Source organism: Flavobacterium sp. GCM10022190 (genome assembly GCF_042656445.1).
GTDB lineage: Bacteria > Bacteroidota > Bacteroidia > Flavobacteriales > Flavobacteriaceae > Flavobacterium > Flavobacterium nitratireducens.
The window spans coordinates 922,747-1,038,089 of record NZ_JBHSOQ010000001.1; the positions used below are offsets into that span (position 1 = coordinate 922,747).

The window sequence follows — 115,343 nt, forward strand, 5'->3', positions numbered from 1 at the left end:
GCTTAATTTTTAAGTCCATTTAGTTTAATTGTTAATTGAAGGTTTATGCGAATATTTCTACGCAAAGGTTTTTTTTTATTGAGTATTTTAATAGGGTTTAATTTATCAGCTCAATGTATAATTTCTAGTACTACAGACGCAAGTTCCTTAGGTTGTGGTAGTGGAGTTTTAAGTTCTTGTGGAGGGATAATAACTATTGGGAATGGAGTATCTCCAATTTCATTGAAAATGGATGCTGATTTAGATTTAACAAGTTGTGGAGTTGTACAATTGATTGTTGATAAAGCAATACTTGATTTTTCTGTTGCAAATAAAAGATTATATCTTGCTGAAGGCTCTTCTATTTCTTTTATAAATGGAGGAACTTTAAATCCTCCTGGGGGTACAGGCGGAGGATGTACTGGAAATGACAGATTGTATATTGGTGGGGTTTTGTTAGCAGCCTGTCAAGGGGGAGCTGGCATCCTTGGGTTTGATGAAGTAATATCTTTTGGTGGGACAGGAAAAGCTACATCGAATTCTCCTGTTTGTCCAGGAAATACAATTAATTTAACAGCTACAGCACCACCTATAGGAACTTATACTTATTCCTGGTCTGGGCCTGGACTTGCAGCAACTGCTTATAGTAGCAGTCCTAATTATTCTTTTACGGCTTCAACTACACCTTCAAGTCCTGTATATACAGTTTCTATGAAACGAACGTCGGATAATAAAATAATTACTGCAAATACAACTGTAAAAATAGAAACTCCAACAATTACAACTCAACCTACAAATCAATTGGATTGTGAGGGGGCTTCCGTTAAATTTAAGGTTGTTGCAACGGGTACAAGTTTAAATTATACTTGGCAATATAAAAAACCATCAGATTCTGGTTTCACATCAATTATAGGTTCAGTTGCAAATACTTCGGATAATTCGACTAATGAGATTACGATTGGAAATGTTGGAAGTGCTCAATATCCTGAAGGTACTCAATTTCAGGTGATAGTTTCAAACGGGAGTTGTAGTGTGACCTCTAATGTTGTGACGCTATCGGTTAATGAAATTTTAAATATAACAGCAGGAACTAATGTAAAGCAATGTTATGGAACAAATTATTCCTATACTGTGAGTACTTCTTATCCTGCAAATGTGGTTTCTTATCAATGGAAAAAATCAGTAACTACAGGTATTTGGACAGTTTTGAATGATGGAGGTGCCTATTCTGGAGCAAACACAAATACTTTGACAATTACAGGAGGAACTCCGGCAGAATCAGCCGAATATCGTGTTTATATTACTTTTAATAATTCAACAACTCAATGTAATGTTGACAGTGCTTCTAGAACAAGAAAAATTACTTTCTTGCCTCAATTGACTACACCTGTCTCTACAATTACGCAACCGACTTGTTCAAATACTTTGGGAACTATTACTGTGGCCGTTCAAAGTGCAACGGATACCTATAGTTTTGATGGTGGACAAAAGTATCAAGCCAGTAATGTGAAATCGGGATTAACTTCTGGAACCTATGATGTGATTATAAAAAATGAAGCTGGTTGTATATCCCCAGTTACAAGTTGTGCCATTATTAGTGATACATCATACTGGAATGGAAGTACTTGGATAAACGGAATGCCAGATAGTACAAGAAAAGTAGTTTTTCAACAAAATTTTAATTCTACATCTGACATTGAGGCGTGTTCTTGCCAAGTAACTAATGGGGCGAATGTTTTTATTAACAGTTATCACACTTTAAAAGTAGCTAATGAAGTGAATGTGGCTAGTGGAAGCCTAACATTTGATAATACGGCTAGTTTAGTTCAAATTAATGATGCAGCAATTAATACGGGAGCTATTTATTATAAACGTTTTACTACTCCTGTGAGGCGTTTTGATTTTACCTATTGGTCGTCTCCGGTTGCTGATCAAACTTTAAAAAACTTATCACCTAATACATTTTATGATAAGTATTATGGATATAATCCTAATACAGGATGGGTAATTTATTACTATGGTTCTGAAATTATGAAACCAGGGAATGGTTATTCAATAAGAGCCCCACAATCATTTAGTGTGAATGACCCTCAAGTAGATGCTGATCCAGTTTTTGTAGGAGTGCCAAATAATGGTGAAATTCCTTTAACAATTGATGCCAATAAATTGTATTTACTTGGTAATCCCTATCCTTCGGCAATTGATGCTTATAAATTTTTGGAATTTAATGAAAACGTGCTAGAAGGGACACTATATTTTTGGACACACAATACAATGCCAACTGTTTCAGGAGGAGCTGCTAAATACAACTATAATTCAAGTGATTATGCTACTTATAATCGCACGGGAACCGTAACTACCGCTACTCAAGCGGCAACAGGTGGTTATGTTCCTAGTGGGATGATAGCTGCAGGTCAAGGTTTTTTTGCACCAGCAAGTACTACTGGTGGGAATTTAAAATTTAAAAATAGTATGCGTGTTGCAGGTGGTGCTTATGGGGTGAATAATGCTCAGTTTTTTAAAGTGAACACAAAAGAAAAGCAAAGTCTAAATCAAAAGGAAACGAATAGGGTTTGGTTAAATTTGACTAACACAGAAGGGTTATCTAAACAAACATTGATAGGTTATTTAGAGGGTGCTACTAATGGTTATGATCCAGGGTTTGATGGGCAAATTTTGCCAATTCATCAAGAAATTGAGTTTTATAGTGTGAATCAAGGAAAGGCGTTAGCAATTCAGGGTCGTGCATTACCCTTTGTTGAGAAAGATAGCGTTGCTTTAGCTTATAAAACAGATTATAGTGGAAATTTTCAAATTAGTATTCATAAAACGGATGGATTTTTAGATACTCAAGATGTTTTCTTGGAGGATAATTATTTGCATATAACTCACAATTTGAAAAAATCGCCCTATTTGTTTACAACGGAAAAAGGAGTGTTTGATAATCGATTTGTTTTGCGTTATGTAGAGCAAAATAATGTTAATACCATTTCGAATCAAGAGGTTCTGGTTTTGGTAAAGAATAAACAGCTAAGGATTAAATCTTCTTCAGATTCTATTCAAAAAGTAATTATTTATAATTCGATAGGACAAATTCTATATCAAAACAATCAAGTTAATCTCCATGATTATGTAGTTGAAAATTTGAATGTGGCTCATCAAGTACTAATCGTAAAAGTGGTATTAGGAAATGAGCAAACACAAACTGTTAAAATTGTTTTTTGATGTTAGGATTATGGTAGGCGACTTAGGAGCTTGTTTTAAAGAGTGATTTTTTTAAAATCCCTTTAAACGTGGGATTTAAGTGCGTAAAAAGATGCACTTAAACGACTAAATAAGCACGTCAACGTTTTTAATTTATCTAGCGATTATTATGCAATAATCTTGTATCGTGATTTAATTAGAAATAATTAATGATTATAGTTTTAAAGGCTTGCCCGGCCCCCAAATCTAAAAATGATATGAGACCTATTTATACTTTTAGAAATTTTATATTTCTTTTTGTTTTTTTATTTTTTTCTATTGCTACGTTTTCTCAAACTACTGGAGATTATCGTTCAAATACAACTTCAGGAAACTGGACTACGCTTTCTAGCTGGCAATATTATAACGGTTCTGAATGGGTAACCCCTACATCTGTTCAGGGATATCCTGGTCAGATTTCAACTCCAGCAAAACCTGCTACTGGAGCTGTTTTAATACAAGCTGGCCATACTATTGCAATGGGTACTTCAAGTTTGTCAACATCTTCAATGGGCTCATTAACAATTAATGGAACTTTAAATTTAAGTGCAGGAAGTTCAGGGGCTACATTTAATATTAATACTCCATTATTGATAGTTACACCAGGATTAACACCTTACGCACAAATTAATTTTGATAACAAGGTTACATTAAGTTTACCAGCTAATGTTTCAATGCAAGTGAGTACAGGTGGATTACCAAGTCCCGGAGACGGAACATGTACAGCAAATATCCAAATTACTATAGGAAGTACACCATATGCTTATTGTACAGGTAATGGTCAAGCAACACATTTTGAAGATATTATGGCTAATGGTGGTTATAATATTTTGGATGTGGTTACGGCAACTTCAGTTTGTAATTCTGGTACTTCAACAATATCTGCTTCTGTAAAGCCTACTCCAACTACATCAACAACATATAATTTATATTCTTCTTCAACAGGAGGAACGGTATTATCTAGTATTACTTCGACTGTAAGTCCCTATTCAACAAGTTCTTTGCTAACACCTTCTGTAAATTCAACAACTACTTTTTATGTAGAAGCTGTTACAGGTACACGTACTACAGCCAGAAAGGCTGTAACTGTTATTGTGAATAATCCTAGTATACCTGTTTTAAGTACAGTTAGCCAGCCAACTTGTGAAGTTGCAAATGGAAGTTTTACAATAACAAATTATAATCCATCTTGTACTTATTCTGTTTCTCCTTCATTTGGTGTTAGTATTTCAAATGATATTGTTACTGCTCCAGCTGGTACATATACTGTAACGGCTACTTCTGGTGGATGTAGTTCTGTCGCTTCAAATAGTGTGATTGTTAATCCGCAACCAACTGTTCCGGCTGCGCCAATAATCTCAAATATTGTACAACCAAATTGTACAACAGAAACAGGGAGTGTTGTATTAAGTGGTTTGCCATCAGGTTCATGGACGTTAGAGCAATCTGGTACTTCAAGTAATACAATAGTTGGGTTAGGTACTTCTACAACGATTTCAGGATTAATAGATGGTGGGAATTATACATTTAAAGTTTCAAATGGGACTTGTACCTCTCCATCTTCAAGTGTTGTTAATATAGATAATCTTTCTACTATAACAAGTACATGGAATGGTAGTGCATGGATAAATGGAGTTCCTGATGAGTCAAAAAGAATTGTTTTTGCTGGTGATTATTCATTAGCTGAAAATGTTGTAGGTTGTTCTTGTAGAGTGTCATCCGGTAATGTAATTATAAAATCAGGGTATACTTTAAAAGTTACAAATTCAGTAATTGTTTTGCCAAACGCTTCATTAACATTTGAAAACAATGCGAGTTTAGTTCAAATTAATGATGCTGCTGAAAATACTGGAAATATAAATTATCACCGTCATACTGCAGCGGTAAGAAGATATGATTATACTTATTGGTCTTCACCTGTTGCCCCTCAAACATTAAAGAATTTGTCTCCAAATACTTTTTTTGACAAATACTTTAGTTATGATAATGGTTGGAGAGTGATTAAATACGGTGCAGAAGAAATGGTTCAAGGCAAAGGATATATTATAAGAGCACCTCAATCTTTTAGTCTTACTGTTGCAGCGGTAGATACTAATCCTGTATTTGTGGGTGTGCCTAATAATGGAGAGTATCCTATTCCTGTAGTAACTAATCAGACTTATCTTTTAGGAAATCCTTACCCATCCGCTATTGATGCAAATGCTTTTTTGGATGCAAATGCTGCAAACTTAGAAGGAACACTTTATTTCTGGACGCATAATACTTCTCCAAGTAATACAATACCTGGAGATGCAACTTATAATTACACGACAAATGATTATTTGGTTTATAATCGTACTGGAGGTGTTGTTACTAATAATGCTTCTAAAACTTTTGATGGTAAAATTGCTGCAGGGCAAGGTTTTTTTGCACCAGCTAAAGCATCAGGAAATGTGGTTTTTAATAATAGTATGCGTGTAGAAGGGGGTGCTTCTGGAGCGAATAACTCACAATTTTTTAAACTGAGTGCTACAACTAAAACAAGTGTTTCTACAGTAGAAAAAAGCCGTATTTGGTTGAATTTGTCAAATAAACAAGGCGCTTTCAAACAAATGTTAGTGGGTTATATTAAAGGTGCTACTAATGATTATGATTCAGGTTATGATGGTGTAACCTATGATGGGAATCAATATGTTGATTTTTACAGTGTAAATCAAGCAAGTAAATATGTAATTCAAGGTCGCGCATTACCATTTGTAAAACAAGACACGGTTGTTTTAGGTTATAAATCGACTATTGTTGGAGAATTTCAAATCAACATTGACCATGCAGATGGGGTTTTAGAAACACAAAATGTATTTTTAGAAGATAAGACTTTGAATGTACTTCATAATCTTAAAAATGGGTCTTATACTTTTACAACTGAAAAAGGAGTATTTAATGATCGATTTGTATTGCGATATGTAGATAAAAATGCAGTAGAAGAAGTAGCAGAAACACCTACACCAAATGATGGTATTTCAAATGGTGGAAATGAAATTTCAAGTTCTATTGTGATTTATTCAAAAGATAAACTCATTACGGTAAAATCTCCAGAAGTTGATGTGCAAAAAATTGTAGTTTATGATAGTACAGGTAAACTTCTTTATGCTAATGAAAATGTAGCTGTAGCTGAATTTACAATTACACAACAACTTGCAAGTGATCAAGTTTTATTAGTAGATGTTTTATTGGCAAACGGAACTAAAGTAAGTAGAAAGGTGATTTACTAGTTAAAAATGTATAATGTTATAAACAACTAAAAATGCCCTAAAAAGTATCACTTTTTAGGGCATTTTAGTTTGTATAATTTCTTCTATTTATTTTCCTTTTATCGAGGCTTCAACATTTCTTTCTATCACGTGACCTGGACGAGACCATTTTGGTTTCTCACCAAGTGGAGCAAATTGAGAATCTTCTGCTTCAACTGTTTTTGGCTGAGATACTTTTGTGAATGGCTTTTGAGGAATCAGTCCTAACATTTCAAACATCTTCATATCTTCATTAACATCTGGATTTGGAGTAGTTAAAAGTTTATCACCTGCAAAAATGGAATTGGCTCCCGCAAAGAAACACATAGCTTGTCCTTCACGACTCATGTTAGTTCTTCCTGCCGAAAGGCGAACTTGAGTTTCTGGCATTACGATACGAGTCGTTGCAACCATGCGTATCATTTCCCAAATTTCAACTGGTTTTTCTTCTTCCATTGGTGTTCCTTCAACTGCAACTAATGCATTGATAGGCACTGATTCGGGTTGTGGGTTTAAAGTTGAAAGCGCTACTAACATACCTGCGCGGTCTTCAATACTTTCTCCCATTCCAATAATACCTCCACTACAAACCGTTACATTCGTTTTACGAACATTGTCAATTGTTTCTAAACGATCTTCAAATCCTCTTGTCGAAATAACTTCTTTATAATATTCCTCAGACGTATCTAAGTTGTGGTTGTATGCATATAACCCTGCTTCGGCCAAACGATGCGCTTGGTTTTCCGTAAGCATACCTAGTGTACAACAAACTTCCATGTCCAATTTGTTAATGGTACGAACCATTTCTAGAACTTGATCAAATTCTGGTCCGTCTTTAACGTTTCTCCATGCAGCTCCCATACATACACGTGAAGAACCTGATTCTTTAGCTCTTAATGCTTGAGCCTTCACTTGACTAACAGACATTAAATCGTTCCCTTCAACACCTGTGTGATAGCGTGCTGCCTGTGGGCAATACCCGCAATCTTCTGGACAACCTCCTGTTTTAATAGATAATAAAGTAGATACCTGAACCACATTTGGGTCATGGTGTTCTCTATGAATAGATGCTGCTTCGTAAAGCAAATCCATCATAGGTTTATTATATATCGCAATAATCTCTTCTTTTGTCCAATTGTGTTTTGTAATACTCATTGTATTGTGATTTTTGATGGCTCAAAAGTAGTTAAAATGTTCAAAACGGCAATGCAATAGCTGTAAAAACGATTGGACTTAAAAAAGAAGATTAATCAGTTGAGAATTGATTGTTCCAATAGAGCATTAATAACATGGTTACTATGACTGATGAGGCTAGTCCTTCAAAAAGGAGCGAAATCGAATAAGCATCTATTGAAGGATTTCCGCCAAAAAGGAAACTTTCTGATAGCGATTGAACAAATGTATCTCCTCCTCGTAAATGACTATATATAACAAGAGCAATTATGCTAAGTACTACACCTATAATTGCGGTAAATAAAGCGGATACAGCATTGGAAACAAATTTTTTCTTTCCTTCGTCAAGGTTCATCTGGATTGTTCGATTTACACCATAAAAAACAAATAAGATGTTTAGTATTCGTAAATAAAACAAATCAGATAGCTTAAGCATTTCCATCAGTATAAAATAGATTCCGATGGTTATAAAAATAATACATCCGTTAGTGATTTCTTTTGTAGATTTCATGATACTGTTTTTTATGGATGAATACTAAATAAAATAAAACCCAATCTACTTTAAATAGGGAACCGTTTAGTCCGATGGATATTTCTTTTTCCAGAATAGTAAAAGTGAAAAAGTAACAATAACAGCAGAAACAATTCCTTCAAAGAGTAAAGAAATGTTATAAGTCATAACAGAAGGGCTTCCTACAAATAACAACGATTCAGAAAGTGTTTTGATATATTCATCTCCACCTTTTGCGTAGATATAAGCTACTAGTCCTGAAATACTTAAAAATACGCCAGTTAATGAAGTAAATAATGCGGAAATGGCATTGTCTGCAAGGTTCGTTTTTCCTTCAACAAAATTGGTCTTCAGGCTTCTATTTACACCATAGTAGATAAAAATAATGTTGAATAGTCTTAGGTAGAAAAAATTGGAGAGGTGTAGCGCTTCCATCAACAAGAAATAAAGTGCAATACCAATAAAAATAATCACTCCATTATAAAATTCTTTAGGCAGTTTCATACGCTTAATTTTTTAGGGTTAAAAAATAAATGTTTGATAAACAAGGTATTGTCTATCAAATTTACGTAAAATATAGGAGTTAATTTAAAAAACGGCCTAGTTTTTTATTTACTTATGAAAGCGCTTTGATGTACTCGAGCGTTTGAGTTTTGTCTTTTTCGATTTGCTCTTTCAAAAGTGTTAGTGAGTCAAATTTTTGCTCTGCACGAATATGTTTAAGAATGGAAACACTAATGTTTTGGTCATATAAATCGGCATCAAAATTTAAAAAATGTATTTCAACTGATAAATTTTCGCCTCCTACCGTTGGATTATGGCCAATATTCATCATTCCAAATACTTTTTGATTGTCGATTGTACTTGACACAATATAAACCCCTTTTTGAGGGATAAGTTTGTAATCTTCTTCAATAGAAAGATTAGCAGTTGGGAAACCTATTGATTTTCCTAGTTGTTTGCCTTTTATTACGGTTCCAGATAAAAAATAATCATAGCCTAGATATTTGTTAGCCAAAAACATATTTCCTTCATTCAAGGCGTTTCTGATTTTGGTGGAACTTACCGAAATGTCATTGATTTCTTGGGCAGAAATTTGTTCAACTTCAAAGTCGTATTTTTTACCAAATTCAATAAGGTTATTGATGTCGGCAGTTCTATTTCGTCCAAATCGATGGTCGTAACCAATAATAATTTTTTGAATTTTAAATTGCTCTACCAAAACTGTCTTAACAAATTCTTCGGCAGTTAGTCTTGAAAAACTTTCGTCAAAAGGATGAATTATTAGGTTTTCAATTCCAATTTGTTCTAAAAGATTAATTTTTTCAGGAATTGTATTTAAGAGTTTTATTTCTGAGCGCTCTTGCAGTATCATTCTTGGATGGGGAAAAAAAGTCAATACTAGACTTTCATAGTTAGTGTCAACCGTTTGTTGAATTAACCTTTCTAGTATTTTTTTGTGGCCAATATGAACCCCATCAAAAGTTCCCAAAGTAAGAATTGTTTTTTTTGGAGAACTGAAATCTTTTATAGAATGAAAAATCTTCAAAGTGATTATTTTATAGTAGTGCAAATTTATACTATCTAAATCATATTTTAGGCTTAGTGGTTTCTGTTTTTTTATTTGATTTTGGTAGAATTAGTAAAAAATGGATGTAATTGAGGTAATTGCATAGATATTCATTTGTTAATTAACGATGCTGTTCAATATTTTTGATTGGAATCGCTTATTTTTGAAACATAAATTTAGCAGCTTATGAAAATTAATACTCTATTCGTATTCTTTTTGTTATTTTTCTCCATTGTTAATGCACAAGATAAAAACCCTTGGAAACGAGTTGATGCTTCTGCTGTTCAATCTACCGCTAGGCTTTTAGGTAAAGTTGAATCTTCAAACGCTGTTTTATTTCAATTGGATGAAGAACATATAAAATCCAAGCTACAAATTGTTCATGATCCAAAACAGTCTGCTGCAACTGTTATCACTATTCCAAATGCCAAAGGAGAATTTGAAAAATTTTCTATACATGAGAATTCTAATTTTGAACCAGAATTGCAGGCTAAATATCCCGATATCCGCTCTTATTCAGGTGTGGGTATTTCTGATCCAACTGCAGTTTTGAATTTTAGTATGTCTTCTTTGGGTATCCAAACGATGATAAGTCGAAATGGAAATCAAATGGAGTTTATTGAAAAAGATTCAGAGAATAAAGGTATTTATGTTGTTTTTGATTCGGAAAAAAAGATAAAAGAACGTTTGCCTTTTAATTGTTCTACCGTAGATAACTCTGTTTCAACTAAGACAAGTAAGCAAACATCAAAATTAGTTTCAAGTGATCAAAAATTTAGGACACTTAGATTAGCCTTGTCCTGCACAGGCGAATATGCTGTTTATCATGGAGGAACAGTAAATGCTACTCTTGCTGCAATGAATGCTACTATGACTCGAGTAAATGGGGTTTTTAGTAGAGATTTAGCAGTCAAACTTTTGCTAATTGCAAACAATGATCAAATTATTTATACTAATGCTTCAACTGATCCGTATTCTAATGCTACAACAGGGGTAGGAAACGAAGATGTTGCTGGTGCTTGGAGTGCTGAATTACAAAATAATTTAAATACAGTAATTGGTAATTCAAATTATGACATAGGGCATTTGTTTGGAGCCAGTGGTGGAGGAGGAAACGCTGGATGTATTGGCTGTGTTTGTAATTCAGGAAAAGGGAGTGCATATACGTCACCCTCAAATAATATGCCCAAAGGAGATGCTTTTGATATTGATTTTGTAGCACATGAAATGGGACATCAGTTAGGGGCAAATCATACATTTTCTTATGATATTGAAGGTACTTCAGCTAATGTTGAGCCCGGAAGTGGTTCTACTATAATGGGTTATGCGGGAATTACAACTGATTATGATGTGGAATTGCGTTCTAGTGATTATTTTTCATTTGTAAGTATTAGTCAAATTCAAACTAATTTAGCTACTAAAACTTGTCCAGTAATTACAACAATAACTGCTGCGGCACCAACGGTAAATGCTGGAGCAGATTACACGATTCCTAAATCGACCCCATTTGTTTTAAAAGGCACTGCTAGAAATGTAGCTACGGATAGTTTTGTTTGGGAACAAAATGACCCAGCAACTTCTGCTAGTGGCGATTTAAGTTTGGCTGTTAGTACTAAAACAAATGGTCCGCTTTTTAGATCTTTTCCACCGGTGAGCACAGCTGTTCGTTATATGCCAAGCTTTGAAAATGTTTTGGCAGGTAGGTTGACTAGCAAATGGGAATCTGTTTCATCTGTTGGTCGTACTTTGCATTTTGTATTAACGGCAAGGGATAATGCTACTGAAGGATTGGCTCAAACGGTTTCTGATGAAATGGTTGTAACTGTAAATGCAAACACAGGTCCATTTGAAGTTACTTCTCAAAATACCGAGAATTTAAGTTGGTTTCAAGATGCTGAACAAACAATTACATGGAATGTAAATGGAACAAATACTTTGGCTGGAGCTGCTACAGTAAACATCAAGTTATCTACCGACAACGGGCTTACATTTCCAATTACTTTAGCTACCGCTGTTCCAAATGATGGTAATGAGGTGATAGTAGTTCCAAATGTTTCTTCGAAATTTTGTAGAGTTTTAATAGAACCAACGGATAATATTTTTTATGCTGTAAATAGTACCACTTTCGCTATTGGTTATATTGTGGAATCGAGTTGTCAAACTTTTAATTTTGCTACCCCTTATGAAATACCTGAACAAAGTAATTTTGATACTACAAGAGTAATTTCATTTCCATCGTCTTCATCATCTGTTGCTGATGTAAATCTTAATTTAGAGATTACGCATACTTATTTTTCAGATATTCAAATGGATTTAGTAAGTCCAAAAGGGACAGTTGTTAAGTTGTTGTACAATGCCTGTGGAGATATTAATGGTAAGTTGAGATTGGTTTTTGACGATTTAGGTGAGAGTTTGTCTTGTTCGAATACTTCTTTACAAACTGTTGCTCCAGATGGTGTTTTAGGTAATTTTAATGGCGAAAATCCTCAAGGAAATTGGACGTTGCGTATGCGAGATATGTTTACCAATGATTCAGGAGTTTTGAATTCGGCATCGATTAGTATTTGTACGCAGGATTATAAGTTGATTCCTTATGGAGATGCTTCCAATGATTTGATAGTTAGTTCTACTTCTAATGATGGTAATTTTAATGTTCAATATATAAGTAATTCAACTAGTAAAGAACTAGAAGTTATGGTTTTTGATATGGTTGGTAAAAGACTTTTTACTGAGAAATATGTAAACAATGGTGGTTTTAATCAAAATATACAAATGTCTCAAAAGCCACATTCAGGGGTGTATTTAGTGGTACTGGTAGATGGTTCTATTAAAAAATCGACTAAGATTATTATTGAATAATATGTTGTGAATCAATGAAAAAGGCGAGTATTTGTTCTCGCCTTTTTTTATTTACCATTAAATGTTGTCATTGTGTTTTCTAGTCCAGCTGTTCCAAATGATTTTATCACTTCTGAAGCTATTTCTAATCGTTCTGGAAGGGCTTCATTTTCGGCAGAGTTCCATTCGCCTAAAACATAATCTACTTGTTTTCCTTTTTTGAATTCATCGCTAATACCAAATCGGAAACGAGTGTATTGATTAGTGTTTAGAACCAGGTTAATATTTTTAAGTCCGTTATGTCCACCGTCGCTGCCTTTTGGTTTTATTCGAATGGTGCCAAAGGGTAAATTCAAATCGTCAGTAATTATGAATACGTTTTCCAATGGGATATTTTCTTTTTCCATCCAATATTGAACCGCTTTACCGCTTAAATTCATGTAGGTGTTGGGTTTTAATAAAAAAAAGCTTCTTCCTTTGAATTTGTATTCGGCGAGTGAACCCAATTTTACGGTTTGGAAATCAAGATTTTCTTTTTTGGCTAAATAATCCAATACTTTAAAACCAATGTTGTGACGTGTATTTACATATTCGGCTCCGATATTTCCTAAGCCTACAATTAAAAATTTCTTCATATCAGTTGTGTTGTTCTCTGTTTTTGTTTTTGAAAACAGCTTTTTGAACCAGTTTTTCATTTTGCAAAAATAGTTTTTTTGAAGTTTCTAAGTTTCAGAGTTGCTAATTTTTTGAGTTTTCCGGTTATTAATGACAAATACAAAACTATAAAACCCAAATTAGCCCCGATAGAGCCGCTATCCTCGTAACGTAGTGGAGAGATATAGGCGATAGCGGGAATCTTGTTTGCTGGTAATCCTTGTCTTTCGCTTCTAATCAAAAAAAAAGCACCAGTTGGATAACTGATGCTTTTAAGTATGATTGAAAAAAGATTATTTTTTCTTTCCTTTTGCAGGTGCTTTTGCTGCTTTTGCTGCTTCTTGAGCTGCTTTCATAGCCGCACGAGACATCTTCACTTGGCAGATAACTGTGTTGTCTGGGTGCATGATTTTGAAGTCTGGTGTAGGTACTTTAGTAACATATAATTTGTTACCCATGTCAAGAGGAGTGATGTCAGCTTCAACAAAATCAGGAAGATTTTTAGGTAAAGCTTTAACTTTTAATTTACGGTTGTTGATACGTAAATCTCCTCCAGCCATAACTCCTTTAGAGTTACCAGTGATTTTAACAGGAACTTCGATAGTGATTTCTTTATTATCAAATAATTGAAAGAAGTCAATGTGTAAGATTTTGTCAGAAACTGGGTGAACTTGAATGTCTTGTAAGATAGCATTGAAAGTTTTACCATTTCCAAGGTCGATCACAACTGTGTGAGCGTTTGGAGTGTAAACCAAGTTTTTGAATGCTTTTTCTTCTGCTGAAAAATGAACTGGTTGATCTCCTCCGTATAACACGCAAGGAACCGCTCCAGCATTACGTAAGGCTTTAGTAGCAACTTTGCCCACGCTTTCTCTTTCTGATCCTTTAATTGTAATCGATTTCATTTTAAATATTTATAGTTATTAATACTCTTTTTTTGAAGTACTAAATTTAGTACTTATTTATAGTGAGATTGCTTCGTTCCTCGCAATGACTACATGATAAACTTTCCACTGATGGAATTGTTGTTTTGTACCATGTGCATCACTTCTGCAAAAAGTGGAGCGCAACTTACCACTCTGATTTTTTTAGATTCTTTCTTTAAAGGAATAGAATCAGTAACGATTAATTCGCTAAGTTTTGATTCTTCAATTCTTTCATAAGCATTACCCGATAATATGGCGTGTGTGCAAATCGCTCTTACGCTTAGCGCACCTCTTTCGATCATTAAATCGGCAGCTTTTGCAAGTGTTCCTCCCGTATCAATCATGTCATCAACCAAGATAACATTACGACCTTTTACTTCCCCAATTAGTTCCATAGTGTCGATAACGTTCGCTTGCTTTCTTTGTTTGTAGCAAATCACAACATCAGATGCTAAGAATTTTGAGTAAGCATAAGCTCTCTTTGAACCACCCATATCTGGAGAAGCTATAGTCAGGTTGTCTAACTTTAAGCTTTCTACATAAGGTAAGAAAATAGTAGAAGCAAATAAATGGTCTACTGGTTTTTCAAAGAATCCCTGGATTTGATCAGCATGTAAATCCATGGTCATAATTCTAGTTGCACCAGCAGCTTCAAGCATTTTAGCAATTAATTTTGCTCCAATTGGTACTCTAGGTTTGTCTTTTCTGTCTTGTCTAGCCCAACCGAAATATGGCATCACAGCAGTAATATGTCTTGCTGATGCACGTTTTGCAGCATCAATCATCAACAACAACTCCATTAAGTTTTCGGTGCTCGGAAATGTAGATCCAATAAGAAAAACGCGTAATCCTCTTATTGATTCTTCAAATGATGGTTGGAATTCACCATCACTATAATGTGATAAAGAAACTTTCCCTAGCGGTATTCCGTATGCTTCGGATATCTTTTCTGCTAGATAGACACTTTTTGAACAAGCAAAAATTTTAGCTTCTGGTTCTCTTTGTGACATTTGATTTGTTGTTTTTACTCCGATTTGTTTTGTGTTTTTTAATTTCGATTTTTTTTCAAAGCTAAAAAACCTGTAAATATCTCGGATGTAGTGAGTTAGTATATGCTGTTTTAACGAGCTGCAAATTTAGAAAATTAATTTGACTGTGAAAGTAAAATTTCCATTAATTTTGTTAGAAACTTTAATATTATTTTTTACATTTGCACCGTCTTAAACGATAAGACTTTTAGAGTTTATTTAAAATCTTATTGACCACTATAGAATAATTCGTTATTCTTAGCCTATGCCCAGGTGGCGGAATTGGTAGACGCGCTGGTCTCAAACACCAGTTCTTAGGAGTACCGGTTCGATCCCGGTCCTGGGTACAAAGCCTCTTTGAAAAAAGAGGCTTTTTTGTTTTTAATTATTTCGTTTCCTCCAGAAGTTTTAGTCTGTATTAAAGAAAAAGGCTTGATTTTTGTCTAAATGGGCGGAATTACCCCCTTTAATATTGCATTATACCCCTCATCTCTTTTCTTGAGTTATTTATATTTGTAAACTTCATTTTGTTGTTTTTTGCTACTTGTTTGTTATAGATTGGCAATTAGTAAAAAGTAACCAAAATGGAATGATTTATAAATAGGTTAATTAAAAAGAGTTAAATGAAAAATGTTTTAGTAGCACTTGCTATTTTTTTTAGTCTTCAATCCAATTTTGCACAAACAAACGAATGGGAAAATCCTCAAATCATTGATAGAGGTAAGGAAGCAGCCAGAAGTTCTTTTCTTTTGTACAGCAACCAAGCTGAATTGAAAGAAAATAATCCTCAAAAATCAGCTTTATATCAAAGTCTAAACGGAAATTGGAAGTTTACCGTTGTTAAAAATCCATCACAAAGACTAATGGATTTTTATGCCACTGATTTAAATGATTCTAATTGGAGTACAATAGAAGTGCCTTCCAATTGGGAAATTCAAGGTTTTGATATTCCTATTTACACTAATTTAGTTTATCCTTTTCCTAAAAATCCACCTTTCATAAATGGAGATTACAATCCAGTTGGGACGTACAGACGTAGTTTTACAGTTTCAGATGCTTGGAATGATAAAGAAATTATTTTGCATTTTGCCTCAATTACAGGTTATGCTAGAGTGTTTTTAAATGGAAAAGAAGTAGGTATGACTAAGGCTTCCAAGACACCTGCTGAATTCAATATTACTCCTTTTTTGAATAAAGGAAACAATGTAATTGCTGTTCAAGTTTTTCGTTGGCATGATGGAAGTTACCTAGAAGATCAAGATTTTTGGAGATTAAGTGGTATTGAACGTGATGTTTATTTGCAAGCAATGCCTAAAACTACTATTTGGGATTTCTTTGTAAAAAGTGATTTAGATTCTCAATACCAAAATGGTTTGTTTAATTTGGATGTAACTTTACGAACATTCCAAAATAGTAAAATTAAAAATCCAGCTGTAAAAGTTGATTTATACGATAATCAAGGCAAAGTTGTTTTTTCTGAAACTAAAAAAGTTTTGAATAAAGATCAAAAAATCAATTTTACTAAAACAATTGATAATGTTAAGCAATGGAATGCTGAAACACCAAATTTGTACTCTTATACAATTTCATTATTAGATGAAAAAGTAAATACTTTAGAGATTATATCTAAAAAAACAGGTTTCAGAAAAGTTGAAATCAAAAATGCCCAATTATTAGTAAATGGAAAAGCGGTATTAGTAAAAGGAGTAAATATACATGAGCATAGTGAAACAAAAGGACATGTTCCAGACACCGATTTAATGTTGAAAGATCTTCAATTGATGAAAGAAAACAATATTAACTCAATCAGAATGTGTCATTATCCACATGATACCCGTTTTTACGATTTGTGTGATGAGTATGGTTTTTATGTGGTTGATGAAGCTAACATAGAATCTCATGGAATGGGTGCTGAATGGCAAGGATCATTTGATAAATCAAAACACCCTGCCTATTTACCAGAATGGGCTCCAGCTCATTTAGATCGTATCAAAAGAATGTTTGAATTAAATAAAAATCAAGCTTCGATAATTATTTGGTCGTTAGGAAATGAATGCGGAAATGGCCCAGTGTTTTACGATGGCTACGATTGGTTAAAAAAAGTAGATTCTTCTCGTCCAGTTCAATTTGAACAAGCAGGTGAAAATAGAAATACAGATATTGTTTGTCCTATGTATCCTGGAATTGAAAGTATGAAAGAATATGCTAAAGCTGATAAAAAACGTCCCTACATTATGTGTGAGTACTCACATGCAATGGGGAATAGTAGTGGGAATTTTCAAGAATATTGGGATATAATTAATAGTAGCAAGCACATGCAAGGTGGTTTTATCTGGGATTGGGTAGACCAGGGATTGAAAACGAAAAATGAGAAGGGAATTACATTCTGGGCTTATGGTGGAGATTTAGGAGGAGCCAAGTTGCAAAATGATGAAAATTTCTGTGCTAATGGATTGGTGAGTGCTAATAGAGTTCCTCATCCAGGTTTGTTTGAAGTGAAAAAAGTGTATCAGAACATTCAATTTCAATTGGAAGATGAGCGTAATTTAGTTGTTACAAATCATTTTAATTTTACCAATTTGTCTGATTATAACTTTAAATGGGAATTAGTTCAGAATGGGGCGATTAGTAAATTGGGGGAATTTACTCTTAATCTAAATCCAGAAGAAAGTAAAAAAGTAGCTTTGGATTTAGGAAGTATTGATGATAGTTCAGAGTATTTTATAAATGTTTATGCATATTCTAAAAATGACGCACCATTAGTAGCAAAAGGTCATGAATTTGCTAGAGAACAGTTCTCAATTGGTAAAGGAAATTATTTTGCAAATCATTCTGATGCTAAAAGTGTTAAAAAACTGAAATATACAGTTAAAAAGAATTTACTTTCTTTTGAAACAGAAAGTGTTCAAGGAACATTTGATATGGAAAAAGGAGAATTTACAAAGTATACTTTGAAAAATTCTACGGAACAATTGATAACTGATTTTCCATCCCCTTATTTCTGGCGTGCACCTACTGATAACGATTTTGGTAGTGGTTCGCAAAATAAATTGGTTGTCTGGAAAACAGCATCACAAAAGCCAAGTTTATTGAATGTAAGCTTGGATAAAAAATCTAAAGAAGGATTATTACTTACTGTTAACTATCAACTTTCCGGAGTTGAAGTTCCTTATGCTGTAAATTATCTAATTCAAAATGATGGTGCTATTAAAGTAACGGCAGCCATCGATATTACAGGAAAAAATTTACCTGAATTGCCTCGTTTTGGAATGCGTTTAAAACTAAATGGTGCTTATGATCATTTAAATTATTATGGTAGAGGACCTTGGGAAAACTATTCGGATAGAAATACAGCATCATTTATGGGGAATTATTCGGATAAAGTAATTAACCAATTTACAAGAAATTATATTCGTCCTCAAGAATCGGGTTATAAAACAGATGTTCGCTGGTTGACTTTAAAAAATGATAGTGGAAAAGGATTGAAGATAACTGGAGAGCAAGCAATTGGTTTTAGTGCGTTAAATGTTTCAACAGAAGATATTGACCCAGGTAAACGTAAGTCTCAACGTCATCCTTCGGATTTAAATTTAGATTCTAAAGAAGCTGTTTACCTTCATGTAGATTATAAACAACGAGGTGTAGGTGGGGATGATAGTTGGGGAAGATTACCACATGATAAGTATCGTTTATTGGACAAAAAATATAGTTATTCATATTTAATTTCATTAGTTAATTAATTTTTAGGGTTTTTGTGTTAGTTAAAAAACCTATGAAGTAATTCATAGGTTTTTTTTAATTATTATGATGTATGTAATTATAGATTTTATTTAAATTAAACTTTTATATCTTTTATCAGATTAGTAATTTTATAAATAACCAAACAGTATTTTTATGTTGAGAAAAGTTTCTTTTTTGCTTTTAACATTTTTTACTTGTATTACTGTGAGTTCGCAAACAGTAAAAGGTTTATTACGTACAAGTTTTAACAATGATAAATATGATGTAGCTTATTTAGGAATTGAACATGGATTAGCTAATAATGCTGTAACCGCTGTTTATAAAGATAAACGAGGTTTAATGTGGTTCGGTACTTATGACGGAATTAGTAGGTACGATGGATATAATTTTTTGAATTATAGAAATGAGCCCAATGATGCCAACTCGCTAATTAATAATAGGGTTGTAAGTATTTGTGGGACTCATAATGATATTTGGATAGGTACTAAAGGAGGGATAAGTGTTTATAATTATTTGTCTAATGGATTTAGTACGAAGTATTATTTAAATCCTAAAACTAACAAACAGGAACTAATTGATTTCACAATAAATGAGATTAAAGAACACAATAAAAATATATATGTTGCTACAGCTGGAAGTGGGTTGTTATGCGCTTCTAATAAAGGAGATAAGATAATAGCAATTCCTCTCAAATTAAATGGTAGATTACATTGGGATTATCATGTGCAAGGTCTTGTAATTGATAGATTAGGAAGGCTATGGGCCATTATTGGGAAAGGTGTTGCAATCTTAGATACAAAAACCCAAACACTAAATTTGGTTAAATCTATTGATAATGTTGATTTTATAACTTATGATGGTTTTTCAAATATTTGGTTAGGGTTAAGTGATGGATTAATAAAATTCAACATTAAAGATAAAAGCACTGAAACTTTTTTAAGTCCACAATTAAAATACACAATTATTTCAGGTTTGATGTACAAACCAGATAGCAAGCAAATTTGGATAGCTACAGGGAGTAATGGTATTCTTAGTTTTGATACAAAAGAAAAGTTTTTTAATTTGATAAATTCAAGCAGTTTGTCAAAGGATTTAACAAGTAATGCAATTTCATCTTTATATTGTGATAATGATAATCGGGTTTGGGTTGGTACTTTGAGGGGAGGAGTAAATGTTATTGAAAGTAGGATAAAACCTTTTCAAACTATTTCAAAAAATAATAAGACAACAAACACATTACCTAGTGATTTTATTCTTTCCTTTTGTGAACAAGATACTAGTCATATTTGGGTAGGAACTGATGGTTTTGGAGCCAGTTTATGGGATAGGAAAAATAATATTTTTACAAACTATTCTCATAATCCAAATAATCCAAATTCTCTTTCTAATAATTTTGTTACAAAGATTGTGAAAGACGAAAAAGGTATTTGGTTCGGGACGTATGGAGGGGGAGTTTGCCTTTTTAATTCTCAAACTAAAACATTCAAGAGATACGATCTTTATAGCTCTAAATATAATATTGGGCATAAAAATATTTGGGAACTTTTTAAAAGTAAAGCCGGTATTTTATGGGCTGCATCACCCGATGTTGAAGGATTATATCGATACAATTCAGATGATGATAGATTTGATTATGTAGATGCAAAAATTAATGGTATTATTTCAATTACAGAAGATAAAGAAGGTGTTTTGTGGTTGGGTACTTTTACAAATCTTATCAGGCTTAATATAAAGACAATGGAAAAAAAAGTAGAGGATTTAAACTATCCAATACGTTCTATTGTATCGGTTTCTAATACCAAAATGCTTGTTGCTACCGAAGGGGGCGGTTTGATGATTTATAATCCTAAAAACTTTAAGAAAAAGTTTTTGACTCAAAAGAATGGACTTCCAAATAATTCAGTTCTTAATATTGTTAAAGACAATAAAGGAACTTATTGGTGTAGTACTTATAATGGAATTTTTGTTTATAATGGAGCTAATGGTAAAATAACAAAATATCAAGCTGCAGATGGGCTTCAAAGTAATCAGTTTAATTATAATGCAGCACTCAAATTATCTACAGGAGAAATAGTTTTTGGAGGTATTAAAGGTTTTAATATAATTGATACAAAGATTGAAAGTCAAAAACATCCTTTCCCTAAATTAATTATTACTGATATCAATGTTAATAATCAATTTTATAATGAATCTGGTTTGACTGCTTTTGGAATCGATAAATTAAGATTACCATACGATGAGTCGATGTTGAATATTAAATTTGCTGCATTAGAATACAGCCTACCTGAAAAAATTTCGTACGCTTATTTTTTAGAAGGGTGGGATTCCCAATGGCATTATGTAGGTAATATTAGAACAGCAAATTATTCAAAATTAACAGAAGGGAATTATGTTTTAAAAATTAAATCAACGAATGCTGAAGGAATTTGGAATACTAGCGTTATTTCATTACCTATTACTATTTTACCTCCTTGGTATCGAAGTAATTATGCTTATCTGTTTTATGTTTTAGTTGTTGCTTTCATTCTTTATATAGTAGATAAGTATCAGAACAGACAAGCGCAACTAAAATATCAAATACAATTGTCTCAAGATTTAGCAAAGCAAGAAAAAGAATTGAATGAGAAAAAATTAACTTTTTTTACTAATATTTCTCATGAGTTTCGCTCTCCTTTAACCATGATTATAAATCCTTTGAAAGATATAATGTATGGTAATGAAAAGTATATCGCTCCAGGGACTTTAGAAATGGTTTATAGTAATTCCAGAAGATTATTGAGTTTAGTAGATCAGTTGTTACTTTTTAGGAAAACGGAAACTGAAACCGGTAAATTAAAGATAGCTAAAGTTGATATTGTTGAGTTAGGGAAAGAGGTTTTTAGTTGTTTTGTTCATCATGCTAAAACCAAAAATATAGATTATAGTTTCAGTTTTTCTGAAGAAAGTCTAATTGTTTATGTTGATAGGGAGAAAATTGAAATGGCATTGTTTAATTTGATATCCAATGCTTTAAAATTTACAGAGAAAGAAAATGGTGCTGTGACAGTTAACATCCGATACATAAATAATGAGGTCGTGATAAATGTTGTTGATAATGGTCAGGGAGTTTCAGATGCAGATAAGGAGAAAATATTTAATCTGTTTTATCAATCCAACCAAAATATTAAAAATAACAGAAAAGGTTTTGGAATTGGACTTTATTTGGTGAAACAATTTGTTAATCAGCATCATGGTTCGGTACGATGTTTTGATAATGAGAAAGCTGGTTCAGTCTTTGAAATAAAACTGCTTTTGGGTAAAGAACATTTTGGCGACATCGAAATTAGAGAGGATTTAAGCGACAGAACATTATTTATAGAGGATGCTTTAGAGGATAAAGTTATTCAAGAGCAGGTTTTGGAGAATATTGATGAAGAAGTAGAAATTGAAAATGATTTGATAAAAGATGCTAAAAGTATTTTGGTTGTCGATGATAATCCCCAAATCAGAAATTATTTAAAACGCATATTGACTCCGAAATATCGAGTTACAAGTGCTGAAAATGCTGAAGTTGCTTTAGATAAAATTAGGAAGATTCAGCCTGATTTGATTATTTCTGATGTCGTTATGGGGGAAATGAATGGTGTTGCTTTTTGTAAATACATTAAAACCAATGATGAATTTAAACATATTCCGGTAATATTACTAACAGGAGGGACTTCAGAAGATGTAAAATTGAAAGGAGCTGAGGTTGGAGCGGATGATTATATTACTAAACCTTTTGATAATGATTATTTATTAGCCAGAATTAATGGAATATTAACCAGACGCGAAAGTGTTCAGAATTATCTTCTTAATTCAGTTACTAAAAATGTAGCCAGTCCAAAATTGTCTGATGAAGATAAAAAAATGATCGACAAGATTGTAGAGATAATCGATGCGAATCTTGATGTAGAAAATTTCAATGTAAGAGATTTGGCAGTTGAACTAGGGATGAGTCATTCCTTGGTTTATAAAAAAATTAAAAAAATTACAGGTAAATCAGTTTCTGAATTTACGAGAAATGTCCGTTTAAGAAAAGTAGCTACTTTATTAATTACGACAGATTTGCAGATTAGTCAAGCAGCATCTATAGCTGGTTTTGGGGATATAAAATATTTTAGAAAACAGTTTCAGCAATTTTATAATATGAATCCTTCCGAATTTAAAAAGAAGTATCAAAATGTGAAGGATAATAAGTATATATTGAATGAGAGTTTCTGGAAATCAACACAATAGTAATTTGTATTAATTGGGTATTATGAGTAATTGTTTTAAAAAAATCTTTTTGTTTTTTGTGTTTTTTTTGAATACTACACTGTTATTGTATTCACAATCCAAAAAGCTTGAAAAAGATTCGCCTGAAAAAGTTCGTAAATTTTTTGTAACATCTTTAATTAAAATTGGTGATCCTGTTTTGGTTGCCTTGAGTAACAATCAACTGAAAGAATTAATGCCGGTTGAAAGATCTCCAGGTGCCTGGGATGACAGGAAACATGTGACTTATTTGGAGGCTTTTGGTCGTTTATTGTCCGGGATGGCTCCTTGGTTGGAGTTAGGTCCGGATGCAACTCCAGAAGGGAAATTAAGAGCAAAATATATTGCTTTGGCTCAAAAATGTATTCATAATGCTACAGATCCAAATTCACCTGATTTTATGAATTTTAAGGTTGACAAGCAGCCTTTGGTTGATGCCGCTTTTTTTGCTCAGGCTTTGTTACGTGCACCAAAACAATTGTGGGAACCACTCGATGCAACCACTAAAGAAAATGTGATAAAAGCTTTTAAATCGTCTAGAAAAATAGAGCCGTATCATAGTAATTGGTTGCTTTTTGCTAGTATGGTAGAAACGGCGATACTTAAGTTTGATAAAGACGAAGACCCAAAACGATTAATGTATGCTTTAGACGAACATAAAAAATGGTATTTAGGAGATGGAACTTATGGAGATGGTCCTGATTTTCATTGGGATTATTACAATAGTTTTGTGATTCATCCCATGCAACTGGATATACTAAAAACACTCAACGAAAAAGATACTAATTTTAAAGCCGATTTTAAAACAGAATTGGATAGAGCTAGGCGTTATGCTGCCATTCAGGAACGATTAATTTCTCCTGATGGAACTTATCCGCCTATTGGTCGATCATTAGCCTATCGTTTTGGAGCTTTTCAGTTGTTGTCTCAAATTGCACTTTGGAAAGAATTGCCAAAAGAGGTTGCTCCGGCTCAAGTACGTTCAGCTTTATATGCTATGATTTATAATCAATTGAAAGCTCCGGGAACATTTGATAAAAATGGCTGGTTACAAATAGGTTTGTATGGACATCAACCCAATATTGGCGAAGGGTATATATCAACAGGAAGTTTGTATTTGTGTTCAGAAGCATTTTTAGTACTAGGTTTACCAGCTACAGATGCATTCTGGACTGATAATTATGTACCTTGGACTCAAAAGAAAATTTGGTCAGGACAGATTATTCCAATTGATCATGCTTCAAAATAAATAAAAACTAAATCAACTATAAAATTATGAAGTTTAAATACACATTTTTTGTTCTAATAACATCTTTTTCTTTGATGCTTGTTAATTGTAAAAGCAGTGCTGTAAAGCAAGAAACCGCTATAAAAGAATCAAAAAAAGAGGTTATAGCTCTTATTGACAAAGTAAACAGTCGTTGGCAAAGTTCACATCCAGAATTAGGTAATTCCTTTTGGAATGTTGCGGCTTATCATACAGGGAATATGGAAGCGTATAAGGTTACTAAAAATAAAAAGTATTTAGATTATTCTTTGGCTTGGGCAGAAAAAAATCAATGGATGGGAGCCAAGTCGAATGACAAATCCGAATGGAAATACAATTATGGAGAAAATGATAAACATGTGTTGTTTGGTGATTGGCAAATTTGTTTTCAAACCTATATTGATTTATACAATTTTACAGGAAAGAAAGATGCTTATAAAATTGCTCGAGCTCGTGAAGTTATGGAGTATCAAATGAGTACTGCTGCTAATGATTATTGGTGGTGGGTAGATGGGTTGTACATGGTAATGCCTGTTATGACTAAATTATATAAACTAACTGGAAATGAAATGTATTTAGAAAAATTGCATGAATATTTAACTTATGCCAATGGAATTATGTATGATCAAGAGACTAGCTTGTATTTTAGAGATGCTAAATATGTTTATCCAAAACATAAAAGTGTAAATGGTAAAAAAGATTTTTGGGCTAGAGGAGACGGATGGATTTTTGCGGGTTACGCCAAAATAATTCAAGATTTGCCAAAAAATGCGAAACACAAGCAAGAATACATTAATAGATTTAAAGATATGGCAAAGGCTTTGGCTAGTGCCCAACAAAAAGAAGGATATTGGACTAGAAGTTTATTGGATCCCGAGCATGCACCTGGTCCAGAAACAAGTGGAACGGCTTTTTATACCTATGGTTATTTATGGGGAATAAATAATGGTATTTTAGATAAAAAAACGTATTTACCAGTGGTTGAAAAATCCTGGAACTATTTAACTCAGTTTGCATTGCAACCCGATGGAACAGTTGGTTATGTGCAACCTATTGGGGAAAAAGCAATTCCTGGACAAGTAGTAGACAAGAATTCAACAGCCGATTTTGGGGTGGGTGCTTTGTTATTAGCCGCTTCTGAGATGTATCGTTTTGTGAAATAATTGTGTGTTTTTTTGATAGATTTAAAGAGCTTGTGTCAAAGTAGGACACAAGCTCTTTTTTTTGTTGTATTTGGTAAAATTAAATTATTTGAATCATTATAAATAATCTTAAAATATATGACTGTTTTTTTATTATAAGTGAAAATCTTGTGTTAAATGTGTGATAATACTATTTTGTCCCTTTTTTAATGTTTGATTTACCCCCCTAGAGTATGAATTGAACTATTAGATTTGTAAAGTGAATAGAATGTTAATGTAGTATTAAATATTTCTTAATAATGTTGAAATTTAAATTTTGAAATATTTTATAAAGCAATTATTTTATTCCTATATAGAGTAACAATTGTAAAAAAAAAACCAAAAAACAAACCAATCAATCAACTTTAAATTTTTAAATAAAATGAAGAAACATTAAATATTAAATAAGACAAAAAGGTCTACATAGAGTTAATTAAAAAGTAGATAAAAGAATGACTAACCATTAAAATTTACACCACACATGACAAACTTTATTAAATTAAAGAAAAAAATTCGTAGTGTTTTGGAAATTGAATTAAAAATGAAACTAACGGTATTTTGTTTGTTAGTTTCATTATTTCAAGTTTATGCAAATACTATTAGTTTTACTAGTTCAAAAGGATTTGACAAATTATTTCAACAAAAAAGCATTAACGGACAAATTAATGATGAGAATGGAATGCCTCTTCCAGGAGCAACAGTATCTATAAGAGATACTAAAATAGGAACCATAACAGATTTTGACGGAAAATTCACTTTGAAATTAGATGCTAATTCAAAAATATTAGTAGTAAGTTCTGTAGGGTATACTACTCAAGAATTACCAATTGGAAATAAAACAGAATTCGTAGTTTCTTTAAAGCCAAGTTCAGAAGGTTTGGACGAAGTTGTTGTCGTAGGTTACGGAACACAAAAGAAAGAAAGTTTAGTAAGTGCGATCACTACTGTGCCTGTTGGAGAAATCAAAGGGCCTTCGAGTAACTTAACGACGATGATGGCGGGAAGAGTGTCGGGGATGATCGCTTATCAAAGAAGCGGGGAGCCAGGAGCAGATAATTCTGATTTTTTTATTCGTGGTTTGGGGTCTTTCGGAGCTGGAAAAGTAAATCCTTTAATTTTAATTGATGGTGTGGAATCATCTACAACAGATATGGCTCGATTGCAACCTGATGATATTGAGGCGTTTTCGGTGTTAAAGGACGCATCAGCAGCAGCTATTTACGGTGCTCGTGGAGCTAATGGTGTGGTGTTAATTACCACTAAATCCGGTAAAGCTGGTAAGTTAAAATTTAGATTTCGTCAAGAAAATAAGCTTTCTAGTAATACTAGAAATTTCAAATTCGCAGATAATATAACTTATATGAATTTGGCGAATGAGGCAGTTTTAACAAGAGACCCTATAGGTGTTTTACCTTATTCTCAAATTAAAATTGACAGAACGGCTGCAGGAGCAGATCCGATATTATATCCTAGCAACAATTGGATTGATCAATTGATAAAAGATTATACATTCAATCAAGGATATAATTTAAGTGTAAGCGGAGGAAGTGATAATACACAATATTATGTGGCCAGTACATATAATATTGATAACGGGGTTTTGAAAGTAGATAACTTGAATAATTTCAATAACAATATAAAATTAAGAAATTATTCTTTTAGATCTAATGTTAATATTAAGTTAACCCCAACTACTGAAGGTATTATTCGATTTTATGGTCAGTTTGATGATTATACAGGTCCTGTTGGTGGTGGTACTGCTTTATTTAATAGAGCAATTTGGTCAAATCCAGTAGCTTTTCCTGCGGTCTATCCTTCTAAATACTTGCCATATATAGAACATCCATTATTTGGTGGAGCTGTTACAGGTTACGGAAGTACTACTTTATTGACAAATCCCTATGCAGAAATGGTAAGAGGATATCAAGTAAGTAAAGCTTCTACCATACAAACTCAATTAGAATTTAAACAAGATCTTAAGGGGATTACTCAAGGATTAAGTGCAAGAGCTATGGCGTATGTTAGAAGATATTCTTTCTATAGTCTATCCAGACAATACAATCCTTTTTATTACAATGCCACAATTAATCCAGATACGGATGAGGTGTTTTTAAATTTGTTAAATCCTGGAGGTGAAGGTTCTATAGGTGTTCCTGGTAGAGAATATCTGAATTATATAGAAGGTCCTAAAAATCTAACATCAGAAATTTACCTTCAAACTGTCGTAAACTACAATAGAACTTTTGCTGAGAAGCATGACGTCTCAGGGATGTTGGTTAATATAATGCAAAATATTGAGGCGGGTAATCCAGGAGGGCTTCAATCTTCGTTACCTTCCAGAAACTTTGGTCTTTCTGGGCGTTTTACTTATTCTTACGATAAGAAATATTTAGCGGAGTTTAATTTTGGATATAATGGATCAGAACGTTTTGCAAAAAATAATCGATATGGTTTCTTTCCCTCAATTGCTTTGGGATATGTAGTTTCTAATGAGAAGTTTTTTGAACCATTATTGGATGTTGTTAGTAATTTAAAATTCAGAGCCAGTTACGGATGGGTTGGAAATGATCAAATTGGAAGTGCAACAGATCGTTTCTTTTATTTGTCTGAAGTGAATTTAGATAATGGTTTTTATGGAGCTAGTTTTGGAGATTTAAATGGATATTACCGTCCAGGTATTTCTATTTCAAGATATGCTAATGATAAAATTAGTTGGGAACGATCCAAACAAATCAATATTGGTATGGATTTAAAATTATTCAATTCTATTGATATCGTTATAGATGCTTTTAAGCAAACTCGTTCTAATATTTTGCAAGCGCGTTCTAATATTGGTTCTACATTGGGGTTAGCTGTTACACCTGCAACCAATTTTGCAGCTGCAGAAAGTAAAGGTTTTGATATGTCTATCAATTATAACAAGCACTTTGGAGATGATTGGTTTACGAATTTAAGGGGTAATTTAACCTATTCTACTAGTAAAATATTAAAATATGATGAGAATTATTATCCACCAGAATTGAGTTATTTGTATAGAAAAGGAAATTCGATCGCTCAAAACTATGGATATATTGCTGAAAGATTGTTTGTTGATGATCAAGAAGCAGCTAATTCACCAAAACAGTTTGGAGTTTATGGAGGAGGAGATATTAAATATAGAGATGTTAATGGTGATGGAGTTATTTCCAGTTTAGATAGAGTACCAATAGGCTATCCAACATCTCCTGAAATAATCTATGGTTTTGGGGGAACTTTAGGGTATAAAAAATTTGATTTTAGTTTGTTTTTCCAAGGTTCAGCTCGTTCGTCATTCTTTATTAATCCACAAAATATTTCACCTTTTGTAATTAATGGTAGTGCTCAAAACGGATTGCTTAAGGTAGTTGCTGATGATCACTGGTCTGAAGATAATAGAAATTTATATGCATTTTGGCCAAGATTAAGCGATACATTTATTGAAAATAATAATCAAACATCTACATGGTGGATGAGAAATGGTGCATTCTTAAGGCTTAAAAGTATTGAATTAGGTTATAATGTGTCTAAAGAATTTTTAGATAAGTTTAAAATTTCAAATTTACGATTGTATGCTAATACAATGAATCCTATGGTCTTCAGTAGTTTTAAATTATGGGATCCTGAAATGGGAGGTAATGGTTTAGGATATCCTATTCAGGTAACCTACAATTTTGGAATATTACTTGATTTATAATGTATATGATAAGGCATAAAAAATAATAATCATGAAAGAAAATAAAACCATAATAAATAGATTGAGAAAATCTATTATACCAATAGCTGCCTCATTTGTAACTTTGTTTGCAATGGGTTCATGTTCAAGTGATTTTTTGGATGTCATACCAGATAATGTGGCAACTATTGAAAATGCTTTTAAGTTAAGAAATGAAGCGGAAAAATATTTATTTACTTGTTATTCTTACCTACCAAAAGATGGAAGTGTTTATCACAATCCTGGGTTTTTAGGTGGAGATGAAATGTGGATTCCATATAAAACTTCGATAACTAGTGATGTTTTTGAAATAGCAAGAGGGAGTCAAAGAAGGTCAAATCCTTATTTTAATGTATGGGATGGTAATTATTCAGGAGGAGGTCCTGGTGACGGTTATAAATTGTTTATAGGTATTCGTCACTGTAATATTTTTTTAGAAAATGTAGGTGATGATTCAAAGGTTCCTGATTTAACTGCTACAGAAAGACAACGTTGGATTGGTGAAGTTGAGTTTTTAAAAGCCTATTATCATTTTTATTTATTAAGAATGTATGGTCCTATTCCGCTTATGAGAACGAATATTCCTATTGATGCTCCTGAAGATCAAATTAATGTTAGGAGAGAACCAGTTGACGAATGTGTTTCTTATATTGCAGATTTACTTGATAAGGCTACTGCAAAACTTCCTGAGGACAATTCTCTTGTTCCAACAACTGAAGCGGGAAGGATAACTAAAACGATAGCTTTAAGCGTTAAAGCTAAGTTGTTATTAATGGCAGCTAGTCCATTATTTAACGGAAATAATGATTTTTCAACCTTAGTAAATAAGGACGGCACTCCTTTGTTTAATGCAACATATGATGCTAATAAATGGAAATTAGCAGCTGATGCTGCGTTAGCTGCAATTGAATCAGCTGAAGCAAATGGTAAAAGTTTATATGTTTTTCCACAATCTTCATTTACGCTATCTTCTGGAACTATTACTGAAATGAGTATTCGTCAAGCTGTTTGTGAAAGATGGAATTCCGAGATTATTTGGGGTAATTCTAATAGTCAAACATCTGATATACAAAGGTTAGCAATGCCTCCACTAGATCCTGCTCATAATCATAATGATGCTAGAAAAATTTTATCTCCACCGCTAAAAATGGCAAGGATTTTTTACACTAAAAATGGGGTGCCAATAAATGAAGATAAAACTTTAGATTTTGCAAATGATACAAAATTACGTGCTGCAACAAATGCTGAGCGTTTTAATATCAAGGAAGGTTTTGTAACAGCAAGAATAAATTTTGATAGAGAACCACGTTTTTATGCCGATTTATCTTTTGATGGAGGTGTGTGGTATAAATATGACAGCCCTTCAAAATCAGATGATGGTACAGTATGGGGATTAAAAGCAAAATTTGGAGACCCAGCTGGAGCATCACATTCCTTTCATATGAATGTAACTGGTTATTTTGTGAAAAAATTAGTAGATTGGAATCAAATTACGTATACAACGGGAGGATCTTTCTACAAAGCATATGCATGGCCAGAAATTCGTTTAGCTGATTTATATTTAATGTATGCTGAAGCATTGAACGAATCTGAAGGGCCATCTTCAACAGTTTATCAGTACATAGATCGTATAAGAACGAGAGCTGGATTAGCTGGTGTAGTTGATTCTTGGGCAAATTTTTCTTCAAATCCATCTAAACCTACAACTCAAGCAGGTTTAAGAGAAATTATTCAAAGAGAACGATTAATTGAATTAGCTTTTGAAGGACATCGTTTCTGGGATTTGAAAAGATGGAAATTAGCTGCTCAAAATTTAAATGCACCTATAACAGGATGGAATGTTAAAGGTACAGATCAAACTTCTTATTATCAAGAGGTTACTGTTTCTCAGCAACAGTTTATAGCGCCTAGAGATTATTTCTGGCCAATACCTGAAAGTGCAATGATTCAAAATCCTAACTTAGTTCAAAATGTGGGTTGGTAACAAAAAATATACAGTTATGAATTGGAAAATAATAAACAAAAGCATTTTTGCAATAATGATAACTTCGTTGCTTATCAGTTGTGAACAAACTAATTTAGAGCCTTTAGAGAATAATTCGACTCCACCTGGACAGGTTACAAATGTAACAGTCGAAAATTTACCTGGTAAGGCTAAATTAACTTATAGTTTGCCTTCAGAGCAAGATTTATTATATGTGAAAGCAGAATATACTCTTGCTAATGGTAGAAAAATGGAAGTGAAATCGTCTTATTATAATAATTCACTTTTAGTAGAAGGTTTTGCTGATACGGATGAACACGATGTTAAATTGTATGCCGTTAACAGAAGTGAAACAGCTTCTAAAGCTGTAGTCGTTAAAATTAAGCCGCTGGAAGCACCAATTTGGGATGTTTACAGAAGTCTCCAAACAGGGGCTGCTTTTGGAGGTATTTATATTACAGGAGCAAATATTACACGTGAAAACCTATCGATTTTGGTTATGCAGAAAAATCCACAAGGCGATTGGATTGTTGATCCTAAAAGTATTTATACTTCTACTGATGTGATCAGTAAAACAATTAGAGGATTCTTGCCTGTAGAACAAAATTTTGCTATAACTGTTAGAGATAGATGGTTAAATACTACTGATACGATTTTTCCAACCATTACTCCTTTAGAAGAGTTTGCTTTACCTAAGTCGGGTTATAAGCATTTTCCTTTGCCAGGAGATACAAAAACTCATCCAACTGCAATCCCTTCAGGTATGTGGGATGGAGATATTATGAATTGGCCTAGAGTATTTTTAACCGATGGTAGTACTCCTGGACAACATGTAGTGACATTTGATACAGGAGTATTAAAAAGAATGAGTCGTATTGTTATTTGGGATTATCCAGAATATTTCAATGGTCGAACCTATTATTACACTGGTGATTTGAAAGAATTTGAAATTTGGGGTTCAGCAAATCCAAATCCAGATGGTAGTCTTGATAATACATGGGTTAAATTAGGAAAGTATAATGCCACTAAGCCTTCAGGTCTTCCATTTGGAGAACAAACAGCTGAAGATTATAATACTGCTGTGGCTGGATTTAGTTGGGATTTTGATCCAACAGCACCTCCTATAAGATACCTAAGAATAGTTTCTCTAAAAAATTGGGGAGGAATTGGTACTATGGCAATTGGTGAAATTCAAGTTTATGGTGCTAATTAATTATTAATGTGTAAAAACTATTGTTATGAACGAAATAAAAAAATATGTTTTACAAACCATAATGGTGTTGGTTTTGTTTGTTGGTTTATGGTCTTGTACCAGTGTGGATGATGCTTATAAAGAGTTTGTTAAAAATGGAGAAATATCTTACACCGGAAAGATAGATTCTTTACATATTTATGCTGGTAAAAATAGAGTAAATGTGAAAGGATTGATAATTTCAGATCCAAAAGTGACTGAAGTTCGTGTTTTTTGGAACACAGGCAGAGATTCTATCGTTGTCCCTGTAACTAGGACATCAGGTCAAGATGTTGTTGATGTTATTATTAATGGATTAGAGGAAAATATTTATAATTTTGAAGTAAGAACTTATGATAAATTAGGAAATAAATCAATTCCTGTAAATAAGGTTGGTAATACGTACGGTCAACGTTATCAGGCAACTTTAACTGCTGCTATTATGAATAGAAAAGTAGTAGTAGGGATAAATACAGGTACTAATCTGGCTGTAACAATGGAATCTCTAAATGATTACACTAAAAATTCTGCTTATTCAATTCTTAGTTATACAGCTACGGATAATACAGTTAAGCAAATTAAAGTTTTATCTACTCAACAAAATTTAACTATAACTGATTATAAAACAGGTACTGATGTTAAATATAAAACGGCTTATTTACCTGAAGTAGGTGCAATAGATGAATTTTTTACACCTGAAAGTTCGTTCTCCACTCAAACGGATGTTACCAGTACTTATTTAGTTAATTACGGTTTTGAGACAAGCCCAACTGGTGCAGCAACAGATAATTATATTTATGATGTTCCAGGTTGGACAGAATCACCAGTTCCAGGAACTTTTACTTATAAAAAACTGGCTACTGTAAATTATGGAAGTAATACAACTCCTTTTGGTATTGCTCCGTTAGCTACAACTAATCCTACAGGAGGAAGTGCTTTGTTAGCGGTAAAACAACATTGGCAACCATCACCCGATGTTTTGTATGTAGAGCAAACAATTACTTTGCCTATTGGTACTTATACTTTGACTTGGCAATCATTAGTTGTTCAGACTACATCAGGAGCTTCCAGTATGATGGGGTATGTTATGGATGGTTTAGGAATTTATGACGGATTCCCTTCTGCAACAGATGCTTGGAAAAACCACAGTTTAGTGTTTTCCGTTACAACTCCTAAGGCAGTAACATTTAGAATGGGGTATAAGAAAACAGGTAATACTGGAGGTGGATCAAGTCCTATTCTTTTTGTAGACAATCTTAAGTTGTTACAAGCTAAATTATAAAACAGGATTTATAATCTGGTTTAACACAGAAGTGATAGGTTGAATATTTTATGACAGACCATAATCGGTTGCTGTTAGGGATTTTTCTGCCAAAAAATTATCACTTCTGTGATAAGCTTATTCTTTGATTTTTAGTTTTTTATATGTAGAATATTGAATTAAGATAATCAGATAACTATAGGATTGATGCTCATCTTTTATCATTAAAACAATGTTTCTACTTGGTTTTTAGAATACAATTGAAAGCTTCTCTTCATTGATTCTATTTAAGTGATAGTTGACTCCTATAATAATATTTCACTCATAAACTTAATAAGTTAAGTAATCTTTCTGTAGGTCAAGTTCAATTTCTAAGAATATAGTATCCCTTTTTTGTAATTCTTTGTATTAGTACAATTTGTTTTTTGTATTTATCTACCATTTTCTTCGAGAAGATTTTTTAGTAATAATGGAAAGATAAATCGGAAAAATTAACAGATGATTTGATGTGTTAAAAATAAAAGGGGATTGTTTTTTAATTCAAGACATTTAAAAGAATGTTTTAATCTCTAAAATTTTAATTAATAATAAAGTTAGATAATATGAATCAAAAAAAATACTTTTTATTATTAACCCTAATGGTGTTTAGCATACAAATGTTTGCTCAGGCTCCAAATTTACCTGTTAAATCGAATTTAAGTACAAGTTTAAGTGGTATAAAGTCATTTAATAATTCATCAGGATTAGATACAATGATTTTTCCTTTTACCGGTGCTAATGAATTTACTCTTGAAGTTAAAGGGAAAGTAAATTCTGCCGTAGGACGAGGACTTGATGTTCAATTAAATAAAGGAAATAATTTTGGTTTTCGAACCTCTTTAGATAAAACAACCTTTAATAATACTGCTAATTTAACGGCAATCGATAACCTAAGTACTTCAATTGATAATGCTCAGGAACAAACATACAGATATGCAGTAAAAGACGGAGTAGTACATATTTATCAGGATGGTCATTATTTAGCTTCTAAGGCTTTGGATTATCTAGTAGATGGTAGTGTTGTAACCCAAACTGTTGAGTATGGTACCGATAATAAATTAAGTAATTGGGCTGGATTTATTGGGAATAATTCTGGAAAACCTTCCGATTATGGTTGGGCTAATACTTCTACAAGTTTACCTTGGAATGGTGCTAACCTAAGTGGTGGAGTTAGGTATGTAGATGTAACTTCTGGACATACGTTCGAGTCTGATGGTACAACATATCAAGGCCGTTTGATGTACATTCGTTGGGACGGTAGTTCTTATTCTTCATCAACATATAGCTATCCAATTAAGTTAGAATATGGTTATCAATATGAATTTTCCTGGTTGTATGAATATTTGGCAAATGCTGCCGCAGGGGCTAAAATGAATGTTTCAATATCAAAAGCTGCTGATGGGACAGGAGCATTGTTTTCAAAAACATTTACAACTGGAAGTGCTAATAAAATTAGAAAAGGCGATTTGACTTTTATGTCAGAATTAGAAGGGACCTACTATTTAACCATAACAGGTGATTATGCTCTTTTTGGTATTGCTGATTTAAAACTAAAATCTTCAAATTTAATTAATAACTGGGCTGGGTTAACAAATAATAATACTGGTACACCTGCAACCTATGGTTGGAAAAATACTTATTCCAGTATTCCTTGGAGTGCTGCAAATAGTACATCCGGAATACGTTATGTTGATGTAACTTCAGGACATACTTATGAATCTGATGGAACCAATTATAGTGGTCGTTTAATGTTTTTGGATTGGAGTGATTCGGCTTATCAAACTTCAACTTACTCTTTTCCAGTTGATGTTGTTGGGGGTAAAAGTTATTCGTTTTCATGGATTTATGAGTTATTGTCTGGTACTGCAACTAATGGGATGACAGTTAGTATTTCTGCTTCTGAAAACGGAAGCTCACCTATAGCGTCTAAAACATTTGCTTGTGGTGCTATTAATAAATTAAGAACAGGTGAACTGCAATTTAATGCATCTGCTGATGGCGTTTACTATATTACAGTGAAAGCTGATCCTGCCTCTTTTGCAATTGGTAAATTAGGTGTGAAACAGGTTTCGAATTCAGGGGCAAATATTACAATTGGTAAAAATTATGCAGATGGAGCAGTGGATATGGTTGTTAGTTCAGTACGTTATGAAGATACGGCCTATGCTCCTGAAAAAATTATTGCTCCTTCAGCCTTAACATTGGAAACATCAAGTGCTTTAACTGTTAATACATATGCCAAATCAAAAGTTGTATTAAATTCTACGGCTTCTCTTACTCTTAAAAATGCGTATACTCCATTAATAAATTCAACAGTTGATTTAAAGTCTTATGATGCGAGGGTTTATTTTCAAAATATTACTCCTGCAAATGTTATTAGCACTCATTTGACGAATTTATATGTTAATGGTGCTCCGGCAGTTAGTAATGAAAATGTATATGTTTTAAATAGCGGCTCAGGTTCTGTTATTGTTCCTTATGTAGCTAATATTCCATTGGAGGTTTTCACAGCAGAGAATTATGGTGGTACTTCAAAACAGTATCAAGATATAATTCGATATATGGATTTAGGAGTTTTAGATAATAAAATAAAGTCTTTTAAATTGAAAAAAGGGCATATGGTGACTTTTGCATCCAATGCTGATGGTACTGGATATAGCAGAGTGTTTATTGCTGAAGACGCTGACTTAGAAGTGCCGGTAATACCTGCTTATTTGAATGGAACAGTATCTTTTATAAGAGCTATGGTTTGGCATTCTGTTAATAAAAAAGGATTAGCCGGAGGTAGCTTAGAAGAACGTACTGGATCAAAAGTTACTTGGTATTATAACTGGAATTCAGGAAGTGCCACTACACCACAAATGGAATATGTTCCTATTAGGCAAACACAATATTGGCCTGGATTTGAAGCTGCTTATACTAAAGAGGGGTATACTCATCTTTTAGGGTACAATGAGCCGGATCGTCCGGATCAGGCAAATATGACTGTTGATCAGGCAATGAGTGGTTGGCCTGGACTTTTGGCATCAGGATTAAGATTGGGTTCTCCATCTCCGTCAGATCCATTTAATGGATGGCTTCCAGATTTTTTAAAGAAGGCTGATGCTGCAAATTATCGTGTAGATTTTACAGCAATTCACTGTTATTGGTATAAAACAGCAGCTCAATGGAAAGCAGATTTAGAATATGTTTATAACAACATCAACGGTAAAAGACCTATATGGATTACGGAATGGAACATAGGAGCGAACTGGACAGGTAATTCTTTCCCTGATGGCCCAAATGTACTCACGGATGCAAATGCTACTAAGCATAAAAATGATTTGATTGCGGTATTGAATGTATTAGATAATCTTGATTTTGTTGAGCGTTATTCAATTTACAACTGGGTTCAGGATGCCCGAGCTATGTTTGTAACAATCAATGATGCTTGGAAGACAAAAAATCCAGGATGGGAAAATTACCAATGGCTTAAAACGGCTCCAGTGGTAGCAAGTTGGACAGGAAATTACACAGTTCTAACTCCAGCAGGTGAGTATTATGCTAATAATGCATCAAAAAAAGCATATAATCCTGCAAGAGAATATATTCCTACTATGACAATTCCAAAGACAGAAACCTTAAGTTATGCGATAGCTGCCAATAATGAAAAAGTTAATGTGAAATGGACTGGAATCAATAATGATTTGGTGAATAAATATGTTTTGCAAAGAAAATTAGAAGGTGAACTTAATTTTTCTGTTTTCTATGAAACTACAGATTATACAAAGTTAAATGTGGATGATTTATTGGTTTATACCAAAGCCGAATACAGAATGAAGGTATTAAGTAAAGATAATAGAGAATCTGCCTATTCGGATGTTATTACAGTTACTAATCCAGATGTTGACAAAGACGGTGTGCTGGATACTGTTGATAAATGTCTTAATACACCTGTTGGTGAAACAGTAGATACAAATGGATGTTCTACTGGACAGTTTGATGATGATAATGATGGGGTAATGAATAGTTTAGATAAATGTCCAAATACACCTAGTGGTGAATCAGTAAATGCCAATGGATGTTTTGCTGTTCCTGCAAACAATTTTTCTATTACTCAGGTTGGTGAAACTTGTCCGAATAAAAACAATGGACAAATTGCGATCGATGCAACAGCATCTTATAATTATGTAGCTACTATAAATAGTGTGGCTCACAATTTTACCAACAATAAATTGTCGGTTAATAATCTTGCTCCTGGAAGCTATTCGGTTTGTATTACCATTCCTGGTAAGACATTCGAGCAATGTTATTCGATAGAAATTCCAAAGAGTAATGCTATTACAGCAAAAACTGTTTCAAACACCGATAAATTAAATGTAACGATTGAATCAGGTACGGCACCTTATCAGGTTCTTGTAAATGGAGTACTTCAGTTTGAAACTTCTGAAACAAATTTTAATGTAAATGTAAATGCTGGAGATGTTTTGGAAGTTTTGACTTCTAAAATTTGCGAAGGAACTTTTGCTAAAACTATAACGTTGTATGATGCGGTTAAAGCTTTTCCAAACCCAACATCAGGTGAATTTGATATCTATTTGCCTACTAACGATGAGGTCGTTACGATAGGGATTTATACCGTTGATTCTAAATTGATATCTAAAGAGAACTATCAAATTCAAAATGGTAAAGTTCATTTGAACATCGAAAAAGAAGCAGCGGGAGTTTATTTCGTGAAAATTTATTCCAATCCTGAAGAAGTTGTTCAAATTATAAAAAAGTAAAAGATGAAAAGACTATCTATATTTATATTGTGTTTAATAATGTTTTCTTCTTGTGGAGGAGATGGTGGAGGATCTGATGCTGCACCAATAACAAATAGTGCTCCTTCAGTTCCAAATTTATCTTATCCGACAAACAATTTGGTATGTACCAATAATATTATCACTTTCCAGTGGAGTGCATCTACCGATGAACAAAATGATGCAGTTAGTTATCAATTAGAAATCGCAACGGATAATGCTTTTAGTCAAAATCTAAATTCAACAATTAATAATGGTTTAACAAAACAAATTACTTTGGAAAAAGGGAAGTTGTATTACTGGAGATTAAAAGCTATTGATAGTAAAAATAAATCAAGTGCTTATACGTCAGTATATAGTTTTTATACCGAAGGAGAAGGAGTAGTTAATCATTTGCCATTTGCTCCAACTTTGCTGACTCCTGTTTTAAATTCAAATCAAACCAAAGGAACTGTAAAATTAAGTTGGACTTCTGAAGATGCAGATGTTTCAGATGTTTTAAAGTATGATGTGTATTTGGGAACAGCTAGTAATCCAACGGAAAAAGTAGCCACTGATTTAACCGTAAAGACATTTGATGCAACGATATCAAATTCCGGAAATTATTATTGGAAAGTTGTAGTAAAAGATGGAAAAGGAGGTACTACTGTTGGTCAGGTTTGGAATTTTAAAGTAAACTAATTTCTTAAAGCCGTTCCATATTAGTTCTGGTGTGTTTTTATTATTGTTACTGTAAATATCTATTAAAATTATCGTTGTGATGAGGTTGTTTTTATTAAGATTTTTAGTTTTTGCTATTGTATTAGTTTCGATTTTTGGTTTTTTCTCAAAAGATGAACAACCTCGAGTATATGAAGGGTATCAATTGGTTTGGAGTGATGAATTCAATAATAATGGTGAGCCCAACAGGGATAATTGGAATTATGAAACCGGCTTTGTTAGAAATTTGGAAGCACAATGGTATCAGAAAGAAAACGCCTATTGTAAAGATGGCTTTTTGATAATCGAAGCAAAAAAAGAGAAACGATTAAATCCAAATTTTGTTGCAAAAGATCATAAAAACTGGACTAAGAATAGAGATTCTATTAGTGTGACTTCTTCTTGTTTAATAACTCGTGGAAAACATTCCTGGCAATATGGTCGATTTGAAATATGTGCCAAAATTCCTGTGGAAAAAGGGATGTGGCCTGCATTTTGGACTTTAGGAGTTAGTGGTAATTGGCCTGCAAATGGAGAAATTGATATTATGGAATATTACAGGGGTAAATTATTAGCCAATGTAGCTTGGAAGTCCGAAACAGATAAGGTTGAATGGGATAGTCATGTAATTCCTTTAGTCGATTTTGGTAAAGATAACTGGGCAAATGAATTTCATATTTGGAGAATGGATTGGAATGAAAACGAGATAAAATTATATGTCGATAATCAATTGATAAATGAAACTATAATTAATGATAAAATGCAATTGGAGCATTTAAAAAACCATCCTTTTAGACAACCTCATTATGTATTATTGAATTTGGCAGTTGGAGGAAATGAAGGAGGAGCATTTGAAGATGATAGCTTTCCTTCTCAATATATTGTTGATTATATAAGAGTTTACCAAAAAAAATAGAACATGAAATTATCCTATTTGATTTATTTTTTTATTCTAATTCCAATTTTAGTATCCAGTCAGAATAATTCATTTATTTCTGGAAAAGAATGGAAAGATACTGATGGTGTACATATTAATGCACATGGTGGTGGTATTTTGTTTGATAATGGAACTTATTATTGGTATGGAGAATACAAAACAGGAGGTAAAGGGGGAAATGTTGCTCAGAAGGGAGTTACTTGTTATTCCTCAACAGATTTATACAGTTGGAAAAACGAAGGTATTGTTTTAGAAGTTACGTTAAATACTAATTCTGAAATTACAAAAGGTTGTATTATTGAGCGGCCGAAAGTAGTTTTTAATAAAAAAACGAAGCAATATGTTATGTGGTTTCATTTGGAGTTAAAAGGGCATGGTTATGATGCTGCTAGAGCGGCTGTAGCAATAAGTAAGAATCCCAAAGGACCTTTTAATTTTATTAAATCTTTGCGACCTAATAAAGGAACTTGGCCTAAGAATTTTGATAGCGAAAACAAAAAATCATTTACAGGAGAAAATACTTTGAAAGCTTGGTCAATCGAGTGGTTGTTAGCAATTAAAAATGGGATGCTAGTTCGAAGGGATTTTAATCATGGGCAAATGTCTAGAGATATGACGGTTTTTGTCGATGATGATGAAAAAGCGTATTTAATTCATTCATCAGAAGATAATTTAACGCTTCATATTTCAGAGCTAACAGATGATTATTTGGGTTTTACAAAGGAATGGACGAGAGTGGAACCTGCTGGTCATAATGAAGCTCCAACTGTTTTTAAAAAAGATGGGTTTTATTATATGATTACGTCTGGTTGCACAGGTTGGGATCCTAATGCTGCACGTTCATTTAAATCGACCTCACTTTGGGGGCCTTGGGAAGCAATAGGAAACCCATGTGTTGGTAAAGATGCACATCTTACATTTTATTCGCAAAGTACTTTTGTTTTGCCAGTTCAAGGGAAAAAGGATCAATTTATTTTTATGGCAGATCGCTGGAATCCTAAAAATCCGATTGCGGGAAGTTATGTTTGGCTTCCTATTCAATTCGATAATGATAAACCAATTTTGAACTGGTATAATAAATGGGATTTAGATTTTTTTAATAACAAATAATATTATAATTATGAGAAAAAATATTAACTTAATTTTACTGATTTTAGTTGCTTTGTATTCCTGTTCTTCAGGAAATTCTTCAGGAAATGATCCCGTAGTAGAAAACAATAACAATAGCATTGGTACTTTTGCGACATTAAAAACAAATGAAGCAGAGGATATTGCAGCTCTAAAAGCTGTTGTTTGGGGAGTCATTCAAAATGATGGAGGGAGTAGTGTTACGGAACGAGGGGTGTGTTATGGAACAACTACTAATCCTACTTATCAAGGAACAAAAAAATTGGCTAGTGTAATTAAAGGTTCTGGCGAGTTTAAAGTAGAACTAACAAATTTAGAAGGAGCCACTGTTTATTATGCAAGAGCTTATGTAGTAAATAAAAAAGGAGTTGCCTATGGTAATGAGATTAGTTTTAAAACTAAAGATCCAGCTTCGCCTTATTTAGTTTTTGGAACAATAAAAGTAGCAGGTGCTCAGGATTTGTTTTTTGATGTAATTCTAAAAGATCATGGTGATTTGATAATTCAGGAAATAGGGCTGGTTTATAATACTATTAAAGAACCTACTGTTGCTAATAATAAAATTGCACGATCAACGGTTGAAAGTAAATTTAAACAACGAATTTCTAATTTAACGCCAGAAACATTGTATTATGTGAGGCCTTATGCTATTACAGCTAATACGGTGTTATATGGAGAAGAATTTATAATTAGTACTATCAAAAAAGGAAATTTCACCTATTCTTTTAATGCAAACGGTGCAGATCAGGCTACAATAACTAGAATTAAAGCAGCTTTTGATACCGCAACCCAATATTACAATAATTTCACATCAATGGTAAAACATGTTACTGTGAATTATTCTCCTGGTACACCTACTGCGGATGCCACATTTGCTGGCTGGATTAATATGGGTGCAAATTCTGCCTATCAAAAAGCAGGGACAGCTATGCATGAAATGGCTCATACAGTTGGGGTAGGACAACATTCTAAATATTGGGAATTGATGGTAAACGGGAAATGGCAAGGTAAGCGAGCAAATGAAATTTTACAAATGATGACAAATGATCCATTAGCTTATGTGAAAGGAGATAGGACTCACTTTTGGCCTTATGGTGTTAATGGAGCGCATGAAGATGACGGAAGTGATTTTCTGTATATAATGAATGCTTTAATTTTACAGGGAATGAAAGCAGATGGTATGCCAAGTAATTAATTGATTTTATCAAGAGTTATGTATGCAAGGCATAAATGGAGCGATTCATTTATGCTTTTTGTTTTAATCTAGTGGTTATTTTTAAAAACTGGTAGGTACTGGTATATAATATATGTAGTTTGTTCCTATTTTTGCTTTCCCAACCCAAAATAAAAAAACCAAAGATATGTCAACTTCTGAAAATAATTTATCGACTCTGGACTATGATGCTCCTTTTTACGAATTAACAAATGGAAATGGAGCAGTGGTAAAAGTAATACCTTTTGGAGCTACAGTTACCTCCTTAAAAATTCCAACTAAAAATGGTGATTTAATTGATGTGGTTTTAGGTTTTGATTCGGTTGAAGGTTATGAAAAATCCTTTCAACTAGATGGATCGCCTTATATCGGAACAACAGTGGGACGCTATGCGGGAAGAATTAATGAAGGTAAATTTGAATTGAACGGGAAAACGTACCAATTAGCCATCAATAATGGACCAAATTCTTTACATGGAGGAATCGAGAACTTTAGTAAAAAAACATGGAAAGTCGAGGCTGTAACTACGGGCAAAAATCCTTCAATCACTTTGAGTTACAGTAGTGCTGCTAATGAGGAAAATTATCCTGGAGAACTTACCGTAAGTTTGACTTATACTTTATCTGAAGAAAACGAATTAATCCTTGATTATAAGGCAACAACGACTGAAGATACGATTATTAATTTGACTCATCATGGTTATTTTAATCTTGACGGACATCAATCTGATGTTAGTAATCAAGATTTAATTGTGTATGCTCAAAAAGTTTTAGAAACCAGAGAGGATTGTATTCCAACGGGTAAAATTTTAGATGTAGCAGATACTGTTTTTGACTATAGAACGGCTAAAAAATGTCCTAAAAGCATTGACAATACTTTTGTAGTGGAAAATAATGATGCTGTAAAAGCAACACTTTTTAGTTCATTAACCAATATTAAAATGGACGTTTATACCGATCAACCTGGTGTTCATATTTATGTGGGCGGTAATTGTGGGCCTGATTTAAAAGGAAAAGAGAATGCTTCGTATCATGCTTTAAGCGGAATTTGTTTTGAAACTCAAAATTTTCCAGATGCGCCTAATCACCCACATTTCCCATCTGCTGTTTTGAAAAAAGGAGAGGTTTACACGCAAAAAACGACCTATAAATTCCAGTCACTTTTAAGTGCTTTTTAAAAATAATACTACTTCAATTTCTAAAAAATGAATGATATTTTAATTAACAAAACAGAGAGCCATTTCAAGGAAACTTTTGGCTCTGAACCAAGTAAAATTGTCCTTTCTCCTGGACGAATCAACATTATTGGAGAGCATATCGATTATAATGACGGATATGTTTTGCCAGCTGCTATTGATAAAGTTATTTGCTTTGCTTTTGCAAAAAACAATACCAATACCACTAAAGTAATCGCTTTAGATCTTAATGATTCGTTTGAAATTGATGTTACGGCTGAGGTTAATTTAGACGATAACGCATGGACAAATTACATTAGAGGTGTAATTAATCAATTAAAAGTAAACGGATTCCAATTTGAAGGTGTAAATTGTGTGTTCAGTAGTAATATTCCTGTTGGTTCAGGTTTGTCTTCTTCTGCAGCTTTAGAGTGTGGTTTCTTATTTGGGATGAATGATTTGTTTAATTTGAATATTAAACCAATTGATATTGCTTTGTTAGGACAAAAAGCGGAGCATTGGGTAGGAATCAAATGCGGAATTATGGATCAGTTTTCGAGTGTAATGGGACTAGAAAACAAAGTGATTAAAATTGATTGCCGCACTTTAGAATATACGTATCACGAAGCTAATTTTAGTGATTATTCGTTGATTTTATTTGATTCGAATGTAAAACACTCGTTGATGACTTCGGCTTATAATGAAAGACGTCAACAATGTGAAGAAGGAATTGCGATTGTGAAGGCTAATTTCCCGGAAATTCAAAGTTTTAGAGATTGTACAGAACAAACAATCATTGATTTGAAAGACAAAATGAGTCATGATGTTTTTAGACGTTCTCTTTTTGTAGTTAAAGAAATCAACCGCGTCATTCAGGCTTGTGAGGCGTTAGACAATGGAAATATTGAATTGTTAGGCGAATTAATGTTTGCTACTCACGATGGCTTGTCTAAAGACTACGAAGTAAGCTGTGAAGAGCTGGATTTATTAGTGGATTTAGCCAAAGCAGAATCGGCTGTTATCGGTTCAAGACTTATGGGTGGCGGTTTTGGAGGCTGCACGATTAACTTAGTTAAAAAAGGACAAGAACAAATCATTAAAGATAAATTTTCAAAATTATACACGGAAGCTTTCGGAATTGAATTGAAAATTTATGACGTTAAAGTAAGTAACGGAACATCACTATACACTAAATAATGACTATGAGACAGTTTGATATTAATGAAGATCCACATAGACGATACAACCCTTTAATCAACGAATGGGTTTTAGTTTCTCCACATCGTGCCAAGAGACCTTGGCAAGGACAAAAAGAAGCTATTAATACAGTTGCTTTACCGGAATATGACCCAGAATGTTATTTATGTGCCGGAAATGTTCGTGCTAATGGTGAAGTAAATCCGCCTTACGAAAGTAGCTTTGTTTTTGATAATGATTTTGCGGCGCTAAAACAAGAACCTATTGCATTTGAAGGGAATGAAGAGCAAAGTTTCTTTAAAGCACAACCAGAAAGAGGGATTTCTAGAGTAGTGTGTTTTTCGCCAAAACACAATTTAACTTTACCTGAAATGGATGTGGATGGAATTATCGATATTATCCATACTTGGCAAAGAGAATATACCGATTTGGGTAGTATTGATTACATTAATCACGTTCAGATTTTTGAAAACAAAGGAAGTGTAATGGGATGTAGTAATCCGCATCCACACGGACAAATTTGGGCACAATCATCATTGCCTACACAGGTTGAGAAAACACAAAACAACCTAAAAGCGTATTACGATAAAAACGGAAGTAACTTATTGCAAGATTATTTACAACAAGAAATCTTGAAAAAAGAGCGTATTGTGGTAGAAAATGATCATTTTGCTGCGATTGTTCCTTTTTGGGCTATTTGGCCATTCGAAACTATGATTATTAGTAAACGTCATATCACTAAAATCACCGAATTTACAGAAGATGAAGTGGCAGCTTTTGCAGTAATTTTGAAACAATTAACGTCTAAATACGATAATCTTTTTGAAACGTCATTTCCTTATTCTTCAGGTATTCACCAAGCACCAACAGATGGTGAGGAGCATCCAGAGTGGCAATTCCACATGCATTTTTACCCGCCTTTATTGCGTTCGGCTTCAGTAAAGAAATTTATGGTAGGATACGAAATGATGGGCGAATCTCAAAGAGATATTACACCAGAGAAAAGTGCCGAAATGTTGAGAAACTTATCTGAGGTACATTACAAACAAAAATAAAAACGAAATTATGAAATCGCCAAAAATAACAAGTTTGCGTAAGCAAACATCAAAGATTAAAAAGGCGATACCATATAATACAGCTGAAAAATAAAATTTAATTATATGAAAATACTTGTAACGGGAGGTTTAGGTTTCATAGGTTCTCATACTGTAGTTGAATTACAAAACGAAGGTTTTGAGGTAGTGGTAATTGATAATTTATCTAATTCATCAGAAGATGTTTTAAAGGGAATTGAAGCCATTACAGGAAAGAAACCTCTTTTTGAAAAATTAGACTTAAGAGAAAAAGCAGCAGTTCAGGATTTTTTCAAAAGACATTCGGATGTAAACGGTGTTATCCATTTTGCAGCTTCGAAAGCTGTTGGTGAAAGCGTTGGGAATCCGTTGTTGTATTATGAAAACAACATCAATTCTTTAGTGTATTTGCTTCAGGAATTAGAGAAAAAAGAATCGGCTAACTTTATTTTTAGTTCTTCTTGTACGGTTTATGGTCAAGCTGAAACAATGCCTATTAATGAAGATTCTGCAGTACAACCAGCTATGTCCCCTTATGGAAATACAAAGCAAATTGGGGAAGAAATTATTACTGATGTGGCAAAAATAAGCGGTATTAACGCTATTTTGTTGCGTTATTTTAACCCAATTGGAGCGCATCCATCTGTTGAAATTGGTGAATTGCCAATTGGTGTTCCGCAAAATTTAGTACCATTTATTACGCAAACCGCAATTGGGTTGCGTAAAGAATTATTAGTTTACGGAAATGATTACCCAACACCAGATGGAACTTGTATTCGTGATTACATCCATGTGGTTGATTTGGCTAAAGCACACGTTATTGCTTTGCAACGTTTAATAAATAAAAAGAACGAAGCTAAAGTAGAAACTTTCAACTTAGGAACAGGAGTAGGAAGTTCAGTATTGGAAGTAATCAATGCTTTTGAAAAAGTGAGTGGTCAAAAATTGGCTTACCGAATCGTTGATAGAAGAGAAGGTGATGTTACCTTAGCTTATGCCAATACAGACAAAGCTAATCAAGTTCTAGGCTGGAAAACCCAATTGACTCTTGAAGAAGCTATGGCTAGTGCTTGGAAATGGGAACAAAAAATTAGAAGCTAAAAGCTTTTAGAATAGCTATCAATCAACCAATAATTAATAATTTAAAACTTTTTTTTATGAGCTCAACTCTCGGATTTGCAGATTATGCAGTCTTTATAATTTACTTTTTAATAGTATCTATTTATGGATACATTGTTTATCGCAAGCGCGAAAAAAACGAACACGATGCTAAGGCGTATTTCTTAGCCGAAGGGACTTTGACATGGTGGGCTATTGGAGCTTCACTGATTGCTTCTAATATTTCTGCTGAGCAGTTTATTGGGATGAGTGGAGAAGGTTTCTTTTTAGGGATTGCAGTTGCTGCCTACGAGTGGGTTGCTGCTATTGCCTTAATCATTATTGCGATTTGGTTTATTCCTGTTTATTTGAAAAACAAGATTTATACCATGCCACAATTCTTAAAAACAAGATACAATGAAACTACAGCATTGATTATGGCTGTTTTCTGGTTGTTTTTGTATGTTTTTGTAAACTTAACTTCTATTTTATACTTAGGAGCTGTAGCGATTAACGGTTTAGCAGGAGGAGAGTATCTTCATGCTATTATGTTAGGTTTAGCGGTATTTGCTTTGATTATCTCACTTGGAGGTATGAAAGTAGTGGCTTATACAGATGTTATTCAAGTAGCGGTATTGATTATTGGAGGTTTAGTAACTTCTTATATTGCTTTGACAACAGTAGGAGAATATTTTGGAGTAGGAAAAGATGCTATTGCAGGATTCAATGTATTAATGCAGGAAGCGCCAGAGCATTTCAAAATGATTATTCCACGTCCAACAGCTACTTCTACACAATTAGAAATTGATAAATACCTTACTTTCCCGGGGATTTTATCGTATTTAGCAGGTATCTGGATCATCAACTTGAACTATTGGGGATGTAACCAATACATCACACAAAGAGCACTTGGAGCCGACTTAACTACAGCTCGTACAGGAATTTTATTTGCAGGATTGTTAAAATTATTAATGCCTGTAATCGTAATGTTACCTGGTATTGCTGCTTATGTTTTATACGAAGGAGGTCATTTACCACAATTAGTAGGAGGAAAAGACGGTGCTTACTCGGCGATGTTGACATTCTTGCCTACAGGATTAAAAGGATTATCAGTGGCAGCATTAACAGCAGCTATTGTAGCTTCGTTAGCAGGTAAAGTAAATAGTATTTCTACGATTTATACTTTAGACGTTCATAAAAAATACATTCAAAAAAGTGCTTCAGATAGAGCTCAGGTAAACATTGGTAGATATGCTGTTTTTGCTTCTATGGTATTAGCTGTGTTGTTCACATGGAATGATGTATTGGGAATTGGAGGAGTAGGAGGATTTACTTATATCCAAAAATATACAGGATTTATTAGTCCTGGAGTATTTGCTATGTTCTTTTTAGGGATGTTCTGGAAGCGTACAACAGGAACTGCAGCTATTGTGGGAGTATTAGCAGGATTCTTGTTATCTGTTTTATTCAACGAGTATGCGCCAGCATTGTTTGGAAATGAGACGTTCTTATATACTGCTTGGCCAAATGGAAAAGGTGGATTTGAAATTCCATTCCACATTTGTATGGGATTATCATTTATGTTCACTATGCTTTTAATGGTTGCAGTGAGTTTCGCAGGACCAAAAGTGAACCCTAAAGCTTTTGAATTAGACACTGAAATGTTCAAGGTAAAACCACAAACAACAGTATTAATCATCATTACTTTATTAATTATCGCAGCTTTATACGTGAAGTTCTGGTAAGATTACAATAATAGTTTTAAATGCAAAAATGTGGAGTTGAATTTGTTCGACTTCACATTTTTTTTATCACATAGGTTACAATTCCCCAAATGATAAGTTGGTTTTCTTCGGTAACTTTTATGGGACTGTAATTATTGTTTTCAGGCATGAGATAGAGACAGTTTTTTTCAAGTTTAATGCGTTTTACGGTGAATTCGCCATCGATAAAGCAAACAGCGATTTTGTTGTCTTGCGGTTCAATACTTCGGTCTACAATCAATACGTCTTTGTCTTCAATTCCTGCATCAATCATCGAATTCCCTTTTACCTTAATATAAAAGGTAGCCAAGGGATTTTCGCTTAGTTCCTTATTTAAATCGATATTGTTTTCTGTAAAATCAGCTGCAGGCGAGGGAAATCCTGCCGAAACACCATCCGGAATGAAAGGAATTCGCAGTTCGCTTTCGTAATCTGGTTTGTGGAATGTGAGTTTTGGATCTTTTTTCATTCGCATCGTATTTCAAGAATATCTTTAAAACTAGTAGTGTATTTAGGCGATAAATGCCTTTGGTTCATGTCCCAAGTAAGATTTAAGTTTTGGCTTGCCAATTTTATTTTAGTATCCCCTAATTTTGAATTCAGTTGATCCATGACTTTCATTAAGGCTAAATGTTTTGGGTTTTCTTCTTCAAATAATTGAAACTGTTTTTGGTTTTCACCAATGAGTTCCGTAACAATAACACCTGCTTTTTTAAATTTCAAATGTTCGTTGCCTTTGTGTAATTGTTTGAATAATTCGACTGCAGTATTGGCTATGGTCAAAGTCGAATTGGTCGCAAAAGGCAAAGTCATTGCCTTGTTAAAATAGTATTGTGTGTTTTTGTTACTGTGTTTGTCAATAACAAGCATCACAATAATGGTATGACAACAGGATTTTTGCTTGCGTAATTTTTCGGCACAAACCGAAGCAAAGGTCGTGATACGTTCCCGTAGTAAATCAAATTCTGCTATTTGTTTGGGAAAACTTCGTGTTATGGAAATGCTTTTCTTTTGTTCTACAATTGGTTCAAGTTCTAAAACGGCTTTACCTTCCAATTCTGCTTTTAAGCGGAGTCCCACTACTCCCATTTCTCTCTTTATCCAGGCTTCGTGTTGTGGCTGAATAAAGTCAAAAGCCGTGTTGATGTTTCGTATTTTAGCTTTCTTAGTAGTTCGGTATCCAATGCCCCAAACATCTTCAATTTTAGTCCATTTTAAGGCTTTGATTCGTTTTTCTTCAGAGTCAATTACATAAGCACCTAGTGTGCGTTCTTGGAATTTTTTAGCAATTTTATTGGCAACTTTTGATAAGGCTTTGGTTTCAGCAAATCCAATACAAACTGGAATACCAATCCATTTTAGAACCCTTTTTTTGATTTGGATGCCATAATCGTGGTAATCTGTAATGTTTAATCCATCAAAATTAAGAAAGGCTTCGTCTATACTATATATTTCTACATTTGGTGTAAACTGTTGGAGTACTTCCATCACGCGACGACTTAAATCACCATAAAGAGCATAATTGGATGAAAACACTTTTACATCTTTCTCTTTTATCAAATCTTTGATTTGGAACGCTGGTACGCCCATTGCAATTCCTGCAGTCTTGGCTTCATTACTTCTAGATATAACACAGCCATCGTTGTTAGATAATATCGCAACGGCTTTTCCGTTGAGTTCCGGTTGGAAAACACGTTCACAGGAAGCATAAAAATTATTACAATCGACTAAAGCATACATACTACAAAATTACATATTAGTATGCTTTTTATACGTTTTGAATTAGATTTTTGTTTATGAGCCACTATATTTTTATAGGACTTATTTTTCGCTGAGGATTTATTTGTTTTTATTTTTTCAGGTTAACTTTATTGTAAATTCTTGAAGTTTTTAAAATAATTGCAACTGTTATTTCTTTTTGGCACGATATGTGTTATTGTTTTTTTGGTTAGAAATTTGCTATTGGTTAGTAATTAATTAGTTTGTGTAGTTAGTTAAAAAGCTTCAGGTGGTTCTGAAGCTTTTTTTTATATTGAATTCATAATTTTATCCATGATCCAACTAGTGTGTAGGGCTGTTTTTCCTCCAGAGGGATGTATTCCATTGCCCAATAGTTGTTCTTTCATAGCTTCAACATGGTGTAATTGTACGTTTTCAGGATGTTCAATTAGTAAAGATTCAGTCCCATTTTCATTTGTAAGTACAATTGGATTTTCGTCAAACACTGAAAATTCTATCGTTCCTTTGCTTCCGTAGATGATTACTTTGTCCTCTCTTTTTGTAGATCCAAAATTCCAACTTCCAGTTCCTGTAATCCCCGTTTTGTGTATCCAGCAAGCGACTAAAGCATCTTTTGCGGAATATAAGTTTTGCTGGTTAGTACTTATACCTGAAACTTCTTCGAATTCGCCCAGTAAAAAATGAAATAAATCCAATCCATGACTAGCTAAATCATCAAAATAACCGCCTTTAGCTACATTTGCATCTGTACGCCAGTTGTAAATTCCTGATAAATCCTGTGCAGAGGCAGGTTTGCTTAAATGCCAGTTGATATGACGGATTTCTCCAATACTATTAGCATCCAACCATTTTTTTATTTGTGTAAATCGAGGTAGAGAACGACGATAATAAGCAACAAAAAGGGGTACTTTTTTGGTTTTAAATGCTTCATATATTGCTACACAATCATCATAACTAGGAGCTAATGGTTTTTCTATACAACATATTTTTCCTGCTTCAGCTACTTTTAAAGCATAAAGTTTATGTGAATCCGGCGGTGTAGCAATGTAAACAGCGTCTACTTCTGGATCATTGATTAGTGCATCAGCATCCGAATAGAATTTTTTTATACCGTGTCTTTTGGCATAATCTTCTGCTTTTTCCGCATCTCTGCGCATTACGGCTACAATTTCAAATCCTTCGGTTTTTTGATAGGCAGGACCACTTTTCTTTTCAGTAACATCTCCACAACCTATAATTCCCCATTTGATGATTTTTTTTTGTTCAGAAGTATTCATTTTTATCCTTTTTCTTTAATTACATCCATCTATGCCGCAGCTAGCATTGTTTTCGGTATTCAAGATAGTAATTTGTGAATTAAACTGTCCTTCTTCCCATACCTTTTCTAAAGTTTTTATAAAGGTTTCTTTGTGTTGGGCGCCTGAAATAGCATATTTGTTTTCAAATACAAAAAAGGGCACTCCTTGTATTCCAATTTTTTGTGCAAGTTCGATATCTTGTTTTACTTCTTCTGAGAACTCATCTGATTTAAGTACGTTTTCAATACTAATTGTTTCAAGTCCTGCTTCTAAACCTAATTGTTTTAATGTTTCATTGTCATCTACATTTTTTCCATCCGTAAAATAGGCTTTAAAAAGTAATTCTTTAAGTGTGTTTCCCAGCTTTTGTTTTTTAGCTAAATGAAGTAATCGATGTGCTTTGAATGTATTGGCCATTATAGATTTTTCAAAATGAAATTCTAATCCCGATTGTGCTGCATTTTGAGTCGTATTTTCTAACATTTCTAGAGCCCATTCTTTGTTTTTTTGATACTTTTCGGCTAAATGTTCGGCTAAATTATCATTTTCTTCTGCAATAAAATAGGGGTCTAATTGGAAACTTTTCCATTCTATTTCAATGGCATCCTGATGTCCAAATTGGACTAATGCCTGTTCTAATCTTCTTTTACCGATATAACAAAAAGGACATACAATATCCGACCAAATTTGAATCTTTAATTTATTTTCCATCTTTTTAACTTTAATATTTGTATATACAAATGTATGGTTTCTTTTCCTAAGTTGTTGTTTCTTTAAGTTTTAATTAGGAATGGTTTAGATGTAAATAAAAAAACCATCAAAACGAATCTTGATGGTTTGTATATATTTTGATTGTTTGACTATATTAAATCCAAAACAATTGAAGGGAAAAATCCCAAAGCAATGTTTAAAATTATAGCAACTACTGCAACTATATAGTAAAGTATAGGAGTAGGGATTTTAGCTTCATTAGGTTCTTTAGTATACATTGCTAAAATTAATTTGAAATAATAGCCAACACTTATAATAGAGTTAATTACAGCTACAATCACTAAGGCTATGAAACCAGCTTGAATAGTTTGTGTAAACAAGAATAATTTAGCAAAGAAACCTCCGAAAATTGGAATACCAGCCATTGATAACAATGATGCAGTTAATATAGCAGCCATTAACGGATTGTTTTTTCCTAAACCATGGAAGTTATTAATATCTTCATTTTCTCTTGTTTTACAAACGTATAATATTACCGTGAAGGCTGCAATACCAGCTAAGGCATATGCAGAGGTGTAATATAATAATGTTCCTGAAGATTTTTCGGTACTTAATAAAGTCATTAACATAAAACCGGCATGTGAAATACCTGAAAAGGCAAGCATACGTTTTACGTTTATTTGACGTAATGCCATTATATTTCCAACAGTCATAGAAGCAATAGACACAATTACAATAACCAATTGGAAAGCTGGAGAAATATCAGCATTCATTGTTTTTACTAATTTGTAAAGTGTGGCAATAGCTACCACTTTTGCTAAAGTACTCATTAACGCAGTTGTCAAAGCTGGTGAACCTTCATAGACATCTGGAGCCCAGAAATGGAATGGAACAGCTGCAATTTTGAAAAGCATTCCTATAAAAACCAATACAATTCCAATAGGAAACCAAATTGGTAATTCAGCTGAGTGTGATAATTCGCTTATTTCAGCAATATCAAAACTTCCCATCGCTCCATATATCAAACAGATTCCAAAAAGGATAATCCCTGAGGCAAACGAACCCATTAAGAAATATTTCAAACCGGCTTCGTTACTTTTAATACTTGTACGATTGCTTGATGCTAATACATAAAGGGCAATTGATAGTACTTCGATTCCTAAAAAGAACATCGCTAAGTTTCCAAAAGAAACCATTGCTACTGCTCCAGCTAATAAGAATAGTTTTATCGCGATAAAATCTGAGAATTTTGATGGACGATTTTCATAAAATTTTTGTCCTAAGCTTACTAAGAATATTGTCAAAATGATAAATAACGCTGAAAAGGCTGACGAATATTTACCCACTACAATCATATTGTTGTAATAAGCAACAGGCGATTCGTTAATTTCTGAAATATCTAATCCCAGAATAGCTAGTAATCCAATTACTACTATTGGAACGATTGCTTTTCTAGCATCAAAAATTTCAAATAAAAGGCATAAAACACCTAATCCAATTATAGCTATTAATGTATTCATATTTTTTATTGTGATTCAGGATTAGAACCTGATATTAAATAGTCGGTCTTTATTATTGAATTTTAAACAATGTTCTCAGTATCTGATCCAAAGCGGGAGTAATCAAATCATTTATTGGTTTTGGATACAAACCAAAAATGAAAATTACCGCAATGATGATTACTAAAACCAAAGTTTCATGAAAATTAACATCAGCAAAAACTCTTGTATTGGTTTCACCAAGCATTACTTGTTGGTACATTTTCAACATGTAATAAGCTCCTAAAATAATAGTTGTTCCTCCCAATAAAGCAAACCACAAATTGATTTGTGATAAACTGTATAATACGGTAAACTCTCCAACAAAGTTAAAGGTTGTTGGTAAAGCTACAGAAGCTAAAACTAAAATCATGAACAAAGAAGCAAATTTTGGTGCCTGTGAACGAATGCCACCCATATCGGCAATGTTTCTGGTTTCATATCTTCTGTAGATAATTTCGGCAGCAAAGAACAAACCTACTACCACAAAACCGTGAGCTAACATTTGTAAAACAGCTCCTCTTAAACCATCGATATTTAAAGTATAACAACCAGCCGCAATTAAACCTACGTGAGCTAATGAAGAATAAGCCAATAATTTTTTCAAATCTCTTTGTCTTAACGCTACAATGGAACCATAGATTACACCTGCAATCCCTAAACCGATTAGTATTGGTAAATAGGTTTTAGAAGCAATAGGAGCTAATGGAAGTTGCCAACGTAAAACACTATACAATCCCATTTTAAGCATAATACCTGATAAAAGCATTGTTCCAACAGTAGGTGCTTTTTGGTAAACCTGTGCCTGCCAAGTGTGGAATGGAATAATTGGAATTTTAATAGCATAAGCTAAGAAGAAAGCCCAGAAAATGAAGAATTGCTCCATTTTGTCTAATTCAACTTTGTATAAATCTTGAATTAAGAAGCTTCCAGACTTTTGATATAAATACACAAATGCAATTAGCATAAATAAGGAACCTGCAAGTGTGTAGATAAAGAATTTAACTACCGCTTTTTTGCGTTCTTCTACATCACCATTACCCCAAATTAATGCAATAAAGTAAATTGGAATTAGGGCCAACTCCCAAAAAATATAATACAACAAACCATCGGAAGCTAAGAATGTTCCTGTCATAGCAAAAGACATAAACAAGATCAAAGCATAAAATGATTTTGCATTTTTGTATTCATTCCCAAAAGATGAATAAATAATCAAAGGAGTTAATGCAGTAGCAAGTAATAACATGATTAATGATAAACCATCTGCAGTTAATGAATAAGCTATAGATGGGTTATTAATCCAATAGGTAAAGAAACTAATATTTTCACCTGCATTATAACTGTTTAATAACGCAATAGATAGTCCAAAAGCAACTAAGCTGAATAATAATGCCACTTTTGAAGCCAGTTTATCGCCAGCAAAGTAAGTAGCAAATGCGCCAACAAGAAGTATAATTAATAGTACTGATACGTTCATGATATAAAATTATTGAGCTAAAAATAAATAAGTTACTATACTGCAAAGTCCTAATACAAATACGAACAAGTAAAATCCAATACTTCCTGTTTGTAATTTTCTTCCTTGATAACTTATTTCGTTGGTTACTTTTCCTAATCCAAAAACTAAAGCAGATAATGTTGTTTCTACATAATCTCTAAAGAATTTTGACAAGCCATTAATAGAGTTTACAAAAATCACATCGTAAATTTCATCAATATAATATTTGTTGTAAAGTACTTTAGCTAAACCTGTAATTTCTGAATCCTGAGAAGGAACTTGTATTTGTTTAATGTATTTTACAAAAGCAATGATAATACCAATTAATCCCCCTGCAACTGCTACCGCCATTAGTGCATATTCTTTTGTTCCAAAATGATGTGCTTCATGCGCTTCTTTTGAAAATAAAGGTGCTAAATAACCATTTAACCAGCTATTAGTTGGTAAACTTATTGCTCCACCAATAGTTGCTAAAATAGCTAATACAATCAATGGAAAAGTAATTAAAGCCGGACTTTCGTGTAAGTGACTTTTTTGGTGTTCAGTACCTCTAAAATCAGTATAGAAAGTTAAGTACAATAAACGGAACATATAGAAAGCTGTCATTAACGAAGCTAAAGAAGCAATAACCCAAAGAACCGTGTTATGTTCAAAAGCAGTCATTAATATTTCATCTTTCGAGAAAAATCCTGAAAAAGGAGGAATTCCTGAAATAGCTAATGTTGAAAGTAAGAAAGTGATAAAGGTAATACCCATAACTTTTTTCAATCCTCCCATGTTACGCATGTCTTGTTCTCCGTGTAAAGCATGGATTACTGAACCAGATCCAAGGAATAAACAAGCTTTAAAGAAAGCATGAGTGATTACGTGGAAAACGGCAATTTCGTATGCTCCAAATCCTAAAGCTAAGAACATTAATCCCAATTGTGATACTGTAGAATAAGCCAATACTTTTTTGATATCCGTTTGAACCAAAGCAATAGTAGCAGCTACTAAAGAGGTTACAGCACCAATGATGGCAATGAAGTTTTGTACTTCTGGAGCTAAATCAAAAACATAATTCAATCGGGTAATCATAAATATACCTGCAGTTACCATCGTAGCCGCGTGGATTAAAGCCGAAACCGGTGTTGGTCCCGCCATCGCATCAGGCAACCAAGTGTACAATGGAATTTGAGCCGATTTACCACATGCTCCAATGAACAAAGCAAAAGCAGCTAATGATATTAGGGATAAATCTACATTGCTAGATGAAGCAATGGCTGTTTTTAAAGTAGTATAATCTAAAGTTGAGAACATAGCACCAATGATAAAAATACCAATTAGTAATCCTAAGTCTCCTATTCTGTTCATGATGAAAGCTTTCTTTGCCGCATCATTATAATCTTGGTTTTTATGCCAAAACCCGATAAGTAAGTAAGAACAAAGTCCTACACCTTCCCAACCAATGAAAAGTACTAATAAGTTGCTTCCAACAACCAATGTAATCATGAAGAAGATGAACAAATTCAAATAAGCAAAAAACTTGTGCATATTTTCATCATCATGCATGTAGCTGATAGAATACAAGTGAATCAACGAACCAATTCCAGTTACAAAAAGCAACCATAAAACTGATAATTGATCTAAAAGAAAACCAAAATCAACTCTGAAATTACTAATTTGAATCCAATCGAATAGTTTGATACTAATCGGTTGTTGGTCAATATTTATTTTTGAAAAGAAACAAAGTGTAAGCGCAAATGAGAAAACCACAGTTAATGTTCCCACTACACCTGAAGCTGTTTTGCCAATATTTTTTCCAAAGAAAATATTAAATAAAAATCCTAAAAGAGGAGCTAATAATAAGAGTAAAGCTAAATTCGTATTCATTATCGTTTATCCTTTTAAGTTTTTTAAATTATTAATATCAATCGAACCTAAATTTCTAAAAATCGATACTAAAATAGCTAAACCTACTGCTACTTCGGCTGCTGCTACTGCCATAGAGAAAAACACAAAAACCTGTCCTTGTGCATCCTGATGATAGGTTGAAAATGCCACAAACAATAAGTTTACTGCATTCAACATAATTTCTATCGACATAAATACGATGATAGCATTTCGTCTGTATAACACTCCAAAAACTCCAATACAAAACAGTATTACAGAAAGGAAGATATAATTCTCAATGCCTATTTCATTTAAAATATTAGTCATTTTATTTCTCCGTTTTTTCTTTTTTAGACAATAGTACAACTCCAATCATTGCTACTAAAAGCAAGATAGAAGCAAATTCAAAAGGAACCATATATTCGTTCAATAATACGTTTCCTAAAACCTTTATAGATTGGTAATCTTCTCCAGTAGCAATATATTCTCCTTCAATTGGTTTAGAATTGATAAATACCAAAATCAAAACAATACAGATTAAACAAAAAGAAACAATTGCTCCCAATCGGGTAATACGTGGTTTGTGTACTTCATTTTCTTTATTCAAATTCATTAACATCAGTGTAAATAAGAATAAGATCATAATAGCTCCCGAATACACTATAATATGTACAATTGCCAAAAATTGCGCATTCAATAGTAAATAATGTCCAGCGATAGTGAAAAAACAAATCACTAAGTACAATGCACTATGAATAGGGTTTCTACTAAAAATAGCTAAGAAAGCGGTAATAACAGTGATAAATGCCAGAATACAAAATAGAATTTGTATAGTAGTTGCGTTTGCAAAATCAGGTATATGTATCATTTAGTTAGCGTTTTTAAGCCCGCCCGCTGCAAGCTGGTTAGTATTCTTTATAGCCATTTCTAAAGGCATCACTAATCTATCTTTTCCAAAAATAAAATCCTCTCTTTCATAACTGGAAGGAACTAATACTTTTGAAGTAGTTAAGTAAATAGCGTCTTTAGGACACGCCTCTTCACAAAGTCCGCAAAAAATACAGCGTAACATATTAATTTCGTATATCTCTGCATATTTCTCTTCACGGTATAAGTGTTTCTCATCCGCTTTACGCTCTGCTGCCTTCATAGTGATGGCTTCCGCAGGACAAGACAAAGCACATAAACCGCAAGCGGTACAGTTTTCTCTTCCTTGTTCGTCACGTTTCAACATGTGTTGTCCACGATATACGGGACTCATCGTACGTACTTGTTCTGGATACATAATAGTAACCTTCTTAGAAAACAAGTGTTTTAGGGTAATAATTAATCCTTTTACAATCGCAACAAGATATAAACGCTCTAAAAAAGTCATCTCTTTGTTAGAGACTTGCTTTTTTCTTCCCGATAAGGATATGGTTTCTATTGACATCTTTTTTATTTTTATTTGAAGCTATTCCCGCTATTCGTTTCAATCTTTTAAGTTTTAAAGAAAAACTTAAAAGGATTTCCACTGCTATCGGGGCTAATACAACTCTTTGCTAATTAAAATCCTAAGAATGCTAGTAATTCATGTCTTAAAATTACAATTCCCGTAATCATGATGTTTAAAATCGAAAGTGGAATTAAAATTCTCCATCCCAAATGCATCAATTGATCGTATCTAAATCTTGGGATTGTCCATCTTACCCACATATAAAAGAAAATGAAGAAACATATTTTAGCAAATAAAACTCCAATTCCTATAATGTTAGCAATATTTACACCCCAGTTTTCTACAGCCCAACTCATTCCTGGATAATTGTAACCACCAAAGAATAATATAGCCAAGATGGTAGAAGAGATAAACATACTTGCATATTCAGCAAATAAATAGAATCCCATTTTCATCGAAGAGTATTCAGTGTGATAACCACCAATTAATTCACTTTCACATTCTGCTAAATCAAAAGGAGTTCTGTTCGTTTCAGCAAATGAACAAATTAAAAAGATTAAGAACGACAGCGGTTGGTAAAACACATTCCATTTTAAACCTTCCTGTTGCAAACTTATTTCTCTTAGACTCAAGGTTCCTGTCATCATCAACAATGCAATTATAGATAATCCCATGGCAATTTCATAAGAAACCATTTGAGATCCAGCACGAACAGCACCCATTAAAGAAAATTTGTTGTTAGATGCCCATCCACCTATCATGATGCCATAAACACCAATAGAAAGAATGGCAAAAATGTACAACATGGCATTGTCGATATCCGAAGCCTGTAAAATAATATCTCTTCCAAATAAATGAAAATGATCTCCCCAAGGGATTACAGCACTTGTCATCAATGCTGTACTCATAGCAATCGCTGGACCAACATAAAATAAGAATTTATTTGGAGTGTTTGGTTCAAATTCCTCTTTAGCAAATAATTTCATTCCATCTGCTAATGGTTGTAATAAACCTCCTTTTCCTGCTCTATTAGGTCCTATACGGTCTTGCAACCAGGCTGCAATTTTACGTTCAGCAAGTGTAGAATACATGGCCATAACCATCGTAATGGCAAAGACAGCCAGAATGATCACACTTTTTTCTATAATAATTGTACTGTCCATTTTTTATAGATTACCATTTTTAAATTCTTCTTGCTCTTCTTTGTTCAACGGGATTGCCGTCATACTGATTTTTTTACGGTCTTGTTCTCTACCTTTCAAAATTCCTTCTTCAGTAGCAATGTGTACCGTATCCATTTTTCTGGTGTAATTGTTTTGGTTGATAACCGAATCTTTATCGAATTTTTTTGGTCCTTCAATTACCCAGTCAGCAGGATCTTTGTGGTCAAAACGACATTCGTTACAAATAAATTCTTCCACCTCGTGGTATTGATCTTTTCGACCTGTTACTCTTTGAATTTCGTTACCAAACATCCAAACAGTTGTTTTTCCACAACATTTATCACAATCTCTGTGAGCATTATAAGGCTTGTTAAACCAAACTCTTGATTTGAAACGGAACGTTTTGTCAGTTAATGCTCCAACTGGGCATACATCAATCATGTTACCTGAGAATTCATTATCAATTGCCTTAGAAATACAAGTCGAAATATTAGCATGGTCTCCACGGTCTAATACTCCATGAACTCTATTATCTGTTAATTGATCAGCAACAGCAACACAACGTTGACATAAAATACAACGGTTCATGTGCAATTGAATATTCGGACCAATATCTTCTGGTTCAAAAGTTCTTTTTTCTTCAATAAAACGGGTCTTCGATTTTCCGTGTTCAAAGCTTAAATCCTGCAAATCACATTCTCCAGCTTGATCGCAAATAGGACAATCTAATGGGTGGTTGATTAATAAAAATTCGGTTACTGACTGACGTGCTTCACGTACACGATCTGAATTTTTACTATTTACTTCCATACCATCCATACATCCTGTTACACAAGATGCCATCAATTTAGGCATTGGTCTTGGATCGGCATCACTACCTTTTGACACTTCCACTAAACAACAACGGCATTTACCTCCCGTTTTCTCTAGTTTAGAATAATAGCACATTGCAGGCGGAACTGATTCTCCTCCTATCATACGAGCAGCTTGCAGGATGGTAGTTCCTGGTGCTACTTCTATGCTTTGACCGTCTATTGTTACTTTCATTTATTCTTTTGTTTTTTTAGTTTCAGGTTTAAAAGTTTCAGGTTAACTAACTTCAAAACTTTAAACTTCTAACTTTAAACTATTTTATACTGTTTGTTTTGCACCAAATGTCTTACTTTCTCAAAAGGCTCAGCAACAAAGTGATCTCTGTTTTTGATTCTTTCTGGGAAACGAATATGATATTCAAATTCTTCTCTAAAATGACGAATAGCTGCAGCTACTGGCCACGATGCGGCATCTCCTAATGGACAGATCGTGTTTCCTTCAATTTTACTTTGAATACTCCACAATAATTCGATGTCTTCTTCACGACCCTGACCATTTTCAATACGCCATAAAACTTTTTCTAACCATCCTGTTCCTTCTCGACATGGAGTACATTGCCCACATGATTCGTGGTGGTAGAAACGTGAGAAATTCCAAGTGTTACGTACAATACAAGCCGTATCATCGTACACGATAAATCCTCCTGAACCTAACATCGAACCCGTTGTAAATCCACCATCACTTAAGGATTCGTAAGTCATTAAACGATCTTCACCATTTGCTGTTTTAAAAATCAAATCAGCTGGTAAAATTGGCACTGATGAACCTCCAGGCACTAATGCTTTTAAAGGACGACTTGAACTCATTCCTCCTAAATATTCATCAGAATTCATGAATTCGTCAACGCTTAATCCTAATTCAATTTCGTAAACTCCAGGATTTTTGATATTTCCAGATGCCGAAATTAATTTAGTTCCTGTTGATCTTCCGATTCCAATTTTTGCATAATCATCACCTGAATTATTTACAATCCATGGCACTGCTGCTATAGTTTCTACATTATTTACCACTGTTGGGTTCGCCCAAAGTCCTGAAACGGCTGGGAATGGTGGTTTGATACGTGGATTTCCTCTTTTACCTTCTAATGATTCGATTAAAGCGGTTTCTTCTCCACAAATGTAAGCACCTGCACCACAGTGAACGTGTAATTCTAAGTCGTAACCTGTTCCTAAAATATTTTTCCCTAACCATCCTGCAGCTTTAGCCTCAGCAATCGCTCTTTCTAATATTTTAAAAACCCACATGTATTCTCCACGAATGTAGATGTACGAGCGGTTAGCGCCCAAGGCATAACTGGAAGTAATCATTCCTTCGATTAATAAGTGAGGAATAAATTCCATCAAATACCTATCTTTGAATGTTCCTGGTTCTGACTCATCCGCATTACAAACCAAGTGTCTTGGTTTTCCTGATTTTTTGTCAATAAAACTCCATTTCATTCCGGCTGGGAAACCTGCACCACCACGACCTCTAAGCCCTGATTTTTTTACTTCCTCAACGACATCGTCAGGAGTCATTGTTTTCATGGCTTTTTCAACAGAAGCATAACCGCCATGTTGACGGTAAACTTCATAGGTTTTAATCCCTGGAACGTTGATTTTGTCTAATAATATTTTTCTTGACATCTTATTTATCGTGTAATATTATTTTATTATCTCGGCAATCAGCAATTAACTGATCGATTTTTTCTTTCGTTAAATGCTCTTTGTAAAAATCACCTAATTGCATCATTGGAGCATATCCGCAAGCGCCTAAACATTCTACCCCTCTTACTTCGAAAAGACCGTCTGGAGTCGTTTCACCGATGCCTACACCTAATTTTTCGCAGGTATAATCCATTAAATCTTCAACTCCGTTTAGACAGCAGCAAGAAGTTTGACAAAACTCAAACATGTATTTCCCAATAGGTCTTAGGTTAAACATGGTGTAGAAAGTAGCTACTTCGTAAACTTCAATCGGCAGGATTTCAAGAATTTCAGCAACTTTATCCATTAGTTCAACACTTAGCCAGTTGTCATGAGCATCCTGAACTTCGTGTAAAACAGGCAATAAAGCCGATTTCTTTTTGTCTTCAGGGTAATGACTTATTAATTCATTGATGCGGTTCATCAATGTTTCGGTCATATTTATTTCTTGTTTGTGATGTGTGCGTTCCATAATTTATGCGTCTAATTCTCCAGCAATTACATTTAAACTGGATAAAATAACAATGGCATCTGATAATAATGCGCCTTTTATCATTTCAGGATAAGCTTGGTAGTATATAAAACAAGGTCTTCTAAAGTGAAGTCTGTATGGAGTACGACTACCGTCAGTTACTAAATAGAAACCAACTTCTCCATTTCCTCCTTCTACTGGATGATAGATTTCGGCAACTGGAACAGGAACTTCTCCCATTACAATTTTGAAATGATAGATTAAGGATTCCATGTTGTGGTAAACATCTTCTTTTGGAGGCAAATAGTAATCTGGAACTTCGGCATGGTATTCGTTTCCAGCTGGCATTTTATCTAACGCCTGACGAATGATGCTTAAACTTTCCCAAACTTCGGCATTACGCACACAAAAACGGTCGTACGTATCACCTGATTTTCCTACTGGGATTTTAAAGTCAAAATCTTCGTAAGAGCTATATGGTTGTGCTACACGAACATCATAATCCACACCAGCAGCACGTAAATTAGGTCCTGTAAAACCGTATGCCATGGCTTTTTCAGCAGAAATAGCTCCAACGTTTACAGTTCTATCTATAAAAATTCGGTTTCTTTCAAATAAGTTTTCAAATTCTTTCCAGGCAACCGGGAATTCTTCTAAAAATGTGTTTAGTAATTCAAAAGCTCTTGGTGACCAATCTCTTTCAAAACCACCAATTCTACCCATGTTTGTTGTTAAACGAGCTCCACAGATTTCCTCGTAAATTTCGTATACTTTTTCTCTAAATTGGAAAACATATAGGAAACCAGAATAAGCTCCTGTATCTACACCTAAAATCGAATTACAAATTAAGTGATCGGTAATTCTAGCTAATTCCATTACAATAACTCTTAAATATTGAGCTCGTTTTGGAACTTCAATATTTAGTAATTTTTCTAGAGTCATCCACCATCCCATATTATTAATAGGAGAGGAGCAATAGTTCATACGGTCTGTAAGAGGGGTGATTTGATAGAAAGGACGATTTTCGGCAATTTTTTCAAAAGCACGATGGATATAACCAATAGTAGGTTCGGCATCCAGAATTCGTTCTCCATCCATCAACAGAATATTTTGGAAAATTCCGTGTGTAGCTGGGTGAGTAGGACCTAAATTCAAGATAGAAAGCTCGCTTCCGTCTTCATTTGATCGCTCTTTTATTATTTTAGCATAGCGATGCTCTGGTGGTAATAATAGTTCTGACATTTATAGAATGTGAAAAATTATATATTGTTTTTTTAGCAATTGTCTACTGTTCTTCCGAAGAAACGGTCGTCTTTATCAGTTCTTCCACCATCTTCCATTGGGAATTCTTTACGCATAGGGAAAGAAATCATTTCATCCATATTCAAAATACGTTTTAATTGTGGATGACCAATAAAGTTGATGCCGAAGAAATCGTATGTTTCTCTTTCCATCCAATTGGAAGTCAAGAATATATTAGAAACAGTTTTGATTTCAGGATTTTCTCCGTTAAGGAAAGTTTTGATTCGAATACGTTTGTTTTCGTACCAATTGTGCATGTGGTAAACAACGGCAAATTGTTTATCAGCTGGGTTATCAGGATAATGAATTCCGCATAAATCCGTTAGGAAATGAAAACGTAATTCAGGATCGTTTTTTAAGAATAAAATGATTGCAGTGTTGTTTTTTGCATTAATTTCAAACGAAAAAATATCTCTTTCCTGTTGGAAATTAAAAACATCAGCTGCAAATGTTTCTACTAATTTATCTTGGATAGCTGTATTTTCTAATGCCATTTTATTTGATATTATAAGAAGCTAATAATTCTTGATACTCAGGTGAACTTCTTCTTCTTACTGATTCTGATTTTACAAGTTCTTGTAATTTCATTACACCATCAACAATTTGTTCTGGTCTTGGAGGGCAACCTGGAACATATACATCCACAGGGATAACTTTGTCAATTCCTTGTAGTACAGAATAAGTATCGAATATTCCTCCTGAAGAAGCACAAGCTCCTACAGCAATTACCCATCTTGGTTCAGACATTTGCTCGTAAACTTGGCGTAAAATTGGAGCCATTTTTTTGGATATAGTTCCCATAACCATCAACATATCCGCTTGACGAGGGGAGAAACTTACACGCTCAGAACCAAAACGCGCTAAGTCGTAATGAGAAGCCATAGTGGCCATAAATTCAATTCCACAACAAGAAGTAGCAAAAGGTAATGGCCAAAGTGAATTGGCACGTGCCAAACCTACAACATCATTAAGTTTTGTAGCAAAGAATCCTTCACCTACAACACCTTCTGGAGGGGCAACCATATTTATTTTTGAATTACTCATTTTCAATATTAGATTTCTGATTTTAGATTTTAGATTTCTGAAACACTAAAAGAAAAATCAATTTTTTAATCAGTTTTTATTATTTGAAGAGTTTTTGATTTTAAATTATGATTTCGAAACTTAAATCTGAAATCTTCGATCTAAAATCCAAAATCTTTATTAATCCCATTCTAAAGCTTTCTTTTTGATGATATAGAAAAACCCAACCAAAAGTAAAGCCATGAAAACAATCATTTTTAGCATTCCTTCTAAACCTAATTCTTTAAAGTTAATGGCCCAAGGATAAAGGAATATTACCTCGACATCAAACAAAACGAATAATATAGCAACCAGGAAATATTTTACAGAAAATGGAATACGTGCATTTCCCACAGATTCAATTCCACATTCGAAGTTTTTATCTTTTGATGCTGATTTCCTTCTAGGTCCTAGCTTACCTGAAATTAGGATAGTAGTTACTACGAAACCTATTGCAAGTAAGGCTTGCATGAGAATTGGTAGGTAGTTAAATTGTTCTGATTGCATAGAAATAAATTTTGTGCTAAAATAAGTCACAAAGATATACTTCAATGTTATAAAACACAAGTTTAAAACCAAAATTACACATTGATTTTAAAGGTTTTTTTTGTAGTTTTTAATGATTATAAATAAGTAAATTTTGAATTTCTTAAAATAATCTAAAAATTTTAAGATTTGTACCAAAAAAAAAGGTTCCGATACTATCGGAACCCTTTGGTCATTCGTAACAAAAAACTATTTTGTTTAGATTACTGCAACTTTAGCAGCAACCTTTCCTTTTCTTCCTTCTTCTTCTTCGTAGCTCACTCTGTCTCCTTCGCGTAATTCTTCCGCGCTGATTCCTGAAGCATGAACAAAAATGTCTTTTCCTGTTTCTTCGTCTGTAATGAATCCGTAACCTTTTGATTCATTGAAAAATTTAACTGTACCTGTACGCATTGTAATAGTAATAATAATTTATAATAAGACAAATGTAATGTTTAATATCATACGAAAATGATTAATAGCAATATTTTTCATAAAATAATTGATATTCAGTGTTTTCAAACATTTTAAGAAGGCTTTTATTATAAATTTATTTTGATATGTAATTCCTCTAATTGCGTAGTATCAATAGCCGATGGAGCATCAATCATTACATCTCTACCTGAGTTGTTTTTAGGAAAAGCAATAAAATCTCTAATGGTTTCCTGACCTCCTAATATAGCCACCAATCGATCTAATCCAAAAGCTAAACCTCCGTGTGGTGGCGCACCAAATTGGAAAGCATCCATCAAGAATCCAAATTGCGCTTTGGCTTCTTCTTCCGAGAATCCTAAGTATTTAAACATTAATTGCTGTGTAGCCTTATCGTGAATACGAATAGAACCACCTCCAATTTCGTTTCCGTTCAATACCATATCGTATGCATTGGCGCGTACTTCACCTGGTTTAGTTTCTAACAACGCAATGTCTTCTGGTTTTGGAGAGGTGAAAGGGTGGTGCATGGCATGATAACGACCGCTTTCTTCATCAAATTCTAACAATGGGAAATCTACAACCCAAAGAGGTGCGAATACTTCTGGGTTGCGCAATCCTAAACGAGTGGCTAATTCCATTCTTAAAGCACTTAATTGCGCTCTAGTTTTGTTAGCCGGTCCTGAAAGCACAAAAATCATATCCCCAGCCTTAGCTCCTGTAGTTTTAGCCCAGTTAGCTAGGTCTTCTTGGTCGTAAAATTTATCTACTGATGATTTGTAAGTTCCGTCTTCATTACATTTTACATAAACCATTCCCGAAGCTCCTACTTGTGGACGTTTTACCCATTCGATTAAAGCATCGATTTCTTTACGTGTATAATTTCCAGCTCCAGGCACTGCAATACCTACTACTAATTCGGCTGCATTGAATACAGAGAATTCTTTATGTTGAGCAAATTCGTTTAGTTCTCCAAATTCCATCCCGAAACGGATGTCTGGTTTGTCATTTCCGTAGGTTTTCATCGCGTGCTCATAAGTCATGCGAGGGAATTTGTCTACTTCAATACCTTTTAATTCTTTCAATAAATGACGCGTTAAGCCTTCAAAGATGTTTAAAATGTCTTCTTGTTCCACAAAAGCCATTTCGCAGTCAATTTGTGTAAACTCAGGTTGACGGTCTGCACGTAAGTCCTCGTCACGGAAACATTTTACAATTTGGAAGTATTTGTCCATTCCACCTACCATCAATAATTGCTTGAAAGTTTGTGGCGATTGCGGTAAAGCATAAAATTGTCCTTCGTTCATTCGCGAAGGAACTACAAAATCTCGAGCTCCTTCTGGGGTCGATTTGATTAAATAAGGAGTTTCCACTTCACAGAAATCCAAATCAGATAAATATTTGCGCACTTCCATTGCCACTTTGTGACGGAATAGCAAACTGTTTTTTACCGGATTTCTTCTAATGTCAAGGTAACGGTATTTCATTCGGATGTCTTCGCCACCGTCTGTTTCATCTTCAATTGTAAATGGTGGTGTTAATGCCGAATTAAGAATATTTAATTCAGAAACTAAAATCTCAATTTCTCCTGTTGGTATGTTTTTGTTTTTAGCCTCGCGCTCAATTACCGTCCCTTTTACCTGAATTACAAATTCTCTTCCCAGCGTTTTTGCTAATTCGAATACGGTTTTTTCTGTACGACTTTCGTCAAATATTAATTGTGTTATTCCATAACGGTCTCTTAAATCCACCCAATTCATGAATCCTTTATCTCGTGATTTTTGAACCCAACCCGCAAGTGTTACTTCGGTGTTTATGTGTGAGGCGTTTAACTCGCCACAGTTATGACTTCTGTACATTATTGAAAAAATTTAATTATTTGGTTATAAGCCTTAAAAACGACTTGGCTGCAAATTTAGAACTAATTATGTACATTGAATTGAGAAAATCAATTTTTTAATGCATTGAATTTATTGGCTTTTTTAATTTCCAATGTTAAGTTTTTATCTAATGTTACTAAATTGTTACCAAAATGTTTTTTAAATGTAAATTAAGATGTAAATTTGATAAAAATAAATCATTTAAATTTTTACATCATGAAAAAATATATAGTTATTGCAACCGTTTTATTTACAGGAGTTATTTTCGCTCAAAGTGCAAAACCAGTTTTAGAACCTTTTGGAAAAAAAGTAAAAGCTACTTATTTTTATGACAATGGTCAAGTGCAACAAGAAGGTTATTTTGTGAAAGGCAAATTAGAAGGAACTTGGGTTTCTTATGACGAAAATGGAAATAAAACCGCTATCGCCGAATATAAAAATGGAAAAAAAGTTGGAAAATGGTTTTTCTGGACAGATAACAATGATAAAGGTTTTGCTAATTTAAGCGAAGTTGATTATTCGGATAACAAAATTGCTTCTATCAAGAATTGGAAAAAAGAAGCAGTTGTTAATGTGGATTAAAAAATACAATTGTTAATTATGAAAAAGGCTTTCCTAGGTTTTTAGGGAAGCCTTTTTTTATTTACTTTATTATATGCGTAGAACGTGATAATGGATACTATAATCCAAAAACTATCAATGAAAAATGATTGAAATTGATGATTATTAAAGCTAATCCAAAACCAATTTCCAGTTTTTAGTCCGTTTGTAATAGGGATTAAGAAACCTAAAATGCTTCCTGAAAGCAAACAAAATCGATTAGTAAAAGCATTGTTTTTCTTTAGAATGAAAAAGGTACTCAAAAGTAACCAACTTATAAAGTATACTGCATAGGTATTGTTTTGACCTAATGGAAACCAAATTTTAGCAATAATAAAAGTCAAAGCAGTAACAGGAAACATGCTTAAACAAATTGCAAGATAGAAACGGACGACTCTTTCGTTAAAACGTCTTTCTTTCTCTGGGATATTTTTCTTGTCACGGGCTACAAGCCAAATCATAACCCCAGAAATAATTACGAAACAGCTTAGTATTCCCATTATGAAACTAAAAATCTTTAAACCGTAACCACCATAGTCTCCAAAATGGATGCGATATAAACAATTTTTTACGATATCTAAATAGCTGTTAGATTCCAAAGGATTTTTTTTAATATCAAATTTACCTGAAGCAACTTTATAATGAATTTCACCTATTGCTGTAAATCGTTCGTCACTTGGAATGTCGCCTTTTATTAAAACATGCATATTTTGATCTCCAAAGTTTTGGATTTCAAGTTGTGTTATGTCAAAATGAGGCCATTTATTTTGTGCCTTTTTTACAATTTCATTAATACTAAAATCTTTGGTTAAGGATTTATTTTCGAAAGGGTATTCTATATTTTTATATTCCAGTTCCGAGTATAATTTTTTTTCATCACCTCCATATAAAAAATGAACCGTTGGTGCTACAATCAGTATTTTGATCATGAAAAAAGCACCAGTTACAGCATAGACAAATTGAAAAGGTAATCCTAACATACCTAATGAAGTATGTGCATCTGTCCACCACGTTTTGAGCTTTTCTTTTGGACGAAAAAGAAAAAAATTAGAGACTATTTTTTTCCAATGGATTACTACGCCAGTAATGATTGCAAATAAAAAAAATAGAGCGATTAAACCTGAAAGATAATAACCTACAGGATAAGGAATTTGTGCTAAAAAATGCAAACGATAAATAAACTCACCTAAATTGTATGACTGTTCGTATGTTGTTGTATTGTAGGTTTCATTGTTCAGATACAAAAAATGGCCTTCTTTTGCTTTAATAGAAGCTGTGCTGTCTTTTGTAGCTTCAAGAGAAATAGCAACTTTTTTTTCTTTATTGTGTTGACTGATTGCTATTTTTCTTCCTTTTAAATCAAAACTTGTATCTAGTACTTTAAGTGCTTTATCATAGTTTAATTGAATGTTATTGGTAATTGGAGCTGATTCCCCTTTTTCCCAATTGCTTATTTCGTCTTTAAAAAAAGCAAAAGAACCAGCAAAAAAAATGATGAACAGTACAACACTAATAATGATACCACTAATAGTATGTGTATGAAAAATGATATTGTAATTACGGTTATTCATTTTTATAAAGCTAATATGTTCATGTTTTTACTTAAATAAGTTATTCCAAATAAAATAGCACTTATTAGTAGGTATACTAAGCCTATTTTCCATCCATTTTTAGCTATAAAAGCAAGAATCATTAGTACAACCCAGAGTATAAATGCCGAAAATGTCATGGTAATAATGATGTTAGTTTGGTTGAAAAAACTAGCAAGGGCTAAATGAAAACTAATAGAAACTAAATAGCCACCTAGTATTGCAGCGGTTATTTTAGCAAAACGTTGCCATTTGGATTGGGTTAAATATTTTGGATTTGCTGGCATTTCTTTAAATTTTGAATAAGATTTCGTATGTAATACAAAGGGCAAAAAAGAGTAGTACCGTTTTATAATTTAAGATTTTTAGAGGGGCTAAGATGATTACTAAGCTTCCGATTGTCATTATTTGAATACAATAAATTAGGCTAGCTGCTCCAATAGATTTTATACTAATAAATATGGCATAGGTAATGATAAACATACCGATACTTACTATTTTAGATAGTTTTGGATTTTGTTGAATCCATTTTTCAACTTCTAAGTTATTTGTTAGTGTTGCTTTTTTGGAGGTGTTGTATATTGTATAAAAAGCTATAAAAATACTCAGGCTAATGAGTGATATCATATTCTTTTGAATTATAAAACAGCTTTCTTACCTACAAAATAAGAAAGCTGTTTTTTGATGATTGATTTTAAAATCTATATGAAAAACTTGCTGCTATTGTTCGCGGATCCTTTGGGTGAACCGTAGACCAGCCATCATAAAGATCTTTATTGGCAATGTTATTTAGTTTCAAAGTAATATTGAATTTTTCGGCATTATAAAATAACGAGGAATTTAAAACAGTGTATTCTGGAATTGTAAATTCACCAGGGGTTTTTCTGTTCATAATTTTATTTTCGCTACCATAGTTTCCACCAAAACCAAATCCAAAACCTCTAAATATACCTTGGGTGAATTTATAACTAGCCCATAAGTTGGCTAGATGTTTTGGGCCTGCACTTTCAGGTCTACGTGAAATAAATTCTGAATCTCCTTGTGTCAAAACAGATTCATTAAAGCTATAGCCAGCAGTTATATTTAAGCCATTAATTGGGTTGGTCACAAATTCTGTTTCAATCCCTTTGTTTTTTTGTGCTCCATCCTGATAGTACATTACATCAGTTGCATTAGGTCTTATGCTATACACTTGATCGGTTACTTTGATATCATAATAACTGATTGTTGCGTACAATTTATCGCTAAAAATATTCCATTTTGTACCTACTTCCAATTGGTTTGCGTGTTCAGGACTAAAACTTCTTACCGTTGTAACTGAACCGCTAATTTCATTTGCAGGCGCTACATTTGAAAACCCATTCATGTAATTGGCAAAAATGGAAATTTTGTCTAAAAGAGGTTGGTAAACTATTCCAAATTTAGGAGAAAATGCGGTTTGGTTATATCCATCATTTTTTGCATTCATGAATCGATCTCCACGTAAACTTACCATTGCTGATAAATTAGGCATAATGTTTACTACATTAGAAAAATAGGCGCTGTACACTTCTTGTTTCGTATTACTGTTGTTGCGTGGATTGTTGCCTAAAATAGCATCTGAACCTGATTTTGTTAAATTTCCTGTATCTCCATTGGATGGCCCAAAAACAGCATTGAAAGATTGTAAATTATCCCCAATGTATATACTTCCGTTTGCGAAATAGCTAGAGCTATTATCAGCATAAGTTCTTTTGAAATAATCCAAACCTACTACGATTCTGTTTCTTAATTTGCCAATTTTAAAATCGCCTATGAAGTTTTGCTGAATATCTGTAGTAACATTTTTATTGTCTTGATAATTAAAATACCTTCCTAATACAATACCATCAGTTATAGTAGGATAATATTGAGTGGTTTCATATAAATAGGAGTAGTAACCTTCTGATTTAGCAGAACTATTTGCAAACACTGTTTGTGAACTCCATTGATCCGATAGTTTATAGTTCATTTGGGCTTGAATATTATGCGAAGGTGTTTTGATGGTCAATCCGTTACTGGTGTAGGAACGTTTATTGTCGTATTTTAATTCGTTAATATTGTGAACACGTAAGGCATGACCTCTATCAAAGAATAACATTGTTGGATTTGTAGTTTCATTGTTCATGAATTCAGTCAGGACGGTAAATGAAAGTTTATCATTAAGTTCATACGTTAATGATGGAGCTATGAAAAATGATTCTCTAAATCCTGCATCTTGAAAACTGTTTTGATTATTGTATGCCGAATTTATTCTGAAATTTAGTGTTTTGCGGTTGTTCAATGAGGTGTTTAAGTCAACTGTAGCTCTGTTTAAAGCATAACTACCTACGGTGTATGCTATTTCTCCACCAAAACCTTTGTAGGGTTTTTTGGTTGTGGTATTGATTAAACCTCCATAGGAAATTAAACTACTTCCAAATAATGTCCCTGAGGGTCCTTTAATAACTTCTATTTTGTAGATGTTTGCTGGATCTAAACTACCATTGGTTATTCCTGGTAATCCATTTACCATAGTAGGTTGTACAGCAAAACCTCTTAAAGCATAATATCCTGCACCATCACTACCACGACCAGTTGATGCCCAAAGTTGTGTTATTCCTGCTGCATTTTTTAAAGCATCATCAAAGTTTGTTACAACTTGCTCTTTCAGTAATTCTGCAGTTATCGTCGAATATACTTGTGGATTTTCTAAATTTTTTAGTGGTAATCTTGATACTTGTATGTTTTCTTTTCTTGCAAAGCGATTTTTTTTACCACCATTTATCACTACTTCTGTTAATTCTTCCGAGTTAGGACTCATACTGATATTCTGAATTATTTCTACTCCATTTACAATATTTATTTTTTCTTCTTTGGTAATATACCCAACAGCGGATATTTTTAGTGTATAACTTCCTGTTTTGATATTGATTATTTTATAGTTTCCCTTAGTATCTGTTACTGTTCCATAACGAGTTCCTTTAAGTACTACTGAAATATTCTCAGCAGATTGATTGTCTTTTAGAGTAATCTTTCCTCTGATGCTTCCTTTTTCTTGTGACCAAGTATTGTTAGAGAGTAGTAAGGCGAATAGTAAGCTTAGAATGGGTAGAATAAATTTTACTTTCATGTTATTTAGAATAATTATTAATAACACAAAAGTAAAACCTGAAGACTTATAAAACAAATTTATTTTAATTTATTCTAAATAAAATTAAAAAAATATTCTAATTCGATTAATTCGAGAGTTATAGGTTGTAGGTAAACGAAACAAGCCTATACAATTTTCATGTATAGGCTTGTTTTTGTTGTAAAATGGGTAATTCTACATATTGTGTTTTGGGGTAAAACCATCTTCACTTAGTTCGCGGTGCTCGTAATCGGCAACCATTTCGGCTTCGTAATCGATTTTTTCACCTTTAGAGAATTTAGCTATGATTTTTTCCATGATTTCATAAATCACAGGAACGATAATTAAAGTAAGGAATAAAGAAGAAATTAATCCACCTATAATTACCCATGCCAAACCATTTTTCCATTCGGCACCAGCTCCAGAAGCCAAAGCAATAGGAAGCATACCAAATACCATCGCAATAGTTGTCATCAAGATAGGACGTAAACGAGCGTGGTTTGCCTGAATCAAAGCAGTACGAATACTTTCTCCGGCAGCACGACGTTGATTCGTATAATCCACAAGCATAATCGCATTTTTACAAACCAAACCAATCAACATGATAATACCTAAAATGGTAAAGATATTTAAGGAATTATTCGTTAATGCTAAGGCTAACATGGCTCCAATAAACGAAAGTGGAATAGCAAACAATACCACAAATGGATGTACGAAACTGTCATATAATCCCACCATAACTAAGTACACTAAGATAATAGCCGCTAATAATGCAATTCCAAGTGTACCAAATCCTTCGGATTGATTTTCTTGATCACCTCCCCAAATGTAACTTACACCAGTAGGTTTTTCTAATTTTTGCAGTTTTTCCTCCCATTGGGTTACAATAGTTCCAGCTGGAACACCTATGTTTTGACCTTGTACAGTTACTGAAGCCGTTTTGTCTCTTCGTTCTAATTTACTAGGTCCAGAACCTTCGGTGATAGTTGCAAATTGAGATAATTTAATTTGTTGTCCTAAATCATTAATAAAAATTAAGTTGCTTACATCAGTAATGTTTTTTCTATCAAAAGCATTGTATTTAATGTTAATATCGTATTCGTATTCACCAGCTCTAAATTTACCATCTGTATTCCCGCTGTAAGCTGTTTGCATGGTCATACCAACTGTTTGTAAATTCAAGCCTAATGCAGCCATTTTATCACGATCAACCTGAACATTGATTTCAGGATTTCCATCTTCAACGGTTAGTTTAATCTCGGTAGTTCCAGGAATTTTACGTAATTCAGCTTCGGCTAATTTGGCAAATTTCATGGCACTTTCTACATTAGGACCGGTAACAATTAATCCTAAAGTAGCATCTTCTGCCGAACCCATAATACCTACAGGTACTGTTTTTACTTTGGCACCAACCAATACTTTTTCTAATTGACGTTTCATTTTGGCTGCATATACAGAAGCTTCATCGGTGCGTTCTGATTGCTCAATCATTTTAACATCAATTTCAGCTTTATATGTGGTTGCCTGCGAAGCCCCCATACCTTCTGAAGTTTGACCTACAGTGGTAATTTGGCTATGTACATATTTTTGTTTTTTCAAATAGGCTTCTGCTTTTTGCGTCATGAAGTTGGTTTGTTCCAATGAAGCGTCTTTTGGCATTTCAATTTGCACTAAAAACTCACCACTATCCGAAGCAGCAAAGAATTCTCCTCCAATAAAGCCTCCGCCCAATAATCCTATTGTAGAAGCAAAGAATAAGATTACTACAATAACGATAGTTTTGATATAATGATTTAAAGACCATTCTAAAATTTCAGTAACCCAGTTAGTGAAACGAGTTAATAAACTTTCGAAACCAAGAATAATTCTTCCAAATAGATTTTTACCTTCAATATGTTCTAATTTTCCAAATCTTGAAGACAACCAAGGAATAATAGTAAAGGAAGCCAAAAGTGATAATAAGGTCGAAATTACTACAGTAGTACAAAATTGGGTAATAATATTAGAAACTAAACCGCTACTCATGGCAATTGGTAAAAATACCACCACAATTACTAAGGTAATTGAGGTTACTGTTCCGCCAATTTCTGCTGTTCCATCAAAGGCGGCACGAATTCGGCTTTTACCCATTTCCATGTGCCTGTAAATATTTTCTAACACCACAATGGCATCATCCACCAGAATACCTACAACGAGTGATAAACCAAGTAAACTCATTAAGTTTAAAGTGTAACCCATTAAGTAAATACCAATGAAAGTTGCAATTAATGAAGCAGGAATAGAAACCATTACAATTAATGAGTTTCTAATACTGTGCAAGAAGAACAACATTACTAATGCTACTAATATGACAGCAATCAATAAATCATGAATAACCGAATCAGCTGCTTCAAGGGTAAAAATAGTACTGTCTTTAGCTGTTTCTAATTCAAGTTGTACAACCTTGTAATCTTTTTCTAGATTGCTAACCGTTTTAGCTACTTGTTCACTTACAGCAACTGCATTAGCATCTGATTGTTTTATTATTTGTAAAACGATGGCACTTTTTTGATCTACACGAGCAATTTTCTCTGCAATTTTTTGGGTATCTTGAATATCAGCAATGTCTTGTAAGCGGATTTGAATTCCGTTTTTAGAAGAGATTACTAAATTCCTAAGTTCGTCAACATTTTTGTATTTACCAGCTAAACGGATAAGGATTTTTTGTTCACGAGTTTGAATATTTCCTGTAGGGAAATCAAGGTTGGAAGCTAAAATCATTTGTTGCACTTGTGGAATAGATAATCCATATCCTTGCATTTTAGTAGCATCAAGGTTTACCTGAATTTCACGTTCTTGTCCACCAATGATGTTTACCTGTGCAACTCCTGGTACACGAGATAAAACGGGAGCAATTTTTTTGTCGATTAAGTCATAAAAAGCGGCTTCGTCCATTTTGCCATTGGCACCAATGGTAATGATTGGCATATCACTCAAAGAGAATTTGTTTAGCGACGGTGTTTTGGCGTCATCTGGTAAATCACTCAATATGGCGTTAATTTTTCGTTGTGCATCGTTCATCGAAATATCTGCATTGGCATTTGAAGTCAATGTTATGGATACAACCGAAAGACTCTCGTAGGATTTCGAATCAATTTTTTTAATATTTTCAATGGATGCAACCGCGTCTTCGATTTTTTTAGTAACCGTGTTTTCAATTTCACTAGGAGAGGCTCCAGGGTATACAGTAGAAACCGTAATTACATTCATTTCGAATTTAGGGATCAGTTCATAGCCCAGCTGGCTGTAACTGAACAGACCTCCAAGAGTTAGTATCGTAAACAGAACGATAACTAAGGAAGGACGTTTTATGGATATTTCTGCTAATTTCATATTTTACTTTTTTATAGTCCTTAGTGTATAGTCCTATGTATTTACGGGCTAATAACTAAGATTTTTTTAAGTGTTTAAGTTAATCACTAGTCGCTAAGGACTGAGGACTAGGGACTATTTGCAAATTCACTAATTACTTGATGATTTCTATTGTATTACCGTCTTGTAAGTTGATTTGTCCCGTTGTAATAACCGTATCTCCATCGGATAAACCGCTTAGGATTTCAACTTTGTCCCCTAAAATTCTTCCTGCAGTAACAGTTTTTAGTCTAGCAATTCCGTTTTCGGCAACAAAAACTTGATTACTACTTACACTACCTACAAAAGCTGTTCTAGGTATTACTGTCATGGTTTGTTTTTGTTGAGCTGATTTAAATACAGCTGTTCCATACATACCCGCTTTTAAATCATTATTAGCGTTGTTAGTGATTTCGATTTCAACAGGGAAATTTAAACTGCTATCCGCTTTTGCTGCGATAAAAGTAATTTTACCAGAAAATGTTTTGTCAGGGTACACACTGCTGGTTACGGTTATATTAGTACCCGTTTTTAAGTTAGCTACCTGTCCTTCATTTACTGTTACTGTAAGTTTTAAAGTATTTACATTTACTATTTCGAACATTTTTGTAGGAGGCATAGCAGCAAGCATTGACCCTGGTTCGATTAATTTTGCATTGATAATTCCGTTTATTGGGGCTTTGATTCGAGTATCACCAACATTAATTTTTGCTTGTTTGTAGTTGGCTTCAGCATTTGTCAAAGCAACTTTTGCTTGATCTAGTTGTTGTTTAGTAACACCTCCTGTTTTGTATGCACTTTCAAAACGGTTGTAATCTGCTTTTGCATTTTGATACACTGCTTCTGCTGCTTGTGCATTTACATTGATCGCATCACCTCTCATAATAGCTAAGGTTTGACCTACAGCTACACGATCACCTTCTTTTACAAGTACTTTGATTACTTTTCCAGATTTTTCAGCCTCTAAGCTTAATTCTTGTTTTGGTTCAAAGTTTCCATTGGCAACAAAATCTAAAGATACTTCTTCGGTTTTTACAGTAGCTACTTTTACAGAAACACTGGCGTTTTTCTCAGCAACAATAGCAATTTTTTCCTCGTTTTCCTTTTTGTTCTTTGTCAATATAAATCCTATTAGTGCCAGTGATGCAATAATAATGACTGAAGTAGTTATAATTCTTTTCATGTTAGTTGTTTATTAATGTTTTTAGTTCGCCTTTTGATTTAATTAGTTTGATTTCTGCCAGTTTATAGTCTAAAACGGCTGCAGTGTAGTTGTTTTGTGCTTCTATTGATGCATTTTCTGCATCTAATAAGTCTGTTAATGATGCTAATCCTTGTAAATAGTTGTTGTTGATGTTCTTTAAAATTTCATCCGCAAGTCGCATGTTTTCTTTTTGGTTTTCAAGCGTGATGATGCTATTTTCGATTTGTGTTATAGCATTTTTATAATCTAAATCCAATGCTAATTGGGTGTCTTTAATGTCTTCTTGTACGGTTCTAAGTTGAACATCAGCCTGTTTTACTTTAGCTTTGGTACCAAATCCTGAAAAGATAGGTACTCTTAAATTTAATCCAATTGCTGAGAAATCAGACCAGTAAACACCATTAGAAGGTTTTGCAAATAAAGGCATTTCAGGTCCCTGACCAATGTAGTTATAGTTTGCAGAAAGAGAAAGTGTAGGGTAATAAGCTGCTAATGTTGCCTTTCTTTGTAATACTAATAATTCTTCCTGTTTTTTAAGTAACAAATATTCAGTGCGGTTTGCTGTATTTGGAGCTTCGGCAATTGCAGCTGGAGTCACTTCAAATTCTGCTTTAGGAATATCAATTTGGGAATCCATTGGCATTCCCATATAGAATTTTAATGCATTTTCCTGTAATTGTACCGAATTTAGGATTTGTTGTCTTTGTGTATTGATATTGGATAAATTAACATTCATTCTGTCCAAATCAATTTTTTTTGCAAGACCATTGTCGAATTGTCCTTTAACAATGTCACGAACTTTAGAAGTTGTTTTTAAATTCGTTTCTGCTAAAGCTAATTTTTGGCGCAAAACATAAACCTGATAATAATTGTTAGCTACACGTTCAATTACTTCCTCTTCAGTCAATTGATTGTTGATTTGATAAAATTCGCGAGTAGTACGGGCTGCTTTTAAACCTGTAAAAACTGATTGGTCAAAAAGTGTTTGTGTTAATGAAACACCTCCCGTAGCAGTCCATTTTTGTCCTAAAGGTGCTAAAAGCGTTGTTCCTGGAGCGCCAAAGAAATCTCCAGGTAATGCATTTAATTGCAAAATAGGATTGTAAGTTAGGTTTCCATTAGCCGAAATTTGTGGTAAAGCTCTGGAACGCACTTCCTGAATTTGATATTCACTGTTTTCCACTTTTAATTGTGCTTTTTTAGCATCAGCTTTGTTCTCTAAGGCGTATTTAATGGCCTCTTTCAAAGTGAGCGTGGTTTTTTCTTGTGCATTTGTTATGTTTACAAAGGACAAAATTGTTAGTATTAATAATTTTCTCATTGTTTATTTATGTTAAGTAAGTGTTTTTCGAGTTCTATAATTCCTTTTTCTGTTGCGAGTGCTCTGGTGTGATATTCTAATGCCTTACCTTCAAGTTCGTATGCGTCCCGTTCTAAAATGGTATTTTCATTTATTGAAAAGATGAGGGTATGGTAAAATCGAGTTGCCGATTCAATATCTACATTGGGTCTGTATAGTCCTTGTTCAATCCCTTTTATTACATTTTGTGAAAACATTTTCTTGCAGTCTTCCATTTCATTAACCATTAATTTCTCATAGATTTGAGGGTAATGTTTTTTTAACTGATAGGCTGGCGAATGATCAAAGGACTGAAACATTTCTTTAAACATTTTACGCATTTCAAAGTTTTCTTCGATCGCATTATAATTTTTAGAAACCACTTCATCCATTAGTTTGTGGATGTTTTGGTGAATGATTTCTGTTCCTTCTTCGATAAGTTTTTCTTTGTTGCAAAAATATTTATAAATAGTTTTTTTAGAAATACACATTTCTCCAGCTATATCGTCCATAGTCACGCTTTTGAAACCCAGTTTCAAAAACATATCTGTTGCTTTTGATATAATTTTCTCTTTCATTTTATTCTTGATTAGATACTAAATTCTAGATTAGCAACTAGTTTTATATCTTGACCTGTAGTAAGGCCGTTGTTACTGTGGAATGAATTATAGGCAAGTCCAAAATCTTTTCTGTTAATATCGGCAGTGAGTTCAACAGCAATTTTTTGCTCACCATTTATATAATCTCTTTCTATAAGTTCCACATCTAGTTCAACTGATTTAGTTATGTTTTTTATAGTTAAGTCTCCTTTTAAGAAGTTTATGTTTTTATTTATTTTTTGAAAAGAGGTCGATTTAAAACTTATCGTTGGATATTGGTTCACATCGAAAAAATCATTCAATTTTAAATAATTGCTAAACTGTTCCAACTTCGTTTCTCGGTTTTTAACATCTAATGAAAAAGCAATAGTAGCATCTTCAATTTCATTATTATTGACACTTGCATAGCCCTGAAAAGTATCTAAGTTTCCTCCTAAATAAGCTATTATTGAATGTCTCATTCGAATTAATACATCTGATTGTTTCGAGTTAACTTTCCATTTTGTTTTCATAAAAATCTCATTTTAAGTAGGATAGCTTTTTTAATTTTCCAGATGCTAAATTAGTATCGGGTAATTTATTTGTTAAAATCAGGGCAAATATAGAAAGGAAACTTTTAACACCAAAATAGTTTCCATTGTTTTTATGATAATTTAACATTTCATTGATGTACGGAGTTTGTTATCCAATGGGAATGCTGTAAATTAGCCCGAAAATTAACTTTATGCACTCCGTAAATCAGTATCAAGAATTTGTATCTAATTATCTTCAGTCGCAATTAGAAATTAAGGAACCTAAAAATTTATATGAGCCTATACATTATATACTAGGTTTGGGTGGAAAAAGAATTCGTCCCGTACTAACGTTGATGAGTGCAGAGGTTTTTGATGTGTCGTACGAAAAAGCATTACCAGCAGCTTTAGCAGTAGAAGTTTTTCATAATTTTTCTTTGGTTCATGATGATATTATGGATGATGCACCTTTGCGAAGAGGGAATGTTACGGTTCATGAAAAATGGAATATTAATACGGGGATTTTGTCAGGTGATGCCATGTTAATTCTGGCTTACCAATATTTTGAAGCCTACGATGCTGTTATTTTTAGAGATCTGGCTAAATTGTTTAGTAAAACTGCTTTGGAGGTTTGTGAAGGGCAACAATGGGATGTGGATTTTGAAACAAGAATTGATGTTACGGTACCCGAATATTTGAAAATGATTGAATACAAAACGGCTGTTCTTGTTGCTGCTGCAATGAAAATGGGAGCTATTATTGCCGAAACTTCTGCTGAAAATGCGAATTTAATTTATGATTTTGGTTTGAATCTGGGAATTGCATTTCAGTTGCAAGACGATTATTTAGACGCTTTTGGTAATCCAGCAACTTTTGGAAAACAAGTAGGTGGTGATATTATTGAAAATAAAAAGACCTATTTGTACTTAAAAGGGATGGAATTTGCTAATGGTGTGGATAAGCAGGAACTAGCGGATTTGTTTTCGATTCAAATGGAGGATAATGAAGCAAAAATTGCTCAGGTTAAAGAGATATTTGTGAATTCTGGAGCAGCCAAAGCCACTCAACAGGCGATAGAAGAGTATACTTATAAAGCTTTTGAAACCCTTGAAAAAATGGATATTAATGCTGAAAAGAAAAGTATTTTAAGAGCATTTGGCGAAGGTTTGATGGGACGAAAAGTGTAAAAATAGCAATATTGTTATTGCCATTGCTCTTGAGTTTTACTATTAAAATTGAAAACTATGTATGTTACTCCATTAAATGCCGATTTACTTTTTGAGGAAGCTCAAAAAGAAGCCTTGTATCTCAAACTAGTAGAGCAGCTAAATAAAGATTTTAATTTGGCTAATGAAGGAGTGGATTTTCCCATGAGCATTTCTCCTGACGAATTGAAGATTCAATTGCATGAAAAAATCTACCGATTGATTCAGTATAAATTTGCGGAGTATCTCAACCTTTTGTATGTGATTGATGTATCGGAAGAGGAAGTGAAAAAACTCGATGGTTCTGATTTGGTTAACCTAGCCGAAGATGTCGCTTTTTTGATTCTAAAGCGAGAATGGCAAAAAGTGTGGTTTCGAAATAAGTTTAAGTAAGTGGCTGAGTTGCTAAGAATCTGAGAGGTTGAGGTTTTGAATTATGAAATTCTCTCTTGTAATATTGTTTTTAAGTTTGTATTCCAGTTGTTTTTTTGAGCTATTTCTTTAATTTTATTTATCTCATTTTTATTTAATGATGTTAATTTAAGAATAATTTCAGTTTTCGTAATTCCCTTTTCTCCAAAATTAATTTTCAATACATCGTTTTCGAAATTTACTTTATTTGGTTTTTTTACACGAGCAAATGGAAATCTACTTGAGAATTTATTCAATTCATGAGTTAAAATAATGGGGGTTGAAAGTTGTTTAAAAAAACTATTCTTAGTAAAACCTAATATTATAATTGCATTTTTTATTACATATAAATCACAGTGATTAAATAGAAAATCGCTGTTGTTTAATCCAATAGTTATATTGAGACTTTTTGTTTGTTCTGTGTAAAGTTCTATTTCTTCTGTTATATTTTCGATTAGAATGGAGTATTGTTGTTCTCTATTTTTATTTGAAGATTTAACAGCGAAAATTATTGCAAATACAAGAACTGGAATTATTACAATTGGTATAAACATATTTTGCTGTTGAATTAAAATCTTAGAGCCTTCGTGACTTAGAATCTCAGTCCCTTTTTTAAAAATAAAACCTCACGAAAGGCATGAAAGCATCGCTATAAGCGCTTTTGTTTTCATCGTGTAAAACATTGTATCGAGCGCCAATAGTTACGTTGCCATTTCGGTAACCAGCACCTAAAAATAATCCGGTATTCCAAAAGTTGCTACTAAAATTATTGTTGCCAATGCCATTAACATTCACTCTTAATTGTTCTAATTCGGCCGAAAGTTGGATTTCTGGTAAAGGGTTGAATAAGGTGATAAGGCTTCCGCCATATAAGTTAGAATCATGAGAGTCTTTCACTTTAACATAGGTATATTGAGCACCTAAACCTACAGCGAAATAGTCGTTAACATTGTAAATGGCGCTTGGAGCGATAGAAATATCAGTATATCGATTGCCAAAACTCAATCCTAAGCCGCCTCCAAATTGTACTTTTTCCCAAAAATTAGGGCCTGATTCAAAATTAGAGTTTTGGTTTTGAGCGGATAAGGAAGAGGTCGATAATCCTAAAAGTGTGATCCAAATGACATGAAATAGAGCAATCGTATGTTTTTTTGCCATAAGTGTTTAGGGATTTAACATTTTAACAGTTAAAAGTGTTTTAAATTTAAAGCTAATTTAGTTGATTATTGTACTTTTGCCAAACTATTTTAACAAAAAGTATATTCACTAATATTATGGATAGGTTTTCATTTTTAAATGCAGCGCATACCGAATTTTTCGCTCAATTATACGATCAATATTTAGAAAATCCAGATAGCGTAGAGCCTAGCTGGAGAAGTTTTTTTCAAGGTTTCGATTTTGGAATGGAAACGTATAATGACGAAAATCCAATTCAATACAGCAGAGAAGTAGCTCCAGCAGCTTCAGCAGCTTCAAGTTCTGTGGATAATAGCGCTATTTCAGAGCACCTTCAAAAAGAATTTAAAGTCGTAAAACTTATCGATGGATACCGTTCAAGAGGGCATTTGTTTACTAAAACAAATCCCGTTAGAGAACGTAGAACTTTTTCTCCAACACTTGATATAGAAAATTTCGGACTGTCTTCAGCGGATTTGAATACCACTTTTGATGCCGCCAAAATTTTAGGTTTACCACCTTCAACTTTGTCTCAAATCATTAGTAATTTAAAAACAGTTTATTGTCAGCATATTGGTATCGAGTATATGTATATTCGTAGACCAGAAATTGTAGACTGGATTCAAGATCGTTTAAATATCAACGAAAACCGTCCAACATTTACTGCTGATGAGAAAAAGGGAATTTTAAATAAATTAAATCAAGCGGTTTCTTTCGAGAACTTCTTGCATACAAAATACGTAGGTCAAAAACGTTTCTCCCTTGAAGGAGGAGAATCGATTATTCCAGCTTTGGACGCTTTAATTGAAAGAGCTGCCGAAAAAGGTGTAGAACAATTCGTAATGGGAATGGCTCACCGTGGTCGTTTGAACGTTTTGGCGAATATCTTTGGTAAATCGACTCAAGATATCTTCAGCGAGTTTGACGGAAAAGACTACGATCAGGAGTATTTTGACGGTGACGTAAAATACCACTTAGGACTTACAGCAGACAAAATCACTAAGTCAGGTAAAAAAATCAACATTAACTTAGCGCCAAACCCTTCTCACTTAGAAACTGTAGGTGCGGTTATTGAAGGAATTACCAGAGCAAAACAAGATAAATATTTCCCAGATGATTTCTCTAAAGTGTTACCTATCGCTGTTCACGGTGATGCTGCAATTGCAGGACAAGGGATTCTTTACGAAATCATTCAAATGGCTCAGTTAGATGGTTATAAAACAGGTGGAACAATTCATATTGTTATTAATAACCAAGTTGGATTTACAACTAACTATTTAGATGCTCGTTCATCAACTTATTGTACAGATGTTGCCAAAGTAACTTTGTCGCCAGTATTACACGTAAATGCGGATGATGCTGAGTCTGTTGTTCACGCTATGCAATTTGCATTGGATTTCAGAATGCAATTTGGACGTGACGTTTTCATCGATTTATTAGGTTATAGAAAATACGGTCACAACGAAGGTGATGAACCTCGTTTTACACAACCAGTATTATATAAAATTATTGCTAAGCACAGAAATCCAAGAGATATTTATGCTGAAAAATTATTATCGGAAGGAATCATTGATGCTAACTTAGTGTCAACTTTAGAGAAGGAATACAAAGACGACTTAGATCATAACTTAGAAGCTTCTCGTAAAAAAGATTTGACTATCATCACTCCGTTTATGCAGGATGAATGGAAAGGATTCAAGCAGGTTTCTGACGATGTGATGTTGAAAAAAGTTGATACAAAAGTAGAAAAAGCTACTTTGGATTCTATTATTAATACCATTTCTTCTTTACCGGAAGATAAAAAATTCATTAACAAGATTAGAAAAATTGTTACTGATCGTAAAGTAGGTTATGACAACAATACGTTAGATTGGGGTACAGCCGAAGCCTTAGCTTATGGTACTTTATTGACCGAAGGATTTGATATTCGTATTTCAGGACAAGACGTGGAGCGTGGTACTTTCTCTCACCGTCATGCGGTAGTAAAAGTAGAAGATTCTGAGGAAGAAGTAGTATTATTAGATGCTATCGAAAACAAAAAAGGAAACTTCCGTATTTTCAACTCTTTCTTATCTGAATATGGAGTATTAGGATTTGATTATGGTTATGCTTTAGCTAATCCAAATTCTTTGACAATCTGGGAAGCACAATTTGGAGATTTCTCTAATGGTGCTCAAATCATGATTGACCAATATATTTCTTGTGGTGAAGACAAATGGAACAACCAAAACGGTTTGGTAATGTTATTACCTCACGGTTATGAAGGACAGGGAGCGGAGCACTCTTCAGCACGTATGGAACGTTATTTACAATTGTGCGCACGTCACAATATGTATGTAGCTGATTGTACAACTCCAGCCAACTTTTTCCACTTGTTAAGAAGACAAATGAAAACAGATTACCGTAAACCATTGGTAGTATTCTCTCCAAAAAGTTTACTGCGTGATCCAAGATGTGTATCTACAGTTGAAGAATTAGTGAGCGGAGAATTCCAAGAAACTATAGACGATACTACAGTAAACAAAAAAGAGGTGAAAACTTTGGTTTTCTGTACAGGTAAATTCTACTATGATATCGTTGCAGAAAGAGAAAACAACGGACGTAATGATGTTGCAGTTGTTCGTATCGAGCAATTGTTCCCATTGCCAGTAGAACAATTAAAAGCAATTATTGCACAATATCCAAATGCAGATGATTATGTTTGGGCTCAGGAAGAACCTAAAAACATGGGAGCTTACACGTATATGTTGGCTAACTTTGATCTGGTTAAATGGAGATTAGCTTCATTAAAAGCATACTCAGCACCGGCAGCGGGAAGTTATACAAGAGCTAAACGTCGTCATGCTGATGCTATCAGAATGGTATTTGATAAAAATTTATTTAGATAAAAAATTAGTTTAAAGTTTAAGGTTTAAAGTTACGCTATTGTGCTTTGAACGTTAAACGATCCAAACCTTAAACAAAAAGAAAGATGATTTTAGAAATGAAAGTCCCATCACCAGGGGAATCTATAAAAGAAGTTGAGATTGCAACTTGGTTAGTAAAAGACGGAGATTATGTTGAAAAAGATCAAGCTATTGCTGAGGTAGATTCAGACAAAGCTACTTTAGAATTACCTGCAGAGGCAAGTGGTATTATCACTTTAAAAGCAGAAGAAGGTGATGCAGTAGCAGTAGGAGCAGTAGTTTGTCATATTGATACTGCAGCAGCTAAACCATCAGGTTCAGCTCCAGCAGCGGCTCCGGCAGCAGCACCAGTGGCTGAGGTACCAAAAGCAGCTCCTGCGCCAGTGGCTCCTGCAGCACCAGCAGCTACTTATGCTACAGGAACTCCATCTCCAGCAGCTAAAAAAATATTAGATGAGAAAAACATCGCGCCTGCAACTGTAACAGGAACAGGAAAAGGTGGAAGAATCACTAAAGATGATGCAGTAAACGCTGTTCCATCTATGGGAACTCCTACAGGAGGAAGCCGTGGAGTGGAGCGTACTAAATTATCTATGTTACGTCGTAAAGTAGCGGAACGTTTGGTTTCTGCTAAAAACGAAACAGCGATGTTAACTACTTTCAATGAAGTAAACATGACTCCTATTAACCAATTGCGTAATGAATACAAAGATGCATTCAAAGTAAAACATGGTGGTGTAGGTTTAGGATATATGTCATTCTTTACAAAAGCGGTAACAAGAGCTTTAGAATTGTTCCCTGATGTAAACTCTATGATGGACGGTGACCACAAAATTGGATTTGATTTCTGTGATATCTCTATCGCAGTTTCAGGACCAAAAGGATTGATGGTTCCTGTGGTTCGTAACGCTGAGAATTTAACTTTCCGTGGAATTGAGGCTGAAATCAAAAGATTGGCTTTAAGAGCTCGTGACGGTCAAATTACAGTTGATGATATGACTGGTGGAACATTTACAATCACTAACGGTGGTGTATTTGGATCAATGTTGTCTACGCCAATTATCAACCCTCCACAATCTGGAATCTTAGGAATGCACAACATCATTGAGCGTCCAATCGCTGTAAACGGTAAAGTTGAAATTCACCCAATGATGTACATCGCTTTATCTTATGATCACAGAATTATCGACGGTCGTGAGTCTGTAGGTTTCTTAGTGGCTGTTAAAGAAGCATTAGAAAACCCAGTAGAATTGCTTTGCGGTGGAAATCCTAAAAAAGCATTTGAATTGTAATTCAAAAATGTCATTCTGACCGCAAGCGAAGAATCTAGATATAAATCCCAAATTCCAATTTTTTAAGGAGTTTGGGATTTTCTTTTTATATTCGGGAAATAAACGGAGAACTATGAAAATCAAATTACTACTGCTTATAATTGTTTTTGGCTTAAACTCTGTGTTAGCTAATCCACTAGATAAAAAACGAATTTTGGTTTATACTAAAAATGGCAAAGGCTATGTGCATCAAAATATTCCATTTAGTGTGGAGGCCTGGAAGAAAATTGGAGCCGAAATGAATTTAATTGTAGATGTTTCGGATGATCCCGCCGTGATGAATACCCAAAATTTAGCAAAATATAGCTGTTTGGTTTTTTCGAATACCTGTAATGCCATTTTTGACACCGAGGAACAAAGACAAGCATTAGTAAGTTATATCCGTTCTGGTGGCGCTTTTGTAGGAGTTCACAGTGCATCGGATTCTGAAAAATCATGGCCTTGGTATGCCCAAATGGTGGGAGGAAGATTTAAAAGACATCCTGCTTTTCAGTCTTTCGACATAAGGGTGATTGATAAAAATCATCCTTCTACTTCGATGTTGGGAGAAACATGGACAAAAGAAGACGAATGTTATTATATGATGGAATTCAATCCGAATAATCATGTCCTTTTAGCGGCAGATATGCGAACGGTAAACGACAGCGAAAAAGAGATCTATCCTGGACGTACTTTTGGTGATTATTTGCCTCTTGCTTGGTGTCACGAATTTGAAGGCGGCAAGGTTTTTTATACCGCTTTAGGCCATGATAGTAAAGATTATGTGGATCCAGTATTTTTAAAACATCTCAAAGGTGGTCTCTTTTGGGCATTAGGAGAAAATTCCAATGCGTCGTATTCGAAGAAAAAATCAAAAAAATAGGTTAAAAACAAAGCCTTCTTTTGAACTAAAAGAAAGTTTTATTTTTTAATTCCACTTTACCCAATCAAATAAGGTGTAATTTTGAATTGTTGGGATATGGTCTCCTATGAAACTTAGATTTTCTAAACTACAGAAAATTTTAAATTTGGTTCTTGTTCCGTAAGTCAGAACTTTAGAAGTTAAGACTACATCGTCAATTTTCCATGTTGCTACATATTTATTTTTGGCATTTAATACCAAATCGATACTTAAAGTATACCATTGTTGTCTTTTGATTGTACTTGGAAACGAATGTGAAGGATTGGCCTGTGAAGTAGCATATACAATGAGGTCGTCAATATCAGCATTCAATTGTTGGCGAATAGTTGTGTTTCCATAGCCTATTTCAAAGTCGAGTTCGTGCGTATCATCACTGTATAAAAAAGCGCCAATACTAGCACAATCACCTACGCCCATTTCTGGAACAAACACACGCCAAGAGTAAGTTCCTGTTGTATATGTTAATGCTGATTTTACCTTGGTTCTGTCCCAGGTATTGGCATTGGTAAAAATCCGTAAATTTCCATTGTCTATGAAATAATTTGGAACACCCACCTGTGTTGCGTCTTCCCATTCATTTAAATCGTTAAACTCCCATATTTTTGAGGTGATGACTGGTATTTTTGAATTTGAAGGTCTTTCCATGATAGATGAATTTGGATTTGTTGCTGTAGGTGTAGATTGGATTTCTCCAATATTTTCTTCGGTAGAACAAGAAAATAACAGCATTCCAAGAGCTAAGCAAGCTACTTTATAAAAAACAGATTTCATACTATTTTGGTTTAGAGTTGGTTAACGTAAATATACACAATTATTATAATAGTCTATAATAGCTTTACCTTTCAATAAAATATCGGCACCAATAATCCCATCTACTGTTTTTACTTTATAGGCTGTCAGGGCTTCATTGACGTGGGACATGTCAAAGATGATCAAGTCAAAGTCGTTGTTTTTCCATGTGCCTAATTGTAATTTGTTTTCTTTGGCAGTTTGCGTGTGCATTCCAGTAGCCCCAGCCCCAGATGCTTTCGTATTTGAATCTTCTGCTTGGAGTTGAAAAAGCCCAATATGTTCAAAACCTACACAACTATTGGAAGCGCCTGTGTCCAGAATAAAACGACCTTCAATACCATTGATTTTGGCTTTAATGAGTAGGTGTTGGGTTTTAGTAATTTTGAATTTTACTTTTTTATATTTTTCCTTTTTTAGGACTTCTTGTAGCTTTTTCATTTTTATATCGGATAAAAAGCCAAATTAAGGCAATTACGAATAGAATTCCCAATACAATGTATGTATAATTTGTTGGGGTTTTATTGTTTTCCAAAGTACCATAATACACAAAGGCACTCCAGTAATAAGGTGATTTTTTGGCATTAGAAATCTCAGGATTGTTTAAGAAATCTCTTTTGGCATTGGTGTTGGCTTGCTGATAGGATTGGCCGTTTTTGATATTTTGGTAAAACGATTCCATAAAAACCGAAGTGGTGTAATCATTCACTTTCCATAAAGAAAATAGCAAGTTTTGCGCTCCGGCCCATTGAAATCCGCGAGCAATACTCATGGCGCCTTCAGATTTATAGAGTTTGCCAATTCCCGTTTCACAGGCACTTAATACCACCAAATCAGGTTGGATTTTTAAATGATACAATTCCGAGTATAGAATATCCTGATCGTAAAATTTGATACTTGCCGGTGCTAGGATGTCCCCAGCATCAGCATGAGTGGAGAGGTGTAAAATGGAATAATTGGCTGCACTAATGCTGAAATTTTTGAAATTAGCCGCTTTATTAGTTAAATATTTTCCTTTAAAATTGTGTTGGATGGACTTCATTTCGTTTTTAGAATAGGATAATTCCAATGGGGTTTTCTCAAAAACGGGAAAAACACCCAAAACCGTTTTGTCCTTATTTGTCATCCTGAGCTTGTCGAAGGACAAATAAAATTGCGCTGAGTTTTCATATCCAAGATTAAAATCATTCAACATATAATGCATCTGAGCAAAGTTGGTTGTTTTCGATTCTTTTGTAATTAAGGCTTCAAAAGGAAGAAAATTCAATATACCATCTGGAACGATGATGAGGTTTTTGTAGTTTGAATTTATTGGTAATTTCAGCATTTTGTATAATGAATAACCATAATGATTGTAATCTGAAATGTTGTCAATTATTTTATTGGAATCACTAAAAAAATCTAAGAATGAAATTATTTTAGGGGTGGCAGTATGGTTATCCCAATAATAATCCATTTTTATTCTATTGTTAGCCAAGGTAAAAAAATACATTTTTTCAAAACCTGAAAAATACTCAATCATCATTGCTTTGTCTTTTTCTAATTTCTCGAATAAAGCTTTTATGTCGATAGTTTCTTGTTCCGAAACGGTATTTTTAGCACGATTTTTTTTGAGCGAAAGCATTAATCCATTTTGCTTTTCAATTGCTTCGTTTATTTTTTCAATATTGGCTAAATCGCCTTTTTGTTGTTCTTTTAAAATGGTATTACTCCAGTTTTGCAGTTGTTCTAAATGGAGTTTTTCTTTTCTCGAAAGGCTTGTTTTTTTGGATAAAAAACTTTTTAAAACACCTGATTTACTTTGTTCAGCCAATTGAAATGCAGCTTCGATATAGTTTTGTTTAGGTTCTTTTTGGTACAAATGGTAGTAGACAGCGATACACTTTTCAGTGCGCATCCGAACGCGGTTTTGATGGATGATTTTAGAGTTTTCATAAATCATCATATTGGAAAACAATTCTTCGATGTGAAAAGCCAAATTATAAGCTTCTAATGCCTTTTTTTCTTGGTTTTGTAGTGAAAAAATTGCTGCTCTCAAGTCTAAAGCATCCAATAAGCTATTTTCGGTGTAAAGCGAATTCTGTTCAGGAAGTTCACTTTTTTTAGGGTTGTAATTGGGGATTAAAAGTTTAAAAATGGCTTCAATAGATGCTGTTGCTTCTTTGAGTTTTTGCTGTTTGAAAAATAAAGAGGCTTCTTCGTATTTGAATTGGGCTATTTGGCGTGGGCTAAGATTGGGTGTGGCGTAGAAATACTTTCTCGCTTTATCAAAATAGGAATTGGCTACATCAAATCGTAGCCATTGTGCATTGAGAGAAGCTAAATTGCGGTAACAATTGGCTAGTGTTTCGCTTTGTGTTTTGTCTGATTGTAGTAATTGGATAGCTTTTAGATAGGAACTTTCTAATTTGTCAAAGATATTTGGAACAAATTTTACAGTTGACCCCTGATTTCTATAATTTAAAACATAGCTATTTCCTAAATTATTCCATAAAATACCTTTTTGAATTTTGGATAGTTTTTCTGTTTGAATGGTTTTTTCCAGCAAATCTATTGCTAAATCATTCTTGCCCGAGTTTTGATATACATTCGATAAATTGAGAATGGCTGCTATTTTTTTTGCTTGATCTTTTTCTTGAGTAGCAATGTAATAATATTGTTTGATAGTGTTTTCGGCATTGTCATAATCGCCCAGAATGCTATACAAGTTGCCTAGAGGTTTTAGGCAATATTCGACAATATCATAGTTTTTAAGATGGTATTTTTGATAGATTTTCCATGCTTTCTCGTAACTGGAAACGGCTTTTTGAACTTCGTTAAATTGATTTTCGTAATAGGCTTTGTTGCAATTTAGTATAACAATTGCTACTAGTTCGTCCTTAGTTTTTGGTTTTTGGTTTTTCCAAAATGCTGCTTCAGTAGCAGTGAGTTGGTTTAAATTTTCTGTTGTTGGATTGGCTACAAAAGAGTCAATGGCATTGTAGATTTTGTCTTCTAAAGAAAGACTTTGAGAAAAGCTAATTTGTGTTAGGAACAAAAAGAGAAGATATTTTTTTAACCACATAAGTCACATAAGTTTATTAAACTTTAAATAAGTTTTGAAAAGTTCATATAAGTTGTTTTCATTACATGAAAATGTTTTAAAAAACTGTGGCTGAATCTTTTTAACCACATATGACATATAAGATTAGTTAAGTCACAAAGTTATTCGGGTAAATTTTTAAAATATTCGTTTACAAAAGTTTTTTGCCCTTCATTAAATAAATTGACACAATGAAAGTTATATAAAATTCCTTTTGGTGCCTTTAGTAATTTCATATAAGTTAATAATTGAGCCTGATGAATTGGAGCAAGCAATTCAATAGCTTTTAATTCAATAACAATGCAGTTTTCAATTAGTAAATCACATCGTAAATCAGTTTCAATGTCTAGTCCTTTGAAATTTAAAGGCACTGATAATTCTGAAACAAATGAGATTTTTCTGTTTGATAATTCTTTCTTCAAACACTTGTGATATACACTTTCTAATAATCCAGGACCTAATTCTTTGTGTACTTCAATTGCTGCGCCATTGATTTCATAAGTTAAGTTTTTTAAATAGCTTTTTGTTAACTTCATTTTTTACATTTTTAAATTAGAAAAACTTATGTGACTTATGTGGTTCAAATAAGATTAAACTAAAACTTCCATATTCCATACACCTGAACATAATTGAAATTTTCTTTGAAATTCATCACATATCGAGCACCTAAACTAGGACCAATACGAGCAAAACCTAGAGTTAAGTCAAATAATAATCCCGATTTAAAATTGGTAAATGTTTTGCTATTCGAAATGCTGTTTTCCTGAGTACCTATAATCGGTGAGCCTGGTTTTTCCGATTCAAAAGTTTCAATTTTAGTGTAGCGTTCTTCTTTTTGCGAGGCATTAATATTCGCTTGTACACCTGCTCCTATACCGATATAATTATTGAGATTATAACGAATTAATAGTGGAATTTCGTTGTTGAAATTGGAATAACTCAGTGTTGATGTTGTACGTGTAGGTTGACGAACTCCATTAGAAGTGGTGCTAAAACCATTGGTAACGGTGGTTTCAGAGGTAAACTCGTGTTTGCTGTTGATTAATTCGGCTTGCCAGTAAAAACGATAAGATTTGTATGGAGAAATGGTGGCTGCCACAAAATAACTGCTGGATTTATCTAAATTAGGATAGATGTTGTAACCGGCTTTTGCACCAATAGAAATTCCAGGTAGGAATCGGGTGGTAGCATAATTGGTAATTATTGGCTCGTTCTTATCAAAGAAAATAGCTGTTCTACTCTTGGTGTTTACTTTGTGGAAGTCCTTGTTGAATTTCAAAGAATATTTTACAAAACCTTTAGTGCTGTCTTTTTCTTTTACATTTTTTTGCTCGCTTCCCGGTAAATAAATGTTTTTGAAGGTAAAAAAGATTTGTTTTTGTTTGATTATAGTATCCAAACAGCTTGTGGTAGGAACTTCGTCTTTGGGACATATCGGACATTCGGGATACATACCTTCTATTTTGAACGTTTTTTTGTCAAACATATCCGGAATATCGGTTTCTAGGCGAATCATTCGAGCTGGGCCTTCACCGTTGTTTTGAAAACGGGTTTTGAAATTGACTCTTTTAAATCGGACGAAACGATAATTCATAAAACTTCCGTTGGATCCCATTTTGTTAGGGTCGTGCGAAGTGACGATTTCCATTTCCAGATTTTTTACTTTATGATTTTTATAACTACGATTAGGAACATAAATACCACGCATAGTGATGGTTGCGCTGGTGTCTTTAAGCATTTCTGGAGTGGTTTTAAAGGTGTAAAAAACATTACGAGTTTCCTGCGGATTCGCATCGTCAAATTCAAGTATGGAAACGTTTTTGAATGTTTTATGTGCATCAGCAAGGGAGGCCTCTAAATCTTCTTCTGTGGTGGTGTTTTCGTGTTTTTTTATTGGCAAATTACTGTTAGAAGCCACAAAAGTGTTGGATTGGTTGGTATCTGTAATACTGGCAAAAGTATTTTCTTTAATTTCTCTTTCGCCGGCATAGGTACGAAAATCAGAGAGTACAAAATTGTTGTCTTTGTATTGTTTTTCGTTGTAAAACAGATAAATTTTTCCGCTGCTCACATAATTTTCTAGGTTTTGATAACTTAAAATTACTTCCATTTCTTGGTCAGGAATAGGATCGCAATTTTTTTGTAGTACAAAGCCATTTTGGTTAGCAACGGATGCAATTTCGTCAAAATTTTTATCTGGTAAATCATTTACGACGACTTTTTTAGGTCGGGTAGCCGGCGGTTTTCCGTTGTCGTAATTGTTAGTTACCGTTAATCGGGTGTTGTAAGTTCCTTTGTTTTTATACGTATGCTTGGGTTCGGTAGCTTTGCTATAGGTGCCATCGCCAAATTCCCATAAATAAGAAAAACTTGGTTTGGGTGCTCCTGCAATTGGTATCAGTGGAGGAGTTTCGGGTTTGAAAAGCACAGTGTTTCCATTTTGACTGTAGTTGATCGTAGCTCTTCTGGTTACAGTGTCCTTGACTTTTTTTTGCGAAAAAGAGAACAAAGAGCAAAGAAGAAAGAGAAAAGAAAACAAATTTTTCATAATCAAATCTGGTTTTAGCCCTGATGGAAGCGGCATCCTTTTATTGCTTTTTTTAATACATAGAAGATTGCTTCGCCTGTTCGCTTCGCTTGAGTCAGCGTACAGCAGGAATAGCTACTAATTTTTTTGGTTTGGTTTTTTAAAAATCTTTTAAAAATAGAAAAAAGTGATGAGCAAATCATCACTTTTTTCAGAAATTAAATTTGGGAATCTTTATTGAATCGCATTGATTGCGGCAATTAATTGGGCTTCTGTACCTACAGTAGTTTCTGCCATTGTGAAAGTGTAAACGTCATTGGCTTGAACAGTTACTCCTTTGATAGCATATCTCCAGTTGCCATTTTCTTCAGTTACAAAGATTACGTGGCAAGCTAAACCTACTGGAATTTGACCGTAATGTTCGCTAAATAATCCTTGAGCAGTGTAGGTGTCTAATTTGGCTAGAGCATTTGTTCCTTCTCCATCGTATGATAAGTAGATAGCACTATTTGTGTTGTCGTATCCTTCTGGAGCATCAGCAAGAATAGTAGTTTTAGGTCTTGGGTCACTGTAAAATTTATCAACATTGGTCCATCCAAAATTTCCAAAACTCACATAATAGTTGTTTCCTTCAGCCTGTACGCCACCTTTTCCTCCATTTGTTCCGTCTGCTCTTCCTGCGTCTTTCCAAGCAAGGTTTCCTTCGTCGTCAATGATACCTTTCCACAATGTCATCGTTGGATCTACACCTCCAGTTAAATTCGCAGGTACTAACAAAGTCATATTACAAGTCGTAGCTAATTCTTTTCCGTTTTGAGTCGCTTTGATAAAGAATTCTCCTCCTGAAATTAGTAAGTTTCTATTTCCGTCAGGCATAATTCCCATTGTTGGTTTGTTAGTAACTAACATGTTTCCTTTGTCAAATAACTCTACATATTCGATTTTTACTTCACCCGTTACTGGGTTTCCGTCTTTAGTTAAGCAATTTCCGTTGATGGTTAATTTTACTCCTTTTTTAGAAGTTAAAGTTACAGCACCATCTCCAGCATTTATTGTAAATTCTTGTTTGATTTTGTCTAAAGCAACTTGTCTTACATTTGCAAATTCTGCTGCAGTTGCTGGAGTTTCTACTGTTTCTTCGTCGTTACAACCTACGAATGATAATGCTGCTAAAAATAAAAGTCCGATTGTTTTAAAATTTCTTTTCATGATTTCTTGGTTTTAATATTGTTAAAAATGATTTTCTTGTTTTATACTGTTATATCAATTCGGTTTTAAAATTGTTACCCCAGTATTTTAATTTTTTTGTTTTTAATTTTTTGTTTCTGTTGTTATATCAATTACTTTGATTTTTTGTTACCCTTTAATCTGAATTTATTTCAGATTCTTTTTAAAAAACTTTTTTTAATTCTGTTTTCTATTGGTATATCAACAAGCTTTAAAAATTGTTACCCTAGTATTTTAATTTTTTTCAAAAGGATGTTTTTTTCAATGTTTAAGAGCGTTTATATTGCTATATCAACAGAAGTTTCGAATTGTTACCCCCTTTTTTATTTTTTATACTTCTAAACATTTTTCTTCAAAAACATTTCCGTCTTCATCAATGGCAATAAGGATTTCCTTTTTAGGGATATGTGTTAGTGTACAGTAGATCCAGACGATTGACCAAATACCAATGGTGAGAATAAAAAGACTTAGGTGTAAATTGTGATTAATCTTTTTTTGTTCTTTTGTTAAAACAACATACGGCAATTTGCTATTGTATTCAGTGATTATAAAACCTGCTTTTACTTTTTTTGAAAGTTTCTTTGAAAATTTTTGAGAGGAATAAGTACTGATTTCCATGGATTCTAAATTTAGATTTTTTATATATCCAATTGGTTCTGCAAATGTTACCTGTGTACTTCCTAATTTTTTCAGGATTCTTTTTTACATTAGCATATAAATTTTTTACTATGTCAAAAAATGTATTGCATCCTGATCAATATCTAATAGAAGGATTGGCGAATAATGATTCGGCAATAATTCGGTCTATTTATAAAAAGTATGTTCCCAAAGTGGTTTCTTATATAAGGAACAACTCTGGCGATGAAGATCAGGCACAAGATGTGATTCAGGAAATCATGATTTTGTTGTTCAATCAGGCTAAAGCCAAACAATTGCAATTGACTTGTCCTTTTGATGCCTACTTTTTTTTGTTATGTAAAAGAAGATGGTTAAATGAGCTTAAAAAAAGTTCTAATAAAGGGGTAACAATTTCCGAGGATTTTACATCTACTAATGAACCCACAGAAGAAATGGTGGCTCAAACAGAAGTCTTTGAAGAAAAGCAACAACTGTTTGATGCAATGTTTCAGCGATTAGGCGAAAAATGTCAGGAAGTTTTAAGGTGGAGTTTTACTTTAAAATCTATGGAAGAAGTTGCCCAGAAGCTCAATGTAAGTTATGCTTATGTTCGAAAGAAAAAATCGCTATGTACAGGCCAGCTGACACAATGGATTCAAGAACATAGTAGTTTTAAATCATTAAAATAGTAAGGAGCCATGAAAGACGAGAAATACATCTTATTCGACCAATATTTGCAAGGCGAATTATCTGGGGAAGCACGCTTGGATTTTGAAAAACAACTTTCAGAAAATAAGGAACTAGCCTCGGAATTTGAGACTTTCAAAGAAGTACAATTGCAATTAGCAACCAAATTTGATTTTGCTGTAGATAGAGATACTTTTGAAGCTAATTTGAAAAAGATTTCGGAGGAACATTTTAAAGCAAAGCCAGCTAAAGTAATTTCATTGCACACCTGGACTTATCTAGTGGCAGCCTCGGTGGTGCTGCTTTTAGGATTGTTTTTGTTTAATCCATCTGAGCCTGTTTTTGAAGATTACAATCAATATGAAACCGCTTATTTGAGCGAAAGAGGAGCGGTAATCGAAAGTTTGAAACCAGCTGAAGCAGCATTTAATGCTAAAGATTATAAAACGGCTATTCCGCTTTTTGAGTCCATTTTAAAAACAAATAAAACAGCCGAAATACAGTATTTTTATGCTGTTTCTTTGTTAGAAAATAACCAAATCAAGCAAGCCGAAGCGGAGTTTAATGCGTTGAAATCAGGAAATTCAATTTACAAAAACAAAGCGATTTTTGGTTTGGCTTTAGCCAAATTAAAACAAAAAGACTATAAAGGATGCAAAGAAATCTTAGTAACTATTCCATCCGATTATGAAAACTACGATAAGGTTCAGGAGTTGTTAGATAAGCTGGATTAAACAGAAAATTCAAATTACTAAGGCACAAAAGAGTAAGGATATTTTACACTTTTGTGTCTTTTTTGGTTTAAAATGATTTTTAAATAAAAAAAACGGCTCTTTTGTGTTGATTTCTTATAAAACTTTAGAACTTTGCGCTTTTAAAAATTACCATTGGAAACTAAATTAATTATTACCGATACGCATACCCATTTGTACAGCGAAGAATTTGATCAGGATAGAGACGAAATGATGCAAAGAGCTTTTGAAGCTGGAGTAACACGTTTTTTTATTCCCGCTATCGATTCGGCTTATACCGCTGCAATGTACGATTTGGAACTAAAATATCCTGAAAATATTTTTCTGATGACCGGAGTGCATCCTACGCATGTGAAAGAGAATTATGAAGAGGAGTTGCAACATGTAGAAGCAGAATTAGCAAACCGAAAATTCTATGCTATTGGCGAAATTGGAATTGATTTGTATTGGGATAAAACCCATCTGAAAGAACAACAAATCGCTTTTAAAAGACAGATTCAATTGGCAAAAAAATACAAATTGCCTATTGTTATCCATTGTCGTGATGCTTTTGATGAAGTTTTTACCGTTTTAGAAGAAGAAAAATCAACTGATTTATTTGGGATTTTTCATTGCTTTTCGGGTACTTATGAGCAGGCTTTACAGGCTTTGTCCTATAATATGAAGTTAGGAATAGGAGGAGTGGTAACTTTTAAGAATGGTAAGATTGACCAATTTTTACATCAAATAGATTTAAAACATATCGTTTTAGAGACAGATGCTCCTTATTTAGCGCCAGTTCCTTTTAGAGGGAAAAGAAACGAAAGTAGTTATTTAGTCAATGTAATTGATAAATTATCACAGATTTACGGTGTTTCTGAGGAAGAGATCGCGAGAATAACTACTGAAAATTCGAAAGCAATTTTTGGGATTTAATGTAGAATTCGCTAAAATATAATATTTTTTTTGTTCATTTGTTTTTCTAACTAATACCAAAATGCAAAAGTTTGACGAGATTCGGCCTTATTATGATTCCGAAATAAATAAAGCCCTAAAAGGAGTGATTCATCATCCGATGTTAAAGTCATTGATGAATTTTTCTTTTCCTGATGTAGCCGATGAGGTTTGGAAAGAACAATTAATGAAGACACATTCCATTCGTGATTTTCAATGTAATTTTATCTATCAATCGGTTCAAAAAGTCTTAGAAAAAAGTTCTGAAGGCTTATCAACTTCAGGTTTCGAACATTTAGAACCTAATACTTCGTATTTGTTTATCTCTAATCATCGAGATATTTTACTAGATACCACTTTGTTAAATGCTACTTTATTTGAGCATGATTTAGTGATGACGGCTTCGGCCATTGGAGATAATTTGGTAAAACAGCCTTTTTTACATGTTTTGGCCAAATTGAATCGAAATTTTTTGGTTCAAAGAGGTCTAGGGCCAAGAGAAATGTTGCAAAGTTCGAAGACGTTGTCTGAATACATCAATCAATTGTTATTGCACGAAAATCGTTCGGTTTGGATTGCGCAACGCGAGGGAAGAACCAAAGACGGAAATGATGCGACCAATCCTGGGGTATTAAAAATGATTGGAATGGCTTCAGACGAAGCGAATTTGATGGATTATTTCAAAAAAGTAAAGATTGTTCCCGTTTCTATTTCCTATGAATACGATCCTACTGACGCTTTAAAAATGCCACAATTATTAGCCGAAGCGAATAACGAAGTGTATGTAAAGCAGGAAAATGAGGATTTTATGACCATATTGAGTGGCGCTCTTGGACAAAAGAAACGCATTTATATTCACATTGGAAAAGTTTTAGATACTGAAATTGATGCAATCATTGCCGAAAATGATAATGTAAATAAACAAATTCAGGCTTTGGCTCAGGCAATAGATGATTCTATTTTAAATAGTTATAAGCTATGGCCAACAAATTATATTGCCTACGATATTTTGAATGAAACCGATAAATATGCCGATCAATATACCGAGGATGAAAAAGCAGTTTTTGTGCGTAGATTAGAAAAACGTATTGATGCTTCTAATCCGATTGCTTGGCAAGGAATATTAGCCATGTATGCTAATCCTGTAGTCAATAAATTAAAATATTCTCATGAACTCAAGGACTAAAATTCTTTTAATTTATACCGGTGGAACCATTGGTATGCGCAAAGATTTAAAGACAGGCGCATTAAAAGCGTTCAACTTTAGTAAATTGTTACAAAGAATTCCTGAGTTGAAACAATTGGATTGTGAAATTGAAACGCATTCCTTTCAGAATCCAATTGATTCTTCTAATATGAATCCAGAACATTGGAAGGCTATTGCCAAAGTAATTGAGATTAATTATTCTCAATTTGATGGTTTTGTAGTACTTCATGGTTCAGATACGATGTCTTATACTGCTTCGGCATTGAGCTTTATGCTTGAAAATTTAGCAAAACCTGTTATTTTAACGGGTTCGCAATTGCCTATTGGCGACTTGCGTACCGATGCCAAAGAAAATTTAATTACTGCTATTCAAATTGCTGCTATGCGTGATAATGAACAAGCAGTTATTCGTGAAGTATGCTTGTATTTTGAATATAAACTTTACCGCGGTAATCGAACTACTAAAATGAGTTCGGAAAATTTTAATGCATTTGCTTCGCCAAATTACCCTGATTTGGCCGAGTCAGGAGTGTATTTGAATTTTAAAAACGAATTATTTTTAAATCCAATCAAAAATAAGCCTTTAGTAGTTAATTATGATTTTGATTCTAATGTGTTTATTATCAAAATGTTTCCTGGAATTAGTGAAGCTATTTTTAATGCTATTCTTGCCATTCCCGATTTAAAAGGAGTGGTATTAGAAACCTACGGATCAGGAAATGCTCCTACAGAAGAGTGGTTTTTAGCCACTTTAAAACAGGCTATTCAAAATGGAGTTCATATTGTAAATGTGACTCAGTGTTCGGCGGGCAGCGTGAATATGGGGCAATATGAAACGAGTTCGGATTTGAAGAAAATAGGAGTGATTTCAGGAAAAGACATCACTACCGAGGCTGCTATTACTAAATTGATGTTTTTGTTATGTCAAGAAATTGAAGCAAAGGATTTTAAATCTATTTTTGAAAAATCACTTAGAGGAGAATTGACAGAATAATACAAAATTTGTTTTTCTAACTCAGTTTTTTTTGTGTTATTTGCAAACCAAAATAGAGAGGTGTCCGAGTGGTTGAAGGAGCAAGCCTGGAAAGTTTGTATGTGGGTAACTGCATCGTGGGTTCGAATCCCATCCTCTCTGCTAATTAAAATTTTAAAAAAAACCAACAAACCCTTTTAAACAGTTGTTTAGAGGGGTTTTTATTTTGTTGCGATTTTTCTTGAATTTTTCATAAAATTTTAGTTTTTGTTATCAATTTATTACGTCTTTTAATGTTCGAATTTTATTTAGTTGTTAAAAAGACTATTTTTGAATTGCTTATCAATCAATATCTAGAATGATAAATTATTTTAATGGCAGAATTAAAAAAATTAACGGCAAGTGAGTATAAAAATATTTACGATACAATGTATTCTGTATTGTGCTTATTTGCAAATACATATGTTAATAATTTGGATTTGGCCAAAGATATCGTTCAGGATGTTTTTATAAAAATTTGGGAGGATAATATTGAATTTCACAATCAATTTACTGTTAAATCTTATTTGTATACTTCTGTACGAAATCGATCATTAGATTATTTAAAAAGTCACCGAGTAAAAGTCACTGAATCACTTGTTGTTGATGATTTTATAGATGCAGAATCCGATCCTTTTTTTCTGCAAGAAGTTGTTATTGCCGAAACTACAAATATTATAGACAATGCAATAAATACACTCCCAAAGAAATGTGCGCAAATTATTAGGTTAAGCGTTAAAGGAAAAAGTAATGCTGAAATTGCCGAAGAATTAGGCTTGTCATTGAATACCATTAAGGCTCAGAAAAAAATAGCTTATAAGAGACTTAAACCTTTATTAGAGCACTCTTTTGTGCTTATTGCATTTGTATTTGATATATAAAATATATTAAATTATTTCTTGCATTTCATCGATAATGTTATGGAATGTTAGATGTTTTTAAAAAAACATTAAAAAAAAATTAATAATTTTTTAACCCCATATTAATTTTTTGTCGTCATAGGATAAAATAAGCCTCCGCAAATGACGATTTTACATAAAATATTACAACTTTCAGACCAAATTGCAGTTTCGCTTTTAAATAACAAAAAGGCGCAAGCACTTGAAGAAACAGATTTGTTTTCTGAAAGTGAAAAAACTACAATATTATCCAATATTACGGACCCAGATAAAATTCAATCCCGTAAGGAGTTGCTCCATCAAATTGATAAAAAAGAAGATTGGAAAAAAATAAAAAGCAAAATTCAATTTGAAGAAACTACTCCCGTTAGATATCTTACTTTTTTCAAGTATGCTGCAGCCGTATTACTTTTGGTAGGAGCATCTTTTTATTTTTTACAAACTACAGTTTTTGATTCTGCTAATAGTGATGCTGTTGTTGTGGTAAAAGATTTGGCTCCAGGAACAGATAAGGCCACTTTAACTTTGGCAAATGGTAAACAAGTTGCATTAGTCAATGGAGTAGGTTATAATGCTAATGGAGTTCAAAGTAATGGAAAAGAAATTGTTTATAGTTCAGATGTAAAGGCCGCTAATAATGAATTCAATTATTTGTCCATACCAAGAGGGGGACAATTTTATCTTCAATTGTCTGATGGTACTAAAGTTTGGTTGAATTCTAAATCGGTTTTAAAGTATCCTGTTCTTTTTGGTGGAAATCAACGTACCGTTTTTTTAGAAGGGGAAGCTTATTTTGAAGTTTCTAAAAATCCGCATAAACCATTTAATGTTGTTACAAAATCAGGAAAAATCACTGTTCTAGGAACCCAATTTAATGTGAGTTCGTATGCAGAGGATAATTATTTTGCGACCACTTTAGCGGAAGGAAAAGTTCGATTATCAGAATTAAAGACCACAGTTAGTAAAGATAAAGTTATTGATTTGAAACCTGGTCAACAGGCAAATTATCATCCTAATAATGGAGGAAAACTTATTGTTGGAACTGTAGATGTGGAAAAATTCTCGGCTTGGAAAGAGGGTAAGTTTTATTTTGAAAATGAAAGCCTTAAAGACATCTTGAACAAATTAGCCCGTTGGTACAATTTTGATGTTCAATTTGAAAATAACAAAATTGAAGAAATTCTTTTTACAGGTTTTGTTTTAAAGCAAGAAAATTTAAGTCATATTCTAGAAATTATAAGTAAGACATCAAATATAAAATATACAATAACCGAAAAAAATCAAAACTATGAAGTAAAAATCATGCAGTAAAAAAAACCGGAAAATGCGGCAACATTATCCGGTGGTAATTATTTAGTAGAAAAAAAGAGTTCACCCATTTAACTAACTAAACGTTTTTAAAATTATGAAAAAAAAACTATCCGCAAAAGATTACGATCTAAAATCGATTCTTCGGGATAAAATTCTTTGTGTTATGAGGAAATCCCTAATTCTTTCAATATTTTTTGCCCATATAGCATCATTTGCTCTAGGTCAAAAAGTTAATGTTAACATCAAAAATGAACCGATATCTTCTGTATTCAAAAAAATAAGTAAACAAACTAAATTAGAGTTTTTTTATAGCGAAACTGTTTTTGATTCCAGTAAAAAAGTATCTGTTTCTGCTAATAATATCGAAGCAATGTCTTTGATAGGACAAATTATTGGAAACAAATATAAGGCGGAGCTGGTTGATAAAAATAGAATATTAATTGTTTTAAATAATTCAACCACAAATGCAATTTCTAAACCTACTGCTAAATCAGTTGTAGCAGCAAAAGTAACTGGTGTAGTTAAAAATGCTAAGGGAGAAGCTCTTATTGGAGCAACTGTATGGTGCAGGGGAACTCGTTTTGGTTCGATAACTGATGCAGAAGGTAAATTTGAAGTTGAAGCTAAAAAAGGAGATGTTTTAGTAATTGACTATGTTGGTTACGAACGAAAAGAAATAACGATTACTGATGAATCTAAATATTTGGAAGTTGTTATGGTTTTTGCTGTAAGTAAATTAGATGAGGTAAAAGTGGTTTCTACGGGTTATCAAAAAATTGATAATGAACGTTCTACAGGTTCGGTTTCGGTAGTGACAGCCAAAGATTTGGAGAAAATACCTGTTTCGAATGTGATGCATCAATTAGAAGGACAGGTGTCAGGATTAGCAGTAGATATTTTAGATTCTGACAATACTTTTGTTTACGGTAGAGTTTTTGGAGATGGTGCAGGTTCTACTAGTTATAATTTTAGAATCCGTGGTCAATCAACTTATCGATCAAATGGAATGCCATTAATCGTTTTAGATGGAACTCCTACAGAATTAGATATTCGTACATTAAACCCTGCCGATATTGAAAAAATTACCTTTTTGAAAGATGCAGCAGCAGCTTCTATTTATGGAGTTCGTTCAGCTAATGGGGTAATGGTTATTGAAACAAAAAAAGGAAAATTAGGTAAGTCTCGTATTTCTGTTGCACAAAATTACAGCATATCTGCAAAACCAAATTTGGCTAGTTTGCCATTGATGAATTCTAGTCAAGTTCTAAATTTAGAACAGGAATTGGTTGATAAAGGATTGGCTTTTGATCCTAACTCGGCTTTTAATTTGTTCTCTGCAATTCCTATTAGTCAAGGAATGGAAATTATGTTTCAAGAGAAAAGAGGAACAATTACTGCTGCAGAAAAAAATGCAAAATTAGATATTTTAAGAAATAGAAGTAATTACGATCAGATTCAAAAATATTTGATACAACCAGCTGAGTCTAGTAATTACAATATTTCATTAAGTGGAGGTAAAGACGATTACAGTTATTTTACTTCTGCTGCGTTTTCAAAAGAGAAACCAAATTCTGTTGGTGATGAAGGAAAGAGAATGACTTTTACAGTGAATCAGGATTTTAAATTATTTAAATCATTAAAATTAAGTACCAGTTTAAAAGGATCTTTTTTTAATTACCTTCAAAACGGTTTAGGTTTAAGTCCTTTAAATGCTAGTTTAACAACCTTGTTGCCATATGATCAGCTAGTAGATGATAATGGAAAATCAGTTGATTATTTTAGAACTTTTTATTCTAAAAATAGTTTGGATTTACAATCAAAAGGATATTTGCCTTGGACGTATAACTTTATAGATGAATTAAAAAACAGTAATAAAGAAACTAAGGAAAATAATTACTCTGCAAATATTGCATTAACATTACCTCTATTTAAAGGTTTAGAAGCAGTAGGGACATATTATATAGAAAATTCGGATCTAACAAATACGAATATTTACAATGATAAGATGTATTATACTAGAGATCTAATAAATTTAGCAACCTACTTAAACCCTAATACTAATGCTTTAACTTTTGGTTTGCCTAAAGGAGGTATTTATCAATCAACTGAGAATACTAGAAGTAGTTATACTGCAAGAGGTCAGTTAAATTATGATCTATTAATAGCTGATAAGCATAAAATTGATGCCTTAGGAGGTGTAGAGTTAAGACAGGTTAGAGAACAGATTTCAGGAAGAACTTTGTACGGGTATAATGAGAATACACAAACATCAATTGATATCCCATCTATAAATTATACTTCTGTTTACGGATTTTCAAGTTCAATGTCTTATGGTAATACCCAAAAAGATCAACGTCGTAGATTCTTATCGTATTATTCTAATGCAGCTTATTCGTTTGATAATAAATACGTTATTTCTGGAAGCGTTCGTTTAGATGATTATAATAATTTTGGTGTAGATAAATCATTACGAAGAACTCCTCTTTGGTCTACAGGGGCAAAATGGAATGTGTTTAAAGAAGCATTTATGAATAAAGCTTCTTTTGTATCTAATCTAAGTTTACGTTTAAGTTATGGTTACAACGGTAACATCAGTTTAACAACTTATCCGTTTACTAACATTTCATTAGCTGCAACGGATTCTTATTCACAATTACCTTTTGCATTCATTTCAGCTGCAGCTAACCCAACTCTAAGATGGGAAAAAACAGGAGTATTTAATGTTGGGGTAGATTTTGGATTTTTTAATTCAAGATTGAACGGATCTTTTGAATATTATAAAAAGAATAGCAAAGATTTAATTCAAGAGTTTCCAGTTTCTCCATTTTATGGTTTACCAAATAACAGTTTGACACGTAATACTGCAACTTTAGTTGGTCATGGAATCGATTTGAATTTAAACGGTGTTTTAGTTCGTAATAATGACTTTGGTGTCGATTTAAATTTAGTTACATCGTATAATACTAATGAAGTTACTGATTCTAGGTATACAAGTTATACGTCTTATCTGAATGGAACAGGGAGTACACCTCCAATTGTAGGTTATGGCTTGAATAGTATTTTTGCTTTCCGTTCAGCAGGATTAGACGCGAATGGTCGTACTCAAATTTATGATAAGCAAGGTAATATAGTTGCCTATAATAAAATTTTAACTGATATTGAAGACATGAAATACATGGGAACTTCAACTCCTCAATATTATGGAAGTATAAGTTCGAATATTAGATTTCATAAATTGTCTCTATATTTATTAGCTACTTACAAATTAGATTATGTGTTGTTTAAGCCTACATTTCAAACCTATGTAGATCGTTATGGCTCTTTTTCAAAATATGATTTAAATCAAGATATTGATAACCGATGGAGAGTACCAGGTGATGAAGCTAAAACTACGATTCCTGGAGTTCAAGGTATGTCAGGATATAGCCATGGACGTTATTACTTTAGTGATAATCGTGTGATTGATGGAGATCATATTCGATTTAGAGAAATTTCATTAAAGTATGATCTTTCATCGTATTTGAAAAAAACATTCATCAATAATGCTTCACTAACATTTGCTGCTAGAAATCTAGGTATTATTTGGCGAAAAAATAAGGATAATATTGATCCTGACTTTTTACCATACACGGGTGGAACTATTAAACTACCACCAGTAGGGATGTATACATTAGGACTTAATGTTAACTTTTAATTGTTTTAAAAAATGAAAAAATATTTAATAGGTATAATGGCTATTATCACGCTTTTTACTAGTTGTGATAATTATGTAGATATTAAAACGGAAGGTAAATTAATACCTGAAGAGACGGTTAATTTTAGGTATTTACTAAATAATTCTTCGATTTATAATAAGTATTACGGATTAATAGATGTTGCTTCGGATGATATTATCATGAGAGATGACCATGCTACATTTTACCAAAAAAATTATTCTTCTGCATTTTATCGTCCGTATCTTCAGGCGTATAAATGGGCTGATTCGATTTATTTTGCGGGTGAAACAGATTCTCAAATGAATGTGATGTATACTACATTGTATTACTCAAACGTAGTCATTGCTGATGTTATGAATAGTAAAAATGGAACCTACGAAGAAAAATTAAAACTAAAAGGAGAAGCTCAGGTACATCGTGCTTTTGCTTTCTTAAATTTGGTTACTATTTTTGGTAAAGCCTATGATGAAAGCACATCAAGCGCTGATTTGGGTATCCCTATTTTTACAACGCCTACTGTAAATGAAAAAGTTGAAAGAGCATCAGTTAAAAAGGTATACGAAACGATTATTTCTGATTTAACTGAAGCTGCAAATGCAGGATTGAATGATATAAATACAGGAAGAAATGTGGTATTCCCTTCTAAGGCTGCTGCATACGGACTTTTAGCAAGAACGTATTTGTATATGGGTAATTATACAGAAGCATTAAAATATGCCGAACAAGCACTTACACTTAAAAATTCGTTACTTAATTTGGCAAATTATATCAATACTGGTGATGGCGCTTTCCCAAGATCATTCCAAGATCCAGAGTTGATTTTATCAAAACAAACCACAACTTATTCTAGTTCGCCACTTTTCTTGTCAATTAGTGATGAGTTAATCAATTCTTTTGATACTAAAGATTTGAGATATGAAAAATATACTCGTTCAATAAATACACTTACAAGAGGTACACTAACGCAAGGTAGAGCCTTATGTAAAGAGATACTTACTGGTGAATCAAGAAATGCAGGACCAACAGTTCCTGAAATGATGTTGATTAAGGCAGAATGTTTAGCTAGAGCTAATAATGCCTCTGGAGCGATGGATGTGATAAATACATTACGTAAATCACGTTTCAGAGCCGCAGATTATTATGATTTGACTGCAACTGACGCAACTGATGCTTTGGTTAAAGTATTAGCCGAAAGAAGAAAAGAATTAATGGGAGTAGGCGGATTCCGTTGGGCAGACTTAAAACGTTTGAACAAAGAGAGTCGTTTTGCTAAGACAATAACACATCCATTCCTTACCCAAACATTTACAATTACTCCTGGAGGTAATAGATACCAATTTCCTTTTGCTCCTATTTATTTCGAATTGGCACCAGATTTGCAACAAAACAATTAGATAAATACAGCCTTTAAATTAAATACTTGTCCGAGATAATTCTCGGACAAGTTAAATAATTCATATTATGAGAATATTTAAATTATTAACACTACTTTTAGTTGTTAATTTTTCTTTTGTAGTTAACGCTCAAACAAAAACCTTTGAAATAATTCCCGAATTTCCAAAACCTGGAGAACAAGTAACTATTTCTTATAATCCAACGAATACAAATTTAAAAGATGCTACCGAGATTACTGGATTAATGTATATCTATGACGATTTTCGATGGATTATAAAAGATATAACACTGAATAAGACAAAAGCCGGTAATTGGGAAACTAGAGAGCAATTAACTAATCATGCGTCATTAATCAACTGTGTTTTTAATTCAGGTTCAAAAATTGACAACGGTGGAAAATTAACCTATACATGGATGTTGCAAGATGAACCAGGAGGCTTCTTGGCATGGGGAATTCTAAGAAATGCAAATTTTAAAGACCAAGTCCCTGTAAAAGTTGATGAAGCTTCTTTTATTCAAGATTCAGTGGCTTTGATGTGGGTTAAAAATGAACTGAAATATTTTCCGAAAAGCCGAACAAAAGTTTTTTATGAAGGACTTTTATTAAGTAAAAAAGTAAATAATCTAGGTTTTGACGATCGTTGTAAAAAAGAACTTCGATATGTTTTGACCAATAAGTTAAATAATAGAGAGCAATATTCAGTTCAGAAAGCCCTACAACTTTTAGATGTAACAACTCAAAAAAGCTTTATTGACTCTGTTCAAAATGCACTTTTAAAGTCTTATCCAAATGGTGTATTGGCTAGAGATTTGGAGTTGAAAAAAATATTTTTTCAATCCAATATTGATTTGAAATCTAAACTATTTTTCGATTTTGTAAAAAAATATCCAAAAGCAAATTATGAAGACGTTTATACTGATATGGAAAATTTGTATGCCGATAAAATTTATAAATCTATTGCATATAATGCTGTTTTAAAAAATAAAGATTATTCTTTAGTTCTAAATAGTCTAAAAGAAGTATCGTATACAAATTTATTAGATTTTAGTTGGCATCTTATTTCTATTCCTTTTGATAGAGATCAAGCTGGAATTGAAAAAGCTTCTCTAGAAACATTAAAAATGTATGTAGACGCAATTATACCCGAATTAGAAATTCGAGAAACAGTTGTTCCTAAAGAATACAAAGGGATGTTATCTCTTAATCAATGGCGAGGATTATCTTTAGAATATGCAGCTAAAGAATATTTTACCGCCTCAAAAATGTACGAAAGATTTAAAGATTTCAAAAAATCAGATAGATTATTAGAAAAAATAAAATCAGTATTAGCCTATAAGAATTCTTCTTTCAATGAGGTGTATTATCGAATGTTAATTCGTAATGGAAGAATAGAAGAAGCTAGTACTTTTTTTGGAATTTGTGTTAAAGAGAATAATGTGACTCCTGAAATGTTGACAGTTGCAAAAGATTATTTTGTGAAAGCAGGTGGAGTAAATTCTGAATTTGAGAATTATTTAAAAACCTTAAAGTCGGATGATAAAATCAAAGAACATAAAGACAAATTATTGTCGGAGTTAGTGAATTTACCCATTGAAAGTTTTTCACTTGAAAGTAACAAAGGTTTTAATGTAGTATTAAGTGAATTAAAAGGTAAAATTGTAGTGCTTGACTTTTGGGCAACTTGGTGTGGGCCTTGTAAAAATGCGATGCCAGGAATGCAAATGGCTGTGAATCGTTTTAAAAATGACGATGATGTTAGGTTTTATTTTGTGGATACTCAAGAAACTATCAAGGATTACAAGAAAAAAACACAGGATTATATCAAAGAAAAAGGATTTGATTTTACCCTTCTTTACGACAATAAAAATGAGTTGACAGGTAAAATGGATGCCACTTATGAAAAATATGCCAAAGCCTTCCATTTCTCGGGTATTCCTCAAAAAATGATTATAGACAAGGAAGGAAAATTACGTTGGAGGTCTACAGGTTATTCAGGTAGTCCAACAGAATTAGCAGATGAAATTGCTATTATTGTTGAGTACTTAAAGACTGAGAAAAATTAATGAAAGTATTATTTAATTCATATAGAAAAAAGAGCATCTTTTTAGGATCGTTAATTTTTTTTATAGTGTCCTGCCAGTATAGTTTAGCACAAACCATTTGGCAAGGTCAGTATCATTCCTACAGGGTTATTTTGTCTGGGGATTTGGCTAAATATAAAACCGATTCTTTAAGTGTTAAAATACCTGAATTAGAGATAGATAAAAAAGTAATAACAACAGTAAAAGAAGATAGCTTATCTTTTAAAAATGAAATGTATGGTTTTTCTTTTAAAGGGAAATACAATGAGGATAAAAGCGCAATTTCAGGAATTTTTAATTATTACTCCATTCCAAATGCAGCAATTGTTTTAAAGAAGGAAAAGGAAATAAAGCCTCTTTTTTTTAAGCAACATCCTCAAAAACCATTGCCATATCAAAATATGGACATTATTTTTTTAGGGAATAAAACGAAGCTTACTTATGGTGGGACATTGTGTATACCTGAAAAAATTAAAAAATATCCATTGGTTATCTTATTATCAGGAACCGGGCAAAACGATCGTAATTATACCTATTTTGGTAGAGAATTTTTCACCGTTTTAGCTGATTATTTAGCACGAAATGGGATAGCTTCTTTGCGAATAGACGACAGGGGTATTGGTAAAACGACTGGAGACTTTGAAAAAGCAACTACAGGTGATTTTGCTAATGATACTGACGATGCCATTACTTTTTTGAAAAGTATGAAAGGTATAGATACGTCTTTCCTAGGCTTGTTAGGGCATAGCGAAGGAGGAATGATTGCTTCAATTGTGAGTGCTAGAAATCCAAATGTGAAATTCATGATTAGCTTGGCAGGAGTAGGACTTAGTGGTTTAGAAATGTTAAATCTTCAAAATAGAGCGATTTTAAAAAGTTATAAATTTTCAGATGAAGTGGTAGACAAGCAAATGGAATTGTATACTATTTTATTCAAAGCCGTTTATGATACTAAAAATGAAGAGTCTGTAAAGCCAATTATGGAAATCAAATTGAAGGAGTGGATGCAAAAGCAGGATTCTACTATGTTGAAAAAAATGCAACTATGGGACGGACGTGATCAAACTTTTTTATACCGTTATTCTCGTGACGCAGATAAAAGTTGGTACCGTTATCATATTCATTACAACCCCGCAGACTATTTACCTAAGATTACATTTCCAGTACTGGTTGTAAATGGAGATAAAGATATTCAGGTTCCTGCTGATGAAAATATTAATTCTTTTAAAAAGTATCTTAAATCTAAGGATTTAACGACAAAAGTATATCCAGGATTAAATCACATGTTTCAACATTGTACAACTTGTACGCAAAAAGAAATCAAAGAATTAGATGAGGTTATTGCAGTTGAAGTATTGTCAGATGTTGCAAATTGGATTAAGCAACGTTTTAAAAAATAAGTATTTATTAGCTGTTTAGTTATAAGTACTTTACTTTTTTGATTATAATTTTTATGAAATAAAGTAAGCGTTGCAAACCCAATGTTTACTATTATTGTATACTGTTCTCCAATTTTCTTGGAATAATTAGCAACTCAAGTTTAGTTAGTTTAAAGAAAAAAAACCATAAAACTCTAATTCAGAGTTTTATGGTTTTTTTATTTGATTTCTATATTTATTTACTTTATTGATTGCAACTTTACAATTGCAGATTCTAGCCCGTCACCAGAAACTTTTAAGCTTATGGCTCCTGCTTTTTTAGAGGCTTTGACTAAAACAACCAACTTTCCGCTGAAAAGTTTCATGGTGTTTTTGTGAAACATTTCTGTTGAGGTTGCATCTCCATTACAAGCGGCTCGGTAAGTACCAGCACCAGTTACTTCAAATTTCAATTGGTTATCCGCAAGTGGACATGGAGTTCCGGTTTTATCCACAACTGAAACAGTAACGAAAGAAATGTCCTCGCCATCGGCTTTTATGGTTTTTCGGTCTGGAGTAAGAACAATTTTGTATGGCGTACCGGCTGTATGGATTTCGCTTTCAGCAGCCGATTTGCCATTCGAATCAAAAGCTACCACTTTTAGGGTTCCTGGTTCGTATTTTACATCATTCCACATCAAACGATATCTGTTTTGCGGAGTTGCATCGTTCTTTTTTTGTATGCCCATACTTTTACCATTCACAAAAAGTTCGGCACTATCATAGCTGGTATAGACAAAAACAGGAGTAATTTCGCCCTCTCGTCCTTTCCAGTCCCAGTGGGGTAAAATATGTAATGTTTTATCGGTAGTATTCCATCTGCTTCTGTACAGGTAAAAGCGATCTTTTGGAAGACCTGCTAAGTCCGAAATTCCAAAATAAGAACTTCTGGAGGGCCATTTTTCATCATAAGGAGTAGGTTCTCCTAAGTAATCAAACCCAGTCCATACAAATTCACCAATAACCCAAGGTTTGTCATCCTGTAATACAAAATCCTCATCGGGTACATTAGACCAGCTACAGGCTTCTAAATCGTAAGAGGAACATTGTAAATCATCGTATTGTTTGTTTTTAAATTGTTGTACAGGGAATTTGTAAACACCTCTTGAGCTAACTGTAGACGCGGTTTCTGAACCTAAAATAAATCCTTGAGGAAATGCTTTGTAAGCTTCTTCATAAAGATGAACCCTGTAATTAAGTCCAGGTACGTCAAGGATAGAACCAAATCCAGAAGCCATTGTTTGTTTTACTTGATCCATCCCAACGGTTACAGGACGAGTTGGGTCTTCTCTATGAAAAATGTCTTGCAGAAATTTTGCTCTTTTTAGTCCTTCGGCACCATATTGGTCTGGAACTTCATTTCCAGAACTCCACATGACAATACATGGATGATTTCGGGTAGCTCGTACTAAATTAACAATGTCTTTTTCGGCATATTCTTCAAAGAAACGGTGGTATCCATTTTTTACTTTTGGCTTTGCCCATTCGTCAAAACTTTCAGCCAAGAATAAAAATCCCATTTCATCGGCTAGTTCTAATTGTTCAAAAGAAGGCATATTGTGCGAACTACGAATCGCATTACAGCCCATATCTTTTAAGATGGTTAGCTGTCTTTTTAATGCTGCTTTATTAACTGCTGCACCAAGTGGTCCTAAGTCATGATGAAGACAAACGCCTTTGAATTTCATAGTTTTTCCATTCAAACTAAATCCGATTTTTGGTTCGTATTTAATGGAACGGATACCAAATTTTGTAATTTCTTCATCTTTTATTTTTCCATCACTAGAAATTAATTGGTTAACCGCTGTGTAGAGATAAGGAGTGTCAGGACTCCATAAATGAGGATTAGTGATATTGATGGTTTGTTCTAATTTTCCATCAATTGATTGCGGACTTTTAACTGTTGCTACGATGTTGTTTTTGGCATCTTTAATGATGCTAACCATAGAACAATTATTCGCCGTGGCATTGGTTTTAATGTTTACCGTTGCTGCAGTAGTACTCACCGAAGGTGTGGTGATAAATGTACTCCATTGCTCAAAACTTTCTGTGTTTTTAACAATAATACTTACTTTTCGATACAATCCAGCACCTGGGTACCATCTGGAGGAATAAGGTTGATTTGTCAGTTTTACAGCTAGATTATTTGCAGTACCTATTTTGATGTCTTTTGTAATATCAATATAAAAATAGCTGTAACCATAAGCCCATTCTCCCACTTTTTTTCCATTCAAATACACCTCAGGTTCGCTCATCGCACCATCAAAAACAAGAAGGGTTTTTTTTCCTTTTTCGAATTGAGGAAGGGTGAAATTTTTACGATACCATCCTGAACCTATATGTGGCAATGCACCTGTTCGACCCGTTTTTTCAGTGGCGACTTTTTCACCATTTTGCTCTATGGCTGTAACTTGTATGTCCCATTTTTTGTCAAAGGGACCGTAAATAGCCCAATCGTGGGGTACGCTAACGGTTTCCCATTGAGAGTCATTGAAGTTAATTGAGGAGGCATCCTCTCTTATATCTTTAGCAAATTTCCAATTGTCCTTAAGTACTACGGTGCTTCGTTGGTTTTTAAATTTTTGTGCAGAAGTGCTTAGCGATACAAAAACGAATAGAAAAAGGATAGTCAGGTTTTTTGCTATGTTGTTATTCATTCTAAATTGTTTTTTGAAAATGTTAAGTTCCAAAAGTAAAACTTTTTTATTGATAAGTTTTTTATGAAATTTTAATTGGTTTTGGATAAGTGCATATTGTCTTTTATTTTTCTTTGAAATAGAATACATTAGCTTTCCTAATTCGATCAATATAAAATGAACAAAAACAAACCTCTTAGGTTGATTTCCGTTTTCATTATTCTTGCAATGACCATTGCTTATTTTTTTGTGGTTACAACCAAGGGTACATCTGCTCAGGAATCCAATGAAGTCGTTGGTGCGGCTGGGC

General features: G+C 33.4%; 85 protein-coding genes and 2 tRNA genes (1 of these 87 running past the window's edge). 41 read left to right on the plus strand and 46 right to left on the minus strand.

Annotated features, from left to right (window positions below):
* Positions 1-45 precede the first annotated feature (45 nt).
* Both ACFPTQ_RS03915 and ACFPTQ_RS03920 read left to right on the plus strand, forming a co-directional pair.
* Positions 46-3,204 (plus strand): hypothetical protein, encoded by a 3,159-nt coding sequence (locus tag ACFPTQ_RS03915; RefSeq protein WP_379774116.1) that lies wholly within the window; start codon positions 46-48, stop codon positions 3,202-3,204.
* 236 nt (positions 3,205-3,440) lie between these two features.
* Complete coding sequence (locus ACFPTQ_RS03920) at positions 3,441-6,473, plus strand: T9SS sorting signal type C domain-containing protein (protein ID WP_379774120.1); 3,033 nt, start codon at positions 3,441-3,443, stop codon at positions 6,471-6,473.
* 87 nt (positions 6,474-6,560) lie between these two features.
* Here ACFPTQ_RS03920 and bioB read toward each other — a convergent pair whose 3' ends face one another.
* The 4 genes from bioB to ACFPTQ_RS03940 form a co-directional block, all read right to left on the minus strand.
* Positions 6,561-7,646, minus strand: coding sequence for a biotin synthase BioB (bioB, locus tag ACFPTQ_RS03925; protein ID WP_379774123.1), 1,086 nt, complete (start codon positions 7,644-7,646; stop codon positions 6,561-6,563).
* A gap of 91 nt (positions 7,647-7,737) precedes the next feature.
* Positions 7,738-8,175: a hypothetical protein gene (locus ACFPTQ_RS03930; RefSeq protein WP_379774126.1), complete on the minus strand. Its 438-nt coding sequence runs from the start codon at positions 8,173-8,175 to the stop codon at positions 7,738-7,740.
* Between the two features lie 66 nt (positions 8,176-8,241).
* Positions 8,242-8,679, minus strand: a complete 438-nt coding sequence (locus tag ACFPTQ_RS03935) for a hypothetical protein (RefSeq protein WP_278036500.1) — start codon at positions 8,677-8,679, stop codon at positions 8,242-8,244.
* 112 nt (positions 8,680-8,791) lie between these two features.
* Positions 8,792-9,724: a bifunctional riboflavin kinase/FAD synthetase gene (locus ACFPTQ_RS03940; RefSeq protein WP_379774129.1), complete on the minus strand. Its 933-nt coding sequence runs from the start codon at positions 9,722-9,724 to the stop codon at positions 8,792-8,794.
* A gap of 207 nt (positions 9,725-9,931) precedes the next feature.
* On the opposite strand from ACFPTQ_RS03940, the gene ACFPTQ_RS03945 reads away from it, so the two are divergent.
* Positions 9,932-12,604 carry a reprolysin-like metallopeptidase gene (locus tag ACFPTQ_RS03945; protein WP_379774132.1) on the plus strand — a complete coding sequence of 891 codons (2,673 nt, stop codon included), beginning with the start codon at positions 9,932-9,934 and terminating at the stop codon, positions 12,602-12,604.
* Between the two features lie 47 nt (positions 12,605-12,651).
* Here ACFPTQ_RS03945 and pth read toward each other — a convergent pair whose 3' ends face one another.
* The 3 genes from pth to ACFPTQ_RS03960 form a co-directional block, all read right to left on the minus strand.
* Positions 12,652-13,278 (minus strand): aminoacyl-tRNA hydrolase, encoded by a 627-nt coding sequence (pth, locus tag ACFPTQ_RS03950; protein ID WP_379774135.1) that lies wholly within the window; start codon positions 13,276-13,278, stop codon positions 12,652-12,654.
* 252 nt (positions 13,279-13,530) lie between these two features.
* Positions 13,531-14,142 carry a 50S ribosomal protein L25/general stress protein Ctc gene (locus tag ACFPTQ_RS03955; protein WP_278034331.1) on the minus strand — a complete coding sequence of 204 codons (612 nt, stop codon included), beginning with the start codon at positions 14,140-14,142 and terminating at the stop codon, positions 13,531-13,533.
* A gap of 89 nt (positions 14,143-14,231) precedes the next feature.
* Positions 14,232-15,173, minus strand: coding sequence for a ribose-phosphate pyrophosphokinase (locus ACFPTQ_RS03960; RefSeq protein WP_278034330.1), 942 nt, complete (start codon positions 15,171-15,173; stop codon positions 14,232-14,234).
* Between the two features lie 285 nt (positions 15,174-15,458).
* Here ACFPTQ_RS03960 and ACFPTQ_RS03965 point away from each other — a divergent pair.
* The 19 genes from ACFPTQ_RS03965 (at position 15,459) to ACFPTQ_RS04055 (ending at position 48,945) form a co-directional block, all read left to right on the plus strand.
* A tRNA-Leu gene (locus tag ACFPTQ_RS03965) sits at positions 15,459-15,538 on the plus strand.
* Positions 15,539-15,814: 276 nt separating this feature from the next.
* Positions 15,815-18,931 (plus strand): glycoside hydrolase family 2 TIM barrel-domain containing protein, encoded by a 3,117-nt coding sequence (locus ACFPTQ_RS03970; protein WP_379774140.1) that lies wholly within the window; start codon positions 15,815-15,817, stop codon positions 18,929-18,931.
* A 154-nt stretch (positions 18,932-19,085) separates the two neighbouring features.
* The gene (locus tag ACFPTQ_RS03975; RefSeq protein ID WP_379774143.1) at positions 19,086-23,189 is read left to right on the plus strand and encodes a hybrid sensor histidine kinase/response regulator transcription factor; all 4,104 of its coding nucleotides are present in this window, start codon (positions 19,086-19,088) and stop codon (positions 23,187-23,189) included.
* 58 nt (positions 23,190-23,247) lie between these two features.
* Positions 23,248-24,456: a DUF2264 domain-containing protein gene (locus ACFPTQ_RS03980; protein ID WP_379775544.1), complete on the plus strand. Its 1,209-nt coding sequence runs from the start codon at positions 23,248-23,250 to the stop codon at positions 24,454-24,456.
* Between the two features lie 26 nt (positions 24,457-24,482).
* Positions 24,483-25,637 carry a glycoside hydrolase family 88 protein gene (locus tag ACFPTQ_RS03985; protein ID WP_379774145.1) on the plus strand — a complete coding sequence of 385 codons (1,155 nt, stop codon included), beginning with the start codon at positions 24,483-24,485 and terminating at the stop codon, positions 25,635-25,637.
* Positions 25,638-26,136: 499 nt separating this feature from the next.
* Entirely contained in the window at positions 26,137-29,367 is a 3,231-nt protein-coding gene (locus tag ACFPTQ_RS03990; protein WP_379774147.1) for a SusC/RagA family TonB-linked outer membrane protein, read from the plus strand.
* A 31-nt stretch (positions 29,368-29,398) separates the two neighbouring features.
* Positions 29,399-31,369, plus strand: a complete 1,971-nt coding sequence (locus ACFPTQ_RS03995; RefSeq protein WP_379774150.1) for a RagB/SusD family nutrient uptake outer membrane protein — start codon at positions 29,399-29,401, stop codon at positions 31,367-31,369.
* 16 nt (positions 31,370-31,385) lie between these two features.
* Positions 31,386-32,582: a DUF4959 domain-containing protein gene (locus ACFPTQ_RS04000; protein WP_379774153.1), complete on the plus strand. Its 1,197-nt coding sequence runs from the start codon at positions 31,386-31,388 to the stop codon at positions 32,580-32,582.
* Between the two features lie 25 nt (positions 32,583-32,607).
* Positions 32,608-33,882, plus strand: coding sequence for a DUF4998 domain-containing protein (locus tag ACFPTQ_RS04005; RefSeq protein WP_379774156.1), 1,275 nt, complete (start codon positions 32,608-32,610; stop codon positions 33,880-33,882).
* Between the two features lie 581 nt (positions 33,883-34,463).
* Complete coding sequence (locus ACFPTQ_RS04010) at positions 34,464-38,663, plus strand: glycosyl hydrolase (protein ID WP_379774159.1); 4,200 nt, start codon at positions 34,464-34,466, stop codon at positions 38,661-38,663.
* Between the two features lie 3 nt (positions 38,664-38,666).
* Entirely contained in the window at positions 38,667-39,362 is a 696-nt protein-coding gene (locus ACFPTQ_RS04015) for a hypothetical protein (protein WP_379774161.1), read from the plus strand.
* 79 nt (positions 39,363-39,441) lie between these two features.
* A complete protein-coding gene (locus ACFPTQ_RS04020) occupies positions 39,442-40,296 on the plus strand; it encodes a glycoside hydrolase family 16 protein (protein ID WP_379774164.1) in 855 nt (284 codons plus the stop codon).
* Positions 40,297-40,299: 3 nt separating this feature from the next.
* Positions 40,300-41,427, plus strand: a complete 1,128-nt coding sequence (locus tag ACFPTQ_RS04025; protein ID WP_379774167.1) for a glycoside hydrolase family 43 protein — start codon at positions 40,300-40,302, stop codon at positions 41,425-41,427.
* A gap of 10 nt (positions 41,428-41,437) precedes the next feature.
* The gene (locus ACFPTQ_RS04030; RefSeq protein WP_379774169.1) at positions 41,438-42,640 is read left to right on the plus strand and encodes a hypothetical protein; all 1,203 of its coding nucleotides are present in this window, start codon (positions 41,438-41,440) and stop codon (positions 42,638-42,640) included.
* A gap of 166 nt (positions 42,641-42,806) precedes the next feature.
* On the plus strand, positions 42,807-43,835 hold the full coding sequence (locus ACFPTQ_RS04035) for an aldose epimerase family protein (RefSeq protein ID WP_379774172.1): 1,029 nt from the start codon (positions 42,807-42,809) through the stop codon (positions 43,833-43,835).
* A 27-nt stretch (positions 43,836-43,862) separates the two neighbouring features.
* The gene (galK, locus tag ACFPTQ_RS04040; protein WP_379774174.1) at positions 43,863-45,029 is read left to right on the plus strand and encodes a galactokinase; all 1,167 of its coding nucleotides are present in this window, start codon (positions 43,863-43,865) and stop codon (positions 45,027-45,029) included.
* Between the two features lie 5 nt (positions 45,030-45,034).
* Positions 45,035-46,084 (plus strand): UDP-glucose--hexose-1-phosphate uridylyltransferase, encoded by a 1,050-nt coding sequence (locus ACFPTQ_RS04045; RefSeq protein WP_379774177.1) that lies wholly within the window; start codon positions 45,035-45,037, stop codon positions 46,082-46,084.
* A gap of 105 nt (positions 46,085-46,189) precedes the next feature.
* Positions 46,190-47,203 (plus strand): UDP-glucose 4-epimerase GalE, encoded by a 1,014-nt coding sequence (gene galE, locus ACFPTQ_RS04050; RefSeq protein WP_379774180.1) that lies wholly within the window; start codon positions 46,190-46,192, stop codon positions 47,201-47,203.
* Positions 47,204-47,259: 56 nt separating this feature from the next.
* The gene (locus ACFPTQ_RS04055) at positions 47,260-48,945 is read left to right on the plus strand and encodes a sodium/sugar symporter (protein ID WP_379774183.1); all 1,686 of its coding nucleotides are present in this window, start codon (positions 47,260-47,262) and stop codon (positions 48,943-48,945) included.
* A gap of 52 nt (positions 48,946-48,997) precedes the next feature.
* On the opposite strand, the gene ACFPTQ_RS04060 is transcribed toward ACFPTQ_RS04055, so the two are convergent.
* The 20 genes from ACFPTQ_RS04060 to aspS form a co-directional block, all read right to left on the minus strand.
* Positions 48,998-49,438 (minus strand): LexA family protein, encoded by a 441-nt coding sequence (locus tag ACFPTQ_RS04060; RefSeq protein WP_379774185.1) that lies wholly within the window; start codon positions 49,436-49,438, stop codon positions 48,998-49,000.
* Positions 49,429-50,703, minus strand: coding sequence for a Y-family DNA polymerase (locus ACFPTQ_RS04065; RefSeq protein ID WP_379774188.1), 1,275 nt, complete (start codon positions 50,701-50,703; stop codon positions 49,429-49,431). The genes ACFPTQ_RS04060 and ACFPTQ_RS04065 overlap by 10 nt, the downstream gene beginning before the upstream one ends.
* Before the next feature lie 287 nt (positions 50,704-50,990).
* Positions 50,991-51,980, minus strand: a complete 990-nt coding sequence (locus ACFPTQ_RS04070) for a Gfo/Idh/MocA family protein (protein WP_379774191.1) — start codon at positions 51,978-51,980, stop codon at positions 50,991-50,993.
* Positions 51,981-51,995: 15 nt separating this feature from the next.
* Positions 51,996-52,712, minus strand: a complete 717-nt coding sequence (locus ACFPTQ_RS04075) for a DsbA family oxidoreductase (protein ID WP_379774193.1) — start codon at positions 52,710-52,712, stop codon at positions 51,996-51,998.
* A 149-nt stretch (positions 52,713-52,861) separates the two neighbouring features.
* Positions 52,862-54,232 (minus strand): NADH-quinone oxidoreductase subunit N, encoded by a 1,371-nt coding sequence (locus ACFPTQ_RS04080; RefSeq protein WP_379774195.1) that lies wholly within the window; start codon positions 54,230-54,232, stop codon positions 52,862-52,864.
* A gap of 52 nt (positions 54,233-54,284) precedes the next feature.
* On the minus strand, positions 54,285-55,727 hold the full coding sequence (locus ACFPTQ_RS04085; protein ID WP_379774197.1) for a complex I subunit 4 family protein: 1,443 nt from the start codon (positions 55,725-55,727) through the stop codon (positions 54,285-54,287).
* A 9-nt stretch (positions 55,728-55,736) separates the two neighbouring features.
* On the minus strand, positions 55,737-57,620 hold the full coding sequence (gene nuoL / locus ACFPTQ_RS04090) for an NADH-quinone oxidoreductase subunit L (RefSeq protein WP_379774199.1): 1,884 nt from the start codon (positions 57,618-57,620) through the stop codon (positions 55,737-55,739).
* 6 nt (positions 57,621-57,626) lie between these two features.
* On the minus strand, positions 57,627-57,947 hold the full coding sequence (gene nuoK / locus ACFPTQ_RS04095; RefSeq protein WP_026712543.1) for an NADH-quinone oxidoreductase subunit NuoK: 321 nt from the start codon (positions 57,945-57,947) through the stop codon (positions 57,627-57,629).
* A gap of 1 nt (position 57,948) precedes the next feature.
* Positions 57,949-58,488: an NADH-quinone oxidoreductase subunit J gene (locus ACFPTQ_RS04100; RefSeq protein ID WP_379774201.1), complete on the minus strand. Its 540-nt coding sequence runs from the start codon at positions 58,486-58,488 to the stop codon at positions 57,949-57,951.
* The gene (locus tag ACFPTQ_RS04105; protein WP_278034318.1) at positions 58,489-59,052 is read right to left on the minus strand and encodes a NuoI/complex I 23 kDa subunit family protein; all 564 of its coding nucleotides are present in this window, start codon (positions 59,050-59,052) and stop codon (positions 58,489-58,491) included.
* 113 nt (positions 59,053-59,165) lie between these two features.
* Positions 59,166-60,218 carry an NADH-quinone oxidoreductase subunit NuoH gene (gene nuoH / locus ACFPTQ_RS04110; RefSeq protein WP_379774203.1) on the minus strand — a complete coding sequence of 351 codons (1,053 nt, stop codon included), beginning with the start codon at positions 60,216-60,218 and terminating at the stop codon, positions 59,166-59,168.
* A 3-nt stretch (positions 60,219-60,221) separates the two neighbouring features.
* Positions 60,222-61,265 carry a 2Fe-2S iron-sulfur cluster-binding protein gene (locus ACFPTQ_RS04115; protein ID WP_379774206.1) on the minus strand — a complete coding sequence of 348 codons (1,044 nt, stop codon included), beginning with the start codon at positions 61,263-61,265 and terminating at the stop codon, positions 60,222-60,224.
* Between the two features lie 74 nt (positions 61,266-61,339).
* Positions 61,340-62,716 (minus strand): NADH-quinone oxidoreductase subunit NuoF, encoded by a 1,377-nt coding sequence (nuoF, locus tag ACFPTQ_RS04120; protein ID WP_379774209.1) that lies wholly within the window; start codon positions 62,714-62,716, stop codon positions 61,340-61,342.
* Between the two features lies 1 nt (position 62,717).
* Positions 62,718-63,248, minus strand: a complete 531-nt coding sequence (locus ACFPTQ_RS04125; RefSeq protein WP_379774212.1) for a complex I 24 kDa subunit family protein — start codon at positions 63,246-63,248, stop codon at positions 62,718-62,720.
* Positions 63,249-63,251: 3 nt separating this feature from the next.
* Positions 63,252-64,490 (minus strand): NADH-quinone oxidoreductase subunit D, encoded by a 1,239-nt coding sequence (locus ACFPTQ_RS04130; protein WP_379774214.1) that lies wholly within the window; start codon positions 64,488-64,490, stop codon positions 63,252-63,254.
* Positions 64,491-64,522: 32 nt separating this feature from the next.
* On the minus strand, positions 64,523-65,044 hold the full coding sequence (locus tag ACFPTQ_RS04135) for an NADH-quinone oxidoreductase subunit C (protein WP_379774217.1): 522 nt from the start codon (positions 65,042-65,044) through the stop codon (positions 64,523-64,525).
* Position 65,045: 1 nt separating this feature from the next.
* Entirely contained in the window at positions 65,046-65,594 is a 549-nt protein-coding gene (locus ACFPTQ_RS04140; RefSeq protein WP_278034311.1) for an NADH-quinone oxidoreductase subunit B, read from the minus strand.
* A gap of 159 nt (positions 65,595-65,753) precedes the next feature.
* Entirely contained in the window at positions 65,754-66,119 is a 366-nt protein-coding gene (locus ACFPTQ_RS04145; protein ID WP_379774221.1) for an NADH-quinone oxidoreductase subunit A, read from the minus strand.
* 237 nt (positions 66,120-66,356) lie between these two features.
* Entirely contained in the window at positions 66,357-66,551 is a 195-nt protein-coding gene (locus tag ACFPTQ_RS04150; RefSeq protein WP_035634121.1) for a cold-shock protein, read from the minus strand.
* Positions 66,552-66,679: 128 nt separating this feature from the next.
* The gene (gene aspS, locus ACFPTQ_RS04155) at positions 66,680-68,428 is read right to left on the minus strand and encodes an aspartate--tRNA ligase (RefSeq protein ID WP_379774225.1); all 1,749 of its coding nucleotides are present in this window, start codon (positions 68,426-68,428) and stop codon (positions 66,680-66,682) included.
* 237 nt (positions 68,429-68,665) lie between these two features.
* On the opposite strand from aspS, the gene ACFPTQ_RS04160 reads away from it, so the two are divergent.
* Positions 68,666-69,031: a toxin-antitoxin system YwqK family antitoxin gene (locus tag ACFPTQ_RS04160; RefSeq protein ID WP_379774227.1), complete on the plus strand. Its 366-nt coding sequence runs from the start codon at positions 68,666-68,668 to the stop codon at positions 69,029-69,031.
* A gap of 41 nt (positions 69,032-69,072) precedes the next feature.
* On the opposite strand, the gene ACFPTQ_RS04165 is transcribed toward ACFPTQ_RS04160, so the two are convergent.
* The 9 genes from ACFPTQ_RS04165 to ACFPTQ_RS04205 all read right to left on the minus strand — a co-directional run bounded on the left by ACFPTQ_RS04165 (position 69,073) and on the right by ACFPTQ_RS04205 (position 80,812).
* The gene (locus ACFPTQ_RS04165; protein WP_379774230.1) at positions 69,073-70,620 is read right to left on the minus strand and encodes a PepSY-associated TM helix domain-containing protein; all 1,548 of its coding nucleotides are present in this window, start codon (positions 70,618-70,620) and stop codon (positions 69,073-69,075) included.
* A gap of 2 nt (positions 70,621-70,622) precedes the next feature.
* Positions 70,623-70,925 carry a hypothetical protein gene (locus ACFPTQ_RS04170; RefSeq protein ID WP_379774232.1) on the minus strand — a complete coding sequence of 101 codons (303 nt, stop codon included), beginning with the start codon at positions 70,923-70,925 and terminating at the stop codon, positions 70,623-70,625.
* 4 nt (positions 70,926-70,929) lie between these two features.
* On the minus strand, positions 70,930-71,265 hold the full coding sequence (locus ACFPTQ_RS04175) for a hypothetical protein (protein ID WP_379774234.1): 336 nt from the start codon (positions 71,263-71,265) through the stop codon (positions 70,930-70,932).
* Between the two features lie 67 nt (positions 71,266-71,332).
* Positions 71,333-73,768: a TonB-dependent receptor domain-containing protein gene (locus ACFPTQ_RS04180; protein WP_379774237.1), complete on the minus strand. Its 2,436-nt coding sequence runs from the start codon at positions 73,766-73,768 to the stop codon at positions 71,333-71,335.
* A 195-nt stretch (positions 73,769-73,963) separates the two neighbouring features.
* Positions 73,964-77,140 (minus strand): efflux RND transporter permease subunit, encoded by a 3,177-nt coding sequence (locus ACFPTQ_RS04185; protein WP_379774240.1) that lies wholly within the window; start codon positions 77,138-77,140, stop codon positions 73,964-73,966.
* 133 nt (positions 77,141-77,273) lie between these two features.
* Positions 77,274-78,341: an efflux RND transporter periplasmic adaptor subunit gene (locus tag ACFPTQ_RS04190; RefSeq protein ID WP_379774243.1), complete on the minus strand. Its 1,068-nt coding sequence runs from the start codon at positions 78,339-78,341 to the stop codon at positions 77,274-77,276.
* Position 78,342: 1 nt separating this feature from the next.
* Positions 78,343-79,683: a TolC family protein gene (locus tag ACFPTQ_RS04195; RefSeq protein WP_379774246.1), complete on the minus strand. Its 1,341-nt coding sequence runs from the start codon at positions 79,681-79,683 to the stop codon at positions 78,343-78,345.
* Positions 79,680-80,279 carry a TetR/AcrR family transcriptional regulator gene (locus tag ACFPTQ_RS04200; protein ID WP_379774249.1) on the minus strand — a complete coding sequence of 200 codons (600 nt, stop codon included), beginning with the start codon at positions 80,277-80,279 and terminating at the stop codon, positions 79,680-79,682. The genes ACFPTQ_RS04195 and ACFPTQ_RS04200 overlap by 4 nt, the downstream gene beginning before the upstream one ends.
* A gap of 11 nt (positions 80,280-80,290) precedes the next feature.
* Entirely contained in the window at positions 80,291-80,812 is a 522-nt protein-coding gene (locus ACFPTQ_RS04205) for a YceI family protein (protein ID WP_379774251.1), read from the minus strand.
* 212 nt (positions 80,813-81,024) lie between these two features.
* Here ACFPTQ_RS04205 and ACFPTQ_RS04210 point away from each other — a divergent pair, with 212 nt between their 5' ends.
* Positions 81,025-81,999: a polyprenyl synthetase family protein gene (locus tag ACFPTQ_RS04210; RefSeq protein ID WP_379774254.1), complete on the plus strand. Its 975-nt coding sequence runs from the start codon at positions 81,025-81,027 to the stop codon at positions 81,997-81,999.
* 57 nt (positions 82,000-82,056) lie between these two features.
* Entirely contained in the window at positions 82,057-82,410 is a 354-nt protein-coding gene (locus ACFPTQ_RS04215; RefSeq protein ID WP_379774257.1) for a hypothetical protein, read from the plus strand.
* Between the two features lie 41 nt (positions 82,411-82,451).
* On the opposite strand, the gene ACFPTQ_RS04220 is transcribed toward ACFPTQ_RS04215, so the two are convergent.
* Both ACFPTQ_RS04220 and ACFPTQ_RS04225 read right to left on the minus strand, forming a co-directional pair.
* Positions 82,452-82,982, minus strand: a complete 531-nt coding sequence (locus ACFPTQ_RS04220) for a hypothetical protein (protein ID WP_379774260.1) — start codon at positions 82,980-82,982, stop codon at positions 82,452-82,454.
* Between the two features lie 58 nt (positions 82,983-83,040).
* Positions 83,041-83,586, minus strand: a complete 546-nt coding sequence (locus ACFPTQ_RS04225) for a hypothetical protein (RefSeq protein WP_379774262.1) — start codon at positions 83,584-83,586, stop codon at positions 83,041-83,043.
* 116 nt (positions 83,587-83,702) lie between these two features.
* Here ACFPTQ_RS04225 and ACFPTQ_RS04230 point away from each other — a divergent pair, with 116 nt between their 5' ends.
* The 3 genes from ACFPTQ_RS04230 (at position 83,703) to ACFPTQ_RS04240 (ending at position 88,703) form a co-directional block, all read left to right on the plus strand.
* Positions 83,703-86,492: a 2-oxoglutarate dehydrogenase E1 component gene (locus ACFPTQ_RS04230; protein WP_379774265.1), complete on the plus strand. Its 2,790-nt coding sequence runs from the start codon at positions 83,703-83,705 to the stop codon at positions 86,490-86,492.
* Positions 86,493-86,575: 83 nt separating this feature from the next.
* On the plus strand, positions 86,576-87,802 hold the full coding sequence (odhB, locus tag ACFPTQ_RS04235) for a 2-oxoglutarate dehydrogenase complex dihydrolipoyllysine-residue succinyltransferase (RefSeq protein ID WP_379774267.1): 1,227 nt from the start codon (positions 86,576-86,578) through the stop codon (positions 87,800-87,802).
* 112 nt (positions 87,803-87,914) lie between these two features.
* Positions 87,915-88,703: a ThuA domain-containing protein gene (locus ACFPTQ_RS04240; RefSeq protein WP_379774270.1), complete on the plus strand. Its 789-nt coding sequence runs from the start codon at positions 87,915-87,917 to the stop codon at positions 88,701-88,703.
* Between the two features lie 45 nt (positions 88,704-88,748).
* On the opposite strand, the gene ACFPTQ_RS04245 is transcribed toward ACFPTQ_RS04240, so the two are convergent.
* The 7 genes from ACFPTQ_RS04245 to ACFPTQ_RS04275 all read right to left on the minus strand — a co-directional run bounded on the left by ACFPTQ_RS04245 (position 88,749) and on the right by ACFPTQ_RS04275 (position 96,985).
* Positions 88,749-89,513 (minus strand): hypothetical protein, encoded by a 765-nt coding sequence (locus ACFPTQ_RS04245; RefSeq protein ID WP_379774273.1) that lies wholly within the window; start codon positions 89,511-89,513, stop codon positions 88,749-88,751.
* Positions 89,514-89,534: 21 nt separating this feature from the next.
* Positions 89,535-89,972 (minus strand): retropepsin-like aspartic protease, encoded by a 438-nt coding sequence (locus ACFPTQ_RS04250; protein ID WP_379774275.1) that lies wholly within the window; start codon positions 89,970-89,972, stop codon positions 89,535-89,537.
* Positions 89,932-92,595, minus strand: coding sequence for a CHAT domain-containing protein (locus ACFPTQ_RS04255; RefSeq protein ID WP_379774277.1), 2,664 nt, complete (start codon positions 92,593-92,595; stop codon positions 89,932-89,934). Before ACFPTQ_RS04255 ends, ACFPTQ_RS04250 begins: the two co-directional genes overlap by 41 nt.
* Positions 92,596-92,735: 140 nt before the next feature.
* The gene (locus ACFPTQ_RS04260; RefSeq protein WP_379774279.1) at positions 92,736-93,149 is read right to left on the minus strand and encodes a GxxExxY protein; all 414 of its coding nucleotides are present in this window, start codon (positions 93,147-93,149) and stop codon (positions 92,736-92,738) included.
* A gap of 59 nt (positions 93,150-93,208) precedes the next feature.
* Positions 93,209-95,161: a PKD domain-containing protein gene (locus tag ACFPTQ_RS04265; protein ID WP_379774281.1), complete on the minus strand. Its 1,953-nt coding sequence runs from the start codon at positions 95,159-95,161 to the stop codon at positions 93,209-93,211.
* Positions 95,162-95,374: 213 nt separating this feature from the next.
* Complete coding sequence (locus tag ACFPTQ_RS04270) at positions 95,375-96,349, minus strand: hypothetical protein (protein WP_379774284.1); 975 nt, start codon at positions 96,347-96,349, stop codon at positions 95,375-95,377.
* Positions 96,350-96,697: 348 nt separating this feature from the next.
* Positions 96,698-96,985, minus strand: coding sequence for a hypothetical protein (locus tag ACFPTQ_RS04275; RefSeq protein ID WP_278034275.1), 288 nt, complete (start codon positions 96,983-96,985; stop codon positions 96,698-96,700).
* Positions 96,986-97,095: 110 nt separating this feature from the next.
* On the opposite strand from ACFPTQ_RS04275, the gene ACFPTQ_RS04280 reads away from it, so the two are divergent.
* From ACFPTQ_RS04280 to ACFPTQ_RS04335, 12 genes are all read left to right on the plus strand, one after another.
* On the plus strand, positions 97,096-97,674 hold the full coding sequence (locus ACFPTQ_RS04280) for an RNA polymerase sigma factor (protein WP_379774288.1): 579 nt from the start codon (positions 97,096-97,098) through the stop codon (positions 97,672-97,674).
* A gap of 9 nt (positions 97,675-97,683) precedes the next feature.
* Entirely contained in the window at positions 97,684-98,406 is a 723-nt protein-coding gene (locus tag ACFPTQ_RS04285; protein WP_379774290.1) for a tetratricopeptide repeat protein, read from the plus strand.
* A 153-nt stretch (positions 98,407-98,559) separates the two neighbouring features.
* Complete coding sequence (locus tag ACFPTQ_RS04290) at positions 98,560-99,339, plus strand: TatD family hydrolase (protein WP_379774293.1); 780 nt, start codon at positions 98,560-98,562, stop codon at positions 99,337-99,339.
* A gap of 61 nt (positions 99,340-99,400) precedes the next feature.
* The gene (locus ACFPTQ_RS04295) at positions 99,401-100,543 is read left to right on the plus strand and encodes a 1-acyl-sn-glycerol-3-phosphate acyltransferase (protein WP_379774295.1); all 1,143 of its coding nucleotides are present in this window, start codon (positions 99,401-99,403) and stop codon (positions 100,541-100,543) included.
* The gene (locus ACFPTQ_RS04300; protein ID WP_379774298.1) at positions 100,527-101,558 is read left to right on the plus strand and encodes an asparaginase; all 1,032 of its coding nucleotides are present in this window, start codon (positions 100,527-100,529) and stop codon (positions 101,556-101,558) included. Before ACFPTQ_RS04295 ends, ACFPTQ_RS04300 begins: the two co-directional genes overlap by 17 nt.
* Before the next feature lie 54 nt (positions 101,559-101,612).
* Positions 101,613-101,699: transfer RNA gene (locus ACFPTQ_RS04305), tRNA-Ser, on the plus strand.
* A gap of 212 nt (positions 101,700-101,911) precedes the next feature.
* Positions 101,912-102,457 (plus strand): RNA polymerase sigma-70 factor, encoded by a 546-nt coding sequence (locus tag ACFPTQ_RS04310; protein WP_379774300.1) that lies wholly within the window; start codon positions 101,912-101,914, stop codon positions 102,455-102,457.
* 141 nt (positions 102,458-102,598) lie between these two features.
* Positions 102,599-103,786 (plus strand): FecR family protein, encoded by a 1,188-nt coding sequence (locus ACFPTQ_RS04315; RefSeq protein WP_379774302.1) that lies wholly within the window; start codon positions 102,599-102,601, stop codon positions 103,784-103,786.
* A gap of 163 nt (positions 103,787-103,949) precedes the next feature.
* The gene (locus ACFPTQ_RS04320; RefSeq protein WP_379774304.1) at positions 103,950-107,480 is read left to right on the plus strand and encodes a SusC/RagA family TonB-linked outer membrane protein; all 3,531 of its coding nucleotides are present in this window, start codon (positions 103,950-103,952) and stop codon (positions 107,478-107,480) included.
* Between the two features lie 12 nt (positions 107,481-107,492).
* A complete protein-coding gene (locus ACFPTQ_RS04325; RefSeq protein ID WP_379774307.1) occupies positions 107,493-108,896 on the plus strand; it encodes a RagB/SusD family nutrient uptake outer membrane protein in 1,404 nt (467 codons plus the stop codon).
* Between the two features lie 67 nt (positions 108,897-108,963).
* Positions 108,964-110,961: a TlpA family protein disulfide reductase gene (locus ACFPTQ_RS04330; RefSeq protein ID WP_379774309.1), complete on the plus strand. Its 1,998-nt coding sequence runs from the start codon at positions 108,964-108,966 to the stop codon at positions 110,959-110,961.
* A 65-nt stretch (positions 110,962-111,026) separates the two neighbouring features.
* The gene (locus ACFPTQ_RS04335) at positions 111,027-112,379 is read left to right on the plus strand and encodes an alpha/beta hydrolase family protein (protein WP_379774312.1); all 1,353 of its coding nucleotides are present in this window, start codon (positions 111,027-111,029) and stop codon (positions 112,377-112,379) included.
* 218 nt (positions 112,380-112,597) lie between these two features.
* Here ACFPTQ_RS04335 and ACFPTQ_RS04340 read toward each other — a convergent pair whose 3' ends face one another.
* Positions 112,598-115,054, minus strand: a complete 2,457-nt coding sequence (locus ACFPTQ_RS04340; protein ID WP_379774315.1) for a DUF4982 domain-containing protein — start codon at positions 115,052-115,054, stop codon at positions 112,598-112,600.
* Positions 115,055-115,210: 156 nt separating this feature from the next.
* Between ACFPTQ_RS04340 and ACFPTQ_RS04345 the strand changes: the two genes are divergently transcribed.
* Positions 115,211-115,343, plus strand: partial view of a formylglycine-generating enzyme family protein gene (locus ACFPTQ_RS04345; RefSeq protein WP_379774318.1) — the 5' portion only. Its footprint extends 992 nt past the window's final position; the window shows 133 of its 1,125 coding nt (coding positions 1-133); it begins with the start codon at positions 115,211-115,213; its stop codon lies beyond the right edge, outside the window.

Bases quoted from the DNA above. Each gene is read 5' to 3' on its own strand.
- ACFPTQ_RS03915 (WP_379774116.1), top strand. From the start codon at position 46: ATGCGAATATTTCTACGCAAAGGTTTTTTTTTATTGAGTATTTTAATA.
- ACFPTQ_RS03920 (WP_379774120.1), top strand. From the start codon at position 3,441: ATGAGACCTATTTATACTTTTAGAAATTTTATATTTCTTTTTGTTTTT.
- bioB (WP_379774123.1), bottom strand. From the start codon at position 7,646: ATGAGTATTACAAAACACAATTGGACAAAAGAAGAGATTATTGCGATA.
- ACFPTQ_RS03930 (WP_379774126.1), bottom strand. From the start codon at position 8,175: ATGAAATCTACAAAAGAAATCACTAACGGATGTATTATTTTTATAACC.
- ACFPTQ_RS03935 (WP_278036500.1), bottom strand. From the start codon at position 8,679: ATGAAACTGCCTAAAGAATTTTATAATGGAGTGATTATTTTTATTGGT.
- ACFPTQ_RS03945 (WP_379774132.1), top strand. From the start codon at position 9,932: ATGAAAATTAATACTCTATTCGTATTCTTTTTGTTATTTTTCTCCATT.
- pth (WP_379774135.1), bottom strand. From the start codon at position 13,278: ATGAAAAACTGGTTCAAAAAGCTGTTTTCAAAAACAAAAACAGAGAAC.
- ACFPTQ_RS03955 (WP_278034331.1), bottom strand. From the start codon at position 14,142: ATGAAATCGATTACAATTAAAGGATCAGAAAGAGAAAGCGTGGGCAAA.
- ACFPTQ_RS03960 (WP_278034330.1), bottom strand. From the start codon at position 15,173: ATGTCACAAAGAGAACCAGAAGCTAAAATTTTTGCTTGTTCAAAAAGT.
- ACFPTQ_RS03970 (WP_379774140.1), top strand. From the start codon at position 15,815: ATGAAAAATGTTTTAGTAGCACTTGCTATTTTTTTTAGTCTTCAATCC.
- ACFPTQ_RS03975 (WP_379774143.1), top strand. From the start codon at position 19,086: ATGTTGAGAAAAGTTTCTTTTTTGCTTTTAACATTTTTTACTTGTATT.
- ACFPTQ_RS03985 (WP_379774145.1), top strand. From the start codon at position 24,483: ATGAAGTTTAAATACACATTTTTTGTTCTAATAACATCTTTTTCTTTG.
- ACFPTQ_RS03990 (WP_379774147.1), top strand. From the start codon at position 26,137: ATGACAAACTTTATTAAATTAAAGAAAAAAATTCGTAGTGTTTTGGAA.
- ACFPTQ_RS03995 (WP_379774150.1), top strand. From the start codon at position 29,399: ATGAAAGAAAATAAAACCATAATAAATAGATTGAGAAAATCTATTATA.
- ACFPTQ_RS04000 (WP_379774153.1), top strand. From the start codon at position 31,386: ATGAATTGGAAAATAATAAACAAAAGCATTTTTGCAATAATGATAACT.
- ACFPTQ_RS04005 (WP_379774156.1), top strand. From the start codon at position 32,608: ATGAACGAAATAAAAAAATATGTTTTACAAACCATAATGGTGTTGGTT.
- ACFPTQ_RS04010 (WP_379774159.1), top strand. From the start codon at position 34,464: ATGAATCAAAAAAAATACTTTTTATTATTAACCCTAATGGTGTTTAGC.
- ACFPTQ_RS04015 (WP_379774161.1), top strand. From the start codon at position 38,667: ATGAAAAGACTATCTATATTTATATTGTGTTTAATAATGTTTTCTTCT.
- ACFPTQ_RS04020 (WP_379774164.1), top strand. From the start codon at position 39,442: ATGAGGTTGTTTTTATTAAGATTTTTAGTTTTTGCTATTGTATTAGTT.
- ACFPTQ_RS04025 (WP_379774167.1), top strand. From the start codon at position 40,300: ATGAAATTATCCTATTTGATTTATTTTTTTATTCTAATTCCAATTTTA.
- ACFPTQ_RS04030 (WP_379774169.1), top strand. From the start codon at position 41,438: ATGAGAAAAAATATTAACTTAATTTTACTGATTTTAGTTGCTTTGTAT.
- ACFPTQ_RS04035 (WP_379774172.1), top strand. From the start codon at position 42,807: ATGTCAACTTCTGAAAATAATTTATCGACTCTGGACTATGATGCTCCT.
- galK (WP_379774174.1), top strand. From the start codon at position 43,863: ATGAATGATATTTTAATTAACAAAACAGAGAGCCATTTCAAGGAAACT.
- ACFPTQ_RS04045 (WP_379774177.1), top strand. From the start codon at position 45,035: ATGAGACAGTTTGATATTAATGAAGATCCACATAGACGATACAACCCT.
- galE (WP_379774180.1), top strand. From the start codon at position 46,190: ATGAAAATACTTGTAACGGGAGGTTTAGGTTTCATAGGTTCTCATACT.
- ACFPTQ_RS04055 (WP_379774183.1), top strand. From the start codon at position 47,260: ATGAGCTCAACTCTCGGATTTGCAGATTATGCAGTCTTTATAATTTAC.
- ACFPTQ_RS04060 (WP_379774185.1), bottom strand. From the start codon at position 49,438: ATGCGAATGAAAAAAGATCCAAAACTCACATTCCACAAACCAGATTAC.
- ACFPTQ_RS04065 (WP_379774188.1), bottom strand. From the start codon at position 50,703: ATGTATGCTTTAGTCGATTGTAATAATTTTTATGCTTCCTGTGAACGT.
- ACFPTQ_RS04070 (WP_379774191.1), bottom strand. From the start codon at position 51,980: ATGAATACTTCTGAACAAAAAAAAATCATCAAATGGGGAATTATAGGT.
- ACFPTQ_RS04075 (WP_379774193.1), bottom strand. From the start codon at position 52,712: ATGGAAAATAAATTAAAGATTCAAATTTGGTCGGATATTGTATGTCCT.
- ACFPTQ_RS04080 (WP_379774195.1), bottom strand. From the start codon at position 54,232: ATGAATACATTAATAGCTATAATTGGATTAGGTGTTTTATGCCTTTTA.
- ACFPTQ_RS04085 (WP_379774197.1), bottom strand. From the start codon at position 55,727: ATGAACGTATCAGTACTATTAATTATACTTCTTGTTGGCGCATTTGCT.
- nuoL (WP_379774199.1), bottom strand. From the start codon at position 57,620: ATGAATACGAATTTAGCTTTACTCTTATTATTAGCTCCTCTTTTAGGA.
- nuoK (WP_026712543.1), bottom strand. From the start codon at position 57,947: ATGACTAATATTTTAAATGAAATAGGCATTGAGAATTATATCTTCCTT.
- ACFPTQ_RS04100 (WP_379774201.1), bottom strand. From the start codon at position 58,488: ATGATACATATACCTGATTTTGCAAACGCAACTACTATACAAATTCTA.
- ACFPTQ_RS04105 (WP_278034318.1), bottom strand. From the start codon at position 59,052: ATGTCAATAGAAACCATATCCTTATCGGGAAGAAAAAAGCAAGTCTCT.
- nuoH (WP_379774203.1), bottom strand. From the start codon at position 60,218: ATGGACAGTACAATTATTATAGAAAAAAGTGTGATCATTCTGGCTGTC.
- ACFPTQ_RS04115 (WP_379774206.1), bottom strand. From the start codon at position 61,265: ATGAAAGTAACAATAGACGGTCAAAGCATAGAAGTAGCACCAGGAACT.
- nuoF (WP_379774209.1), bottom strand. From the start codon at position 62,716: ATGTCAAGAAAAATATTATTAGACAAAATCAACGTTCCAGGGATTAAA.
- ACFPTQ_RS04125 (WP_379774212.1), bottom strand. From the start codon at position 63,248: ATGGAACGCACACATCACAAACAAGAAATAAATATGACCGAAACATTG.
- ACFPTQ_RS04130 (WP_379774214.1), bottom strand. From the start codon at position 64,490: ATGTCAGAACTATTATTACCACCAGAGCATCGCTATGCTAAAATAATA.
- ACFPTQ_RS04135 (WP_379774217.1), bottom strand. From the start codon at position 65,044: ATGGCATTAGAAAATACAGCTATCCAAGATAAATTAGTAGAAACATTT.
- ACFPTQ_RS04140 (WP_278034311.1), bottom strand. From the start codon at position 65,594: ATGAGTAATTCAAAAATAAATATGGTTGCCCCTCCAGAAGGTGTTGTA.
- ACFPTQ_RS04145 (WP_379774221.1), bottom strand. From the start codon at position 66,119: ATGCAATCAGAACAATTTAACTACCTACCAATTCTCATGCAAGCCTTA.
- ACFPTQ_RS04150 (WP_035634121.1), bottom strand. From the start codon at position 66,551: ATGCGTACAGGTACAGTTAAATTTTTCAATGAATCAAAAGGTTACGGA.
- aspS (WP_379774225.1), bottom strand. From the start codon at position 68,428: ATGTACAGAAGTCATAACTGTGGCGAGTTAAACGCCTCACACATAAAC.
- ACFPTQ_RS04160 (WP_379774227.1), top strand. From the start codon at position 68,666: ATGAAAAAATATATAGTTATTGCAACCGTTTTATTTACAGGAGTTATT.
- ACFPTQ_RS04165 (WP_379774230.1), bottom strand. From the start codon at position 70,620: ATGAATAACCGTAATTACAATATCATTTTTCATACACATACTATTAGT.
- ACFPTQ_RS04170 (WP_379774232.1), bottom strand. From the start codon at position 70,925: ATGCCAGCAAATCCAAAATATTTAACCCAATCCAAATGGCAACGTTTT.
- ACFPTQ_RS04175 (WP_379774234.1), bottom strand. From the start codon at position 71,265: ATGATATCACTCATTAGCCTGAGTATTTTTATAGCTTTTTATACAATA.
- ACFPTQ_RS04180 (WP_379774237.1), bottom strand. From the start codon at position 73,768: ATGAAAGTAAAATTTATTCTACCCATTCTAAGCTTACTATTCGCCTTA.
- ACFPTQ_RS04185 (WP_379774240.1), bottom strand. From the start codon at position 77,140: ATGAAATTAGCAGAAATATCCATAAAACGTCCTTCCTTAGTTATCGTT.
- ACFPTQ_RS04190 (WP_379774243.1), bottom strand. From the start codon at position 78,341: ATGAAAAGAATTATAACTACTTCAGTCATTATTATTGCATCACTGGCA.
- ACFPTQ_RS04195 (WP_379774246.1), bottom strand. From the start codon at position 79,683: ATGAGAAAATTATTAATACTAACAATTTTGTCCTTTGTAAACATAACA.
- ACFPTQ_RS04200 (WP_379774249.1), bottom strand. From the start codon at position 80,279: ATGAAAGAGAAAATTATATCAAAAGCAACAGATATGTTTTTGAAACTG.
- ACFPTQ_RS04205 (WP_379774251.1), bottom strand. From the start codon at position 80,812: ATGAAAACAAAATGGAAAGTTAACTCGAAACAATCAGATGTATTAATT.
- ACFPTQ_RS04210 (WP_379774254.1), top strand. From the start codon at position 81,025: ATGCACTCCGTAAATCAGTATCAAGAATTTGTATCTAATTATCTTCAG.
- ACFPTQ_RS04215 (WP_379774257.1), top strand. From the start codon at position 82,057: ATGTATGTTACTCCATTAAATGCCGATTTACTTTTTGAGGAAGCTCAA.
- ACFPTQ_RS04220 (WP_379774260.1), bottom strand. From the start codon at position 82,982: ATGTTTATACCAATTGTAATAATTCCAGTTCTTGTATTTGCAATAATT.
- ACFPTQ_RS04225 (WP_379774262.1), bottom strand. From the start codon at position 83,586: ATGGCAAAAAAACATACGATTGCTCTATTTCATGTCATTTGGATCACA.
- ACFPTQ_RS04230 (WP_379774265.1), top strand. From the start codon at position 83,703: ATGGATAGGTTTTCATTTTTAAATGCAGCGCATACCGAATTTTTCGCT.
- odhB (WP_379774267.1), top strand. From the start codon at position 86,576: ATGATTTTAGAAATGAAAGTCCCATCACCAGGGGAATCTATAAAAGAA.
- ACFPTQ_RS04240 (WP_379774270.1), top strand. From the start codon at position 87,915: ATGAAAATCAAATTACTACTGCTTATAATTGTTTTTGGCTTAAACTCT.
- ACFPTQ_RS04245 (WP_379774273.1), bottom strand. From the start codon at position 89,513: ATGAAATCTGTTTTTTATAAAGTAGCTTGCTTAGCTCTTGGAATGCTG.
- ACFPTQ_RS04250 (WP_379774275.1), bottom strand. From the start codon at position 89,972: ATGAAAAAGCTACAAGAAGTCCTAAAAAAGGAAAAATATAAAAAAGTA.
- ACFPTQ_RS04255 (WP_379774277.1), bottom strand. From the start codon at position 92,595: ATGTGGTTAAAAAAATATCTTCTCTTTTTGTTCCTAACACAAATTAGC.
- ACFPTQ_RS04260 (WP_379774279.1), bottom strand. From the start codon at position 93,149: ATGAAGTTAACAAAAAGCTATTTAAAAAACTTAACTTATGAAATCAAT.
- ACFPTQ_RS04265 (WP_379774281.1), bottom strand. From the start codon at position 95,161: ATGAAAAATTTGTTTTCTTTTCTCTTTCTTCTTTGCTCTTTGTTCTCT.
- ACFPTQ_RS04270 (WP_379774284.1), bottom strand. From the start codon at position 96,349: ATGAAAAGAAATTTTAAAACAATCGGACTTTTATTTTTAGCAGCATTA.
- ACFPTQ_RS04275 (WP_278034275.1), bottom strand. From the start codon at position 96,985: ATGGAAATCAGTACTTATTCCTCTCAAAAATTTTCAAAGAAACTTTCA.
- ACFPTQ_RS04280 (WP_379774288.1), top strand. From the start codon at position 97,096: ATGTCAAAAAATGTATTGCATCCTGATCAATATCTAATAGAAGGATTG.
- ACFPTQ_RS04285 (WP_379774290.1), top strand. From the start codon at position 97,684: ATGAAAGACGAGAAATACATCTTATTCGACCAATATTTGCAAGGCGAA.
- ACFPTQ_RS04295 (WP_379774295.1), top strand. From the start codon at position 99,401: ATGCAAAAGTTTGACGAGATTCGGCCTTATTATGATTCCGAAATAAAT.
- ACFPTQ_RS04300 (WP_379774298.1), top strand. From the start codon at position 100,527: ATGAACTCAAGGACTAAAATTCTTTTAATTTATACCGGTGGAACCATT.
- ACFPTQ_RS04310 (WP_379774300.1), top strand. From the start codon at position 101,912: ATGGCAGAATTAAAAAAATTAACGGCAAGTGAGTATAAAAATATTTAC.
- ACFPTQ_RS04315 (WP_379774302.1), top strand. From the start codon at position 102,599: ATGACGATTTTACATAAAATATTACAACTTTCAGACCAAATTGCAGTT.
- ACFPTQ_RS04320 (WP_379774304.1), top strand. From the start codon at position 103,950: ATGAGGAAATCCCTAATTCTTTCAATATTTTTTGCCCATATAGCATCA.
- ACFPTQ_RS04325 (WP_379774307.1), top strand. From the start codon at position 107,493: ATGAAAAAATATTTAATAGGTATAATGGCTATTATCACGCTTTTTACT.
- ACFPTQ_RS04330 (WP_379774309.1), top strand. From the start codon at position 108,964: ATGAGAATATTTAAATTATTAACACTACTTTTAGTTGTTAATTTTTCT.
- ACFPTQ_RS04340 (WP_379774315.1), bottom strand. From the start codon at position 115,054: ATGAATAACAACATAGCAAAAAACCTGACTATCCTTTTTCTATTCGTT.